Source organism: Cohaesibacter gelatinilyticus, assembly GCF_900215605.1.
In the GTDB taxonomy this organism is placed as follows: Bacteria; Pseudomonadota; Alphaproteobacteria; order Rhizobiales; family Cohaesibacteraceae; genus Cohaesibacter; species Cohaesibacter gelatinilyticus.
The window spans coordinates 1,897,014-2,011,540 of sequence record NZ_OBEL01000001.1 but is presented as its reverse complement, the minus strand read 5'-3'; the positions used below and the strand labels follow the sequence as shown (position 1 = coordinate 2,011,540).

Sequence of the window (114,527 nt, the reverse complement as noted above, 5' to 3'; positions counted from 1 at the left end):
CTCGGAATCTGTTGTAACAATCGTGCGTTCAATGTGTTTGGACTTCAAGCAGGCGGCGATAGACCATTCCAGGAGTGTACGCCCCGCCAGTCGTCTGATATTTTTGTCCGGAACTCCCTTGGAGCCACCCCGTGCTGGTATCAGTGCTATGATTTTACTCATTATTCGGGGCTTTCGGGAAATAGAGTTTCTTCAACAATGTCGCAAATGATATGCCCATATAGAATGTGACATTCCTGGATCCGTGCCGTGACGTCTGAAGGAGCGATCAGACATTGGCAAAGAGAGGGCAGGTTACCACCGGTGCCACCGGTCAGAGCGTAGGTTTCAATGCCCAATGCACGCGCTGTGCGGACTGCGTCAATGATATTGTTGCTGTTGCCGCTGGTTGAAATGGCAATGAAAAGATCGTCCTTTTGCGCCATGCCTTCCAGCTCACGGCCAAAGATCCTGTCATAGCTATAGTCATTGGAAATAGCTGTTGCGAGGGAAGCGTTAGCCCCCAATACAAGCGAGGGTAATGGCTTTCGGTCTTTGCGAAATCGACAGACAAATTCTGCAGCCAAATGCTGGGCATCGGCAAAACTGCCGCCATTTCCTGCCAAGATGATCTTGCCGCCTGATCGCAGGCAGTTCACACTCTTTTCTGCGATAAAGGCCAGCTGGTTCAACAGCTTTTCATCTTCAAGAGATTTCCTCTTGGCATCAATGGATGCTTCTATCTCATTCTTAATTTTTGAAAGCACAGCGAATCCAAATTCATTGCCAGAATCAAAGTTAGTAAGGGCATACTAGACTATGGTGGGGCGCTGTGGAATCGCTGCACTTTTGCTTGTTGATGGAATGAGTAGCTCTCGCTTGCTTGATGTGGGAGCCAGTATCAGAGTTTGCCTTCAAGTCGTTCCAACGCAATCCAGAAGCCTTCACCCCGACCTTTATGGCCTTGCCAGATCTCGGGAATGAATGGAGCGTTTGGACATCCCTTGTTCAAAATTTTTCCCAACCGAGCAAAATCGAGATTGCCATCTTCAATTTGCAGGCCTTCACCATTCAGTCCTTCTGCATCACCAAGGTGAAGATGGGCTGATATCGGAGCAATCTTTTCAGCAAAGTCGTAGAAATCAAGACCCAGATGGTTGCAGGTCAAGGCCGAATGAGAGATGTCGAAACACATGCGTAGATCAAGCAGCTTGCAATAGTGTAGGATCTCTTCAATCTTGACGAAGAGATTTTGATAGCGTTGACCGCCAAAATGCCAAGGGAATGGGGCCATGGTTTGCGGAATGAGCTCAACTCCCTTGCGGTCCAGCTCATTCAGGCTTTTGGCAAAGCGCTCGTAATAACCTGATATCTCGTCATCAGGCAGGGGAGCGTCCATGGTGAAGCCGCCAATATTGGCTACAATCATCGGTCGTTTGGTTTTTGGGAAATAGGCTTTCAATGTACGAGTGATATCAATTACCCGTTGAGTTTCGAAAATTGACTTCTGACGCTCGTTTTCATCTGGTGTCGCCAAATCCATCAAACGACTTTCTGCAAATAGCTCGGGCGCATGAACGACAAAATCGCAGTCATATTGTCCTTGCAGATAGTCCTCCAGTTTCAGATCCATGTCTGAATAGGATAGATGGAACTCATAAAAGTCTGGAGAAATTCGTTCGGCAAAACTAGCATAATCGTGATAACGAACAGGGACACCCCAAGGGCGTTCAAAGTCGTAATCACGTGGTTCCAGTGCATTTTCAGACAAATCGGCAGGATAGAAGAAATCTTCAAATTCCATATCGCGCTTGGCAGTCTTGCCAATCAATTCATCATAAAAATGGGGTGCGAGGCCTTGCCCCGGGCTTCTTACCTTTATGTGCTCGGCAGTGATCTCAATACCTTTTTTAATGGGGTAAGCAGCTACCAGACTTTTTGCCAGATTTTCGCGGTTGATCATTTCCCCTTGGGAGAGTGTGCGTTCTGCTCCGGTGCCTAAAGCTTCCTCTACCTGTCGGATGCCATCGACCATTTGTTTGAATTCTGGCATTTCAAGAGAGGCCGCGTGGTCTGGGCCCTCCATCTCTCGATCAGCAGTAAAATGCCGCTCTATGATAGCGGCTCCCAAGGTTGCTGCGCCTATGGAGACTGCTATGCCGCGTTCATGACCGGAATATCCGATGACAGGGTGGATTTTGCGAAGGCCATCCATCCAGCGAAGATTGATATCATGGAACGGAGCGGGATAGGTGCTATTGCAATGAAGAAGGGCAAATGCCGTCTTTCTTTCGTTTAGAAAGGCTACAGTGTGCTCGACTTCCTCGGTCTTGCTCATGCCGGTCGATAGAATTAACGGCTTGCCGGTTTTTGCCAGTTCCTCCAGCAAAGGAACATTGGTGAGGTCTGCAGAAGCAACCTTATAAGCCTCAACCTGCATGTCTTCCAAAATGGCGAGGCTGTCTGAATCCCATGGCGTGCAGAGATAGAGGATGTCTTTGCTATCACAATAGACCTTCAGTTTCCGATGTTCCTCTTTGCTCAGCTCAAATCTTTGCAGTAAATCAACGATATATTCCGAGCCAAGGTCCTCCCCAGCTTTGTTCAAGCTGCGCTCGCGATAGACTTGAGCAAGGTGGCGCATTTGGAACTTGACGCAATCTGCCCCCGCCTGAATAGCTTGATCTATCAGTTCGATAGCAAGATCATAGGAACCATTATGGTTGTTGCCGATTTCGGCAATGATAAAGGCTCGGCCTTCGCCGATGGTAAAGTTGCCAATCTGTAAGGCCATTCTAATTTTCCAATGATTGCTTGCGTTCCCGGATGGTCCAGGCATGGAGGCCTTCTGCCTCAAATCTGAAAGGCAGCGATGTGAGGCCCATTTTCTGAAGACCAGTCATCAGGCGATGTTTCTTAAACGGCGGCACATAGAAAAGGAAGAAACCACCACCACCTGCTCCCAAAATCTTGCCTCCAATAGCGCCAAGATCAAGGGCGGCCTGATAGATATTATCCAGTTCGTCATTACTGATTTTTCCACTCAGCTGACGTTTGATTTCCCACAATTCATGTAGACATTGACCAAATTGCAGTAGGCGACCACGCAAGAGATCATTGCGTAATTGGTAGGTTATTTGTACAGAGCGACTGACCAATGCACGGATTTCGGCATTGAGCATTGTTTTGCGCTGATCATTATGGATTTCGCCGGATTCATGAGCAATTCCAGTGTTGCATAGTATCAAGCTTTCTTCCAGCTCGAGGAGAATGTCGTTGCTGATGCGCAGGGGATTGACCACGGTTTGATCCATCCCGAATTCCATGAAATTGAAGCCCCCAAACACTGTGGCATACTGGTCCTGCCATCCGCCTGCGATATCCAGATACAATCGTTCTGCTTGGAAAGCCAGTTCAGCCAGTTCATGTCGATCCCAGCGATCCTGTCGGAATTGATTGAAGCACCCAAGAATGGAAGCTGAGACAGCGGAAGATCCTCCCAGTCCAGATTTGAGTGGGAAATCGCTGTTGATGAACAGCTCGAACCCAAAGGCAGGTTGAATGGTGCGCAAAAGAGCGAGGATCAGATCGAACTTGCCTGAATGAGCAAATGCGTCCTGCAAGCTATCTGCTTCCAATGCTTCATTCAGATCCAAAGAGGAGATGATCACCTTTAAATCGGTGCGCTTGCGCAAAGTGGCGTGGCAATAGGATGAGATGGTGCTGTTGATCACCGCGCCTTTGTGGTCGGAGAAGAAATGCGTGAGGTCCGAGCCGCCTCCACCAAAACTGATGCGTACCGGAGCGCGGGCACGGGCATAGACGGGTTCCTCAATCTGGATCGGCATTTGTTTCTTGGTAACAACCTGTACCAGCCTACCGTTTTCATCCAGTACAGGAATAAGACGAATTTTCTGATCCAATTGCTTGAGTAAAAGTTCGCGAGGGGTCTTGCTGTCTGCCGCCATGAAATCGCTGTTGGCACATTGCATGATCGGATCGTCCAGAGACATGTCTTCTAGTAATTTTCGCCGAATATCGCCATCGGTAGCAATTGCGACAACGCGCTCTGTGTCGTCAGTCACCAAGATGCAGCCTTCGTGATTGGCTTCAATCTTGCGAAGCGTTTCTCTCAAGGTTGCCTTTTGATTGATCTGGTATTTTTCAAGTGTCACTTGTCACTGTCCTTGAGCTGCGATCATTTCCTGAAAATACTCATAATCCTCGGGAACGCCAATGTCGATGAAGTCACAATCGCATTGAACAGCCTGCATTTTGCCCGATTTCACCAGATTTGGTAAAATAGTTGCCTCGAGCGACATTGCTCCCTCAGTCCAATTTTCCAATAGTTGGCTGTTGAGACGATAGAGGCCGGCATTGATCCATCCCGACTCAGCTTGCGATTTTTTTTCTTCAAAAGCGGTGATGACACTGTTTTGGCTGATGACTTTGCCATATCGATTGCAATTGGCAACATGGGTTGTGGCCATTGATGGGGCTTGAGCTTCTATCATTTTCTGCATGCCATCAGGGAGCCAGGTATCTGCATTTACAGCTATGAAATCTCCCTCATATTGCATTTCTCTCAATGCATGAGCAATTGCCCCACCAGTACCCAAAGGCACAGGCTCGACTATTGTTTGATACTGGCAATGTTTGAACTGAGGTTGGGCGAAAGTCTGGTTCAGATGGACTTTTACCGATTTTGCTTTGTGGTGCAGAAGAAAGGCGAAATGCACTATTCCAGCTTCGAGCCAATTTTCCAATAAAAAATCCAGAAAAGGCTTCCCATGAACTGGTGCTAAAGGCTTGGGGACGTCATTGACAACAGATTGCAAGCGGGTGCCGAAGCCTCCAGCTAGTACCAAAAGAGGAATGCTTTTCATGGGAGTCTGATGTCTGCCAGAGTTCATCGGATTACGCGGCAGGGAGAAGGTGCTTTGTCTTGATATGGTCTGCTACGTGTTTGAAAGCAGATAATGAACCGCTTCTTCAAAGCTGTCAAAGACGGTGAAGATTTTGTCCAGACCTTGTTGCCTCAGTTTGTCCCGCAATGGCCCATCGCCAGTATTGACACCAACAGCAGTTCCACCGGCATTTTTTGCGGCTAACAGATCTGATGGTGTGTCCCCGACATAGATGACCCGATCTGGCAATACGGAATATTTCTTACACATTTCCAGAGCGAATTTAGGAGATGGCTTTCGATAGATTTGCGGCTTGTCGGGATGCTCAGGGGCAATACATATTTCTTCAAAAAGTGGTATTTCATCATCAAGCAACTTGAGCATCTTGTTGTTGCACTCGACGGCTTTTTGTAGTGGGAAATACCCTCTGCCGACACCTGATTGATTGGTGTGAAGGAACAACAAGTGTCCTGCAGCCTTAAGTTGTTTCAAGCCATGTTTTACGCCGGGAAGCAGTTGGACATGTTCTGGATCACAAAGATAGGGTATGTGATGGATCAAGGTGCCATCGCGATCCAGAAAAATCAGATATTGTTGCTTGGACATGATTTTATTGGTTTTAGAAGGCTTTGTCGACGGCGATGCCGTGTTTTTGTACTGGAGCGCTAGGTACCTGTCCATTTTGTCCATAAGTGTTTGTGGTACCGGCCTGTTGAACGTCTTTGTTAACATTTTGTACCAGCTCGGATGCGACTTCTCGTGCTGTTGCAACAACTGCAAGGTTGGTGCGCAGGGTATTTTGGAACAGAAAATGGCGACGTTGCAGCTCTTCGGCGTCTTGTGGAGAAAGATCGCGGACCAATCCAGCATTATTCACTATGGTTTTTTGCAGTAGCATATACTGAATGGCAAGTTGGTTCTTGGTTTCCACCAACTCGGTGGCTTCTTGCAACTTTCCCTCGCGCAACAAAGCGCATTCTTCCGCCAAAATGTCATCCAAAGCATCAATGATGCGTTCAAGGGCAGTAACGATGCGGCGCACATCTTCTTTTTCAGCAATGGGAGCCTTGGCGAGGCTGGCGGCCTGAGTGACAGGATTGATGATCTGGTCAGCAGTGTTGGAAGGATTATTGGTCATCTTATTTCTCGATTTCTTGCAAGCCAATCAGTTCGCGCATGATGTTGTCGGCAAGGCCTATACCGCCGGATTTGGCGATGGTATCGGCATAGGTTTCTGTCATCAGGCCTCGATAGGTTTCTTCGGCAAAGCCTCCGTTAAATGCATCTTCATCACCAATTCCTTCAAACATACCAGACAGCATCTGATTGATGAAAATGCCTTCGAATTGTTCTGCGACCTGGCGGGCCTTTTCTTTGGGAGTGAGCGCTTGTGATTGTTGGCCGAGGCCTAGAGAAAAAGGGGAGGCTGCTAGAGTGGTCATTACATCACCTCGATTTCTGCTTGCAGCGCGCCTGCGGCTTTGATGGCCTGGAGAATGGAAATCATATCACGTGGCCCAACACCCAATGCGTTGAGACCGCCCACCAGTTCGCGTAGGGGTACGCTGCCTTCCAGTAATGCCAATTTCTGGTCTTCGCCGGTAGAAACGTCAACGTTGGTGCGCGGTACTGTTGTCGTCTGGCCGTTCGCCAAAGGGTTCGGTTGAGAAACCTGTGGGGTTTCAGCGACAGTGATTGTCAGGTTGCCCTGTGCAATGGCGACGGTGCTGACTCGAACCTCTTGTCCCATAACAATGATTCCGGTTGTCTCATCAATAATGATTTTGGCTGGGAGGTCCGGTTCGACGGTCAATTGTTCGATGTCAGTCAGGAGATCAACTATGTTACCATTGAAATTGCGAGGGAGTGTCAACCGGACGCCCGTCGGATTCAAAGGTTCGGCTACAGGTTCTCCAATCAGATCGTTGATGCTTTGTGCCATGCGACGTGCTGTTGTCAGATCAGGATTACGTAAGGAGAGGCGTAGGCTGGACATGGACGCCAGCTTGAACGGCAATTCACGTTCCACAAGAGCTCCGTTGGCAATCCGGCCAGAAGTCGGTACGCCCTGGACGATCTTGGCGGCCTCGCCTTCTGCGGCAAAGCCTCCAATAGCAATAGGGCCTTGGGCAATTGCGTAAGCTTCTCCGTCTGCGCCCATCAATGGCGTTACAAGCAAGGTGCCGCCTTGTAGGCTTTTGGCGTCGCCAAGAGCACTGATATTGACGTCAATGCGTGAACCCTGAACAGTAAAAGCCGGTAAATTGGAAGTCACCATCACTGCAGCGACATTTTTTGTATTCAGATTGGCGCCAGTGGTATTCACACCCATGCGTTCCAACATGGCTTGCAAGCTTTGCTTGGTGAAAGGGGCGCTGTTGAGACTGTCACCAGTGCCGTTCAAACCCACCACGAGACCGTAGCCAATCAATTGGTTGTCACGAATGCCCTCGAAGTTGGCGATATCCTTGATGCGAGAGGCGGCAATGGATGGTGCTGCCGTCAGAACGATCTGGCTGGTTGCGATGATCGTTGCTGCAAACAAGGATAGGAACTTTTGGAACATGTCCATTAACCTTTGTAAATACCAAGGGTACTATCAGTGCATCGTTGCACTACTCGGATATCAAATTGCAATTCCTGTGCCAATGAGTACTCGTTGTATGAATTTTCATTATCTTATTGATTAATATTCTTTTTACTGATTTTAGACGAACTTTTCTCAAGACGTTTTTTTACTCGGCAGGTAGATTTTGCCGGGTATATTAACGCCCTGTTAACCGAATAAGTTAATCTTTTCCTTAAGGAAGCCAAGAGCCGTGCCTGATGTCGGAAGAATGAGATCTGCGACTGCTTTTGATGGGAAAGGGTGCAAGATGCGTATTAATGGGCCAACTGGACCAAATGGTGTTTCTGGTAACAGGGGAGCCAAGCGCAGCTCCGCCAGTGGCAGTTCTTTCAGGGTTCCGACTGAGAGTTCAGGCGCAGGGTCGACTGCACCAACCAGTCAGACGAGTTCTGTTCAGGATGTGAGTGCCTTACTGGCATTGCAGTCGGTCGATGACGCTTTGACCGGACGTCGTCGTAAAGCAGTCCGGCGTGGCAACAAGATGCTTGACTTGCTGGATGATCTGCGACTTGGCTTGCTGGGTGGAACTTTGCCAGCGCATGTATTGCATCAATTGGAAGGGCTTTCCGCTCAGATTGAAAGCTCCGGTGATGAACGAATCGACGCTGTGCTGGCCGAAATTGAGTTGCGGGCGCAAGTGGAGCTTGCCAAACTGGCTCATCAACAATAAGGAAATTGCAGCGCTTTTTCCGCTTGGTTACGCAATATTTCGTATAATTTACTGAATTTCTAGTCTCATACAGGCATTTTTTATAGATTGTATTGTTTGTGAAGCGATCAGGCTCTATATAGTCTGCGTCTTTAAAAGAAATAGGGGTAACCCATGTCTGTCGAGATCGATGATAACTATCGTCCCTCGGAAGGTGAGCCCTTCATGAACGAACGGCAGGTAGAGTATTTTAAGCGCAAGCTTCATCGCTGGCGTGACGATATTTTGCGGGAAAGCCGTGAGACATTGCAACACCTTCAGAACGAAAATACCAACCATCCGGATTTGGTGGATCGCGCATCCTCTGAAACGGATCGGGCGATTGAGTTGCGTGCGCGAGATCGCCAACGCAAGCTTATTTCCAAGATTGATGCTGCTTTGAAACGGATTGAGGATGGCTCTTACGGATATTGTGAAGATACCGGTGAGCCAATTTCTCTCAAACGTTTGGACGCTCGTCCAACTGCGACCTTGTCTATCGAGGCGCAGGAGCGGCATGAGCGGCGGGAAAAAGTGTATCGAGACGACTGATCGCTGTCGTCCGGACCGGGTGTCTGGAACGGCGATTAAGTTTGGGTCGGCCCACTTTTGACCGCGCGAAGAAATAAAGAAAGGGCGCAAATCCGGGAGCAGGATTTGCGCCCTTTCTTTGTGGTCCAATCAACGGGGAGCAGATTGGCAGTGTGGGCCAAATTTGGGAGCATGGCCCGGCTCGACGAACAAAAGGGGAGCGTTCGCCGAGTGTTAAGCGATGGGTGGTTATCCATGCTTAAATCAGGAGATGGAGACGTCTACGGTTTGAGCCTCTTGGAGTTTGTTCTTTTGGGGAGGCGGGTCGTAACGTTGAACCCGCCTGCTTCAGGCTTCGTTTCGCTTTGCCTTAGAATGGTAGCAAGACGTCAAGGACCTGCTGGCCATAGCGCGGTTGTTGCACATCGGTGATCTGGCCGCGGCCACCATAGGCAATACGTGCTTCTGCGATCTTGTCCGATGTGATCGTGTTATTGGCGGAGATATCCGCGGGTCTTACGATGCCTGCAACAAGAAGTTCACGCACTTCGAAATTGACACGGATTTCCTGACGCCCTTCGATGACCAAATTGCCATTTGGCAAAACTTGCAGAACGACTGCTGCTACGGTTGTCGTGATGTCTTCGGAGCGATCCACCTCACCGCTACCTTCGGAGGCAGAGGCGGAGGTAGCTGCGGCAATATTGGTCGGATCGCCGTTACCAGTGATTTCACGAGGGATGAAATTGCTCCAGGCATGTGCCCCCAAGCTTCCACCCAAGCCAAGGTTATCCTTGTTGTTTCTGCTGCGTTTTGTGGTGTTGCCAATTTTCGCCTTGTCAGTGATTTTTACCTCGACAGTAAGCAGATCACCGATCTGATTGGCACGTTGATCTTTGAAAAAGGCACGGGATCCGTTTTGCCACAAGGAGTTGGGGCTATAGCTTGCCTTGGTTGTCTGGGCCGGCATTGGCATTTGAACAGGGCGATAGCCTTTCTGCGCCGTTGGATTTTCGATTGCAGAAAGGGATGGAGCCTTGCCTATATTCTTCAAACGATCACCAGCGCCGCAGGCGCTTAAGGTTGCGGCGGTCATGCAGAGAAGGAGTGTGCGAGTAATCGAATTCATGATTGTGGCTCCTTCAACGAGGCCAATGTAGTTTGTGGGCTGTCGACCTGAACCAAACCTGGTTCCTTGATGCGAGCTCGGATGATGCGGTTGGTTTGATCGTTTTGTACTGAAATCACGTCACCTTTTGCGCCTGGGCTGAGCGCTGTGCCGTGCATGGTCAGAGTCAGTTTGCCCGCCTTGAACAGGATGGTAACGATATCTGAGCGATTGACTATTTCGGGAATTTTGAACATGGCTCGGGTGGCTATGGATCCCTGGCGTATATTCTGTCGAGCTGCTTTGCCGATCAGTTGATCCAGTTGTGCCATATCTGCATTGCGTGCCCGACGTTTTGGCATTGGGGTCAGGGAAATATCTTCGGCTGCAATGATCTCGCCTCGAGCAAGGGCGCGGGTCGTCATGGGAACCATAATTGTCTCGGTAGCCTGCCCTGTGAAGCGGATTGGTCGTAAATCCTGTCTCCCGCCAACCAATATCCGACCTGAGAAACGGCCACTGGTACGATCAAAGCGTAAGTTGCGAATCTCATATGCAGGCAGGGCATCTATGGCTGCATGTTGATCCGGAATGGATTGATTCAAAATGACTTCAACATCTCCGGATGAGGAGACATATCCCTGGTTGCGCAGACGTGCCAGGAGGTCCTTGGTGACTTGCTGTTCTGTCACGCGCTGCGAGGTGTGGTGGACGCGGACAACGGAGACGTTGTTCTGGTCGATCGCGCCAAGACCGGCTTGGCGGGCGGCAAGAATTACCCGTTCCGCACGGATGGTACCTGTTTGGCCAATGGAAGGGGCGCGAAAGACCGCGCGATTGCCTGATTTTCCAGCGTCCTCAAACAAGTCGTTGAGTGTTACGAGGCTACCAGTTACTTCGATATTGGCCCGAAGCTTGGCTGCGGTCCAGCCCGAAGAGGTGGACAAGCCAATTGCCAAAACCGAGATTGAGAGGAATTTGATCAGTTTCATATCACTCAAGCCTCTATCTCAGATTGGATGTTGCGGAGAGCATTTCGTCCGCTGCTTTGATGATGCGGCTGTTCATCTCGTAGGCGCGTTGAGCTGCGATCAGGTCCGAGATTTCGGCAACGGAGTTTACGTTGGCCATTTCCAAGTGGTTCTGCAGCATGGTTCCGTAGCCAGGGCTGCCGGGGGTGGATACCTGAGCAGGGCCACTGGCAGCCGTTTCCAGAAACAGATTATCGCCATTTGCTTCCAGGCCTGCCTTGTTGACAAAACGGGCGAGAGTTAACTGTCCCAGTATGGTTTGTCCGGTAGCATTGCCTACCTGAACCTGAATTTCTCCCTCCTGATTGATGGAGATGTTCTTGGCATTTTGTGGGAATGTAATCCCGGGAACGACCTGATAGCCTTCTACGGTTACCAATTGGCCCTGAGCATTGATTTCAAAAGAGCCGTCGCGAGTATAGGCGGTGCGACCGTCGGGGGTCTGGATCTGGAAGAAACCTTCTCCACGTATGGCGATATCAAGCTCCTTGCCGGTATTTTCTACTGAGCCCTGGCTCATGACGCGTGCTGTTGCAGCCAGACGAACGCCGGAGCCGATCTGGATGCCGACGGGAGCAGCGGTGCCTGCAGTAGAGGTTGTGGAGCCGGATCGACGTAAATCCTGATATAGCAGATCCTGAAATTCTGCACGCTGGCGTTTGAAGCCAGTTGTGCGCATGTTTGCGACATTGTTGGAAATCACTTCGACATTGCGTTCCTGCGCCAACATGCCGGTTGAAGCGATGTAAAGAGCTCTCATTGTTCCGAACCTTTCTTATTGCTTCAGCTTAGGCGCTGAGTTTGCCGAGTTTTTCAATTGCGCTTTGGCGCAGATCATTTGTACTTTTCTGTGCTTTTGCGAGGGAAGCATAGGCCCGTGTGACTTCGATCATCCGAGAAATTTCGACGACGCCTTTGACATTGGAGCTTTCCACCATGCCCGACATGATATTGGGTGTTTCAACGGGTTGCGGGTTGTTGTGCTTGAAGAGAGAAAACCCTTCTTTGATCATGCCTTTTTGATCTTCGAAGGTTACAACTCTTATCTGGGCAATGTCTCCGCGTTCAGTATTGATGATGCCATCGCGGGAAATATTGATATTGCTGTCTTCATTGGTAAAGGTGATGGGGCCATCCTGCCCGAGAACCGGATACCCATCAGTGGTTACCAGTTGCCCTTCAGCATTGATGTCGAATTCACCATTGCGTGTGTATCGCTCTCCATTCGGAGACTGGATGACAAACCAGGAATCGTCATCGTTGAGGGCCATATTCACCGGATTGCCGGTTTCACGAATATTGCCTGGCGTGAATCTATGGGTGATCGTATCATCGATCACGTATGATAGTTTCTTGTCCAGTGAGCGGAATTCATTCATGCGTGCAGTGGGCATGACATATTCTTCGAACAAGAGATTGTCGGACTTGTAGCCAGCTGTATTGATGTTTGCCAGATTGTTGGCGATCACATCCATCTTGCGGCGCAAGACCATCTGTCTGGACAGACCTATAAGTTGCGAATTCTCCATGAGCGTTAACCACTTTGCTCCCGTGTCATGACGCCGGTGCTCCCCAGCAGGCGTCTTGAGGATTTATTAAGCATAAAGCGTGCCAGTCCGAATTATCTATATATTTCAATGATCGCTTGAGATGTGGATATGGGTATGAGGCAAAAATGGCAGGCTGAAAATACCACGTGGGAAAAGTTTGCCTAGTTTGTGTGGTTAAGGTTTGGAAAGGTTTTGTTAACCATTTGCGCGGTATTTATTAAGAGTGATTAACCAAGTTTTACGATTCGTAAAAATGCGGAAGTTTGATGGCTGAAGACGGCGAAAATGTAGAAGGCGAAGAGGCCGAAGGTGAAGAGGAACAGCAAGGTGGTGGCAAGAAAAAGCTGATCATCATTATTGCTGCTGTTTTGGTCTTGCTGATTGGCGGCGGAGCTGGTGCATATTTTATGTTTTTCAACGAGCCCGCTACGGAGGTGGTGGAGCCTGAGAATGACCCGGATGCAGAGCCCGAAGCAAAAGCTTATTTTCTTGATTTGCCGGAGATGACGGTCAATCTGAGTTCCAAGAACAAAAGGGCTCAGTATTTACGTATCAAGGCGACCTTGGAATTGGTGAGTGAAGAGCAGGCTGCAAAGATTGAGCCGTTCTTGCCGCGCGTTCTGGATGCATTTCAGGTTTACCTGCGCGAATTGCGCACTTCGGATCTGGAAGGATCTGCCGGTTTGTTTCGCTTGAAGCGGGAACTGCAGAAACGGATCAATGATGCGGTATATCCGGTCAAAGTGAATGATATCTTGTTCAAAGAAATTCTGATCCAGTAAATTTGAACTGGTTGGGTGTGAGATGGCTGACGAAGAAGAAGGCGTAGATCTGATGGCGGACTGGGGCGCTGCTCTTGAAGAGCAAGGTGCCGGTAACGCTGATGAGATGGCTGCGCAATGGGCGGCCATGATTGATGAGCCTGCCGAGGGTGAAGGTGAAGCCTCTCGCGGTGCTGATCGAGTTCTCAATCAGGAAGAAATTGATAATCTTCTAGGCTTCAGTCTGGATGATGGCTTTGCGTCTGATCGCTCTGGTGTTCGGGCGTTGATCGATTCCGCCATCGTATCCTATGAACGTCTGCCAATGTTGGAGATTGTGTTTGATCGCCTGGTGCGGATGACCACGACTTCCCTGCGCAATTTCACATCAGACAATGTTGAAGTCTCATTGGACTCCATTACGTCTGTTCGTTTCGGGGATTATCTCAATTCCATCCCTCTTCCAGCCATATTGACTGTCTTCAAAGCTGAGGAATGGGACAATCTAGGTCTGATTACCGTTGATTCCAGCCTGATCTATTCTATCATTGATGTTCTGTTGGGCGGAGGGCGTGGTACATCAGCCATTCGTGTCGAAGGGCGGCCTTATACCACTATCGAGCTGAACCTGGTTCGGCAGATGATTGAAATCGTACTGGAAGATGCCGAGGCTGCATTTGCGCCGCTTTCTCCGGTGAATTTTTCTCTGGAACGACTTGAAACAAATCCACGATTTGCAGCGATCTCCCGTCCGGCCAACGCGGCCATACTTGTGGAACTGCGCATTGATATGGAAGACCGTGGTGGCAAGATCGAGATCATGCTGCCCTATGCCACCATCGAACCCATTCGTGATCTGCTTTTGCAAATGTTCATGGGTGAGAAATTTGGGCGGGATCCTATCTGGGAAGGCCATTTGGCAACTGAGGTCTTCTCCTCTGATGTTGAACTGGATGCTCTTTTGTTTGATCGGGAAATGTCGCTCAATGACGTGATGAAGCTGGATGTGGGCCAGACTTTGTTGCTTGATACCGGGCCAGAAGATCCGGTGAGAGTTCGCTGTGGGGATGTGTTGCTGACCGAGGGCCTTATGGGACAACATGAGGGCAATATTTCGGTTCAGGTCACAAGCAAGCTGACAAAACCAAAAATGACGCTAGCTGCTTTTGAAAAGGCTGTAGAAGGCGGATCCGGGAAGGGTGAGTAAATGTCTGTAGGATTGATGATCGAATTGTTGGTAGCATTCCTGCTGGTTTTGACCATAGGTTATTGTGTTACCCTGAACCGCCGCCTAAAGCGCTTGCGCAATGATGAGGAAGCCCTACGGGCAACCATTGCTGAATTGATTACCGCGACCGAAATTGCCGAGCGTGCGATTTTGGGGTTGAAGGCTACCGCTGGCGAAGCCGACAAAACCTTGGCACATCGTTTGATGGAAGCTGAGCGCCTTTCTTCCGAACTGCAATATTATGTTAGTCAGGGAGATGGCGTTGTTGGTCGCCTTGTTCAGATTTCCGAAGCCGTTCGAAACCCAGCTCCCGCACCAGCGCCTGCACCTGCGCAGATGCCAGTTGCTCAATCCATGCCTCAGGCCGGCATGCTGCCTCCTGAACCTCGCGGTATGCGACCTATGACAAATCCAAGTGCTGCCGAATATTACGGATCCGAACGTGACTATGCTCACCATACGCATGGACGGAATATTGCAGGATATGGCGATCTTGATATCCCGGCAGAGGCACCAATGGTTGACAATGGAGTGGCTCCACGTCGTTTGAAAGATGTTGCTGCGGCGACATCTGAGCGACTCATGGCCATTCGTCAGCGAAGGGGAGTAGCGGCATGAGTCATATTCGTCTTTTACCCGTTTTGTTAGTTGCGGTTGGGGGACTGTTTTTCATCAAAGCGACGCACATCATTGCCAATTATGGCGAAGTTCTCTCTTCCAGTAGTCCTGCTGTGGCGCAAGAGGCGCCTGATGCTGAGGCCAAAGCTGAGGCTGGTTCGGATGCGGGGGCTGAGAAAACTCCCGCCGAGACTGCGGATGCCAAATCGGAGAACCAGGAACCACCTGCCCTTGTTGAAGGTATGAGAGTGGATCCCGGTGGAAGCTCCCGGTCTGAGCTCGCAATTCTTGAACGCCTTGCAAAACGCCGCGATGAATTGGGTAAGCGTGAACAAGAGCTTGAAATGCGAGACGCTCTGCTGAAAGCTGCGGAAAAACGACTGGAGGAGCGCGTGGAGGAGTTGAAAAAACTCGAAAACTCGATCCGCCTTGCAACCCGCAAACGTGATCAGCAGCAACAGGAGGATCTTGGAAAGCTGGTGGCCATGTATCAAAGCATGAAGGCCAAACAGGCCGCCAAGATTTTCGAGGTTTTGGATCAAGATGTTTTGCTTGATATCGTCAAGATCATGAAACCGCGCAAAGTTGCTGCAATCCTTGGACAGATGAATGCGGCTTCTGCGGGATCACTTAGCCTGGCTATCGCAAGAGGCAAGAGCCTGGAAGAACAGGTTAAGAATACGCAGTTGGATAGTCTGCCAAAAATTGGAAATTAGTATTGGCGGTAAACAGCTCGAAAGCTTTTCACTTTAGACTGGATGAAATGAAGATGGAGTGACAGGCTTGAAATTGGCAAATTGTCAATTGTTTTCGGGCTGGAGAGGGATGGAATGCCCCATAAATTGAAGAGCTTGCAGCTGATACATATATTGGATATCAAGCGGTCAAAACCCGCTCTGAAGCGATGGGGGCGTAACCTGAAAATGGTTGGCGCGGGGATTACCATTGTTCTCGGGATGGGGGCTTTCCATTCTCATGCGCAGAATGCTTCTTCCACACTCCCTGTAGAACAGGTCTCTGAAGTCAGCGAATTAAAAGTTATTGCCACCAAGGAAGACGGCTTTGGTCGTGTCATTCTGAAGGTGGTTGGTCGAAACCTGCTGCCGGAATTCTCCATCAAGCAAGACAATTCCATCTTCGTTGTCCGATTTTCCGAACGCCTTTCATCCAGTAGTGTGACGGCACTGCCACGTATTCTATCTGATTACATCTCCATAGCTCGTCTTGATCCGGACGGTAAAGGTATCCGTATTGCTTTCAAGGAAGATGTTCGCATCAATACGATGGAAGCAGGTGAGCAATTGTTTGTCGATTTTCTGCCTAAGGATTGGCAGGGGCTTCCGCCGGCTTTACCGGCAGATGTTGTTGCTGAGCTTGCCAAACGTGCGGAGGAGGCATTGCGGCTGGCCCGCTCGCTGGAGCAAGCGGATACAGGATCGCGTATTCAGCCTGAGTTGGATATCCGAATTGGTGATCATCCGACATTTTCGCGAATTGTGTTTGGCTGGAACATTCCGTTCGACTCCACATTTGAGCGTAAAGGAGAAGAAGTCAGCCTTTTCTTCAATCACAAAACTGATATTGATTTATCCAAGGTGCGTGCATCATTACCGCGTCTTATTCGGGATATGAGATTGGAAAAAGATGGTGGTAAATCCCGCTTTGTATTGACTGTAGCAGGTGGTGCCGATGTCAGGGCATTTCGCGAAGGGAATACTTATATTGTTGATGTGACTGGCGACAGGGCTCTGTTTGATACCGCCAGATCGGAAGACTATATTACCCGGGCCGTTTCAAAGGATGGAGATACCGGCATATTGGTTGCCAAGGGTATGCCGGATCCAAACCAGCCACAAGACCTGAACGGTTTGGGACAAGCTGTTGCCAAAAGCGAGCCGAGTTCAGGGCTTGTTTTGGGGCCAGGACCAAATGGGGAAACAGCGAAATCGGAGCTGTTTTTGCCTGACCAGCAGGTTGAGCCTGCAAGAATGCGGCCCGCCGGTGAAACTGCTGCTCCAACGCTTCCACCTGCGGCATTGGATGTGACCAAGCCAGCATCTCCAGCTATGCCGAATGCAGCTGCTTCCGCTGATAGCCAATCTGGGCAGCAACAGATTATCGGTCAGCAGTCTGGCAATGCCAGCCATGGCAATGCAGAGCGTATGAAGGGAGGTGGGGCCGATCTATCCTCTCAAAGTCTTCTTGTTGAGACCAAGACATTTGGCCGATCTGTTCGGCTGTATTTTCCCTTTTCCGCACCAACTGCTGCTGCCGTCTTCAAGAAGAACGGCGTGATTTGGGCTGTTTTCGATACAATTCTGGAACTTGATGTTTCCAATGTTCGGGCTCAATTGCAACCTATTGCGGACGATGTAGAGGTATGGCGGTCCGGAGATTCTGCCATTTTGCGTATTCCGCTGAAGAATCCCCGTTTGACGACTTTCTCTACCGAAGGGTATGGCTGGCTGCTGACGATTGGTGATCTTGTTGTCGAACCGACCAAACCATTGCATTTGGCCCGAACTGAAATCAGTGGTGGGCGTGCAGCCATGCGAGTACATTTTGAATCTGCTGGCAGGATCATTCGTATGCGTGATCCTGGATCCGGTGAGATCTTGCATGTTGTTACTGGCTTCGGACCAGCGCGCGGGTTTGTAAAGGTTCAACGTCTTGTTGATTTTTCGACACTTGTTTCTGCTCATGGCATTGCTCTTACCGAACATATCGATGATTTGCAGGTTTTGCGTGATGAAGACTTTGTCTATATCAGCTCAAATCGTGGTTTGACCCTGTCATCGGTAGGTGCCAATAAAAAGGCGGATTTGTCGGGGCTGGTTGATACCGATAGTGCAATTCGGGAAACCTTTCTTGGACTGAAGGAATTGCAGGCAAAGACACCTGTTATTTTTTCCAAGCAGAGACAGGGTCTGGAACGTAAGCTCAGTAAGTTTGATGATTTGATGGCGGTACAGACCGAACTTGCATTATCGAAATTGCTTGTTGCAAATGGCTACGCTTTTGAAGCACTCGGGCATCTCCAAATCATGGAAAAATCTGCACCGGAATTTGCACGTGGCAAGGGATTTCGTACTTTGTTCGCTGCAACGGAAGTCTTTGCGGGGCGGCCTGATGAGGCTTTTCGACGTCTGAACCACCCCGAGTTCGAGTCTGATCCCGATGCTTCGGTGTGGCTGGCGTTGGCAGCGGCGAGAAGTGGCCGCTGGCGTGAAGCAGAGGAGGCGTTGCCGAGAGCTCTTTCCGTCGCTGGTGACTATAGTGATAAGGTTCGGCAAATGCTGTTGCTGGATAGTGTAGAGGTTTCTGTGCTGGATCAGCAATTCACGAAGGCGACGGCAGAACTGGCAGAAGTGAATCCAGCTTATCTCGATCAGGAAGGCATTGCTCGCTATAATCTTCTACGTGGTAAGATTGCTGTGGCACGTAATCAGACAAGTGAGGCGCATGATGCGTTCCGAGCAGCGATTGACACAAAATATCTACCTATCGCGAATGATGCTTGGCTGCAGGATGTGAAGCTTAGCTATCAGAACAATGAGATTGATAATGAGAAGGCAATTGATGAACTTGCAGGTTTGACTACGATCTGGCGTGGTGACGATGTTGAATTGGAAGCTCTGCGTGCGTTGGCTCATCTCTATGTGGAGAAGGGAGAATATCGTAATGCATTTGAGACTTCCAAGGCTGCAGCCAGTTCTGATGCTGCATCTGATGTCTCTCGCTTGCTTCAGGATGAGATGAATGGGGTCTTCACATCTCTTTTCCTGGATGGCAAGGCCAATGAGTTACCAGCTATCAAGGCTTTGTCACTCTATTATGATTTTCGTGAGATGACCCCGGTCGGGCGCCGGGGTGACGAAATGGTACGGCATTTGGCGGACAAGCTGGTTGAAGTGGATTTGCTCGACCGTGCTGCAGAGCTTTTGAGCCATCAGGTTGAAAACCGTCTCAAAGGAGCTGCCCGTTCCCAGATTGCAGCTGATCTGGCCGTGGTCTATCTTTTGGACAGCAAACCCAATCTGGCGCTGGATTCATTGCGCCGAACCCGCCAGTCGCAATTGCCTCGTTCACTGGAGCGTCAGCGCCGTCTGGTTGAAGCCAAGGCGTTGGCTGAACTCAATAAAGTTACACTGGCTCTTGATCTTCTCAAACCATTGGACGGACAGGATGTTGAGCAATTGAAGGCAGATATCTTGTGGCGTGCCAAGCGTTGGCAGGAGACGGGCGAACAGATCGAACTGATGCTTGGAGATCGCTGGGTAGGGAATAGCGATCTGGACAAACAGGAACAGACCAATGTATTGCGGGCAGCGGTTGCCTATTCATTGGCTGATGATCAACTTGGAATTGATCGTCTTCGCAAAAAATTTGCACAGAAAATGTCCAAGACGTCCGTTGCGGGTGCCTTTGATGTTGTGAGCTTGCCCATTGAGCGAGGTGGCACACAATTCAAGGCGATTGCACAACAGATTGCCGGCATTGATACCATGGAGCGTTTTCTGGATGAATATCGTAGTCGTTATTTGAAAAAGCCAGAAAATGCGGCTCAAAGCTCAGAGGCTGCGGGTGATGATGCTCAGACACGGCCCGCCTCCGATACAGCCCCTGCTGATCAAGCTGGACAAGGTAATGGTCCCAATGAAGCCTAGGCTCTTTGCCTGGGCTTTTTTGTTGCCGAGTTTTTGGGGTTATGTTCCAAGGAAGCTTTTTACCAGTGATCCGGTGATCAGGTTCCAACCGTCAACCAGTACGAAAAAGATCAGCTTGAACGGCAGGGAAATTACAACTGGCGGTAGCATCATCATGCCCATGGACATCAGAATGGATGCCACGACAAGATCAATGATGATGAACGGCAGGAAGATCAGAAAGCCGATTTCAAATGCGCGCCGTAGTTCACTGATCATGAATGCTGGAATCAGGACACGAAGACTGATTTCTTCTGGTGTTGCAGGTGGTTCGGTTCTGGCCATATCCATGAAGAGAGCCAGATCTTGCTCTCTGACATGTTGACGCATGAAAGCATGGAATGGTTTGACTGAGATCTCAAATGCCTCGGGGACATCAATGCTTCCTGCGACAAGAGGTTCGATCCCTGTATTGTAAGCTTCTTCAAATGTAGGCGCCATTATGAAGGCGGTCAAAAAGAGTGCGAGGCTGACCATCACAGTATTGGGTGGTGCGGTTTGCAAGCCGATGGCCGAGCGCAGAAGCGAGAGCACCACAACGATACGGGTGAATGATGTCACCATGATCAGAATTGACGGGGCGAGTGAGAGAATGGTGATCAGCGCCACCAGTTGAACCGAGCGCTCGGTCACGGTGATCTCATCGCCAAAGCCAATGGATAATTCCTGAGCGACCGCAACAGCCGAAAGTCCCAACATGATGACAAAGGTCAGAACAAAGGCCCTGGCAGCGCGTTTCAGAGCTGGTTTGATCTGTGGCTGGTTTGCCAAATAGGCAGCAACATAATTACTAATAGTCATGATTTATTGCTGTCATTGGACAATTCGTCGAGCAGGCGGGTGATTTCATCCTGATAGTTGGTTTCGTGTGCTTGCTCGTCGTTTGGCTTTTGTTGGGTTGCTTCGTCGCCTGATTTTCTCTCACTCTCAGTCTGTTCCGGCCGTGCCTGAATGCTTTCTGACGGTTGAGTGTGCTGCGGCGGTTGCGGCGCTTTTGTTTGAGGCGCAGGGGCTGGCTGGATTGAAGCTTGCTGCGATGGCTGTGCCGGTACTGGCGCTGGAGGTGGGACTATTGGGCCTTTCTGTATGTGAGGCATGTCCATTTTCTCAACCGGCATGGTATCTGTGGATGGATGTGCTGGCCGGGGTTGAGGTCTTTCCGGGCGCCAGTTGGCGACTATATCGGACTGTGTAGTCTGCGGAGGATTTTTGTGCTCCATACCAGACGCTGGCGTTGGTGCCGGCGTTTTTGCCGTCTGAGAAGAGAGAGGGGGAGTGCTCAGCTCATTTCCAGGAATTTCGGACCTGCTGCTCCCTCCAGATTTGCTCGGCTTTGCCTTGACGGCCTTATCGGGTTTTGAAGACAGAGCAGACATGGCAGCGCTGACAGGGCTAGCCAAGCGTTCTACCTTGGACCCGAGTTTGTTTTTTGAAACTTCCTGATCGGTACCGGAAACAGCAGCTTTGGTTGCTTGCTCTTGAGAGCTTTTGCTGATTGGTTGAGCTTGCTTTGCCTTTTGCGGCTGTGTTTGGGATGGGGCTTTGGGTTGCGGGCGTGCGTGAGGCGGGATTGCGTGCTCGAGTAGCAGGTCATTTTCCCCGCCGATCAGAATAAGATGCTCCACATGGTCGCGTTTGACCAGCACGAGCTTGCGACGGTGATCCACAGCCACCGCTTCGCTGACAGATAACCGCGCATCCTCTCCCAGTCGACCGACACGTGAAGAGACAAGATTTACCTTTTTGAGCAGCCAGGCAATGACTACGATCAGGAACAAGACCGCGCCAAGGGCCAGTAAGAATTGAACCAGCAATCCGCTATCCCCATTCATGATTCCATCGCTCCTGTTTGCTTCTTGCCTGTTGTGTTTTGGTGATCCGCTTTAGTGGTCAAGGACTGTTTCATTGCCAAGTCTGCACCCATCGCGAATCTCTTGTTGTATTCATTGTACCTGTTTGGGCGAAAAATGCTCGTCTATTGCAGCAGTTTGCAACAGTTCGCCCAAACAGAAGACTTTGAAACTGCCTATTTTTCCTATGTTTAACAGAATATTAAGGCAAATTAATAACTCGTTAACCATTTGGTAGGCAAAATTTACCCTGTTAGGAAATGCATGATCAAAATGATGCAATCACACGTTTGATGTAGACAGGGCGATAAGGAGCAAATGGATGGCAATTGGTGATCTGAAAATGTTTTCCATGTTGCGTTCCAAAATGCATTGGCATCAGACACGGCAGCGGGTTTTGGCAGAGAATGTTGCCAATGCCGACACGCCGAGTTATCGCGCCCGTGATCTTACGGCTTTTTCGACCAAAAAACGTTTGCAGATGGCGCCTGCACAGGGGCTGTCCACCTCGCAGACACATGGCAATCATTTGCAAGGCAAATCGGCAATTGTGCGAGATGCTTTCAACTCCAAAAAGGTTGATGGTTTTGAGATCACTCCAGAAGGGAATGCCGTAGTGCTTGAAGAGCAGATGATGAAGGTCACTGCGAACCAGATGGACTATCAGGCGGTCAGTACACTCTATTCCAAAGGTATGGGACTGATCAAAACTGCTATTCGCCGTCCCGGCTGATTTATTTGCGTCCTGATTGCCTTTGGCAACTGGTCGAGGAGACAGATATATGGATTTTCTAAAATCAATCATGATTGCAGCCTCGGGCCTGAAAGCGCAAAGCGGTCGTATGCGCATCGTGTCAGAGAATATTGCAAACGCAAATTCCACCTCCCGTAAACCGGGGGGGGATCCTTACCGGCGGCAGATTCCATCCTTTAAATCTCACTTTGATCGCGAATTGGGAGCAAAGACTGTTGAGATGGGACGGATCCTGCCGGACAAATCGGACTTTCGCACACGTTACGATCCGGGACATCCGGCGGCTGATGCGAAGGGCTATGTGAAACTTCCCAACGTCAACTCTCTCGTCGAAACGGTGGATTTGCAGGAAGCTCAGCGCAGTTATCAAGCAAACCTGAATGTGATCAGCGCGACGCGCACAATGGTGATGAAGACGCTTGATATTCTCAAAGTGTAATGAAGACAAGACAGCCTTTCCCTATAATCAGGGGAAACTCAACTTGAGCAATTTGACGGGGCGAACCGATGAGTTTGACAAATCTGGCAGCAAGCAATGCCTATAATCTAGCCCAAAGACTGACGAATCAGACACAATCGACCCAGACCCTTGAGAAGGCCGTTGATGCTCAGCCTGATTTTGCGCAAATGGTCAAGGATGGTGTTTCGGGCGTGCTGGACAAAGGGCAGGTGGCAGAGAAGACCGCAACAGACATGGTGAGTGGCAAAGCGGATGTTGTTGATGTCGTGACAGCTGTGGCCGAGACGGAAGTGGCGTTGGAAACGATGGTTTCAGTTCGTGATCGGGTTATCTCTGCCTATGAAGAAATTATGCGGATGCCTATCTAGGCACTGACCGGATTTCCTTTTGGTCAGCTATCACGGGATACCCTGATCTGGTGATAGGAAGCCTGATAGCTGGTGCAGATTGGGAGATTACGGATGACCGGAGCGGAAGTGCTTGATATCGCTCGAGAAGGCTTATGGGTGATGATCAAGATGTCTGCCCCCATTATGGTGGTGGGCCTTGTTGTTGGTGTCGTCATTGCCCTCTTTCAGGCCTTGACCCAGATTCAGGAGATGACGTTGGTCTTTGTTCCAAAAATCATCTCCATCTTTCTGGCCTTGATGATAGGGTTACCCTTTCTCGGGGATCTGATCAGCACTTATATGCGGTTCTTGATGGAAAAAGCTGTTACGGGTTAGGCGGTCGCCTGATCTGGTAGGTGGCATTGTTCATGCTGATTGAAATACTTCCACAAACAGCCTTTATTTTCATGCTGATCTTTGCGCGGATCGGCACGCTTTTCATGGTGCTTCCTGCGTTCAGTGAACGGGGCGTGCCGGTCAGAGTTCGCTTGGCCATTGCTCTTACAACCAGTCTCATGATGTATCCATTGGTTTCTGAACAATTCGCCCAAGTTCCCTCGACCTTGTATGGAGCATTGGCGGCAATGGGCAAGGAGATTGTCGTTGCCTTGCTGATTGGCCTTTCGATCAAACTTGTTACATCTGCCTTGCAAATCGCAGCAACCACCATTGCGTTTCAGTTGGGGCTGTCTTTTGCAATGGGACCGGATATGTCAACGGGCGGGCAGACGGTTACATTGGGGACATTCATGAGCGTGCTGGCAGTGACGCTGATTTTCGTCACCGATCTGCACTATGTGATGATTGCCGCAATGTATGATTCCTACGAATTGTTCCCGGTCAATGAAATGCCCCCTATCGGCGATATTGCACAATTTGCTTCCGAGACAGTTGCCGGTGCATTTCTTGTCGGCACCAAGATCGCGGCCCCCTTTATTGTCTATGGGCTTTTGTTCTATTTCGGTCTTGGTCTCCTGTCGCGTCTGATGCCTCAATTGCAGGTTTTTTTCATCGCTATGCCTGCTAACATTGGCATAGGCCTTCTGCTGTTCATGATTCTCTGTACCACTTTGATGACGTGGTATCTGGGCCACTTGGAAGAAGTGCTGGGGCGCTTCATTGCCTCATGAACATTGCGGAAAGAAAATGGTCAGAGAGTCTGATCCGGAGCTGATATGGCTGATAATAGCGACGAGGAAAAAACAGAAGAGCCCACCCAAAAAAGGTTGGAAGATGCTCATAAAAAAGGAGATGTGGCCAAAAGTCAGGAGGTCTCTGCCTGGTTCTCCATGATTGGTACAGGTTTGGCGCTGGCTCTATTTTCAGGCTATATCGTAACTGGCCTATCCACGCATTTGAAGGGCTTTTTTGAGCATTCCTATCAGCTTAATCTGGAAAGTGGCATGCTGATGAGGCTTTGGAGCGAGATAAGCTACAGTTTGCTCGGTCTGATGGTTCTGCCCATGCTTGCCATGATGACCATGGCGGTGTTTGGCAATCTGGTTCAGCACAAATTTGTTTTTTCAACCGAGCCAATTACACCCAAATTATCCAAGATCAGCCCTCTTGGTGGCTTCAAACGCCTGTTTTCAAAAGACAGCCTGATCAACTTTACCAAAGGCTTGATCAAGCTTGCCATAGTGAGTGTCGTCCTGGTGCTCATTCTCTATCCGCAACGTGACAAGCTGGATGTGATGATTCAGCTTGATGTGGCCATGTTGTTGCCGCTGGTTCTCGAGCTTTCGCTGCAACTTGTTGCCGGAGTGATCGCGATCATGACCATTGTTGCGGTGGCCGACTTCTTCTACCAGAAGCATAAGTGGATGGAAAAACAGAAGATGTCCATCAAGGAGATCAAGGACGAGTTCAAGCAACAGGAAGGTGATCCGACCGTCAAAGCCAAATTGCGTCAGCTGCGTATGGAACGTAGCCGGGGGCGTATGATGGCAGCAGTGCCTGATGCTTCTGTTGTTTTGACCAACCCGACCCATTATTCCGTGGCACTGAAATATGATGAAGGAATGGGGGCGCCGCTGTGCGTTGCCAAAGGCGTGGATGATGTTGCCTTGCGGATCAGGGATGTTGCCAAGGAGGCCGATGTGCCAATCGTGCAAAATCCGGCTTTGACTCGCGCTCTATACTCTACTGTAGAAGTGGATGACGAGATTCCTGAGGAACATTATAAGGCAGTCGCCGAAGTGATCGGCTATATAATGAAATTGAAGAATCGGGCAAGCTGGTCTAATCGCAACAAATAGCTAGTGTGGTGGAATTGAAATAGGTATCATTTATCTGCAGGCTCGTTTGCCTATTTCAATCCCACCACACTGGAAACATATATCTGCTGGTCACCCTTTTGAATCTAAAGTTCGTTCGGTGCTCGCTGATCGATGTGACGAATTTTAGATTCGGGTGGCTAGCTGCTTTTGACATTTGGCCGGATGAAAGCCTGCCAGAAAGACCTGAATGGGGGAAAATGTGAGCCAGAATACGGAAACACAGGCCATCATTGATCGAAGTGAACGGTCTGGCAGTGTGAAATGGCTGATTTTCTTGGCTTTGATATTGGTGTTGGCAGCTGTTGGATTGGCTTTTTATCAAGGTGAAGCTGGCGGCAAATTGCAATTGCTTTTTTTGGGATTGCTGGCTGGAGTTGGTATCTTATCCCTGTTGGGTATGGCCGTGGGGTTGGTTCAACTCGGTCAAAAGCAGGCTCCCCATCACCTTACGCGCCAGTTTGTTGACAGCATGCAGGATGGTGTGCTGGTTTGTAGCTCCAAAGGGCATATTGTCTATGCCAATCAGTATTATGCGCAATTGACGGAAGCGCCCGCTGCTGAAGCTGTTCGATCAATAGAACGGACCTTTGCAGGAGAGCCGGATGCCGCTGAAGCTGTCTATCGTCTCTCCGAAGCCGCCCGTGAAGGTCGTTCGGCGATGGAGGAGTTTCGTCTTTCGCGCGGTCTTGCGGGTCGAACGAGTGAAGAGGAACGCGGCAATGCCGGTCGCTGGTTCCGTGTCAAGGTTCAGGTCATGGATGATCTGGACGAGAAGGGTAAGAAGGATCAGCTGGCCGTTTGGCAAATCAGCGATATCACCCGTGATCGTGAACGTCAGGAAAATATCTTTCAGGAATTGCAGTTGGCCATCAACTATCTGGATCATGCGCCTGCCGGTTTCTTTTCTGCCGAGCCTGATGGTCGTGTGATCTATATGAATGCCACATTGGCGGACTGGCTAGGCTATGATCTGGCTCAGTTCGAGCCACGTGACCTTGTACTGAAGGATCTGATCTCCGGGGATGGGACTGCGTTGCTTGCTGGGGCTGTTGCCAATCCTGGTATGGCCAAGACCGAGATGATCGATCTTGATCTGGTCAAACGCAATGGTCAGAGCTTGCCTGTGCGTCTGATGCATCGTGTGCCAACTGCCTCTGATGGCACATCTGGTGCCTCTCGCACTCTGGTGCTTAATCGTAGTCCGGGAGAGGAAATTTCCGAGGAACTACGTGTGGCCGAGGTTCGCTTCGCCCGTTTCTTCAACAACACACCAATTGCGATTGCTGCTCTGACCGGGGATGGTAAGGTGGTGCGAACCAATGCACCATTTGTACGTATGTTCCATGACGTACCACCAGATGATTTTCCTGCTGATGACGTGACCGTTGAAGATGCTGAGGACGCTGAAATTGTCTCAGATGCAGTTGCGGATGTGGAAGTTAGCCAGGGTATTACCCTGATGAAAATGGTTGCGGAGAAAAACCGTGATGAGCTTGCAGCTGCCATCGAAGAAGCGCTTGGTGGAAAAAGCCACATTGCCCCGGTGGAAAGTGAGTTATTCCATGATTCCGAGCGCACTGTTCGCTTCTTCCTATCTGGTGTTGAGGATAGCGAAGGGGATGACGAGCAGGTCATTGTGTATGCGTTGGAGACCACCGAACAACGCGCTCTTGAAGTCCAGTTCACTCAAAGCCAGAAGATGCAGGCTGTCGGCCAGCTGGCCGGTGGTGTTGCGCACGATTTCAACAATGTTCTGACCGCGATCATCGGATTCTCTGATCTGTTGCTGGCAAGTCATCGTCCAAGTGATCCGGCTTTCCAGGACATCATGAATATCAAGCAAAATGCCAATCGTGCAGCTTCGCTCGTACGGCAATTGCTAGCCTTCTCACGTCGCCAGACCTTGCGCCCGCAGACGCTGTCTTTGAGCGAAGTTCTGGCAAACCTGTCTATCTTGCTGGACCGTCTATTGGGTGAAAAGGTTGAGCTTGATGTGGTGCATGGACGTGATCTCTGGCCTGTCAAGGCGGACTTGAACCAGTTGGAGCAGGTTATTGTCAATCTGGCGGTGAATGCTCGCGACGCAATGCCAGAGGGTGGCCAGCTCACCATTCAGACACGGAATCTGAACGAAGAAGAAGCCAGTCAGATGCCTTACAAGGTTCTGCAGCCGTCTGATTATGTTCTACTCGAAGTTTTGGACAGCGGTACCGGGATTCCTCCTGAAATTCGGGAAAAGATTTTCGAGCCATTTTTCTCGACCAAAGATGTTGGCAAAGGAACCGGGCTTGGCCTGTCTACTGTCTATGGCATCGTTAAACAGACTGGTGGTTTCATTTTCCTCGAAAGTGAAATGGGGCAGGGCACGACCTTCCGGATTTTCCTTCCGCGGTTCGTTGAAGAAGCCAAGGATGATGTTCTGGAAATTGAGGTCGAGGCGGATATGCCTCCTCCGGCACCTGAAACTGTCGAGGATCTAACTGGTAGTGCTACGATCTTGTTGGTGGAAGACGAAGAAGCGGTCAGGGCCTTTGCTGCTCGGGCTTTGGCTTCACGTGGCTATACGGTTCATGAAGCTGGATCCGGAGTGGAAGCGCTTGAATTGATCGAGGAGATCGAAGAAGGCGTTGATCTTGTTGTCTCCGATGTGGTGATGCCGGAAATGGATGGTCCGACCATGTTGGGTGAGCTGCGCAAGAAACGCCCGGATATCCGTGTGATCTTCATGTCCGGTTATGCGGAGGAAGCTTTCCGCAAGAACCTGCCGGAGAATGAAGAATTCGGCTTCTTGCCCAAGCCATTTTCGCTCAAGCAGCTTGCAGTCAAGATTAAGGAAATGCTTGAGGAGTGATTGGCAGACATTGCCGAGTTTTGACCCTCGTAGATCTGATCTGCGAGGGTTTTTACGTATAATCACAGATTTTAAATGGGTGCGACAATTTGCGCGCATGATGGGAGATGCGAAAAGCTTTTTCTTTTCAGTGATTTGTCCTGTTATTCGTGTGTATATGGATTTTCCAGCTCTAAGGTGATTTTCAAACTCAATTTAAGCTGTTAAGCCACCATCGGTTTTGTGTAGAGTAAGAATAGATGCACTGATGGTTTCCGGCGAGACAATCTCATTCATCAAGCAAGCCTTGGTTGGCTTCTCTCTTTTGGCACTGGTTTTGTTTACCCTGTTGCTTCAGCATATGCGCGCCTTTGCAATCGATATAGATGTACCGACTGTGCTGGTTGAACCACGCAGCTTTACCTATCGAGTTCCTGGTGAATATGTGCGAGAGGGGCGTCCTATTAACGGCCCGATCGAGAAAAAACATGTTCCCAATCGCTTACACGTGATGAAGTATCAAGTTAGTGCGCAGGATTATGAAGCTTGTGTGTCTGACGGTGCCTGCAAGTCACAATGGCAGGCTTATATCAGCGCAGATGGAACAGTTGAGCCATTGTATGAGCCAATACCGGTTACTGGTGTTAGCCACGATGATGCCAATGCCTATGCAACTTGGTTATCTGAGAAAACAGGCCTTGTCTGGCGCTTGCCAACCGATGTGGAATGGGCGTCTTTTGCTGCTGAACGTTATTATGATGATGCTCTCTTGCCCAATAGTGTCGATCGTGATCCTTCTATCTCTCAGCCTAGCAAGGCACGGCGCTATGGATTGGATAAAGGCGAGTTGCCACGTGACGAGGAATATGATCCCATCCCCAAAAAACTTGGGAGTTTTGGAGTGAATTCTCTCGGCATTGCAGATCTGTCCGGCAATATCTGGGAATGGACGTCTAGCTGCTATATGCGTTATCGCCATGATGCATCAGGTGCACTGATAGAGTCTCAAAATCATTGTGGTGTTTATATTGCCCAAGGCAAACTGCGCTCGTATCTTTCAAGCTTCATTCGTGACCCGCTTTCTGGCGGCTGTGCTGTGGGCGAGCCTCCAGAAAATCTTGGTTTCCGCCTGGTTCGTGATGAACCAAAAGCTGACTGGAAAAGCCGGTTGCAAGCCTTTCTGGCTCGGTAGCATCTGTGTAGGGTAAAAGAGGTAGAATGCCTTGCTCTTGCGGTGACTTGCTTTCATGATGCCCATACTCGTCGGCTCAAGTAAGCAAAGCACAGGTCGCTCTGCATGTCTCCTTCGCTTCATGATATATCGCTAACCAGTTTCTTCTGGCTTCTGCTGCCTGCTTTGCCCGTGTTTGGCATGCTCTATTTCTGGGAAATGGACTTATACAAGGCCATTCGTGCCATGGCACGGATGATCTTGCAGCTGCTGACTATTGGCTATGTGCTGACCTATATTTTCACCAACCAGTCACCCCTTCAGGTGGTGCTTGTTTTGGGCGTGATGATGGGAGCTGCGACCTGGATCAGCCTTAATCCTCTGTGCAGACCCGGTCTGTCGCTTTATCGCTCCGCATTGCTTGCAATTGGCCTTGGTGGTTCTGTCATTTTGGCTATTGTGGTGATTGCCATATTGAAGGCTGATCCATGGTATAATCCGCGTCTTATCATTCCGTTGGCCGGAATGATCTATGTGGTCAGCATGACGGCGATTTCGCAAAGTGCAGAGCGGCTTGTGGCAGAGCTGGAGAGTGGGGCGGATTATCTCAAGGCACGAAAAGCAGCAGCCAATGCCGCCATGATTCCAACCATCAATTCTTTGTTTGCTGTCGGGCTTGTGTCCTTGCCGGGAATGATGACTGGGCAGATCCTTTCTGGAGTGTCGCCGCTGATTGCAGTGAAATATCAGATTGTGGTCATGGTGATGTCTTTTTCTTCTACCGGTCTTGCTACGCTTGTTTTTCTGTTGATGTCTGGCCGCTCTTTCGTGAGGCTTAAAAGCGCAATTGAAGCGTAGAATATGAGCCGTTTTTCTTATTTGAAAATGTGTTTTTCCTGCTCAACCAGCCGATAGATATAGTCTGAGACCGCTGTGATGCGCCCCAAGCGACGGGTGCTTTCATGATAAACAGCCCAGTAGGCTCGTTGTATGGAGCGTTGTGGTAGGATTTCGACGAGATCTGGATCTTCACGTGCCATGAAACCGTGCAGAATGCCGATGCCAAGGCCCGCTTTTACTGCCTCTGTCTGTCCCAAGGCAGAGGCGCACTCAAATTGGGTGCGTTCACCTTTCATCATTTCGGCAGAATAGTTCAGGGATTGGCTGAAGATCAGATCTTCCACATAGCCGATTAGTCGGTGCGAGCTGAGATCATCGCGAGATTGGGGTATGCCGTGCTGTTTGACATAGGAGCGCGAAGCATAAAAGCCAAGGCTATAATCTACCAGCTTTCTGGCCACCAGCCGTCCGTGGGTTGGCCGTTCCACGGTGATGACGATGTCAGCCTCACGTCGATCAATGGAAAAGCTTTGCGGGACTGGGACCAGTTGAATGGTCAAATCGGGATATTGATCCAGTAATGGATCGAGACGAGAGGCGAGATAGGCGACGCCAAAGCCATCGGGCGCGCCAATGCGCACTACGCCGGAAACATCAATATTGGTTTCGCCAATATTGGCGCGGACCGATGTCATTTCTGCTTCCATGCGTTCGGCCGCGAGCAGAAATTCCTCGCCCTCAGGTGTCAGAATACACCCGGTGGTACGTCTGTCTAAGAGTTTTGCCTTAAGGGCATCTTCCAGTGCGGTGATCCGCCGCGCCACGGTGGCATGGTTGACGCCCAGGCGCCTTGCCGCTTGTAAAATCTGTCCAGCCCTTGCAACTGCAAGGAAAATTCGCACGTCATCCCAGTTCATGGCTTGTTTCTCCCATTCCGACTTTAGTTGGTACTATAAAATATGCACAACGGATATGACAATGCGGCCATTGATTATTATTTTTGTTGAGGCAAAATGGCGACCAATAGCTCAAACCCGATGTCTTTGAGTAGGCGTCACCCAGGAGGAAAGCATGACGGAAGTAATCGGTCATTTCATCAATGGCGAGCGTGTGGAAGGTAAGTCCGGCCGCTTCGCTGATGTTTATAACCCTGCAACCGGTGAAGTTCAGGCCAAGGTTGCTCTGGCAACCAAAGACGAGCTGGACGCAGCTGTTGCAGCCGCTGCCAAAGCTCAACCTGCATGGGCTGCTCAGAACCCTCAGAAGCGCGCTCGCGTGATGATGAAGTTTGTGAGTCTGCTGAACCGTGACATGGACAAGTTGGCCGAGAAACTGTCTTCCGAGCATGGCAAAACTTTCGTCGACGCCAAAGGTGACGTTCAGCGTGGTCTGGAAGTGATCGAAGTTTGCTGTGGTGCTCCTCACATGCTCAAAGGTGAGTTCACTGACAGTGCTGGTCCTGGCATCGACATGTATTCCATGCGTCAGGCTCTGGGCGTTGTTGCCGGTATTACTCCGTTCAACTTTCCTGCCATGATCCCGCTTTGGAAACTTGGCCCTGCGCTTGTTTGCGGCAATGCGATGATCATGAAGCCTTCCGAGCGTGACCCATCCGTTCCCATGATGCTGGCTGAACTGCTGAAAGAAGCAGGTCTTCCAGATGGCATTTTGCAGGTTGTCAATGGTGACAAGGAAAGCGTTGATGCGATCCTCGACAACGACACCATTCAGGCTGTTGGTTTCGTGGGTTCTACCCCGATCGCTCATTACATCTATCATCGTGCAGCTGAAAACGGCAAACGTGCTCAGTGCTTCGGTGGCGCGAAAAACCACATGATCATCATGCCGGATGCTGATCTGGATCAGGCTGCAGATGCTCTGGTTGGTGCTGGCTTTGGCGCTGCTGGCGAACGCTGCATGGCGATTTCTGTTGCTGTGCCTGTTGGAGAAGAAACCGCTGACAAGCTGATCGAGAAGCTGGTTCCTCGCATCGAGAAGCTGAAAGTTGGCCCATACACCGCTGGTGATGATGTGGATTATGGTCCGGTTGTTACCGCCGCTGCCAAAGAAAACATTCTGCGTCTGGTAGAAACCGGTGTTGAACAGGGTGCTGAACTGGTTGTTGATGGTCGTGATTTCTCTCTGCAAGGTTATGAGAACGGCTTCTTCGTTGGTCCTCACCTGTTCGATAAAGTCACCACCGACATGGACATCTACAAGACCGAAATCTTCGGCCCAGTTCTGTCTTGTGTTCGTGCCAAAACCTATGAAGAAGCCATTGGTCATGCGATGGATCATGAATATGGTAACGGTACCGCGATCTTCACCCGTGATGGTGATACCGCGCGTGACTTTGCGAACCGCATCAATATCGGCATGGTTGGCATCAATGTGCCAATTCCTGTGCCGCTGGCTTACCACACTTTCGGTGGCTGGAAGAAATCCGGCTTTGGTGATTTGAACCAGCATGGTCCAGATGCGTTCAAATTCTACACCCGCACCAAGACTGTGACTTCCCGTTGGCCATCAGGCATCAAGGAAGGCGGCGAGTTCTCTATCCCTGTGATGGAATAAGCCTTTCGGATTGGGACGATCTTGTTTGCCCCGATCCTTATCTGATCATCCATCTCCTCCCTAATGGATGGACTTCGAGCCGCTGTCTCAACCGAGCAGCGGCTCTTTTTTTACTCGTCTTTCCCATCATGGCATCTGCTATGGATTTGCGGTTCGTATCTGGTCCTTTCGGCTAGCAATTGGTGTAGGAGAGCTTTATTGTCACTGACAATCAAGTTTTAGATTTTTACAGGCAGGCAGGCTTTCCATGTCGCAAGAAAAGTCCCCCCAGTTTTTCGTGCTGGGTGGTGCCCATATGGACCAGATCGGACGGGCGTCCAAACGCTATGAACCTGGTCAGTCTAATCCCGGATCTCTGGTCCGAAGCCCTGGCGGAGTAGCAGGCAATATCGCGCGTGGCCTTGCCATGCTTGAATGGCCAGTCATGCTATCCACCATCGTTGGTGATGATAGCGATGGTCGTTTCGTGACCTCTCAACTCGAGGCCAAGGGCATTGATACCAGCCTCGTCATTACCGATGGTGATCGTCAGACGGCGACCTATACCGCTATTGAAGAGCCAAATGGTGCCTTGGTGGCCGGGCTGGCTGCCATGCAGATCTATGATCATTATCCGTTGTCTCATGTTGAAGCTTGTTTGGCAGATTTGCCGGAGGATTGCGATCTGGTGGCTGACACCAATCTGCCGGAAGAAGTGCTCGAAGAGTTGGCCAATAACAAGGGCGGGCGCAATCTGGCGGTTTGTGCAGTCTCTGGCCCCAAGGCCAATCGGGTGGCTGGATGCCTCGATAAGGTGGATCTGCTTTTTTGCAATGAGGCTGAAGCTGCAATCCTGGCGGAAGAATATGCCGAACTTGATGCCTTGCCTGCCATCCTTTTGGAATTGGGCGTGCAGCATGGCGTCATTACCAAAGGTGGCAAAGGCATCACTGCCTGGAAAGGTGAGGAGACCTGGTTTCTTCCCGCTCCTCCTGTTCGGGTTCGCTCCACCAATGGGGCAGGGGATTGTCTGGCTGCTTGTATTTTGCATGGCCTGACCTTGCATAAGACCTTGAGTAAGGCTTTGCCCTATGGTCTGGCCGGTGCCAGCCTTGCGCTGATGAGTGAGCAAGCCATCCCTGATATGCTCAATCGAATGATGCTGGATAATTGTCTGACTGATATCCCGCAATCCTGATGAAAACTTTCAAGAACAAGAAAAAGATCTGATCTATGACTGATACCAACTCTTCTCTCCCAATGACCTTTAGTGCTGATGTGAAGCAGGCACTAGATGCTGGCAAGCCTGTAGTGGCCCTGGAATCCACTATCATCACCCATGGTATGCCTTATCCGGCCAATGTTGAAACGGCAGTAGCGGTGGAAGACATCATCCGGGCGGAAGGAGCAACGCCTGCCACGATCGCCATACTTGATGGTGTGATCCATGTCGGTCTGGAAAAGGAGCAGTTGGAAGCTCTGGCACAGCGAACTGATGTGATGAAGCTCTCTCGTGCTGATCTGGCCTTTGCCTTGGCGACTGGACGGACGGGGTCTACTACCGTTGCTGCGACCATGATCTGCGCTCATCGTGCAGGCATTTCCGTTTTCGCGACTGGTGGTGTCGGTGGGGTGCATCGTGGTGCTGAAGAGACTTTTGATATTTCAGCTGATTTGCAGGAATTGGGTCAAACACCAGTGATGGTTGTGTCGGCTGGTGTGAAGGCGCTGCTGGATATCCCCAAGACCTTGGAAGTATTGGAGACACTTGGTGTGCCTGTCGTTGGCTTTGAGACCGACGAGTTTCCGGCATTCTGGTCTCGCCAAAGTGGACTTCCTTGTCCCTTGCGTCTGGATGATCCAGCCAAGATTGCCAAATTCCATCAAATGCGTCAGACGCTCGGTCTGGACGGAGGCATGATGGTTGCCAATCCTGTGCCGGAAACTAATGAAATCCCGCGTAATGAGATGGAAACGGATATTCTGGAAGCCATTGATGAAGCCAATCGTCGCAATGTGACAGCCAAGGATGTGACACCGTTTGTTCTGTCTCGCATTGCTGAACTCACCCATGGCCGTAGCTTGCAGACCAATATTGCATTGGTGAAGAATAATGCGCGTCTTTCTGCAAAAATTGCCAAGGCGTTGTGTGTGTAAGCATTGAAGCTGATCTATTGCCTATCCGGTGGGTTTGTTGCTAGGATTCAAAAACAAAGCAACGCCGGATAGGTGAGGGTCTATTTCTCGAAAATCTGGATTGACGCTTTGGAATTCCGTCGGGCTGCGGGCATTGGCGAAATTCTGGGAGGATTGCCCGCGGGAGGATTTTCCATGGCGCCAATTTCCTATCAAGGGCCAAGAGCACACGAAAAAGAACAGGAAAGTCATTCCCAGGATCCGACACTTGCCTTTGAGAAAGCCAAATCTCAGACCACGGTTGCTCATATTCTCGATGATAAGGGTGTAACGGTTTATACCATTACCGAGACAACTTCCATTGCGGCGGCTTGTGCAGATCTTTCCATCAAGAGAATCGGTGTTTTGCCTGTGATTGATGGGCAGGGTAACCTGGTTGGCGTTCTGTCTGAGCGCGACATCATTCGGTCCATGTCCAATTGTGATGGGGAAGAAGGTGTTCAGGCGCTGATGGCGGATCAGGTGCAAAATATCATGACCCCTGCACCGATTACCTGCACGCCAGATGACAAAGTCAGCACCATCATGGAAATCATGACCGAGAAGCGATTCCGCCATATGCCGGTGCTTCAAGGCGGAATGTTGTGCGGTCTGGTGTCGATTACCGATCTGGTGAACAGCCGTTTGATTGAACTGGAACTGGAGACCCTGAAGATCAAGCAATTGATGGTGGGCTAATTCCGATCAGCATCTTCCAAAGAGATAAGGCTCCTTTTGGAGCCTTTTTCAGTTTCATCGAGTGTATTTCTGTACGGTAGGAACGCGGAAAGCTTGCCGTATTTTTGCGCTATGGGGCAGATGGGGGACCTGTCATAAAGAGCGCGGGAGGACATCATGCTGATAAAAAAAGAGACTTACGAGCAGACCTGTGCTGATTTTCACTGGCAGGTGCCGGAGCGTTATAATATTGGCTGGGATATTTGCGATAAATGGGCTGCTGAAGATCCTAATCGTACCGCCATCATTGATGTTGAAGAGGATTTGAGCAGCCATGAGGTGAGTTTTGCTGATCTCAAGGCGCTCTCCAACCAATTGGCCAATGCTTTGGCTGAGCGTGGTGTAAAGGGTAAGGGAACGAAGCCATCTGGCGATGGTGAAGAGGCGATTGGAGATCGGGTTGGTGTGTTGTTGCCGCAGAGCATTGAAACCGCCATCGCCCATATTGCTGCGTTGAAAATGGGCTGTGTGTCCATTCCGCTTTTCACTCTGTTTGGTGAGGAAGCACTGGAACACCGGCTCAATGATTCGGGTGCGCGAGCAATCATCACCAATAAGGAAGGCGTTGCCAAGCTTACGGCTTTACGGGATCGACTGCCCGAGTTGCAAGTTATCCTATCGGTTGATGGTGCTGATGATGGTGTTGAAGATTTCTCAAGTGCATGCAAAGGACAGAGTGAGGATTTCACACCGTTTGATAGCCGATCAGATGACCCCGCCATTCTGATTTACACTTCTGGCACGACTGGTAACCCCAAAGGCGCTTTGCATGGGCACCGCGTGTTGCTTGGACATTTGCCGGGAGTAGAGATCAGTCATAATTTCTTCCCTCAAACTGGTGACAAGATATGGACACCTGCAGATTGGGCCTGGATCGGTGGCTTGCTGGATGTCTTGATGCCTGCGCTTCATCATGGTGTGCCAGTTGTGGCGCGACGTTTCTCCAAATTTACCGGAGAAGCGGCACTCGATCTGATCAAGGTACACGGCATTCAGAATACTTTTCTGCCGCCAACAGCGTTGAAAATGATGCGTCAGGTTTCAAAATGTGCCTGTTGGGGCATTGAGATGCGCTCGGTGGCATCTGGCGGGGAGAGCCTTGGAACAGAGCTGATCGAATGGGGCCAACAGGTTCTTGGTACCACGATCAATGAGTTTTATGGTCAGACGGAATGCAACATGATTGTCTCATCCTGTGCGGATCTCGAGTTGACGCGGCCAGGAACCATGGGCAAGCCTGTGCCGGGGCATGAACTTGCTGTGCTTGATGCTGATAGTGGTGAGCGCATGCCTGTGGGGCAGGAAGGAGCGATTGGCGTCCTGTCCCCCGACCCGGTGATGTTTCTTCGTTATTGGAATAATCCGAAGGCAACGGATGACAAGTTTGTCAAAGGCCCTGAGGGGCATTGGTTGCTGACTGGAGATCAGGGTGTCTGTGATGACGACGGCTATATTCGCTTTGTCGGACGGGATGATGATGTGATTGGTTCTGCTGGTTATCGTATCGGACCGGGTGAGGTGGAAGATTGCCTGCTGCGTCACCCTGCTGTTCAGTTTGCGGGGGTGGTTGGCAAACCTGACGAGCTTCGCAATGCCGTGGTGGCTGCCTATATCAAATTGGCTGATGGCTATGAGCCAAGTGATGATCTGGAAAAAGAGATCGCTCTTTTTGTTAAATCTCGCCTTGCAGCCCACGAATATCCCCGGGTGGTTCGCTTCATTGATGAAATGCCAATGACGACGACCGGCAAGATCATTCGCGGGCAATTGCGCACGATGGCCGTCGATGAGGCAAAAGCGGACAAGGCTGCGAAGTGAATGAAATTTGCTGGACCATATGCGGGCTTGACGAAAATGTTCGTCAAGCCTAGAAATCCGAACTTTCTATCTGCAATTTAACTCGATCTGCCGAATAGCGGCCTTTGGAATACTCCACCGGAACCCCATCGAGATCCGTGTTGATGGCCTTGAGAACGAGGATCAAGGCACCAGGAGATAGATTGAGCATGTCACTATCGCGGATACTGGCGTGATGGGCTTCAATGACTGTCGATTGGCGGACATAATCATCCAGGCCGCATGCTTTAAAGGATCTGGTGATGGACAGGTTTTCCTGATAACGCTCTGCCAGATCTGGAAAGCGTTTGGCATCGAACCATGCGGTGGATCGAACCAGAGGTATGCCGTCGCCTTTGCGAAGGGTTTGCATGCAAATCACCTCAGCGCCAATTTCCAGCTTCAACGCCTTGGCAACTTCCGGTTTTGCGGCCACATGCTCGGATGAAATGAAATGGCCAGTGATTGCCTGTGTCTGACTTTCCAAGCCTGTTGAGAATCGGGTGCGTTTGGAGATTGGGTAGGTCAGACGCTCGGGCTCTACAATGAAAGTGCCACGACCCTGATGTGCTTGAAGGACGCCATCGTTTACAAGAGCTGATATGGCTGCCCTAACCGTGTGGCGATTGACGCCAAACTCTTCTGCCAACTGCACTTCTGGTGGTAGGCGGCCATCTTCATCTCCCAAGCCGGAGCCGATGCCTGCGCGAATAGCATCAGCAATTTGACGCCATAAGGCAATACCTGAACGGCGTTCAAGTCCGGATTTGAGGTGTGCTTCTGCCATATTTGCCCCTAAGTCTTGTATTCGAGGCCTAGCATTAATCTCATTGTTTGTCACATGGGTGACATGTGGGATGCGTAAAAGTCGCCCATCATGATTTGTCTATTTAATTAGACAATAAAATTTGCTGATCAAATAATCTGGTTAGCAGGTTTGAACGGGAAAGATGATGGTGTGATGGTGCAAACCAATCAGGAAAAACGGCAAGCGCGTCTGGCAATTCTAGCTCGAGCAGGGGCCAAACAAATGCTGGCGCTTTGGAAGCCTCTAGGGCTCGATCCATGTTGCGAAATGGTAAGAGGGCCTGAGACAGGCCTTTTGGCTCTGCGTGGGCGCATGGGCGGCGGTGGCGCGCCGTTCAATTTTGGTGAGGCGACCGTGACACGTGCTACCGTGCGGCTGGAAGATGGCACCCTGGGCCACTCAGTCATGTTGGGTCGTAACGCTGCAAAAGCCCAGCTGGCTGCGGTTATCGATGCACTGGCAGAACAACCTGAATTTTCCAATCTGGTGGAGGAGAAAATTGTATTACCTCTGCAAGAACAGCTGAGCCAACAAGATGATGTGGCTCAGGCTGAAGCGGAAGCGACCAAGGTTTCATTTTTCACAATGGTGCGAGGAGATGATTGATGGCCCTGTCATCTGATATTTTGGGTGCAGAATCCGAGGCTCTTGCCGGTGGCATTGGTGATGCAGCAACACAGACACAGAGTTTGTTTCGCGCTGCAATGAACGCCATGGCACAGCCGGGTCAAATCTATCCTGCTTCTTGTGATGCGTTGCCACCTGCGCCTCTTCAACCATTGATGGCTGGTCTATTGACTATGTTGGCCGATCCTGAGACGCCTGTCTGGCTGGATGATATTTTGAGATCGGAAAAATCCATACAGGATTGGATCACCTTTCACATTGGGGCACCCATCGTTGATGACCCCGATCAGGCCAGTTTCGCACTGATCAATGATATTGCCGGGATGCCGGATCTCGATCATTTCAATCGTGGAGATCAGGCTTATCCAGATCGCTCCACGACACTGCTTCTCAATGTGAAACATATGTTGGCCGACGCTGGAGACCTTGTCTTGCAAGGCCCTGGCATTGATGGAACGGCGAAGTTTGATTTTACGCCCCAACCGATGCGTTTTGAGCAGCAATGGCAGGTCAATCAGAGTTTCTTCCCCAGAGGTGTTGATCTGATGCTGGTTGGTGAGCATGAAGTTGCCTGCCTGCCACGCAGCACACGTCTTGTCCTTGAGCGAGCTGAATAACAGGAGAGCGATATGTATGTTGCTGTGAAAGGTGGCGAAACTGCCATCAATAATGCTCATCGCTTGCTGGCTGATCGCCGCCGTGGTGACCGTGATGTGCCAGTATTGGAATTGGATCAGATCGATCAGCAGCTCTCACTGGCGGTTGATAGGGTGATGAGCGAAGGGGCACTCTATGATCGTGAGTTGGGAGCGCTGGCAGTCAAACAGGCTCGTGGTGATCTGATTGAAGCGATCTTCCTGATGCGTGCTTATCGTACCACGTTGCCACGGTTTGGATATAGCAATCCGATTGATACCAGCAAGATGCAAATCCAGCGCCGTATTTCGGCGACTTTCAAGGATTTGCCGGGCGGTCAGATCCTGGGGCCTACCTTTGACTACACCCATCGTTTGCTGGACCCAGATCTGGCGACAGATGGTGAGGTGCCAAAAGGGGAGCAACAAGAGATTGCTGATAGTGCGCGGACCATGCCTCGTGTTTCAGATCTGATTGCTGATGAAGATTTGATGGAGCCTGATAGTGAGCTGCCGTGTGAAGGGGAGGAAATGGACGAGCCGGGTGATTTGACCCGCGAGCCTTTGGAATATCCAATGGGTCGTGATTTGCGCTTGCAGGCACTTTCGCGCGGAGATGAAGGCTTCCTGCTGGCTCTTGGCTATTCCACGCAACGTGGTTATGCGCGCAATCATCCATTTGCTGGCGAAATCCGCATTGGTGAGGTGGATGTGGAGATGGAAATTCCTGAACTTGGCTTCAGTGTCTCCGTTGGCCGGATACAGATATCTGAATGCCAGATGGTTAACCAGTTTATTGGCTCCTTGAAAATACCACCGCGTTTTACTCGTGGCTATGGTCTGGTTTTCGGCCAGTCCGAACGCAAGGCTATGTCCATGGCACTGTGTGATCGGGCGTTGCGGGCTGAAGAATTAGGTGAAGATATTATTGCCCCGGCTCAGGATGAGGAATTTGTGATTTCTCATTCCGATAATGTGCAGTCCACTGGCTTCGTGGAGCACTTGAAACTGCCGCATTATGTGGATTTTCAGGCGGAACTGAAACAGGTTCGCCAGATGCAGGCGGAATATTTTCAGCGAAATGGGGAAGGGGTCGAAGCAGTCGAGCCCGCTTTTGATGGGGAGGCGGCGCAATGAAAGCTCTGTCCGCACAAACAAGAGATGATGGTAGTTTTGCCGACTATAATTTTGCCTATCTGGATGAGCAGACCAAACGCATGATCCGTCGGGCCATTTTGAAAGCCATTGCCATCCCCGGCTATCAGGTGCCGTTTGCTTCGCGTGAGATGCCAATGCCCTATGGTTGGGGGACTGGTGGGGTGCAGGTAAGCGCGGCCATTATTGGTGAAGATGACGTGTTCAAGGTCATCGATCAGGGATCGGATGATACCACTAATGCGGTCTCGATCCGTGCATTTTTTGCCAAGATGGCGCGAGTAGACATCACAACACATACCAAGGATGCCAGCATCATTCAGACCCGCCATCGTATTCCCGAAGAACCTCTGCAAGAGGGGCAGATTCTGGTGTATCAAGTGCCGATCCCGGAACCTTTGCGCTTTTTGGAGCCGCGAGAAACCGAGACGCGCAAGATGCACGCGGTCGAGGATTATGGGCTCATACATGTGAAGCTATATGAGGATATTGCCCAGAAAGGGCATATCTCTACCAATTACGCTTATCCGGTTAAGGTGAGTGGTCGCTATGTGACTGATCCATCTCCTATCCCGAAATTTGATAACCCCAAAATGCATCGTTCCAAAGCTCTGCAATTGTTTGGTGCGGGACGAGAAATGCGTATCTACGCAATCCCACCTCATACAGAAGTGGTCAGTCTCGATTTTGAAGATCATCCGTTTGAAATTCAAAAATTCGACGAACCATGTGCCCTTTGTGGTGGGACTGATGTGTTTCTGGATGAGATCATTCTGGATGATCAAGGATCACGCATGTTTGTCTGCTCTGATAGCGATTATTGCGAAGAGCGCAGGGCCAATGGTCATACTGGTGTCGTGAATAATGAAGATGAAACAGTCGCGTCGATGGAGGCTATGCAATGACCATCGTTCAACCTAATGATTTGCAAAATACCCCAAGCACCGCATTGCAAGATTTGCCTTTGTTGGAAGTGCGTTCCATCTCCAAGTTTTATGGGGCGAGACGTGGTTGCGAGAATGTTTCATTTGATCTGTATCCGGGAGAAGTACTCGCGATTGTTGGGGAATCCGGTTCGGGGAAATCCACGCTTCTGAATTGCATATCCACCCGCATGTTGCCAACCTCTGGCTTGGTCAATTACCGGATGCGCGATGGTTCCGTTCAGGATGTCTGCCATATGCAGGAAGCGGACAAGCGTTTCTTGATGCGGACTGACTGGGGCTTCGTGCATCAAAATTCAGCTGATGGATTACGGATGACAGTCTCCGCCGGGGCCAATGTGGGAGAGCGTTTGATGGCAGTTGGTCATCGTCATTATGGTTCCATTCGATCAACTGCAACCGATTGGTTGGAGCAGGTTGAGATCTCGGAGGATCGTATTGACGACCAGCCACGGGATTTTTCCGGTGGTATGCGGCAGCGTTTGCAGATTGCTCGCAATCTGGTGACGGGGCCACGGCTGGTGTTCATGGATGAGCCGACTGGTGGGCTCGATGTTTCGGTTCAGGCGCGTTTACTTGATCTGTTGCGCAATCTCGTGAGCAATCTTGGGCTTGCAGCCATCGTGGTAACGCATGATTTGGCGGTTGCCAGGCTTCTTTCTCACCGGATGATCGTGATGAAAGATGGTCATGTGATTGAAGAAGGGCTGACGGATCGCGTGCTGGATGATCCGCAAGCGCCTTATACCCAACTTCTTATTTCTTCCATCTTGCAGGTTTAGGGCGAATGCTATGACTGTTCCTTTGGTTGTCTCAGATGTCTCCAAAATCTTTGTCATGCATTTGCGTGGCTCAATTACCATTCCAGTTGTTCGCAATGTCTCTTTCTCATTGCAAGCTGGGCAATGTACCGTTCTTGGTGGTCCATCCGGGGTTGGTAAAAGTTCGATCCTGAAAATGATCTACGGCAATTATGGTTGCAACAATGGTCAGATTTTGGTTCCGCGAGAGGATGCTATTCTTGATTTGGTGCAGGCATCCCCGCGTGAGATGCTGCGCCTGCGCCGAGATGTCATTGGATATGTTTCCCAATTCCTGAGGGCCATGCCGCGTGTATCTGCACTGGATGTGGCGGCAGAGGGGCTGCTGGAGCAGGGGGAAAGCCAAGAAGTGGCTCGGCAAAAAGCAGGGGAACTTCTTGCCCGTTTGAATTTGCCAGAAGATCTTTGGCAATTGCCACCGGCTACCTTTTCTGGTGGTGAGCAACAGCGCGTCAATATTGCCAGAGGCTTTCTGACCAACCATCCGATCCTGTTGTTGGATGAACCAACAGCGTCACTGGATGCAGCAAACAGAGCTGTTGTGATTGATCTGATCAATGAAAAGAAACAGCAGGATGTTGCGATGCTGGGCATCTTTCATGATGCAGATGTTCGCGATGCCATTGCCGATCAAATCATCAATGTCAGTCAGTTTTCTACTGAGCGCAAGACGTTGGCAACAACAGGCTGAACCGACACTTTGGCGTCATATAAAAAGGATAGGGTCGAAATTTGCTTTCGATCCTGCGATCAACAGTTTTGAGAAGAATTCATGCCTCGGTATGCCCTTTATTATGTTCCTAAGGTGAGTGATCCACTCTATCAGGTGGCTTGCTCATGGCTGGGGAGAGATCCAGTCGTCGGTCGGGATATTTCTCGTTCCATCACCATTCCAGGATTATCTGATGAGGATCTGAACGATCTGACCTTGAATGCGCGACGCTATGGGTTTCACGCGACGTTGAAAGCACCTTTCGAACTCGCTGATGGCAAATCTATGGCAGATCTGGAAAAGGCACTGGAAGTATTTGGAGCGCATCAGTCAGCCATATCCTTACCCTCATTGCAAGTTGAGGAGCTTGGTCGGTTTCTTGCATTGTGCCCCATTGCTGACAGTTCAGAATTAATGGAGTTTGCAGCCAAGCTTGTTCGGGAGTTTGATACTTTTCGAGCGCCCATATCAGAAGCTGATATAGTTCGCCGCCACCCCGATAGTCTTAATGATCGCCAGCGAAACAACCTTTTGCAATGGGGCTATCCTCATATATTTGAAGATTTTCGCTTCCACATGACTTTGACCGATCGGCTCTCAGATCAACAGCGTGATGTGTTGCTGCCCGCACTTAGTGACTTATTCGGGCCAGCTTTAACAACAACCCCTCAATTATCGTCCATCGCTTTGTTCGTTGAACCAGAGCGCGGAGCTCCTTTTACATGTCATCGCCAGTTTGAATTGACTGGTTCTTCCAAGAATGGGGCCGTTGCTGCCTCTTGTCAGGAACTAGGGTTATGACCAACTCCAATGAAGTTCTTATCAATAATGCCCGGATCGTTCTGGAGGATCAGGTTCTTTCGGGCCATATCCAGATCCGGGACGGCAAAATCTGGGATATCGGTGAAGGGGTGCTAACCAATGGCGCAGCTGCACAAGCCGAGGATTTTGATGGTGATTATCTGCTTCCCGGCTTCGTTGAGCTGCATACCGATCATGTCGAAGGCCACTATGCACCTCGTCCCTCCGTTCGTTGGAACCCGATGGCGGCAGTGCTGGCGCATGATGCGCAGATCGCGGCCTCTGGCATCACCACGGTGTTTGACGCCTTGCGGGTTGGCCTGGATACAGATGCAGATCTACAATATGACGACATGTGGGCATTGGCTGAAGCGTTTCAAATTGGCATTGATGATCAGAGCTTGCGAGCCGATCACTTCCTGCATTTGCGGTGTGAAGTCTCGGCTGATGATTGTTTGAGCGCCTTTTCGCAGTTCGAAAACCATGATCTGGTCAAGTTGATTTCTGTCATGGATCATTCGCCAGGGCAGCGGCAATTCACCAATATCGATCAATATGCGGTTTATTACAAAAACAAGCTCAACATGAATGATGATGAGTTCAGGGCATTTTGTGACCGCCGAATTGCCCTGTCCCAGAATAATTCTGACAAGCATCGCTCTGCGATCGCGCAGATTTGTCAGGAGCGTGGTTTCATTCTTGCCAGCCATGATGATGCAACATTGGAGCATGTGCAGGAAGCCATTGAACAAGATATTCACGTGGCAGAATTCCCAACCACCTTTGTTGCGGCTAAAGCCTCTCATGATGCAGGTATGGCCGTGTTGATGGGCGCACCGAACGTTGTGCGAGGTGGGTCTCACTCAGGTAATATTGCCGCTCAGGATTTGGCGGAAGCCGGTGTTCTCGATATCCTGTCGTCAGATTATATTCCCTTCTCGCTGGTGCAGGCTGTATTTTATCTGGCGGACAAGGTCGACGCTATTTCTCTGCCGCATGCGGTGAAAATGGTCTCCTCCAATCCTGCCAAGGCAACCGGGTTGACAGATCGCGGAGAGATCGCGATAGGCAAGCGAGCTGATTTCAGTCGCGTGAAGCGTTCCAATGGAATACCAGTAGTCCATAAAGTATGGCGCGAAGGGCAGCGTATTGTGTGATATGGCCGAGCAATTGGAACAATTTGATAGTCAGGCTGAGGCAGATGGCGCTCTGATCGTTTTGGTCGGGCCGTCTGGCTCTGGCAAGGATAGTGTGCTTGATTATGCGCGAGCACACTTTGCTGATTGCCCGGATGTGGCTTTCATTCGTCGTGCGATTACGCGTCCAAAGGATCATTGCGAAGATCATCAAGCCTTGTCTCTGGATGAATTCGTTGCGATGAAAAAAGAGAGGCAGTTTGCCCTGAGCTGGGGTGCCCATGAGCTGCAATATGGTGTGCCAAGAAGCTTTATTGATGATCTGAAAGATCACCCTTCAAGGGTAGCTGTTGTCAATGGTTCCAGAAAGAAACTCGATGAATTTCGCGCGCTTTTACCAAGGGTTGATATCGTTTGCTTAAGCGTGAAATCTGAGGAGTTGGCGCGGCGTCTTTCCCTGCGGGGACGAGAGAATACCAAGCAGATTCAAGCACGCCTGGAACGCAATGCCGAGATCGAGGCGGAGCTGGGAGCAGATACTTCTTTGCATCATCTCGATAATAGCGGTCCGATCAAGATCGCAGGTGAGCGCTTTGTCGAAATTATCAGCCGCCTTCGTGCAGGTTAGGCTCAGGACCAGTTCCGGCTCATGCCTACAGCTTTCTGGAATTTCTGATATCCGGCGGAGCGATCTACCATCGGGACATGCTTGCCAAATTCTGGCGTGAAGGCAATGGGGTGACCAACGCCTTCTGCTGCCAGTAGGGCTGTGCCTATTGCTGTTAGCTCTGGAATATTGGCAGGCTGAACTGTGCGGCCAAGGCAGTCGGAGAGGAATTGTATAAAGTAAGCATTCTGGCTCATGCCGCCGTCGACGGGAACAGGACCAGTGCTGGCCACGCATTGTTGCATGGCATTCCAGATCTCGGCGGCCCGAAAGGCGATGCCCTCCAATATGGCTTGAATCAATTGTTGCGGCTCGTGATCCAGCGATAAGCCCATCCAGCTTCCTCTTGCCTTGTCGTCCCAATGGGGGCAACCAAGACCTGAAAGGGCGGGGACGAAAACAAGGCCCTGATCTATCGCAGCGTGGGATGTAAACTGATTTATATCTTCGAACTTCTCAAAAAGCCCCAAACCCTTTGCCCAATTGAGGGCAGCACTTGCGGTATAGACGCCGCCATCCAGAGCATAGACAGGGGCTTCCCCATGTTTCTGCCAAGCAACAGTCGGCAGTAGACCAAGATCGGGCCGATGATGAAGCTCTGATCCTGTGACCATGAGAGCAAAAGCTCCGGTGCCGAATGTGATCTTGCCATCGCCTTCCTTGCGGCATCCAAATCCATAGAGAGCGGCTTGTTGATCGACAATGCTGGCTGTAACCGGCACCGGGCCATTATCGGTCTGGATGGTGCCAAAGTTGCCGGTGGTTGGAACAATGTCAGGCAGGCTATTCATTGGTACCCCGAACAGGGCGCATAGCTCTTCATCCCATTGGTGGGTGCGTAAATTCATCAGGGATGTGCGCGAAGCAGTGGTGATATCGGTAACGCATTTGCCTGTCAGGCGATCCAGAAAGAAAGCGTCCGTCGTGCCCAATCTGAGCTTACCTCTAGATTGAGCTTCCTTTGCTTCCGGACTGTTCTTGATAATCCATCCCAGTTTGCTGGCGGAAAAATATGGGTCGAGAGGCAGGCCAGCTTTCGCTAATGTTGTTTCCTCATGGTCTTCTTGCTTGAGTTTTTCAATGACATTGCTGGTGCGCTTGTCCTGCCACACAATGACTGATGTCAGTGCTTCTTTGGTTTCTGCATCCCAGGCAAGGCAGCTTTCCCCCTGATTGTCGATGCCGATTGCATCCACCTTCCCGCTGGCATTGATGCAAGCTTGGATATTTCGGATCAACTCTTCCGGATCATGCTCTACCCAGCCCGGTTGCGGATAATGCTGTTCATGCGCAATTGAATGGGTGATGCTATATTGGCCATCCTCATTCAGTTTCAGGCTTCGGGTGCTGGTTGTGCCCTGATCAATCGCGATAACAGACATGGTTTAGCGTTTCTCCTCAATCGTGAGGCTGAGAGGCCCGGGGATTGGCTGATCAATCCACGGATCAAGCGGTATCAGAATGCGTCGCTCGGGCCGTGAGTTAATGGCTCCGGACCAGAGAATTTTGTCACCGGATTTCAGAACAAGTAATCCCTTTACCGCCCGATTTAGCCTGATCTGCAAATGCTCCATTCTCTGATGATTCTTTGCAGGAGGCAGGCTAAGACATTGTGGCATGACGAAGCGTAGCGCTTCATGCTCCAGCTCAATGGAATGGGTTATCGGTGGCGGGGTTTGTTCTGAGTGCAAATTATCTGCGAGGATGTGGGCCATCTTGTGCCCTTCATTCCAGCACCATGCGGATGTTTCTGCTGATCGTAACAAATTGCCGGTCGAGAAGACATGCTCATCATTGGTGCGGCCATATTGATCCACCTTTGGGCCGCCTGTTGCAGGATCCATTTCCAGATGGCTGTTGAGCAACAAAGCGGATTCGGGTCGGAAATGGCCTGAGACAATTACACCATCTGTCTCAATCTGATGGATTTTACCCTCTCTATCCCGATAGGAAAGGGCTTCGACTTGATCTCGTCCGTGAATGGTAAGATTGTGTGTCCCCATTATAAGCGGGATGCCGAGCAATTTGGGGAATAGAGCATTGAAGGAACGAGCAATGACCCTCTCCTTCTCTTCAATCATGGCTATTGGTTTGATGCCCATGTGACGGCAAGTCAGAATGGCTGAAAAGGAGACCAATTCGCTGCCCAGAATGACGGGGTGTTTGAAGGGGCGTTTTCCATGCTGATAGATCATGGACTGTAAAGCGCCGGTGGACAGCACGCCTTGCGGGCGCTGCCCACCGATCAGGCGTTGCGAGCGGCTGCTCTCGCGCACGCCTGTAGCCAAGACCACCCGATCAGCCAGCATTTTGCATGAGCCGTTGGGTGTCGTCAGGGATAGATGTCCTCCGGGTGCCAAGTTTGTTACATGGCAATTGGTAAGAATTGCAACACCGGCATCCTCTGCTTTGTTGCGGAGAAGGTGGGCATAGTCTGGGCCTTTGAGCAGGCGTTTATATTCCCAAAAACCAAATGGATAATGGCCGCAATGCTGAGGGATGCCTCCAGCTTGCACTTGGCGCTCCAAGATCACAACATCATCAATGCCAAGATTTTTGAGCTCTGTTGCAAGAGCAAGACCGGAGGGGCCACCGCCGACAATCGCGACCTGACAGGATGGTGGGATATGTTTGAGGCTAGTCATGGTCAGCCTCCCCAATGGGGCGGTCAAAATGCCCCTCAGTTAGCGAGGCGAGCGTTCCCATGCAGTTGAAACCTTGACATCTGCCCATAGCAGCGCGGGTTCTACGCTTCAGGCCTTGCAGGCTTTTTGCGGGCAATGGATCTTGCAGGGCTTGTTCAATTTCGCGTTTTGTCACCATTTCGCAATGGCAGACAATCTCTCCATGATCGGATCCTTGCCAATCTCGCGGGTGATAGTCAGACAGGCGGTTGGCTTTGGGAATGATTGGGCCTTTGATTGCTGAGAAATTTTTTGAGCTTTTAAGCAGTTCCTCGGCGCAATAGCGGGCCAGTCCTAGGGCGGAACTCAGACCTGTGGAGCGAATGCCGCCAACGCTGAGATAATTTTGCTCGGCAAGGTAGGTGAGGCGATAGTCCTTTTCCTCACTGGCAGGGCGCAGGCCAGCATAGGTCGCGGCGATGTCATAATTGGCAAGGGTAGGGAACATGTCGATGCCCTTTTGCCTCAAGTCCCGCAGGGTCTCTCGCTCGGTGGAGGCATCTGTTCGCGATTCCTGCTCTTCTGCCGTTGGGCCGATCAGGAGATTGCCGAAGATCGTGCGACAGACAACAATGCCTTTTGTCGTGGCAGTTGGAACCGGCAAGATGATGGTGGAGCTGACTTTCGAAGCTGCCTTGTCGAAAACAACAAACTGGCCTTTGCGTGGCCTGATCGAAAAGAGCTTCTTGCCAATCAATCGTTGATTGACCACATCACCATAGAGACCTGCGCAGGAAATGACGGTTCTGGCGGTGATGGAGCCCGCTTGCGTGTTCAGATGCCAGTGATCACCTTCAAATGAACCGGATAATAGTTCGGCATTTCTTCTAACTTCACCACCGTTGAGTAAGGCCTGTGTCAGGTAGGCGTGAGGGCTGGACCAAGGGTCGATCAGGCACTCCCCGGGCACCAGAAAACCACCCTTGACATTAGGTGATAGATTAGGCTCCCGATCTAAAATCTGCTGTCGAGTAAGGCGGATGACGTCGGCCACACCATTTTGATGTGCCTGATCGATCAACTCATCCAGTTTGGCTTCCTGCTGAGTATTCCATGCCAGAACCATGGCGCCGGATTTCAGGATAGGCAGCTCCATCTGCTCATGCAGAGCCAGATAGTCTTCATAGCCTTTTGTGATGCACTTTTGCTCCAGTGATCCGACCGGGGCATCAAAGCCGGTATGCAAGATGGCGCTGTTACCCTTGGATGCTCCATCCAGAATGTCTGCCGCTTTTTCCAGCAAAATGACTTTCGCGCCATCAAGAACCAATTGTCGAGCCATGGCGCAACCCACCACGCCGCCGCCAATGATGGCGAAGTCGAACATTTTGGAATTGTTGGATTGGAGCTGCATGTGCGCCTTCTGGTTGCTTGTCACGGATATTTGTGAGGGCGGAATCGTTTCAAACGCCGTTTGTTGTCGCAAACAATCTATCGACAGGTCGGTCTTTTGGCAAGTTTGGATTGGAGTTTTTGTTGATTTGGGCAAAATATTGTGAATTTTGTTAAATTTAAAATATAATAAAATCAATTATTTAATATTCAAAATGACCGAATGGGCAAATTTTATTTGTTTTTATAGCTGATTTCTGCAACTCTTTGTGCATCAAAGGGAGGCAATGGAATGACAGGACGAAAATCCTCTGTCAGGCCAGGTGTGCGGCAGGCAGAGATTGCTGAGCTGATCGCCAAGCATGGAAAAGCCAGCGTAGAGGAGCTGGCAGTACGGTTTGATACATCGGCGGAAACCATCCGGCGAGATCTTGGCGTGTTGGCTGATATGGGGCAGGTGCGCAAGATCCACGGTGGCGCGCGTGCGATAGATGTGCGCGAAGAAGGGCCGTTTGATGAGCGTATGAAACTCAATGCTGCGGCCAAGCGCATCATTGCCGAAAAAGCCTTCAGACTGGTCGCGCCACGACAAACTCTCTTTATCGATACAGGGTCTACCACACTTGTCTGTGCTGATGTTCTGGCTCGGGTCAAGGATTTGACGGTGATTACCAACTCGGTGCGGATTGCTCGGACCTTTGCGCAGGGCACCGGGGGCTCACGGGTTTTCTTGTTGGGTGGGCAATTCGCTCTGGATAATAGCCAGACAGTAGGGCCAGCCACAGTCAATGAGATCAATGGCTATCAGGTGGATCATGCAATTCTGACCGTCGGTGCCATCGATTCTACGGGCGTCATGGATTACTCCCATGATGAAGCACAGGTTGCCCGTGCCATGATTGGATCTGCCTCACAAGTCAGTGTGGTGGTAGATCATTCCAAATTCGGTAAAACCGCACCATTTCGCGTTTGCGGTCTGGATCAGATCGATCAATTGGTGGTGGATGTGGAGCCGGATGATTCATTGGATCAGGCTCTGGCCTCCAGTCAGGTGGAGGTGATTTGATGATCAACTATCAAGAGCTATTTGCAACTGCATCCATGCCACGCTGGGCTGTCACTTACGTCAAGGTGGTTGACAAGGTGAATTACTGGATTGGCCGGATCATGATGTATGGCATCTTTGTTATGGTCGGGATCCTTCTATGGTCCTCCATTTCAAAAGCCATGTTCGTGGTTCCAGCCTTTTGGACCCTTGAGGTCGCTCAATTTGCTTTGGTGGCCTACTATCTGTTGGGTGGGCCATATTCCTTGCAATTGGGTTCCAGCGTGCGCATGGATCTTTTTTATGGCAGCTGGACTGTGCGCCGAAAGGCCTGGTTCGACAGCTTCACTATTCTCATTCTCATCCTCTATTTGTCCGTTCTGCTTTATGGTGGGATCGATTCCACGGTCTATGCCGTTGAATATGGAGAGCGCAGCCCGAGCTTGTGGCGCCCCTATCTCTGGCCGGTCAAATCCATCATGTGTCTGGGCATCTTCCTGATGTTGTTGCAGGCCTTCTCCGAACTGATCAAAGACATTGCAAGATTGCGGGGAGCTACAGCCTGATGTCGCAAGAGTTAATCGCCCTTTTGATGTTCTCTTCCCTGATGCTGATGTTGATGACAGGTCAGCGGGTCTTTGGTGCCATTGGCGGAATCGCCGCTATTGCGGCGCTGGCTCTTTGGGGAACTGGTGGCTCGAATATCCCGTTCTCTGCGGCCATGAAGGTGATGAAATGGTATCCCATGCTCACCTTGCCGATGTTCATTTTCATGGGTTATGTGCTTTCTGAAAGTAAGATTGCCGACGATCTCTACAAAATGTTTCATGTCTGGATGGGACCGGTGAATGGGGGACTGGCGATCGGTACCATCGGCTTGATGGTGTTGATCTCCGCAATGAATGGTTTGTCGGTGGCTGGTATGGCTATCGGGGCGACTATTGCCTTGCCAGAACTCTTGAAGCGTGGCTATGACAAGCGGATGGTGACCGGGGTCATTCAGGCTGGATCATCGCTTGGGATTCTGGTGCCGCCTTCGGTGGTGTTGGTGCTCTATGCCATGATTGCGCGTCAGCCAGTGGGGCAGCTTTGGCTGGCTGGAGTGATGCCGGGCCTGATGATGGCTCTGCTTTTCATCCTCTATATTGCCATTCGATGCAAGATACAGCCGCAATTGGGGCCAGCGCTGGCGGATGACAATCGTGATATCACCATGTCCGAGAAGCTGGGCTTGTTGAGCGCAGGGTTGCTGCCATTGGGTATCTTCTTTGCCATGATGTTCCCTTTCATCAAGGGCTGGACCTCGCTGGTGGAGAGTTCTGCCATTGGAGCCATGACAGCCTTTATGGCAGCGGTCGTCAAACGCCGGATGAACTGGAAAGTGTTTGAGACTTCCGTTCGTCAGACACTCGCCATTTCTTGCATGTTCATGTGGATCATCTTGGCAGCGCTCGGTTTTGGTGCTGTCTTTGATGGATTGGGTGCCGTGAAAGCAATCGAGCATCTCTTTACCGAGCAATTGGGTCTAGATCCCTGGACCATCCTGATCCTGATGCAGCTTTCCTTCCTGCTGATGGGCACCTTCCTTGATGATACTGCGATGCTGGTGATTGTTGCGCCGCTTTATGTGCCATTGGTCAAGATCCTTGGCTTCGATCTGATCTGGTATGGGGTGCTCTATACCATCACGACACAGATTGCCTACATGACCCCACCTTTTGGTTACAACCTCTTCCTGATGCGAGCCATGGCGCCGCCTCAAATCGGACTGAAGGATATTTATGCCTCCATCATTCCCTTTGTTGGCATCATGGTTCTGGCGCTCGCTCTTCTGATGATCTTCCCCCAAATTGCCATGTGGTTGCCAAACTATGTCTATGGCAAGTGATTGAATTTGAACTAAAAGAGCAGGCTCAAGCCTGCCATTCACCAAACTCCTGAGGAGAATGACAATGACTTCAAGACGTAATTTTCTAAAGACTGCCGGGCTTGGAGGGGCTGCTACGCTTGCTGCCCCGGCTATCGTGAAGGCGCAGGCACCAATCAAGTGGCGCATGCAGACTTATTCCGGAGCACCGCTTGGCGCTCATGTGATCAAGCCGCAGATTGATGCCTTCAACAAGGCAGCCAACGGTGAGATGGAAATCGAGCTTTTCTATGCCGATCAGTTGGTCCCAACCGGTGAGCTGTTCCGTTCATTGCAAAATGGTACACTGGATGCGGTACAGTCCGATGATGCGACCATGGCATCTCCGGTTGATATTTCCGACTTCGGTGGCTATTTCCCATTCTCTACCCGATATAGCCTTGATCTGCCTGTTCTGTTCGAGCGCTATGGCTTGAATGAGATCTGGGCAGAAGCATATGGTGAAATTGAGGGTGTTGAATGGTTGGGCGCTGGTGCCTGGGATCCTCTGCATATCTTTACCAAAGATCCGATCCGCTCATTGGCTGACATGAAAGGCAAGCGCGTTTTTGGCGTGCCAACCGCCGGTCGCTTCCTGGCTCGCTATGGCCTCATTCCTGTGACTGTGCCTTGGGAAGACGTAGAAGTTGCTCTGCAGACCGGTGAGCTGGATGGTGTCGCCTGGTGTGGCTTTACTGAAGCCTATGAAGTTGGCTGGGCTGATGTTTGTAACTATGCCTTGCTGAACAACGTCACTGGTGCCTGGTGTGGTTCCTACTTTGCCAACTCCGACAGCTGGGCGAAGGTGCCGCCACATCTACAAGAGCTGTTCAAGATCACCATGGATCAGTCCCATTATTACCGTCAGGTCTGGTACTGGGGCGGCGAGGCTGATCTGCGTGTGAATGGTGACAAACTGGAACTGACCACCATTCCGGCGGAAGAATGGGACCAGGTCGTTGCTGATGCTGAAGGCTTCTGGGAAGAGCTGGCGGCCAAGAGCCCACGTACCAAGAAGGTCGTCGATATTTTCAAAAAGTATAACAAGGTCATGGAGCAAGTCGGTGTTCCATATCGCTATTCCTAACCTGATACCTTCGTGACAAACTTGGCCCACCTATGCTTTGTGTAGGTGGGTTATTTTTTGGCATGATCTGGATGAGTAAGTTCTGAATTCTCTTATATTTGACTGAATAGTATGAATGGGCCTCAATCAGCATCAATTGTGATCAGCGCCATTTTTGCCTTTGGGATACGTGGAGATCAGACTAGCATGGCTGCTCTGGCAAATATTTGTCAGGATCACTTGCTTCATGCCTATTGATGGGATGGACCCGCCATGGCGATGTTTCTGCCGCTCTTTCTCTCTGCTGCCTTGCTTCTCAGTTCCAACGGCTTACTCGGGACCTATGTGCCAGTTCGTGCAGAGTTGGAAGGCTTCTCTACGGCTTTGATCGGCTGGATCGGTGCTGCCTATTATCTGGGCTTCATGAGTGGCAGTGCCTATTCCTCCCGCATTGTTGCGCAAGTCGGGCATATTCGTACCTTTGCGGTGTTTGCAGCCCTTGGTGCGACAGGAGCTTTGGCGCAGGCCATTATTCAGGAGCCAATTGCCTGGGCGATCATTCGAATGATTGCAGGTTTCAGTTTTGCTGGCCAGTTTGTGGTGCTGGAGAGCTGGTTGAACGCCATGGCCGATTCCAAAAAACGCGGCCAGACCATGGGGGCTTATCGGATCACAGATATGACCTCGGTCATTGTGGGGCAGAGTTTATTGGGGCTGGCGGACCCGCTGAGTTTTGTGGTCTTTGCCGGGATCAGTATTGTCTATACGTGGAGCCTGATCCCTATTGCCATCTCACGGCAACCAACGCCGCCCGTGCCGCCCAATTATGGAGTAAGCCTTAATCTTGCTTTCAAGCTGTCGCCCTTGGCCTTTTTCGGGGTATTTACAGCAGGATTGACCAATGCCTCCTTTCGGGCAATGGGGCCGACATTCGCTCAATCCATGAATATGTCGCTGAATGAGATTGCAGCCTTCATGAATGCCATGCTGATTGGTGGGGCATTGATGCAAATTCCATTTGGCTGGATGTCTGATCGTATCAATCGCCGACTGATGCTAATCGCGACAGCTATTGGAGCTGCCCTCGGTGGCGTTCTGGTGTCCGAGTTCAGTCACCAAGGTTTTTATTGGGCGCTGATTGGTGTTTTTGTCTTTGGTTGTTTTGCCATGCCGATTTATTCGCTGGCGATGGTACATGCCAGTGACTTTGCCAAGAAGGAAGAGTTCGTTCGCCTTTCTGCCAGCATGTTGCTGCTCTATGGTATCGGGGCAACCATTGGCCCGGTGGTAGGGGCCTGGACAATGGATTTCTTTGGGCCTACAGGCTTTTTCTACTTCACCACGTCAGCTCATCTTGCCTTTCTGATACTTGGATTTGTGCGGCTTTCCACCAATCGTGCCAAGCCTTCAGGCAATATTACCCGTTTTGGTTTCTTTCCACGTACCTCGCCGCTTGTTCTGAAATTCATGGAGCGTAAAGACCGCAAGGATAAGAAAAGCTCGAAGGCAAAGGCTGAGACAGGGAATTAATCTCTCTGCCTCTCTTATCGTTATGTGGTGGGAAGGCGATCCAGTCCTTCGAGGAATTGTTCCCACTCTGACGCTTCAATCTGTGCGCTTTCTTTGTCGGAAGGATAGCTTTGGCTAATCGTAGCGTCTTTGAAGGCGCGAAGTGCTTTGCGACGTTCAGCCTTGATTTGCTGATTGAGTTTATAGAGATTGCCAAAAGCGCGGGCATGGCGTGGGCGACTGGTTTCTTTTCCGCAAATGTCATCCTGGAACAAATAGATGACATCGCCATCGGGGCCAGAGCCTAATGAGCAAGTGATCAGACTTGTTCGTTGTGTGATTTCCTTCATAACCAATGCAGGAATGATTTCGGCCTCAACGGAAAAAGCTCCTGCTGTTTCCAGTCTTTTGAAATCTTGGTATAGGGCTAGCGCTTCATCAGCAGTTTTGCCGACGGCTCTCAATCCACCACGCCATGTGCTTTTACGGGGCACAAGGCCAAGATGTCCCATAACAGGGATGTCTTCCCTTGCGAGCAATTCAACGATATTTGGACCGCGTGCGGTATAAATGGAATCTGCTCCTGCTTTCAAAGCAGCGAAAGCAGCTTTGAGGATATCGCTTTCTGTTGGAAAGTCGGGAAGGCCGAGGGCTGCGGTGAAAAACAGGTGAGGAGCACCTTTTCGTATTGCTTCTGTGTTGTGGGCATTGCCCATGATCATATCAAGGCCAGCGTCTGCAGCTGAAGCAGCTTCTTCCTCGTTATTGGCGGTGGTCTGCACCAGTTTTCGCTGTCCTTTGGCGGCCAGGATATCCGCTGCAGTCAAGTTGCGTTTGGCCGGCTGGGCATCCCATGTATAGATCGACTTCATGATGGGCTAACCCTTGAGTTGGATATAGACATGATCGCCATCCAGCCGGACTGGATAGGTGGTGAGGTTTTCGCAGGCGGGAAGGCGAACAGCTTCGCCGGTGCGATAGTCGAACTGGCCGTTATGCATAGGGCATTCGATAATGTAATCCATCACCAGACCTTCCTCCAGATGTACCTCCTCATGGGTGCAATTGCCATCAGTGCAGAAATATTCGTCATCAGGGCTGCGATAGATGGCATAGGTCTGATCTTGATGATCAAACCGGATCAGATCTTCCTGATCGATGTCGTCTTTGCTGCAGGCTTTGATCCAGTTGTTCATGGTCTGGCTGGTCCTTTATACATGTTTGATTGGATTTGATGCTTATTAGGCAGCCGCGGGGAGAGGTCGCTGATAGTCCGGGCTGGGATTGGCCCCTTCAGGTAATGGGCGTTGAATGTAAAAGCCCGGATCAGTTTTCTGCTTTTGCATGGCTGGGATCATCTCTGCGAAGGCCGCCCATGTGCTGGGATAGGCATCTGGGCAATCTGCTTTGATTTCATCATGCAAGGCAGGCAGGGAATAGAAGGGCACCATGGGGAACATGTGATGCTCAACATGATAGTTCATGTTGGAATAGACGAAGCGGAAGAAGGGGTTCATATAGACTGTTCGGCTATTCATACGATGATCAGGCATGTCTTCCGCAAGGCCTGCATGCTGAGTGGAGGCAAGCAGGTGATGCAGCCAGGATCCATAGAATGTTGGCAGTGGAACCAAAATCAGTGGAAGCCAGCTTTCGAGGATGAGCGAAAAGGTTACAACTGACATAATAATGATGAGATGAATACGAGACGCCATGAAGGCTTTTGGGCGCTCGGAGCCAATAAGATAGTCACGCTGATCGTCGCTCAGATAGCCTGCGCTTAACATCAGCATCTTTTTCAGCTCGGAGAAACCGGATTGAAGATGCAGCAGATTGAGTATGATCTTGAAAATGCTCGGTGGGCGTGGGAAGGCAATCTCGGGATCGCGTCCCACAATGACTGTATCTGTATGGTGCCGGGTATGGCTCCAACGCCAGAGATAGGGGTTCTTCAGTGCCATGAAGGACGAGAGCTGATAGAAGAAATTATTCAGCCACTGCGTTTTGAAAACTGTCCCGTGGGAGCATTCGTGCCAGCGGCTGTCAGCACAAGAGCCATAAAAAATCCCGTATGTGATCAAGGCTGGAGCACCCCACCAGCTGCCCCAACTCATGATAACCCAGATACCACTGGCGAACACCAGACTGACCCAAAGGCCATAATTGATCAGACCGGGTTTATCGGATCGACGCATCAATTCCTTCATGCGCTTGCGAGGGATTGGAGTTGAATACCATTCCTTGGGGGTGAAACCCGGCCCGGAATCTGCTCCGGTCAGACTGTAGTCGCGCCATTGCACGGGTTGGGCGGATTTGGTCATATCTCCTCCTTATGGATTTTTCCGAATTTCTTGTTGCGGTCATAATGTCGCAGGGAGGGAGGAGATCAATTGGGTGGTGATAGATTCTATCTTTTCTTGCAGAAATAGCGCTATTGATGTGATAGAAATTATCAAATAGTAACTCTATCTGGATTTTCTATATGTCAAAGCGCACTACGATTTCTGATATCGCTCGCCTTGCTGGTGTCGGCGTTGCAACGGTTGATCGGGTGCTGAACGGCCGTGCGCCCGTGCGAGGGAAGACGGCCGAGCGGGTTTTGGCTGCGGCAGAAGAATTGGATTATCATGCCCATGGTTTGATGCGACGGCGCATTGAGGAAATGGCTCCGGCGCGAAAGCTGGGCTTCATTTTACAGAAGAAAGGCAAGTGGTTTTATCAAAGCCTTGCTGTTGAGATAGAGCGGGCAGCGAAAGATCTGCGATCGGTAAGAGCTGTAGTTGAAATCACATTTGTCGAAAGCTTGTCGCCGACCGATCTGGTTGAGGCAATGAAGGATCTGTCTCAACGGGTTGACTGTCTTGCTATGGTAGCGATTGATCACCCTCTCATCGTGGCCGAGGTGGATAGATTGGAAGTGGCAGGCTTTCCAGTCTTTGCATTGTTATCCGATCTCAGTAGCTCCAGACTATCGGGATATGTAGGGGTTAATGGGCGCAAGGCGGGACGAACTGCGGGGTGGGCCATAACCCATTGTCTTCAGCCAGAGTGCGAGTTGGGTATTCTGATTGGGTCCCATCGTTATTTGGGGCAGGAGGACCGGGAGAGCGGGTTCCGCTCCTATATTCGTGAGAATGCTCCCATGATGCGGCTTAAAGACAGCATCGTTTATCTGGATGATGCCAGCGTCGCCTATGAGGCCGCGAGTGAGCTGCTGCGAGCCAGTCCAGATTTGAAAGGCCTTTATCATTGTGGTGGTGGGGTGGAGGGCGTTATTCGGGCGTTGAATGAGAGTGAACGGGCACAGGATGTCTTTTACATTTGTCACGAAGAAAGCCCGGTTGGCGTGCAGGGTATGGCCCAAGGAAGCGTGAATTTGATTCTTGCCAGTCCGGTTCGAGCGATTGCTCAGCAGTTATGTCAGGCTATGGCGGAGCGATTGATTAAACCGCAGGATGTTCCGACACGCATTGATGTGCCTTTTCGGATTGTTACGCCAGAAAATATCTAGAGAGATCTATCCATAAGAGGCACCAAGTGTGTTTTCCTTGGTGATGATTTCTACCGGCAAGCTGGCAAACTGAAGTGGGCGTTTGTTGAGAAAATTGATCAAGGCCTCAACGCTCAGCTCTGCCGCCAGTCGCATATTCTGGTGAATCACAGCATCCATGGAGCCTTCCAGCAGATAGCTATGGGTCTTGGGAGTGAGATTGTGTCCGATGAACATGATTTCTCCTGTGACACCTGCTTCCTTCATGGCGCGGACAACCCCTTCATTGCCGCCACCAACATTGTATATGCCCACAAGATCCGGGTGATGATTCAACAGGGCCAGTGTCTCTTCGTAATTGCCCTCAATATCATCTTGTCCATCATAGGTTGCGACGATAGGGTTGTGGGGGAATTCCCTCCGTAAGATAGCTCTACATCCCATTTCACGTTCTTCATGGCTTCTATAGAGTTGCCCGCCGGAAAGAAGTGCTACAGGGCCGGGGCCCTTGGCCATGCGCCCCATGAGATAGCCTGCGGTGCGCCCGGCTGCGCGATTATTCATGCCAATATAGCCGATCAGCGAATTGCTCTCGATACCGGAGACAAGTGCCAGGCAATGGATTTTGTAGCTGGCCAGTTCTTCTATGGCATCACGCACACGAGGGTCATCGAGTGCCTGAAAAGCGACGGCATCAATGCCCTGTCCGATACAGGCTTTCAGTTTTCTAGTCAGAACAGCAGGTTCCATCTTGCGGGTGAAAATGCATTCGATGGTGGCGTTGCCCCTTGCTCCCATCTCCTGAAAACAGGCCGCAAGATAGTCGGTTGAAGGGCCGGCATCCTCGGGCAGAAATACTTTCAAGCGCCATGGACGGGCGCGAGTAATGGGCTGTTCGCCATTCTCAATGGCCTTTTTTGCCTGCCTGACACGCTGACGGGTGGCTTCGGACACATTTTTTCGTTCGTTGAGAACACGATCAACGGTGGCTGTGCTGACACCAGCCAATTTTGCAATGTCGGCAATTTTGGCAATATTCTGTAGCGGTATATTGAAATTATCAGTCATAATTCCATCATTTAGCATCAAATACACCTTCAAACAATATCTTCATTACATCAAAAGACATCAATTTAAGTCAAATGATGTTTTTGGTTTCACAATCTTTCGGAGTCTGGTTATGACAGTTGCATCGTGATGAACGACAGAGTTCATCTTCGGGAGGAAAAATATGACTTTAAAGAAAACACTTTTGGCAGGAATGGCCTGTCTTGTTGTAACTGCAGGCGGTGCTTCTGCTGCTGATTTCACCTTCAAATATGGCAATGCCCAGCCGGAAAGCGCTATCCGCTCCCAGTCCATGAAGTTCTTTGAAGAAGAGCTGGAAAAGCGTTCAGGTGGTCGCATTGAAGTTGAGAATTTCTTCTCTGGTGTTCTGGGGAACGAGCGTGAAATGATGGATCAGGTTACCACCGGTCTGTTGCAGGGAACGCGCGGCGGTATGTTTGCCGAAGCCAATCCGAAATATTCTATCTTCCTGTTGCCATTTCTTGTCGAGAACTGGGATCAGATGGAATGCCTGGTTGGAAGTGATTTTACCAAGAAAGTGCAGGCCGATGCCGCCAATCAGGGCTATCACATTCCGGCAACCGGCATTTCCCAGGGATTCCGCGCTCACACCAATAATGTGCGCCCTCTGACCAAAGTGGCGGATTTGAAGGGCTTGAAAATGCGCGTGCCGCAACAGGAAGTCTATATCGAGACCTCCAAGGCGCTGGGGGCCAGCCCTCAGGCCATGCCATTCTCCGAAGCTTATCAGGCCTTCAAGACCGGTGTGATTGATGGCCAGGATAATCCACCTGCCAATATCTGGGACTTCAAGATCCAGGAAGTGCAGAAATTCATGACCATCACGAACTATTCCACCGGTCCAGATCCGCTGATCGTGAATGAGGAATGGTATAAAGGCCTGCCGGATGATCTGAAAAAGATCTTTGATGACGTTGCTGTCGAGGCAATGGCCAAGTCTGACGAGCTGTATCGCAAGGCAGAAGGCGATCTGATCAAGGAACTCGGCAAGTCTATGGAAATCAACTATGTCGAGGGTGATGCTCTGGCTGAGTTCCAAGCTGCGGTGAAGCCGGTCTATGACACCTTCGTTGCCAAAGGTGCCTTCAGCATGGCCGACGTGGAAGCTGCAAAAACTGCTGCTCGTTCATGCAAATAATAAGCAAAGAGTGAGATGAGAGAAGAGATGGGCGCTTCATATCTCTTCTTTCTCTTGCTTCTGAAGGGTCCGGCAGGTCTTCAAGTAGAGGTCTTGCCGGATTTTTGTCCCTGGATGCTATGTTGCGTGACGGGCAGGCTTAAAACAGACAAGGCAATTGGCAATGATTGGACTTTTAAAGAAGATTGATAATGGATTGGCGACAGTATTGGAATGGATGCTTGTTGCGCTTTTCGCAGTCTTTTTCTCGCTGGTCTGCATTTTGGTTGTTCTGCGTTATGGCTTTGGTGACACCATTTATGGTGGCAATGAATTTGTGACCATCGCTTTTCTTTTTACCAGTGCAATTGGGGCTGCCGTTGGTATCACCCGCCGTGAACATATTGCCATCATGGTGTTCGTCGATATGCTGACTGAAGGACCAAAGCGCATCGCTTTTTGCATGCAGCTTGCCCTCGTCGCGCTGATCAATGGAGCCATGGTCTATTACTCTCTCAATTGGATAAAACTGACTGGCAAAACGCCTTGGCAGCCGTTCGATTGGCCTCAGGGTTTTGTGCAGGGGGCGGTTCCTTTGGGATGTGGCCTGGCCGTGCTTTTTTGCGTGATCAAGATCGTTCTGACCCTCGCAAAAGAAGAGAGTGTGGAGTTGCTTTGGGTGCCGGAAGATTGACGGTTCCATCAGTGACTGCGTTCGCTTGATAACAGCAATATCTAGGCTTTCCAGCCTCATCACATCAAAATCAATCAATTCGGCTTTGCCAGCGAAGTCGCAACAAGATCAATAATCTGCCGGAGGGTCTTCCCGCATGCTTTTGCTTCTTCTCAGCCTGTTTGTTTTGCTGATCATCGGCGTGCCCATAGCCTATGCTCTCGGATTGTCGGCTCTTAGCTACTTTCTGATCGAGCAACCGGCCCTAATCGGAATTTTGCCGCAACGCCTGTTTGCTGGGATCAATAATTACGCGCTTATCTCCCTGCCGCTTTTCATCCTGATGGGTTTCGTGATGAATACCGGCGGTATCACCACGCGTCTGCTAAATCTATCTCTCTTTTTTGTCGGGCGCTTCAAAGGTGGTTTGGGGCTCGTGAATGTCGTGGCGTCAATGATTTTCGGTGGCATTTCCGGCTCATCAGCTTCTGATACTGCGTCCATCGGTTCGGTTTTGATCCCGGAGATGAAAAAGCGCGGCTATCCAGCCAGTTTTGCGGCTGGTATCACTGTTGCGTCTTCGACCATGGGGATGGTCATTCCACCCTCAGTTCCCATGGTTATCTATGCCATTGTGGCTCAAGAATCCGTTGGTCAGCTCTTTCTTGGCGGCCTGATCCCCGGGGTGATGATCGGCTTCTTCCAACTTTTCATCGTCTATTACATCTCCAAGAAGAATAACTATCCCACCCAACCAATCGCGTTCACATTTGAGAATGCCATGGCTCAGGTGAAAGGGGCGGGGCTTGTGGTGATCATGCCGATCCTGATTGTCGGCTCTGTTGTCTTCGGGATTGCAACACCTACAGAATCTGCAGGACTCGGTGTTCTTTATGGTCTTATTCTGGGGCTGTTCCTGACGGGTGTCAGTACTCTGAAAACCCTGCCGCATTCCATGAAAGTGGCCATTTTGACATCGGCCAAGATCATGATGATCATTGCATTTTCTCAGCTTTATATCTGGGTGTTGGCTCTGGAGCGCGTGCCGGACATGTTGGCCGCTTATGTAGTCAGTCTTGATCTTGGCCCGACTGCGCTGATGCTAGTGATCGCGGTGATCATTCTGATTGCTGGTACCTTCATTGATGTGAGCCCGGCTATCTTGTTGCTGACCCCGGTTCTGCTTCCAGCGGCTACAGCAGTTGGAGTGTCCGGCGTGCATTTTGGCGTGGTGTTGGTGAGTGGTCTTGCTGTTGGTGCTTGTACTCCACCGGTTGGTAATTGTCTGAATGTCTGTGCTGCCATTGCGCGGATGGGAATTGGTTCCATCTTTGTGGGGGCAGCTCCCTTCCTGCTCGCCAATGTCATGGTGATGTTTCTGCTTTGTCTGTTCCCGGAGTTGGTGCTCTGGGTGCCAAGCTTGTTTTTCTAAAGCTTCGCCCTGATCGGGAGAGGCTTTCAGAACAAGGGCAGTGAGGTGTCTTCCGGACCCGCCCGACGCTCATTGAGCGTTTGAAATCCTCACACAGCCGGTAGTGCAGGTGTTGTTCTCGACGAGCGTCAGGGCAGGGCTACGCATACCAGTCATCAACTCGCCGGTGCGGCCGGAAGATTTAGGAAAGTACCATGAAGCGTACAGGTGTAATTGGATTGGGGGATATGGGCAGTGGTCTGGCCAAGAACCTGATCAAGAACGGGTTCGAGACGACAGGACTGGATCTGTCCGCGGATCGTATGGCGGCTTTTGTCGAGATGGGCGGCAAGGCAGCATCTTCTATCAAGGAAGTCGCGCAGAATGCTGATGCTGTCTATGTGATGGTGATGAATGGTGATCAGGCCAAGGCCGTTATTCTGGGGGAAGATGGTTTGGCTGCCAATATGCCGGAAGGTGGCGTTGTTATCCTGACCGCCACGATCAAACCATCAGAAGCCCGTGACATTGCAGAAGGTATGGCCGGGTCTGGTATCGGCTTGATCGATAGCCCTGTATCTGGTGGTTTTCCAGGCGCACAAGGTGGCACCCTGACCATGATGGCTGCAGGAACAGATGCACAGCTTGATGACTATAAAGGCGTCATGGAAGCTGTTTCCAAGACCATTCACCGGGTGGGTGCCAATGCAGGAGACGGCCAAACGGTCAAATCCTGTTTGCAGTCTCTGATCGGTTCCATTTTCTCGGCCACCTTTGAAGCAGCTGCCTTGGCGGCCAAAGCTGGTGTGTCCGGTGAGGTTCTCTTCAAGGTGTTCTCTACTTCCGGCGCAGGATGTGGTGTTTCCAACACCGCATTGGAAAACATCATTGATCGTCAATTTGAGGGCACCGGGTCCCATATTGCGACCATGCATAAGGATCTGACCATCTGTCTGGATATGGCCCGAGATCTGGGCGTACCGATGCATACTGCATCGACAGCCATGCAGATTTTCCATGCCGGCAAAACCAAATATCCAAATGGCGACAACTGGGTTTGCACCCGGGTGATTGAAGAAATCATCGGTGCAGAATTGCATCGCTAATCGGCTGAGACAAGAAGGAACAAGATCAATGAAACTTGGTGTAATTTGTGACGGTATCAGCCGTGATCTGAAACATACTGTTGATGTGATGGATGAGTTCGGCCTGGAATATGCCGAACTGCAGTTTGTCGGCGATACCGAAGTTGGGGACCATTCGGCAGAAGAGATCAAGGAAATCGACACTTTGCTGCGTGACCGTGGCAAGCCTGTTTCCTGTCTCTCCCGCCATATCTTTGCGGGAATGACCGGTGCGAACAAGCCGGGCGATGAGTTGCATGTCAAACATATGGATGCCTTGAAGCGCGTGATCGATATGGCCCACGTGGTAGGCAGTCCGTTGGTGCGCATCATGACCCCGAAAAAGGAGCAGATTCTCTGGGGCAATAATGGTGCCGAGAAGTGGAATGTTGCCAAAGGGGCATGGGACGCCATGTTGCCTTTGATTGCACCGGCCATCGATGTGGCCAAGGATGCTGGCGTCAAGCTGGTGGTTGAGACCGGCAACGGAACCATGGTCAATTCCAACTATACCGGTCGCAAGCTGATTGATGATCTGGGTGCCAAGGGTACGCTGCAGGTTCTATGGGATCCGGCCAATAATTGCTGGTGTCATGAGACTGCTTTTCCGGATGGTTATGAAGAGGTCAAAGATGGCTATCTTGGCCATATTCACATCAAGGACGTGCTGGTAGATACGCCGCGTGCGACTTTGACCGTGAAGAAAATGGGTGAGGGTCAATTGGCTGATCAGTTCAAGCCAATGGCCGATGCCTTACGTGCTGACAATTATGACGGTGTGATTTCGTTTGAGAGTGTCTATCATCCCGGTAACAACAATTTCGAAGACGGTTTCCGTCAATGTATCGGGTTGTTCAAGGACATTTACGGTTGATCCGATGTTCTGGCTTGCTCTGACTGCTTCATACAATCATCAGGGCGGGCCAGTGCCCCCAAGGAGCCTCGGTTGTGAGGATCCTGCCACTCGGCACTCCACTGCCGAGTGGCGAACTGTCGGGCGAGAATTGTGCTACAGTCTCTGGCCAGAGGAAGGCATGTTTTGAACACCTCACCTCGAATCGGTTGTTTCGGATGCGAGTTTGCCTGTTGTAGAGTCTACTAGTTTTCCCGTGAGAACATACTGAAAACAAAAGCTAAAATATTATATTTATCCATTATTTACAATTTTGTTTGAAAATGAGAACAAAATGAGTACATTAATCATGGTTGCGCTGATGAAGTGGCTGTGAAAAATGGGGCTCAAAATGGTTCAGAATAGTCTCCGACTTGTTGAAGGAAGCAGCATGGATAAAACAAAGGCACTGGAAGCCGCCCTGTCACAGATTGATCGGGCGTTTGGCAAGGGTTCCGTCATGAAACTTGGCCAGCGGGATGTGGTCGAGATTGATGCTATTCCTACCGGGTCTCTGGGACTGGATATTGCGCTTGGAATTGGTGGTTTGCCAAAAGGGCGCATCATCGAGGTTTATGGACCGGAGAGTTCCGGTAAAACGACACTTGCTTTGCATTGTGTGGCTGAGAGCCAGAAGCGCGGTGGCATTTGCGCCTTTGTGGATGCCGAGCATGCGTTGGACCCGATTTATGCCCGTAAACTTGGCGTTGATATTGATAATTTGTTGATCTCACAGCCGGATGCTGGTGAGCAGGCGCTTGAGATTGCGGATACCCTTGTCCGGTCTGGTGCTGTTGATGTGCTGGTGGTCGATTCTGTTGCCGCTCTTACGCCTCGTGCCGAGCTGGAAGGTGAGATGGGGGATTCTCTGCCTGGTTTGCAAGCGCGTCTCATGAGCCAGGCCATGCGGAAGCTGGCGGGTTCCATCTCCAGAACCAATTGCATGGTGATCTTCATCAACCAGATCCGTATGAAAATTGGTGTGATGTTCGGTAGCCCTGAAACCACGACCGGTGGTAACGCACTGAAATTCTATGCGTCCGTCCGTCTTGATATTCGCCGTACCGGTGCCATCAAGGATCGCGATGAAGTGGTAGGTAACCAGACCCGCGTGAAAGTGGTCAAGAACAAGGTTGCTGCACCATTCAAGCAGGTTGAATTTGACATCATGTATGGTGAGGGTATCTCCAAGCTGGGTGAATTGCTTGACCTTGGAGTGAAAGCCAATATCGTCGATAAATCTGGTGCCTGGTTCTCCTACGATAGCCAGCGCTTGGGGCAGGGGCGTGAAAATTCCAAGAATTTCCTGCGTGAAAATCCTGAGATTGCAGACCGGATTGAGATGGCCATTCGCCAAAATGCCGGATTGAACGGTGATGATCTGATTGAGAATACGGGACCGGAGGAAGATGACGAATAAATCGTTTTCCTATCAAGCTTGAAGTGATTTGAAAGGGCTGCATTGGTAGCCCTTTTCTTTTGGGTATTTTTCTTTGACTTCGTTTTCTGTGCGCGCGTGGCTTTATTTCGGGGGATGGAGTGATGGCATGTGAATTTTCCATGTTTGTCCACTATCGGCCGTGAAAATCACCTCCTAAATCCATTTTGATGGGGGGAGAGCGCGGAATTCTTGGGCTGGGATCTGCAAATTTATGGACAGCACCCAAAACGCCCGTTAAAACCGCCAAGACGAGGGGCTCTTGTGCTGAAAAGTCTTGGATTTTTTATACATCACATTGCCCACTAGAAATGGTGCAACTCTTTTCACTGATCTTGATGCTACTGCTGGTCAGAGCATTGGATAGTGGAAGAGGACATACCTGCAACCGATAACAGATTACATGGTGAATTCATGAGTGGTGTAAACGAGATCCGATCCACGTTCCTGAATTATTTTGGCAATAACAATCATCAGATTGTTGATTCAGGTCCACTGGTTCCGCGCAACGACCCAACATTGATGTTCACCAACGCGGGTATGGTTCAGTTCAAGAATGTATTCACCGGGTTGGAACCACGCGACTATAGCCGTGCTGTGACTTCGCAAAAATGCGTTCGAGCTGGTGGCAAGCATAACGATCTGGATAATGTCGGTTATACCGCACGACACCATACATTCTTTGAAATGCTCGGTAACTTCTCTTTTGGTGATTATTTCAAGGAAGATGCGATTGAGCTGTCCTGGAACCTGATCACCAAAGAATTTGGCCTGCCACAAGACAAGCTTCTGGTTACTGTCTATCATGAGGATGATGAGGCATTTGATCTTTGGAAGAAAATTGCAGGTTTGTCCGACGACAAGATCATTCGCATTCCGACCAGTGACAATTTCTGGTCCATGGGCGAGACTGGTCCTTGTGGCCCTTGTTCCGAGATTTTCTATGATCATGGCGATCACATCTGGGGAGGCCCTCCAGGTTCTCCAGAAGAAGATGGTGATCGCTTCATCGAGATCTGGAATCTGGTTTTCATGCAATATGAACAGCTCTCCAAGGATGAGCGCATCGATCTGCCAAAACCATCCATCGACACAGGTATGGGCTTGGAGCGTATTGCTGCCGTTCTGCAGGGCACTCATGACAACTATCAAACAGACTTGTTCCGTGCGCTTATCCAGAATAGCGTTGATCTTACTGGTCGCGAAGAAGAAGGCGATGCTGCTGCTTCCCATCGTGTGATTGCCGATCATCTTCGTTCGACCAGCTTCCTGATTGCTGATGGTGTGTTGCCATCTTCCGAGGGCCGTGGCTATGTGCTGCGTCGTATCATGCGCCGTGCCATGCGCCATGCCCGCCTGTTGGGGGCGCAGGATCCGGTGATCTATAAAATGGTTCCAACACTCGTGCGTGAAATGGGGCAAGCGTTCCCTGAACTGGGCCGAGCAGAAGCTTTGATCACTGAGACCTTGAAACTGGAAGAAGCACGTTTCGGTAAAACCCTGAGCCGTGGCTTGCAGTTACTGGATGATGCGACTGATGGTATGGGAGATGGTGATAGCCTGGATGGTGAGACCGCATTCAAACTCTATGACACCTACGGTTTCCCGCTGGATCTGACACAAGATGCTCTGCGTGCGCGCAGCATCAATGTTGATACTGATGGCTTTGATGTCGCAATGGAACGTCAGAAGGCCGAAGCGCGCGCCAATTGGTCTGGTTCGGGTGAAGCTGCTACCGATGCAGTCTGGTTCGATCTGAAAGAAAAAGCCGGTAGCACAGAGTTTCTTGGTTATGAGACCGAGAAAGCGGAAGGTGCTGTCATGGCTTTGGTTAAAGATGGTGCCGAGGTCGATGTTCTGAATGCCGGTGACGAGGGTGCGGTCATTTTGAACCAGACCCCATTCTATGGTGAATCCGGTGGTCAGGTCGGCGATAAAGGTTTGATGCTGGCGGATGGCATTCGCTTTGAAGTGCGCGACACCGTCAAGAAAGCTGATGGTATGTTTGTGCATCTCGGCACGCTTGTTGAAGGCAGCTTGAAGGCTGGTGAGGCGCTGGAGCTGAAAGTTTCCGGCCAGCGCCGTGGGGCAATCCGTTCCAACCACTCGGCAACTCACTTGTTGCATGAGGCATTGCGCGAGACACTTGGTGAGCATGTGGCCCAGAAAGGCTCGTTGGTATCTCCTGAGCGTCTGCGTTTTGACTTCTCGCACCAGAAGCCAATGGGTGACGATGAGCTTGCCAATGTCGAAGCCATGGTCAATGAGATGATCTTGCAAAATAGTGCCGTGGAAACTCGTGTGATGGCTGTTGATGATGCTATCGAAGCTGGTGCGATGGCTCTGTTTGGTGAGAAATATGGCGAAGAGGTTCGTGTGGTCTCCATGGGTGAGGCTGTGCGTGGCGAAAAAGCTGGCAAGACCTACTCAGTTGAGCTTTGTGGCGGTACTCACGTTAAACGCACCGGCGATATCGGTTTGATGACTGTGGTCTCAGAGAGTGCTGTTGCCGCTGGCGTGCGCCGTCTTGAAGCTTTGACAGGTGATGAAGCGCGTGCCTATTTGCAACAGCAAGATGCTCGCGTTCGTGCGGCCGCAGGCCTCTTGAAAGTCTCTCCGAACGATCTTCTGGATCGCTTGGAAGCTTTGGTTGCTGATCGCCGTAAGCTGGAGAAAGAATTGGCTGATGTTCGTCGCAAACTTGCTATGGGCGGTGGACAGGCTGGCGGTGATAGCCATGAAGAAGTCAATGGTCTGAAATTCATGGCCAAGGTCGCAGAAGGCATTTCTCCTAAAGATCTGAAAGGTCTTGTTGATCAGGGCAAGGAAAGTCTTGGTTCTGGCGTGGTTGTTCTGATTGGTGTCTCTGATGATGGCAAAGTCGGTATTGTTGCTGGTGTAACCAAAGATTTGACCGAGCGTGTCAATGCCGTTGAACTGGTGAAACTGGCAGCTGAGGTGCTTGGCGGTCGCGGTGGTGGTGGTCGCCCTGATATGGCTCAGGCTGGTGGTAAGGATGCAGCCCAAGCTGATGCTGCAATTGCAGCTATCAAAGGTCATATCGCAGCGCTGTAATTGCAACCGCTCTAACATGTCCATTCGATCGACGATTTAAGAGAATAGAAAGCACTGCTTTGGCGGTGCTTTTTTGTTTGGAGGGATCATCGAGTTCGAAAAATACGCCAAACTATTTGTAATGAGAGATACTTTTTTGAGTCCGCAGTCTTCCCTATGCATGCCGATGGGGCGCCATGCATATTAAATATTGGATAATCTTTTAGGGAAGAAATGGCTGCCTGACCAATCGAGGTGGTGGGCAAGCGGGTGATCAGGCAGCCACCGGACTATCGAAATAGTCACATGATGTACGTAACTCAAATTGGCCTGATCGTAAATAGCTCAATCGCAAGAAAACTAGTCGCAAATGCGTAATTGGAAGTCGTTTGTGCGCTATTTTTCACCTAATGTTTGTCTGTTTTAATTTAAACATTTGAAACTGCTGTATAATTAAATTATTGCCATCAAAAGGGTTTTTAGAGAGCCTTGTCAAAAATACCTGTTAAGAATAGTTGCAATTGAAAGGATAGGGAGAGCTGAATGATCAGTTCTCCCTACGTAATTCCTAGTGTTTGTTATGCCATTGCTTTTTGCAGGTTCTGATCAACAGCGTCCAAGAAGCCGGTAGTGGACAACCAGCGCTGATCTGGACCAACCAGAAGGGCCAGATCTTTGGTCATCTGGCCGCCTTCAACGGTGTTGACGATGACTTGCTCAAGGGTATTTGCAAATTGCATAAGCTCGACATTGTCATCAAGTTTGGCGCGATGCTTCAGACCGCCAGTCCATGCGTAGATGGAAGCGATGGAGTTGGTCGAAGTCTCTTCACCTTTCTGATGCTGGCGATAGTGGCGGGTCACTGTGCCGTGGGCAGCTTCTGCCTCGACAATCTTTCCGTCCGGGGTCATCAGCTGTGAGGTCATGAGGCCAAGGGAGCCAAAGCCCTGTGCAACAGTATCGGACTGCACATCGCCATCATAGTTCTTACAAGCCCAGACGAAGCCGCCGTTCCATTTCATGGCGCAAGCAACCATGTCATCAATCAGGCGATGTTCGTAGTGAATGCCTTTTTTCTTGTACTCGGCTTCGAACTCCTGCTCGTAGACTTCCTGGAACAGATCCTTGAAGCGACCGTCATAGGCTTTGAGGATGGTGTTCTTGGTAGACAGGAAGACGGGCCAACCGAGGTTCAAGCCGTAGTTCAGAGAAGCACGTGCGAAGTCCCTGATGGACTCGTCAAGGTTATACATACCCATGGCAACGCCAGCAGCAGGAGCGTCGTATACTTCCTTCTCGATCACAGAGCCATCTTCGCCGACGAACTTCATGGACAGTTTTCCCTTGCCGGGGAAGAGGAAGTCGGTCGCTTTGTATTGGTCACCAAATGCATGACGACCGATGACGATTGGCTGAGTCCAGCCTGGGACAAGGCGAGGAACATTCTTACAGATGATTGGCTGGCGGAAGACAACACCACCCAGAATGTTGCGGATCGTGCCATTGGGAGAGCGATACATACGCTTCAGACCAAACTCCTCCACGCGTTGCTCATCGGGGGTGATGGTGGCGCATTTCACACCAACGCCATATTTCTTGATGGCTTCTGCTGCGTCTACAGTGATTTGATCGTCAGTGCGGTCGCGTTCCTCGATGCCAAGATCGTAGTATTTAAGATCAATATCCAGATAGGGCAGGATGAGCTTTTGCTTGATAAAGTCCCAAATGATGCGGGTCATTTCATCGCCGTCGAGCTCGACGACAGGGTTTGCAACCTTGATCTTTGACATTGCAGAGCGTCCTCATAAACTGGTGCCAGACCTTGGCGATACCCCGGCCGGGAAAGCCAATGGAGGGAGGATCTGGCGGGTGTGGTGTAGCGCTCGTATAGCATTGTGTTGCAGTGCGTCAAAGGCGGTGGGCGGCAATTTGTAGCTATTTTCAAAAAAATCTGAGTGTTTTGTGCCGGTCGTACAGCTTTCCTTGTTTGAAATGCTTGCATTGGCAGGATGACTGGGCCATGAACTGGCTCCAATTGACCGGATATGCCAATGGATTATCGCCTTCTAGATGTTTCCATCTTTCAAAATCTGGTCACACCATTTGAAGGTAAGAAAAGCAGGGAAGACGAAATGGATCCGGTCATCATTCTGGTGGAGCCGCAATTGGGCGAGAATATTGGTACAGCCGCGCGTGCAATGGCCAATTTCGGCGTGACGGATTTACGTCTTGTGCGACCAAGAGATGGCTGGCCGAGCGAAAAGGCTCGCAATGCAGCCAGTCGTGCGGATCACGTGATCAGCAAAACCCGGATTTTTGAAACCGTAGAGGAAGCCGTTGCCGATCTGGACATGGTTTATGCCACGACTGCTCGTCAGCGCGATATGCTTAAGACCGTGCGCCATCCGGTGGAAGCAGCGCAGATCATGCGTCAGACCACTGAGAAGGGCGGTAAGGTCGGCATCATGTTCGGTCGTGAACGTTGGGGGCTGAATAATGATGAAGTGGCTTTGGCCAATGAAATCCTGACCCTACCGGTTGATCCTGATTTTGCCTCTCTCAATATTGCACAGGCCGTGTTGATCATTTGCTATGAATGGCGGATGAGCGGACAAGACCGTAAGGAATCCTTGCCATTCGAGACCCCAGATGTTCCACGGGCCAACAAAGAAGATATGGTGCGACTGTTCGGTCATCTGGAAGAGGCTCTGGACGAGGTGGGGTTTTTCCGCCCTCCGGAAAAGCGCGAGCATATGGTGCGCAATTTGCGTAATATCTTGCAAAAGGGTGATTGGGCGGAGCAGGAAGTGCGCACTCTTCGTGGTGTGATTGCTGCCCTGCAACGTCGCCATGAGCGTCATCATCGCTAGGGGGCGGGAATGATCGGTAAGCGTGCTGCAAAGATATTGGTGTTTGATTCCGGTTTTGGTGGTCTGTCGCTCTTGCTGGCGTTGTTCCGCACCATGCCTGCGGCGGATTATGTCTATCTGGCAGATGATGCACGCTTTCCCTATGGCGACTTGGAAGAAGAAGATCTGACGGATGGTTTGGTAGCGCTACTGAAAGACCAATGTTCCCTCCATCAACCTGATCTGGTGGTGGTTGCTTGCAATACTGCTTCCACAATCGCATTGACGCCCCTGCGTGCTGCTCTTGGCTTGCCGGTGGTTGGTATCGTACCTGGCGTCAAACCCGCAGCGGCGGGAAGTCAGAGTGGCAAGATTTCCGTTCTGGCAACTCCCGGCACCATGAAACGCTCACTGACCCATGAATTGATCGAAGATTTTGCTCGAGAATGCGATGTCAATCTGGTGCCTTGTCCCTCGCTGGCTGAGATGGCAGAGCAGTTTGTACTTGAAGGGGTGTGGGATAGTCAGACGCTAGCGAACGAGATTGGCGCGGCATTTGAGGCCGGGGATGATGGTCGCAAGACCGATATTGTTGTTCTGGGGTGTACGCATTATCCACTGATGCTGGCTGCGCTCAACAAGGTTGCTCCTTGGCCTGTTCTTTGGATTGATCCAGCTCCTGCTGTCGCTCGTCGCGTGATGCTTCTATTGGGGCAGGAATGGCAGGATAGTGTTGCCAACCGCCAGGCAGCCTATGGTGATCTGTCGGCGCGGTTTGGTGGTTCCATTCAGTTCCATTCTACCGGAGATGGAGTAGGGCGTTTGAAAATGGCTTGGGCTCGCTTGCGTCCGGGGTTGGGTTAAGGTGGGTTAATCATCCTGAGCAATGTGTTGCTCTGATTTGCTTTTTCGTCTGTTTTGAATGAAAGTCCGCAGCTCCAGACCACCAAAGCGAAATGCTACGAGGCTGGCTGTGAAAGTTGCGAATAGCAGAGGCGATATCAGCTTTCCATTATCCAGAATGATTTCCAGAATGAGGATATCCAAAGCTGCCACAACAAGGGCACCTATCAGAGCAAGTGCTTTGTTCTTGATGAACAAGCCGGACAAAAAGCCACCAATTCCGGCAAGGCCCTTCAGTTTGTTCAGCAAAAGCAAAAAGAAAACGGTAAACCAATTGAGTAACATGAAAATAGCTCTAGATAATTCTCTACTTTAAATGGGGTGTCGTGGGTTAAAGTCATGTGAAGGATTGAGAGAAAATGTGTGATGCTCTCTTATCCAAGGTCCTGTTCGGTATTTGGACCGAGAATTTGCGCAAAAAGTGCTGATTTTCCGCCAATTGCGTTTGACTCCCAATCTGTTTGCGTCTAAATACGGCCCAGCAATGAGGGGCTTGTTCAGCAGGCCCCCTTTGTTGTTTAACGCACCCGTGAGAGCCAAGGGGCGCAATTCCTTGGGTTTCTGTCGAATAGAGCGGCAATTGTCGTGATGTTCTAGGAGGGGCGCGTTTTCTGAAAAAGACAAATAACAGGAAAACACGTTATGTCTAAGCGCCATTCGCAAAAGTATAAAATTGACCGTCGCATGGGCGAGAATATCTGGGGCCGTCCCAAGTCTCCAGTAAACCGCCGCGAATATGGTCCTGGCCAGCATGGTCAGCGCCGTAAAGGCAAGCTGTCTGATTTCGGTATCCAGCTCCGCGCCAAGCAGAAGCTGAAAGGTTACTACGGTAACATCTCCGAGAAGCAGTTCCTGAGCATCTACAAAGAAGCTAGCCGGATCAAGGGCGATACCTCCGAGAACCTGATTGGCCTGCTCGAGTCTCGTCTGGATGCAATCATCTATCGCGCAAAATTTGCTGCGACTGTTTTTGCTTCCCGTCAGTTCATCAACCACGGCCACGTTCTGGTGAACGGCAAGCGTGTGAACATTCCTTCTTACCGCTGTAAAGTTGGTGATGTGATCGAAGTTCGTGAGCGTTCCAAGCAGCTTGCAATCCTGATCGAAGCCACTCAGCTGGCAGAGCGTGATGTGCCTGATTATCTCGTAGCGGACCATAACAAAATGACTGCTACTTATCAGTCCATGCCACAGCTGGCTGACGTTCCATACCCAGTGATCATGGAACCAAACCTGGTGGTCGAATTCTACTCTCGCTAATTTGCGGGACGTATCGAATTTTTGGAATTTGGAAAGGCCGCCTTGTTTTTGGCGGCCTTTTCTTTTGAATGGTTGATCAGGCTGTTGAGACGAGAGGACCGCTGAGATGAGCGAAGGCATTCAGTCAGACATTTCCAATGTAGACGAGGCGATTGAACCTGTCAGCTTGCAAGGCGAAGTAGAGGATGGTCTATGCCATCCGATGTTCCGCCATGCGCCGAGCTCCGTCTCTTTCAAGAAGCTGCGCAAGCGCTTGTTGCGCAATATGCGTGAAGCCATCGATGATTACGGGATGCAGACCAAAAAGCAGAAATGGCTGGTTTGTATGTCCGGTGGTAAGGATTCCTACGGTCTTCTGGCTCTTTTGCTGGATTTGAAATGGCGCGGACATTTGAATGTCGAGTTGCTCGCTGCCAATCTTGATCAGGCTCAGCCGGGCTTCCCGTCTGACGTCTTGCCGGCTTATTTTGAAGCGAATTCCATTCCCTATCATATTGAGCGACAGGATACCTACTCCATCGTCAAGGAGAAGATTCCTGAGGGCAATACCTATTGCTCGCTCTGTTCTCGCTTGCGTCGCGCCAACCTCTATCGTGTAGCGCGGGAACATGGTTGTGATGCCATCATTCTAGGGCATCACCGCGATGATATTCTGGAGACTTTCTTCCTCAATCTGATGCATGGTGGGCGTTTGGCATCCATGCCTCCCAAGTTGAAGAACGAAGAGGGGGATCTGATGGTGTTCCGACCGCTTGCCTATTGTGCGGAAAGTGATCTGGAGAAGTTTGCCGAGGCCATGCAATTTCCGATCATTCCTTGTGATCTTTGCGGATCGCAGGATGGATTGCAGCGTCAGCAGGTCAAAGCCATGTTACAAGAGTTTGAAGCGCAGCATAAAGGCCGGACCCAGGTGATGTTCCGTGCGCTGAAGAATATCCGCCCGTCTCACATGCTGGATAGGGATTTGTTCGACTTCCAGGGCCTCTCTGTCGATGATGACAAGGCAGGGGATGATCATGATGACGGTGAAGGCTGCGGAGCTGTGACGGCGCTCTCAGAGGGCTTCTTGCGTATGCATGAAGAGTAAAATCTGACCGTGATCTATTGCGAATTCGAATATGTTGCTCTCGTCAGTTTCTGGCGGGGGCTTTCTTATTGTGGGGTGGGGTTGGAGCTTTCGGCATCCTTGATCAGGATGGCCTCAATCAAAGCCCAGAGCCAGACAAAGGCATATAGAACCAAACCATAAAAGGTAAGCCAGACGGTTAGGATCAGCAAGATGCTGAATAGGCTCAAAGCCAGCTGCAGGCTCCCGTTCAAAGTGCGTTTGAGTACCAGTGTGCCTACTCCCGGCAGTATGAAATTTAGCAATATACAGAAAAGCTTCTCCATTGATTTTCCCCTCCTTGCCTGACTGAGGGTTTGTTGAGCTTTTGGGGAATGCTCAATAATGACATCTAGCTTAAGAAGCTGGTTGCGAAGCTGCAATTGAATTCATGATCACTGCTACATGCGTAGCAATGCCCATTGTGTATGTTGATCATCAGGAAGCTTTCAGAGAGCAGATGGAAAACCCGGATCGTTGATCCGGGTTTTGATTATTCAATGTTATACCCTGAGAGATCTTGCCGTTTTAATCAGTTGAGTTGCTTTTCAGGAAGTCATACTGCTGCAACTCGGTTTAAAGCACTTCAGCTTTTCGGGAACATGCTGGAATGAAAGATCCGTCGTCGGTGACTATGTAAATGCCAAATCGCGTAAAATCAGAGCAATTTCAGGAACAAAGATCAACAAAGCCGACATGATGGCCAGTATTATAATAAATGGCGGTGTGCCTCTTATGACATCCATGTAGGGTTTGTTGAAGATTGCTATCGCAGTGAAAATATCACACCCAAAGGGTGGCGTTGCCGATCCGATTGCCATTTGCAAAGTGATCATTACCCCAACCAATACCGGGTCAAGACCGGAAGCAGCAACAATGGGTACGAAGATTGGGGTCAGGATGACCAAAACCACCAATGAATCCACAAACATGCAGCCGATAAAGAAGCTCAATGCGATAATGAACAGGATATATTCTTTTGATGCGCCTTCCAGTTCGAGTGGGGCAAGGAGACCCTGTGGTATCTGTTCGAAGGAAATATACCAGGAAAATGCCTGACCCATGCCGACGAGTATGAATACCACTGCTGTGATCAAGCCCGTTCCCAATGCTGCATCAAGGATATCCTTAAGCTTCAATTCTCGGTAAATCAAGCATTCCACGATGAGGGCATAGAGAACTGAAAATGAGGCGGCTTCGGTAGGGGTGACGGCTCCGGAATAGATACCTCCGACAATCAGTATGGGAAAGCCCAGCGGTAATAGTGCTTTTTTGAAAGCGGCAATTCTCTCGGTTCTGGATTTTTGAGGAACAAGAGTGATGCGGTCTCCCTGGAGTCTGCTATATCCATAGCAATAAATGGAGAAAAGGATTGCCAGCACAATTCCCGGACCAATGCCTGCAATGAACAATTCTGCAACGCTGGTATTTGCGAGTGTGCCATAGAGGATCAGGCCGATGCTGGGCGGAATGAGGAAAGCTATGTCGCTGGCATTGATAATGAGCGCCATCACAAAGCTATCTTTATAGCCCGCCTGCAACAGCTTTGGGCGCATGATCTGTCCAACAGAGACGACGGTTGCCTGAGTGGAACCGGACACCGAGCCAAACAAGGTGCAACTTATGCAAGCAGTGATCGGTAGACCACCTCGAAGATGACCGACGAATGCTTCTACCAATCCCAACAAATTATGGGCGGTATGCCCTCTTGCCATGATGTCTGCTGCCAGAATGAACATAGGTACGGCGATGAGGGCATTGGGCGAAATGCCGGTTACCATCTGCTGAATCATAACACCGGTATCTATATCAGAAAAATGTACAAGCCCGATCAATGCCCCTGCGGCCAAAGGTACCACCATTGGAAAGCTTAGAAACAGCAGGATAATCATGGTAAAAAGAAGTGTGAAGGTTATTACATAGATATCCAGCTCGCCATCTATGATGTCTTTCAGAAAGTCAAAAAACATATCCATGCTATACACCTATGTTTTCTGATCTGAATTCGATCACTTCATGTGACAGATAGATTTCTTTGTGAGTGATATTCATGAGGAACGTGATCAGGTATTGTAAACCTGCGATTCCAAGGCCAAGCGGAATGATGGAATAGATAATATAGACGGGGAATTGCATGGCCGGGCTTAGGCGATTGATATCCTTGATTTCAATGACATAGAAGACAGATTTATATGCCAGGTAGATCAGGATGGCCCCTGTGATGATTGAAATCATTGTCAGAATAGTTTTTTTTGCCGTATATCCAAATGTGTCATACAGCGCAGTCATGCGGATATTCCGCCCCTTGCGGACCGCATAGGCAAATCCGACAAAAGTTACTCCTACAATCAAGAATTGATTGAGCTCTTCCGAAAAGAAAAGGCTTTTATCAAAAGCATATCGACCAATTGCATTTGCAGTAGAGTTCAGCATTATCAGCAAAATCGAGAAGGTAATTACAAATTTTTCAATTAATTCGCTGCCGTTGCTAAGCCAGAGGAGTATCTTTTTCATGGGGTCTGTCCATATCTGCTTAGTTTATGATTACGGCTCCTAAACCGTGCGGGGAACCAGAAAACGTGACAATTGGATGATTGGTCCTTGCCACGTTTTCCGATCATCAGTTTGACTTATGAGGCGTCTTTGACTTCCTGGATCAGGCTTTCCAGAATGCCTTTGGCGTTCTCGCGGGCATCACTTTTTTCCGATTCTGCATATGCGTTTTCGACAACGTTGTAGAATGTTTCATGAAGTGCTGCGGAAAGATCTTTGAAGCGGCTGCGCTCATCGTCATTCAGGATTACAACCTCAAGGTCAGGCCGCTCGGTCTGAATTTTGGCCATGTTTTCGCGGTTTATTTCCAGCTGATAATCATGAGCAGCCTGTTCAGCCACGGTAATTGCCTTGTGCACCATTGCCTGCTTTTCTTCTGACAGAGCATTGAACCATTTGCTGTTTGTTGAAACAGTGCCAACATAAGGCTGTTGGCCGGGGAACATCAGGTAATCTTGGACTTCGTGCCATTTGGCGTTGTAAATGAAGTAGACCGGATTGACCATTCCATCGACGGTTTTAAGCTGTAGCGCACCATATACTTCGCCCCACGACAGGGGAGTAGGTGTCGCTCCGAATGCCTTGTATGTTTCGACCGGAATCGTGGATGTGAATGTCCGAATTTTTTGTCCAGAAAAGTCTTCTGGTGTACGAATGGCCTTGTTGGCACCCCATGCCATCTCTCCTTCAGAGATCATGGTTAGAAGTTTCAGATTTGCTTTCTCAAAACGATCACTTAGCTGGCTATAGATGGTTTTGCTGCCGGTCAGAATTTTACGTACGACATCAACATCGGTTCCCAGAACGTAAGGAAGACTAAGGGCCTGTACTTCGGGTATATAGGATCCAAGATGGCCCGTACCAACGGATACGAATTGCAATGTGCCTTTTGCGGTCAACTCGACGATGTCGTTTTCTGTTCCCAATTGTCCGTAGTAGAAAATACGAACTTTGATATCACCGCCGGATTCTTCTTTTATTGTTTCCGCAAAGGTTTTGGCAAAGATGTCTTGGACATCATTTTTGTCCTCTTCAGTTGCAAACTTCCATGTTTCTGCACTTGCAGCGGAACCGATGGCGAGTGTCATTGCCGCTGTCAAAAAGAGCTTGCGAATTGATGGTATCATTGGTTTTCTCCCGTTTCGTCTCATTTTGGAGACTATTGTCTGGTGATTGCAGATGGTTGAGATGGTGATATTCAGATTGTTGTCGTTGCTACCCGTTCAAGCTGATGAACGATGAGGTTATGGCTTCTGTTTCGAGCCTTCATGTGAACTCCTCCCTGAATTCATGTGACTGCTTTGGCTTTTCAAAGGGGCGGTGATTTGGAGCCGCATTGCCTGAAAAGCTGGCCTAGATCGTTCCGACAGGGCAGAGCCTGTGCCAGGCGCAACATGTTCCAAGCCAAGGCCAGATTGCTTGAAATCACCGGTTTTCCAGAACAGTACTCAGCGTTGTTCAGAATTTCCAAAATTCGAAGATTGGTGCAGGAAACGATGATTGCGTCGCAATCCTCTGTTTGAGAAATTGTTTTGATAGCCTCAAGAACCGAGCTGGGAGAAATACGGGCGACAACATCGTCGTCTCCTTCTTCAAAGGATGCGAAGGAAGTGATTTGCAATCCCGCCTTAGTCAGTTTTTCTCTTAGTTGCTCGGAAACCGAGGCGATGTAAGGACTTATGAATGCGATTTTTTCTATTTCCAGAGCCTTGCAAGCTGCAATCAGGCTGTCCAGCGGATCTGTGACCAAAGTGTTTGGGTGTATTTGCTGTATTGCTGTTTGAATCTTTTCCGAACCGATGACGGTTGCTGCAGAGGTGCAGGCATATCCAATGACGTCGTAATTGTTTGAATTGGATAACAGCGACACTGAACTGGGTAGGTCCGCCAGCATATTCATCAATGTTGTCGGCGTGATTTCCGGGCACATTGGAATACGGGTATGATGCAGGCTTATTCCGTCATCCGTACAAATTCTTGCAAACTCATGCTCGATTGTTTGATCTGTCTGAAGAACGACAACCCCCAAGGTGGCCGTGCTTCCTATGCCATCATCTGTCGTAAAAGGTAACTTCATTGGTCTATCCAATTACCGGTAACTCGGCCGGAGCACGCGTGGAAAGAAGAAGAGGAGGGCCATCTCTTACAACCAGATTTTCCTCATGAACCATGACCTTTCCTTCGCCGTAAGACATGGAAGGTTCCAAAGTGATGACCATGTTTTCCTGTAATATCGTGTCATCGAACATGGCGTGCGAAGGCCATTCGGTCAGTTGCATTCCAAGACCGTGGCCAAGGCGGCCAACATTTCCGCGCTCGGATTCTTGGGTGTCGATGATGCTTTGCATGGCGCAAAACAAGTCTTTGCAGCTTGTACCTGGTCTTGCCGCATTCAGACCTGCTTCGGTTGCCCGATAGAGTGTTTCGTAGGTTGCCCGAGCATCATCATCAGCTGAGTTGATTGCGAAATTGCGATCAAAATCGCAGTAATATCCATCGAAAACGGACCCGGTATCCAACATCAGAATGTCGCCAGATTGCAAAGGCTGTTCTGTTGGAGGGGAAATTACGTCTCGGTATCCTCCCTTGCCAGCTCCGCCAACGAGATAAGGGATGTCATCTGCCCCTTGTTTGAGAATTTCGACTTTGAAAGCCCGGAATGCTTCCTGAAGGGATTGCCCTTCGCTGAAAAGATTATGGGCCTGAGCAAAACTTAATGATGCAATTGCACAGATATGGCCAATCTTCTCAATCTCTGCTTCGGATTTTGTCATGCGCAAGGTCTTGATGATTGGTGTGGCGTCTACCAAATTCAAACCTGGTAGTCTGGTCATGAGGTGCTCATAATCAGCCAATGGCATGCGTAGACTTGTTTCAGCTCCCTTCATGATGCCGATTGTGCATCGCTGTTGTGCATAGAGAGACAATAGTTCATGCAGCAGACTGATACCGTCATCTTCCGGTTCCGGGGAACTCCAGGTTCTGATGTCGTCAAGCCAGGTTCGACTCATCAGGTCGCGGCCGATCTCGGGTATTACGGCGACAGGTTTTCCTTCGAGCGGCAAAAACATGAACCATGGACGGGTAGGGCTCTGCCAGAACTGGGTCATAAATCCCGAGAAATAGCGCAGTTCTGCCTCACTGGTTAGCAATATGCCGTCCAGTCCATGTGATCTCATGAGATACTGGGCTTTTTCCAAGCGATGTTCGAATTCTCTTGTTGGGAAGCCACGAGGTGCAGAGATATCAAGCATTTACTACCTCTGAGACCAGTTGCTGGTAGACCAATGGATCGGTTATTCCTTCTGAACCAATCAGAAGAACGCTTGATTGCTCATTTAATCCCAGTTTGGAACGCAACTCGTTGTGATTGGATGCCATTATGAGAGCGGCAAGACCTGCGACCGCGCTTTCGCCTGCTTCAATCGAGGGATCGCCGCCCAATGGTCTTGCAAGAAGACGTACTGCAGGGCCAACTGCGCTTTCTGGTAATGTGAGGAAATCACTTGCCTCTTCGTGCAGGATTGCCCACGCAATCGGGGAGGGTTCCCCGCAGGACAAGCCCGCCATCAAGGTTTCCTTCTCAATGTCGACCTTTTTAACGTGACCTGATTTTGCACTTTCGAAGAGGCAAGCTGACAATTCAGGTTCGACAATAACCACTTTTGGGCTCTGGTCCTGCCAGTGTTGACGGAAATATGCAGCCACAGATGCGGCCAGACCACCCACGCCTCCTTGAAGGAATACGTGTGTGGGAGGAGATGACAATTCCGCACAAATTTCATGGGTCATGACACCATATCCGGCCATTACATCCTTTGGCGGTTCCGTGTAGCCTTCCCAAGATGTATCCGAGACGACAAACCAGCCGTTTTCCTCTGCTTCCTGGCGTGCCAGTCGGACAGATTCATCATAATCGCCCTGGATGCGGATGACTGTTGCGCCCAGATCGGACATTGCTTTGGCTCGGTTCTCGCTTACTTCGGCATGTATATATATGCGGCATGGAGCCTGGAATTGTTGGCACCCCCAAGCAAGGGATCGGCCGTGATTGCCATCTGTGGCACTTACCAGTGTGATATTGCTGACTTCGGCTGCATATTTGCCTTTGCGGATATCTTCGGGTTGTACCTGTTTGCCCAGACGATCTGACAGTTCACGGACAAGCACTTGCAATGCTGCATAAGATCCGCCCAAAGCTTTGAAACTACCAAGGTTGAATCTAGGTCCTTCATGTTTGTAATGAATGCTGTTGATGTTCAATAAGGTTGCGAGATGTTTCAGTTTGAAAAGTGGTGTGGCCTCGTAACCATCCCAAGATTGAATTTCGCTGATGGCATCTTGAAATCTCTCTTTGGGTATCATCTTGTCTGCGGCATTACCCTTATCCATTTTCGCAGCGACATGAGACAGAGTTTCAGGGTTAGATATTTGGAGCATCATGCACAATCCTTGAGAGGTAGTCGGTCAGAAACAAGGTTGACCCAAAAGTTTGCACCTATTGGCAGGGCGTCGTCGTTGAAGTCATATTCACTGGAATGCAAGGGTTTGCTTGCGGCACCGACGGTGCCATTACCCAGCAAAAGAAAGCTGCCGGGAACCAGTTTGGAGAAATTGGCGAAGTCTTCGGAAAAACTCATCGGTTGGCGATCCGGTATGAGATCGTATCCCAACTTTGATGCTGTCCGGCATGCCGCTTCTGTTGGGGTTGGAGCATTGATGGTTTCGATAAACTCGGTCTCGAATGTGACCTGAATGTCGACATCGTGCGCTTGTGATATTCCGGATGCAATTTGACGGATATAGAACTCAATCGCTTTCCGATCTGCTTTTGAGAATGCTCTTGTGTCACCTTTCAGCAAACCACTGCCAGGTAATATGTTTCGCTGACCATTTGTCATGAACTCGGTTATGGAGAGGACGGCTCCGGCCTCTGGAGGCAATTTTCTGGAAATGATGGTCTGCAGGGACAAGGCAAGTTCTGAACCCACGATTATGGCATCTACCCCTTTGTGTGGCATTGCAGAGTGGCCGCCTCGTGCAGTAATTTTCAGTTCGAAGAGGCTTTCGCTGGCACAGATCTCCCCCACACGGGTAGAGAGCTGCCCTAATGGTGCACCGGGCAGGTTGTGAAGAGCGTAGACTTCATCCAGCGGAAATCTTGAGAGAAATCCTTCATCAAGCATTGCTTGGGACCCCAATCCGTTTTCCTCGTTGGGTTGAAAAATAAAAACCACTGTTCCGTCGAAGTTCCGTTCAGAGGAAAGGTGTCTGGCCGCGCCTAAAAGCATGGCCATATGACCATCGTGGCCACAGGCATGCATGATCTCATCCTTTTGAGAAGCATATGGAAGACTGGTGGTTTCAGAGATCGGCAAGGCATCCATATCTGCTCTCAAACCAATCATTCCTGACCCTGATCCATTGGACAGGATCCCTGTAACGCCAACACCTTCCGATACTTCAATTCCCATTTCAGTCAGGGCTTTGACAATCTTCTGTTTCGTGCGTATTTCCTGAAAACCAAGTTCGGGATTTTGATGAAAATCCTGTCTATGGGTTCGCATGAAATCTATGGTTTTTTCGGTAAGAAACAAATCTCATCGCCTCCCTGATTTGAGATTTCAAGCAGGTTATCAGGTGTATTGCGATGGATTTGATCGTAATTGGCTTGATTTTTTCCGGAGGGCGTATTTATCTGTCTCGATTGATATGGAGAACGGAAATGGACCAATTCGATCGACGGATACTAGTCCTCGTCCAAAGAGATACACGCTTGACGGCTGATATCATTGGACAAAAAGTTGGATTATCCGGACCTGCCGTTCAAAAGCGCCTGAAAAAGCTGAAAGAATCCGGGGTCATTCAGAAAGAAATTGCTGTTCTGGATGGCAATGCGCTCGATAGGAAGCAGATCGTCATTGTAGAAGTGTCGCTGGAGAGAGAGAATCTGGCGGTCTTGAATGCTTTCAAGCAAAAAATGAATAAAAGTCCCCAGGTTCAACAATGTTATTATATCACTGGTGAGGCTGATTTTATTCTTATTCTTCAATTGCAGGATATGCAGGAATATGAAGAATTTACGCGAGAATATTTTTTTCAGGAATCGAATGTTTCGAAATTCAAGACATCTGTCGTGATGGATAGGGTAAAAGTCAGCCTTGATGTTCTGAGCGATGAATAGCGATCAGACTGGAATTGTGTCGTCCAATGATGTGATTGGATGTGCAACCGCACATAAGAAAAATGCCTCTGCTATCGGTGCCAGAGGCATTCTTGATTTTGAAATTCCATCAACCTGGCTTGGAAGGTTGATCAGGCATTGACCTTGGTGTTGATCAGCTCTTGCAATTCCTGGCTCTGGAACATTTCGCGCACGATGTCACAGCCGCCGATGAATTCGCCTTTGACATAGAGCTGAGGAATGGTTGGCCAGTTGGAAAAATCCTTGATGCCTTGACGCAGGTCATCATTTTCCAGAACATTGATGCCTTTGTATGGTACTTGCAGATAATCCATGATCTGCACGACCTGACCTGAGAAACCGCATTGCGGGAAGCTTGGGGTGCCTTTCATGAAAACCACGATGTCGTTGGATTTCACTTCATTGTCGATCCAGGTTTGGATATCGCTCATGTTGCCGTCCTTTGAGTTTATTGGCTTTGATGGACCATTCATCAGGCAAACCGGGGGAGTCTTGCCTTTGGTCAATCTGTCACAGGTTTTCTACGAAAGAGGGCAGGTTCGCCCCTCGGGGTCTTTCGTCATTGCTGGACTGTCTTTTATTCGGGTACAGAAGTCTGGAGTGCCAGAGCGTGCAGCTCGCCCCCCATATTGCCCTTGAGGGCTTCATAGATCATCTGATGTTGCTGAACACGAGATTTGCCACGGAAGCTTTCTGATACCACTTCTGCCGCAAAATGATCGCCGTCGCCTGCAAGATCACGGATGGTGATGTCAGCATCCGGTAAGGCTTCTTTGATCAATGTTTCAATTTCGCGCGCATCCATTGGCATGGCGGACTCCTCAAGATTGTCTTTGCTTTGGCAAGCTGGTCCTTGCCTCTTAGCAGCTTGGCAATCGGCCAGCAACCGAGGCTGGCCGAAATTGTCAATCTTTCAGGGCAAGCGCCCCTTTAGGAGAGGGCTGGCCCTTAAGATTGGCTCATATAGTTCGGGAACCAATCTTCATGTGCGGAGCGCAATTTTGCAACGGAAATGCTGCCATGACCCACGACTTTTAGATCCTTGCCAGTAACAAAGCCGAGTTTTGACGCTGGAACACCGGCTTTTTCAGCTTCACCGAGCAGGGCTTCAGCCTTGTCAGCAGCGCATGTCACGAGATAGCGGGCCTGATCCTCCGCATAGAATGCAATATGGGCATTCTCAGCAGGGAGTTCAATATCCGCGCCCAGACCGGATTTCATGGCCATCTCGGCAACTGAAACACCCAGACCACCGTCTGAGAGATCGTGAGCTGCATTGATCGCACCAGCACGGATCTGATTGCGCACAAAGTCGCCGTGACGCTTCTCCAAGCTTAGATCAACCGGGGGAGGTGCACCTTCTTCACGACCAAGAATGTCACGCAAGTAAAGGCTCTGGCCCATCTCGGAACCTTGCTCGCCGATCAGAAGGACCACATTGCCTTCTTCAACAAAACCATTTCCTACAGAGACCATGACGTCTGGCAAGAGGCCAACTGCGCCGATCGCAGGAGTTGGCAGAATGGCTTCGCCAGAGGTCTCGTTATAGAGAGAGACGTTACCGGAGACGATTGGCATATCCAGTGCTTCGCAGGCTTCGCCGATGCCTTTGATACAGCCAACGAACTGGCCCATGATTTCCGGCTTTTCAGGATTACCGAAGTTCAGGTTATCGGTGGTTGCCAGAGGTTCGGCGCCAACTGCATTGAGGTTACGCCAGCATTCGGCTACTGCCTGCTTGCCGCCTTCAATAGGCTCTGCCTTACAATAGCGTGGAGTTACATCCACGGAGAAGGCAAGGCCTTTGGTTTCGCTGCCATCCACGCGGATCACACCAGCATCGCCACCCGGACGTTGTTTGGTGTTGCCCTGAATCATGGTGTCATATTGCTCCCACACCCAGCGGCGGGAAGCAAGATCAGGCATGGCAACCATCTGATGAAGGCTATCCAGCAGGTTGGCCGGCGCTTCAACGGATGCATTGTCGATTTGGGCCAGCTTTGGCGTCTCGACCCATGGACGATCATATTCTGGTGCTTCGTCGCCCAGTTCCTTGATCGGCAGGTTCGCGACTTCCTGGCCATTGTGATAGATGCGGAAACGCAGATTGTCGGTTGTTGTTCCGACTTCTGCAAAGTCCAGCTCCCATTTGCGGAAGACTGCTTCAGCAGCTTCACGCTTTTCAGGATGCAAAACCATCAGCATACGCTCTTGAGACTCGGATAGCATCATCTCGTAAGGCGACATGTTCTCTTCGCGGCATGGAACTTTGTTCAGGTCCAGATCGACGCCGAGATTGCCTTTTGCGCCCATTTCAACCGCAGAACAGGTGAGGCCAGCTGCCCCCATATCCTGAATGGCAATTACCGCACCGGTCTTCATTAGCTCCAGGGTGGCTTCCATCAGACGCTTTTCAGAGAATGGGTCGCCAACCTGAACGGTAGGACGCTTTTCCTCGGAGTCGTCATCGAATTCGGCAGAGGCCATGGTGGCTCCACCAACACCGTCACGACCGGTTTTTGCGCCAAGATAGACAACCGGCATGCCGACACCTTTGGCTTCAGACAGGAAGATTTTGTCGGAATCGGCAAGACCAGCAGCGAATGCGTTGACCAGGCAGTTACCGTTGTATGATGGGTGGAAGTTGACTTCACCGCCAACGGTAGGGACGCCGAAGCAGTTTCCATAGCCGCCTACACCTGCGACAACGCCGGATACTATGTGACGGGTACGCTCATGTTCTGGCTGGCCAAAGCGCAGGGCATTCATGGCAGCAACCGGACGGGCACCCATGGTGAAAACGTCACGCAGAATGCCGCCAACACCTGTGGCAGCCCCTTGATAAGGCTCGATGTAAGACGGATGGTTGTGGCTTTCCATCTTGAAGACAATTGCCTGACCATCATCAATATCGACAACACCGGCATTCTCACCAGGGCCTTGCAGAACGCGAGGACCTTTGGTCGGCAGGGTGCGGAGCCATTTCTTGGAAGATTTGTAAGAACAATGCTCGTTCCACATGGCGGAGAAAATGCCGAGTTCGGTGATGGTTGGCTCACGACCAATCAGCTCAAGAATTCGCTCATATTCATCAGGGCTGAGGCCATGTTCTGCGATCAGTTCCGGGGTGATCTGGATTTCGTTCGGGATCATGCCACCTTCTCCAACAGGCTTTCAAACAGGCCACGGCCGTCAAGGCCACCATGCAAATCTTCAATCAGGTTTTCGGGATGAGGCATCATACCCAAAATGGTGCCGCGGGCATTCATGATGCCTGCAATGTTGTTGCGAGAGCCGTTGATATTGGCTTGCGGGGTCACTTCACCATTCTCGTCGGAATAGCGGAAGAGAACACGGCCATCGCCTTCCAGCATTTTCAGGGTCTCATCATCGGCGAAATAGTTGCCGTCATGATGCGCAACAGGGCAGAGGATGGTCTGGCCTTCCTCATATGCCCAAGTGAAGTCGGTCTCGTTATTTTCGACGCGCAGATGGGTTTTCTTGCAGATGAAATTGAGGCCAGCATTGCGCATCAAGGCGCCGGGCAGGATGCCGGTTTCCGTCAGGATCTGGAAGCCGTTGCAAACGCCAAGAATCTTGGCACCAGCCGCAGCCTTGGCCAGCAAATCCTTGACCACTGGCGAGCGGGCAGCAATGGCACCGGAACGAAGATAGTCGCCGTAAGAGAAACCGCCAGGAACGATGATCAGATCGGATTTTGGAATTTCGGTTTCTGTATGCCAGACCATTGCTGGCTCGTCACCTGAAACGGAGCGCACGGCAGCGGCCATGTCATGCTCACGGTTGGTGCCGGGGAATACTAGGATTGACGTTTTCATATCAGCCTCATCCAGAGAAAGGGGAGCGGCAAGCGCCGGTCAGCAATGCGGGGTTAAAGAAGGAAGACAATGGCCAGAATGGATGCGATCACCGGAATCAGAATGAAGATGGCCGCCTTGATCAGCATGAAGCGGATGGCTTTGGCGGTCTCTTCTTGTTGATCATAAGGTTTTTCCGGGGATCTTTCCGGAGTTGCCCCTGAGGTTTGATCGCTCATTGGTCGGTCCTGCTTGTTCGCAGCTTTAGAGAATATCGATGTGGTAATTCTCAATCACGGTGTTGGCCAGCAGCTTCTCGCACATGTCGTTCAGTTTGCCTTCTGCGCTAGCTTTGTCGCTTTCAGCCAGCTCGATATCGATGACCTTGCCCTGACGCACATCGTTGACGCCGTCAAAACCCAGAGCGCCGAGAGCGCCTTCAATTGCTTTTCCTTGCGGATCCAGAACGCCGTTTTTCAAAGTGACGGTGATACGAGCTTTCATTGGTCGCTATCCTGTTTCTCTTGTCATGGCAGGATGATGTGGGCCTGCCTAAAACACATCCAAGAGGACAAAAGGGAAAGGCAGGAGAAGCTCCTGCCTGGTCGGTGTTATTTTACCAGAACCGGGCCAGTGCCCTTGTGTTCGGTATTGATATTGTGGATGCCCAGACGAGTGGCCACTTCCTGATAGGCCTCGAGCATGCCGCCCATTTCCTGTCTGAAGCGATCTTTGTCGAGCTTGTCGTTGGAATCAATATCCCATAAGCGACAGCTGTCTGGCGAAATTTCATCGGCGAGGATGACACGCATGGTGTCGCCTTCGAAATAACGGCCACATTCGATCTTGAAGTCTACAAGGCGAATACCGACAGCGCGGAACATGCCAGTGAGGAAATCATTAATACGGATGGCCAGAGCCATGATGTCGTCGATTTCCTGCGGAGAGGCCCAACCAAAGGCGGTGATATGTTCTTCGGACACCATTGGATCGTCGAGTGCGTCATTCTTGTAGCAGAACTCGATGATGGAACGTGGCAACTGAGTGCCTTCGTCCAGTCCAAGACGCTTTGCAATGGAGCCTGCTGCAACATTGCGTACGATAATCTCAAGAGGGATGATCTCACACTCTTTGATCAACTGTTCGCGCATATTCATGCGTTTGATGAAATGGGTCTGGATACCGATGGCGTTCAGATTTTCAAAGATATATTCGGAGATGCGGTTGTTCAGCACTCCTTTGCCATCAACAATCTCATGCTTCTTGTTGTTGAAGGCAGTGGCATCATCCTTGAAGTGAGCAATCAGGGTTCCTGGCTCTGGACCCTCGTAAAGAATTTTGGCTTTGCCTTCATAGATCCGACGACGACGATTCATCTGTGAGTACCGTTCGTTAGAGGCCCTCATTTGAGAGCAGGGATGGATGTGCTGTGGTTCGCATCAAAAGAGATGTGATGAGAATCACCTTGAGCTATCCGCAAGAGCATAAACTGCACGCTTGTGCGATGAATAGCTCAAATGGGACCTCTGATCCGTATCATATCTCTTAAGGGTACCGGTTTGCGTGCTGCTTAGCGAATCTTTGGCAGATTCACAATCGCAGAATGGTCTGAAAGCAGAGTTTTTTTGAGACAAATGATTGTGTGTGAGCAAAAAGGCATCAGTGCCATTTGTGCTGGTCGGTAAATGTGGACGCAAGACTGTTTTCACCCTTTTGGCAAGCTGGTTTCACACCGCTTTCAGCTTTATACTCGCAGTTAGCGTTCAGACTGAGCATAATTGAGCCGGGATAACCAAAGTTCGAGGGAAATCGAGTAAGCTTTTATTGCCTTTTATGGTTCAGATCATATATGTGAAAGTGACAAGGATACTATCAGGCTGCGGCCGGACCGAGGAGAAGTTTCATGACAACCTTCGACAAGCGTGAAGAAGCATTTGAAGCCAAGTTTGCGCATGATGAGGAATTGCGTTTCAAAGCGACTGCACGCCGCAATAAATTGTTGGGTTTGTGGGCTGCTGAGAAACTGGGCTTTGAAGGCGAAAAAGCTGAAGAATATGCCAAAGCTGTCGTGCGTTCTGATTTTGAAGAGCCAGGCGATGAAGATGTTTATCGCAAAATTGAAGGCGACTTCAAAGAAGGCAATGTTGATCAGTCAGAGCATCAGATCCGCCGCACGATGAGCGACTTGATGAGCACTGCTCTGGAACAGATCTCCAAGGAAGGCTAAGAGGAATCTCCTCAAACTCTTGGATGATTTCGAAGGTCGGCGATTTTTCGCTGGCCTTTTTTTGTTTTTGCAGGTCTGCTTCCGCAAGAACTAAAAAGTCAAGTCAATGCGGGGAGGAATGCGAAAATGAAACTGTCAGCTTTGTCAGATGCCTTCATGGAGGGCGAACAGCTTTATTCCGGTTGGTGCAGCATTGGGAATGGGCAAATGGCAGAGATGGTTGCTCGCTCGGATTTCGGGGCCGTGATCATCGATATGCAGCATGGCGGCATTGGCTTCGAGCAGGCCCGTCAGATGGCAAGTGCTGTGACGATGGTGGGAAAACCTGCGATTCTGCGCATTCCGGTTGGAGATTTTGCAATGGCCAGTCGGGCATTGGATTTCGGAGCTCTTGCGATTATTGCCCCAATGATCAATGGCCGTGAAGATGCGCAATCTTTGGTGAATGCGGTGAAGTTTCCGCCGATAGGTGAGCGTTCCTATGGCCCTATGCGTGCTTGTGAGCTTCTAGGCATTGATAATAATAGTGCCGATTATGTGCGAGATGCCAACATGCATTGCTTGGCTTTTGCAATGGTGGAAACCATGCAAGCGCTGGACAATCTGGATGATATTCTGGCAGTTGATGGCATTGATGGGATCTTTGTGGGCCCCGCGGATATGTCACTTACGCTTCTGAAAGGTGAGAAGGTCGATTTGGACAATGAGGCGGCCAATGTGATCTATCGTGATGTGGCTGCACGTGCCAAGGCAGCAGGCAAGATTGCCGGCATTTATTCTCCGACTGCGTACCATGCCAAACGCTTTGCCGGTTATGGCTATCGGTTGATTTCAGTTGGAGCTGATTCTGCTTATCTGAAAACCGGAATTTCTGCATTATGGTCTGAATTGTCGGCATAATTGTTGCAGATACTTACAATTATTCGCAAATTTCATGCGATTGTGCCAACTTGCCGCAGGCTGAATTGATTTCTATCAACGCAATTAAGGGTGTTTGGCCACATTCTGTGGCTAGTGACCAGACCCTATGGGAGGCACCAAGAGGGGTGCCTGTCTTTGCTGCGGGAGAAATTAAATGCTGAAACTGACAGCAATTTTTTACATTATCATTGCTCCAACCTTGGCGGGAATTTTTGCTCTAGTTCCTTTGACCATGGCCGGTACCCTTGACTTTGACTACAAGCAGTTTCTGGCTTTTGTCATTGGTGGTGCCGTGTTGGCGCTTCCAGTTTCCTGGTTTGTTGCCGGTAAGATCAATAACATGATGGCAAAAACCAAAGGCCCTCATGCTGCCGCTTGAGGTTTTATCTGAGGTAGGTGATATATCGGTTGATCTATCGCCTAGTCTAGCAAGCAAAAGCCAGAGGCCTGTAAAGGCCTCTGGCTTTTTCATATTTTGATTTTGCGTTTCTTGTCCGAGGAATGATCAGGATAATTTGGCAATGAACTTGGCAAAGGTCATGAGACCTTCCGGCCATGGGCCATGGCCGCTTTGCTCGTTCATATGGCCGCTCTCGCCTGAGTCAACCACCAAAGATCCCCATTTCTCACCAAAGTCGGCTGCAAAATCGTAGTGGCAGTAAGGATCGGTTCTGGACGCAACCAGAATGGATGGGAAGGGAAGCTTCACATCCGGGATAGGAGCAAAGCTGCGCAAGGTTGCTGGCACATGGTCGTCGCTCTCAACATTGGGCATGCCGACCAGATAAGCGCCTTTGACGATGCCTGGTCTGATTGCGTGGGCAGCTTTGACTGCAGCGACCACCCCCAGTGAGTGAGCAACCAAGACGGCAGGGCGCTTGGCCTTTTCCACTTCCTGAATGATGGTGCTGACCCAGCTTTCCGGTTCTGGCTTGGACCAATCGGTCTGCTCGATCCGGCGCGCCGACTTGATTTTATCTTCCCAGCGCGTTTGCCAGTGACCGGGGCCAGAATTATCCAGCCCCGGAATGATGAAAATGTCTGCTTCAGACGCTTTCATGCGATCACCTTTTTCGTTTGTTCAAGTGGTTGTTGTGAGAAGGCTTAGGCTTCGCCGAACACACGCTTGAAGATCACATCAACATTTTTGGTATGGTAGCCCAGATCGAAGCGATCGCGGATCTCTTCTTCTGACAGATAATTGCGAACGTCTTCATCGCCGAGCAACTCGGTCAGGAAGTCGACACCAGCAGAACCGGAAACCTGATAGCTGTCCCATACCTTCATGGCGTTGCGCTGAACCAGACGGTAGGCATCTTCACGAGAAGAGCCAGCCTGGGTAAGAGCCAGTAGAATACGCTGGGAATGAACCAGACCACCAAGGCGATCCATGTTGCCCATCATGCGCTCTGGGTAAACCATCAGCTTGTCGATCACGCCGGTCAGACGAACCAGAGCGAAATCGAGGGTGACAGTTGCGTCCGGACCGATCATGCGCTCAACGGAAGAATGAGAGATATCACGCTCGTGCCACAGGGCCACATTTTCCATGGCCGGAATGGAGAAGCCGCGCACGATACGGGCCAGACCGGTCAGGTTTTCGGTCAGCACTGGATTGCGCTTGTGAGGCATTGCAGAAGAGCCTTTCTGGCCCTTGGAGAAGAATTCTTCTGCTTCCAGCACTTCGGTACGCTGCAGGTGACGCACTTCGGTGGCGACGCGCTCAATGGAAGATGCGATCACACCAAGGGTTGCGAAGAACATGGCATGACGGTCACGAGGGATCACCTGGGTGGATACCGGTTCAGCCTTCAGGCCAAGAGCGTTTGCCACATGCTCTTCTACGCTTGGATCGATATTGGCGAAAGTGCCAACAGCGCCGGAAATGGCACAAGTTGCGATTTCTTCACGGGCGTCAATCAAGCGCTTCTTACAACGGTCGAACTCAGCATAGGCTTCAGCCATTTTCAGGCCAAAGGTCACTGGCTCGGCATGAATGCCGTGGGAACGGCCGATGCAGACAGTGTCTTTATGTTCCATGGCGCGGCGCTTGATAGCCGCCAGCAGGGCGTCCATGTCTTCCAACAGCAGATCAGCAGCACGAACCAACTGAACGTTGAAGCAGGTATCCAGAACGTCAGAGGAAGTCATACCCTGATGCACAAAGCGAGCGTCCGGACCAACGATCTCGGCCAGATGGGTGAGGAAGGCAATCACATCGTGCTTGGTTTCACGCTCGATTTCGTCGATGCGGTCAATATCGAAGGTCGCATTACCGCCTTTTTCCCAGATGGTTTTGGCTGCTTCTTTCGGAATAACGCCAAGCTCGGCCAGTGCATCACAGGCATGGGCTTCGATCTCAAACCAGATGCGGAATTTGGATTCTGGAGACCAGATGTCGACCATCTGATCGCGGGAATAACGAGGAATCATGTGAAGGCCTTTTTTGTAAAAGGAACAAAATGAGGGAGGCGCCCAAAACGCCTCCTATTGAGATGTTTGCTTACTTTTGCGCTTTTTCCGCAGCTTCGCGGATCATGGCAATATTTTCGGCATAGGATTCGATCGAGCCACCTTTGAAGACAGCAGAGCCTGCAACCAGAATGTTGGCACCAGCTTCGGCGACCAATGGTGCGGTCTCAACAGTTACGCCACCATCGATTTGGATATCGATATCACGGTCACCGATCATCTCAACCACTCGGCGGGTTTTCTCGATGACGGATGGCAGGAACTTCTGGCCACCAAAACCTGGATTCACGCTCATCAGCAGAACCATGTCGACTTTGTCGAGCACGTATTCGATGACGCTTTCATGGGTGCCAGGATTCAGAGACACACCGGACTTTTTGCCCAGTGCCTTGATGGCCTGCAAAGAGCGGTCCAGATGTGGGCCTGCTTCCGCATGTACCGTAATCAGATCGGAGCCAGCGGTAGCGAAGTCTTCCAGATACAGATCGACCGGGGAAATCATCAGATGAGTGTCGATGAACTTGCTGGTATAAGGGCGAATTGCTTTGACGACTTGTGGGCCAAAGGAGATGTTCGGAACAAAATGGCCATCCATGACATCGACATGGATCCAGTCACAACCGGCTTCGTCGATGGCTTTCACTTCTTCGCCGAAACGGGCGAAGTCGGAGGCGAGGATAGAAGGGGCGATTTTGATAGGCCGCGCCATGGTCTGTCCAGTCCTTGTTTGTCTGTGGGAAGATTGCGCTCGCGGTAGCATATTGTGGGCAGATAGGGCAATGGGGCAGGGCTGAATGTGTGCAGATTCTTTGCTCTTGCTCTGTTTTTGGCAGTCATTACATCGTTGTTGACCGCATTTTTATCCGCGCCTGCGCTTCGGAGCGAGAATTGGTGTCAAAATCAACGGCAACATATAGATTGGAAATTGACCCAAAGCGAACCAGAGCCAGGATGCGTCTGGCATCTGGCTGCCTATTGCCACCACCATCATGCCCATATTACGATTGCCAACTGATAATGCCAGGGGCCAAGCCTTTTCTGATCCAAAGGGAGCAAAAGCCAGCATGGTGATGCCGATTTGAAAAAATGCCAGAACGAAAGTTGCCATGGTCATCAGAAGGGCAAAAACAGGCTGGGTGATGAAGTGATCGCCCACATCGTCCATCAGGGAAACTGCAAAGAAGAATAATAGAAATACATTAAGACCATCAATTTCGGTCTTGTATCGAGTCAGATGTGATTGAGTCAGGAAAATCTTCAGGATCTGGGCTGTTATCCAGCTTCCCATCAGAATGATGGCCAGTTGACCGCTTAACTGAAGAGCGGAGATTGGCAAGAGGCCAGGCATGAGCCAATCGGTAATGATTGGCGCTGTGATGGGGACACATAGCATGCTCAATATCATGACCGATAGAGATATGGCCCCATTCAGGCCAAGGACATAGGCCATGGCAGGTGCAGACATCACTGGAGGTGCGGTGACCGTGAGCAATAAAATGACGATTAGATCAGGATGGCTTTGTGGCAAACCCAGCGCGATAAAAAGGCCAAACAGGATGAAGGGCATGGCGATCAAAAGCCATATGGTGCCCAAGATGATCATCAAAGGTCTTCGGGTGACCTGACGAAGAGCATCCGGTTCCACGCGCAAGAAAGAGGAAACCAGCAGCAATATGATGATTTCACGCAGGTGCGGTTTGACATAGGCTGCAAGAGCCGGGAAAGCCAAGCCGATCAACAAGCTTAGTGCGAGAGCCAGAGCGCCATGTTCCCCTGCACGACGAAGGGGATAAATCAATATATTGAGTATAGTCATTGTTTGCGTTTGTCTGCCGGATGTAGTTAAGCTGATCGAGCTGACTGATCGTTGCGGTGGTGGGTAGGTGCTTGGTTGCAACTTTACATGTCGGTCATTTCCTGGCCCGTTCGGGCACCTTAGCGGAAATTTTGGAAAAATGAAGGGGGAGCTGATGCGCTATGATGTGATCGTGTTGGGTGCGGGCATGGTTGGGGTTTGTTCGGCTCTTCATTTGCAGATGCGAGGATTGAAGGTAGCACTGTTGGATCGCAGGCCTGCTGGCGAGGAGACGTCCCATGGCAATGCGGGGGTGATCGAGCGGGATAGTCATGTACCAATCACCATCCCATCAAGTCTTGGCGCTCTGGCCAAATATGCGGCCAATCAGGAAATCGCCATGCGCTATGATCCCAAATTCCTGCCTAAATTGGCTCCATGGCTCTATCGTCTTTGGCGTTTGTCGAATCCTCAAGGGATTGAGATTTTTGCACGAGGAGTTGAGCCGATTCGAAAAAAGTCTGCAGATGAGCACGCTCTGATTGCGGCAGAAGCAGGAATAGAGGAGGCCTTTCGCGAAACCGGCTGGTTGCATGTCTATTCTGATGAGACGATAAGAAGTGCTGATCCGTGTCTGGCCTATGCCAAAGAATTTGGTGTGAACTTTGATGTTGTGGATAGACAGGGCATTTTGGAATTGGAGCCGTTTCTTACCCCCGCTGATGACGCAAGGGCGATTTTTTGGAAAGAGGCTGTTTCTGTCTCATCTCCCCAGCGTGTCACAAAGCAATATGCCAAACTGTTTGCTGCCAAAGGTGGGGACTTTGTTGTCGGAGATGCGCGGAGTTTAGCCAGAGAGGGAGATTATTGGCAGGTTCAGTGCGAAAAGGGAGTGATCAGCTCCTCGCGCGTGGTGGTGGCCTTGGGCCCTTGGAGCTCTGATCTGCTTGAGCCATTGGGCTATCGCTTTCCACTGGCTGTCAAACGAGGATATCATCAGCATTTTCAACCACAGGGAAATGCAACATTGTACAGGCCGGTGGTGGATGAGGTACTGGGCTTCGTGATGACCCCGATGGAAGATGGCATTCGTCTTACAACGGGAATTGAATTTGCCCATCGTGACAGTCCCAAAAATTGGGGGCAATTGGATGCTGCGTTATCTTTTGCTCGGAAATTGTTCCCGTTGGGAGAATCGGTTGAAGAAAAACCCTGGCGTGGTGCGCGTCCCTGTTTTCCCGATGCCTTGCCGATTGTTGATGCATCAGGAGATCACAATGGTTTGTACTTCAACTTTGGCCATGGTCATATTGGCTTTTCCAGCGGACCCGTTCTGGGGCGCCTGATGGCAGATCTGATTATGGATCAAGTTCCGCAGATTGATCCGGTTCCATATTCAGCAGCAAGATTCTAGGGCTATTCGTTCAAAGGAAGTGCGACGGTTTCCTTCACGGTCGAGACGACAATTCTGCTTTGAACATCTGATACCAGCTCGGAATTGAGCAGTTTGTAGCATAAGAAATTGTCATAGCTTTTGATGTCTTCTGTCACTACTTTGACCAGATAATCCACCGCGCCGGTGATGCGTTCACAGGTGACCACTTCTGGCCAGATACGCATCAGTCGGTCAAACTCTTCCATATTTTTTCGGCTGGGAACGGTCAGTTTGACGAAGGCATAGGAGACAAATCCAAGACCGACTGCTTCTCTGTCTACCACAGCTGTGATCTGGCGCAGGATGCCCTGTTCCTTAAGCTTTTTGATTCGCCGCCAGCAGGGTGTTTGAGACATTCCTGCCTGTTTGGCGATCTCGGCAATTGAGAGAGAGGCGTCTTTTTGCAAGACCTTGAGGATGCGAATATCCCCGGAATCGAGTGTAAATTTTTCCATAATTGTGTCTCACAGGAAGATTTTGTTTGAAAACTACAAAAAAAGCAGGGGTCTGTATATATATTATTTCGGTTAAATTGATCATTATATTGAAACAAACGTTTGATCTCATTCGGATTTCAGACGAAACCTGCCAGTTTTCGTGACCAGACAAATCTCTCCTTTCCACCGACCTTGAAATCGGTAAAATCCCGCAGAAGACCTACGCGAGGACCAATCATGACTGCCCATATGTTGCCTATCTCTTTGAATGATAAATATGAACAGGAGACCGGGCGCGTTTATATAACCGGCATTCAAGCACTGGTGCGCCTACCATTGGATCGCATCCGTCTGGACCGCCAGAAGGGTTCTCACACCGGTGGATTTATCTCGGGCTATCGTGGATCGCCCCTGGGGACATACGATAATCAACTGAACCTGGCACAATCCTATCTGAATGATCACGATATAAAGTTCGTTCCGGGTGTGAATGAGGAATTGGCGGCAACTGCCGTATGGGGTACTCAGAAATCGGGTCTTGCAGGTTCGGGTAGCGATTTTGATGGTGTCCTGGGCATTTGGTATGGCAAGGCACCCGGGGTCGATCGTTCTTGCGATGCCTTCCGTCATGCAAATTTTTTCGGCACCTCCGCATTGGGTGGCGTGCTGGCTGTAGCTGGCGATGATCCGTTGGCAAAATCTTCAACTGTCGTATGCCAGAGCGAGATGGCTTTCATTGATGTGGAAGCTCCGGTCTTCAATCCCTGTGATATTCAGGATGTCCTGGATCTTGGCTTGCACGCCTTCGAGCTTTCACGCTTTGCTGGTGTCTGGACCGGGATGATTGCGCTGGCGGATATGATGGATGCTTCCGCGATGGTGGATGTCTCGCCAGACCGATTGCAATTCTTACGCCCTGAGGATGAGTTTGATCCTCGTCTGAAAGGGGAGATGAACCGCCTGATGGAGCTCAAAGGACGGCTTGATCACGAGATCACATTGCGAGAGCTGCGTATCCCGGCTGCCAAGGAGTATATCCGCCTTAATCGCCTGAACCGGGTAACCTTTGGGTCAGACAAGCCGCAGATCGGCTTTGTTGTTGCCGGTAAGGCCTATCGCGATTTGCTGCAGGCGTTTCAGTTGCTTGGTATCAGCCATGAACGCGCAGTAGAGATGGGTATTGGCGTTTTCAAGGTGTCCGTCTCCTGGCCGTTGGAGCCGATGGGCATTCGAGAGTTTGCTTCTGGTGTTGAGCGTTTGTTTGTGGTGGAGCATAAGCGTGCCATCATGGAGCCTCAGATCAAGGAAATGGCCTATCTGTGGGACGCAGATGAGCGACCACCAATCTGGGGCAAGGTTACACCTCAAGGTGAGCATTTTCTTGCTTCCGTCAAAGAGATCACTTCTTTTGAACTGGTGCCTGCAATCCTAAAGATGTTGCCAGATGAGGTGATGACAGATGAGTTTCGCTCGGTAGCAGATCGGCTCGCGCTGCAAATGGCTTATAGTCAGAGCAATGCCAGCGCGGCAGCTCGTATTCCTTATTTTTGTTCCGGTTGTCCGCACTCCAGCTCGACTGTTGTGCCTGAAAATGCCCGGGTAATGGCGGGAATTGGCTGTCATTCTTTGACTGAGGCCACAGGGCGCATTACCGATTCCATGAGTATGATGGGTGGTGAAGGCATTCAATGGGTCGGCATGCACGCCTTTGAAAAAGACAAACATGTCTTTGCCAATCTGGGGGATGGCACTTATTTCCATTCCGGGTATATGGCCATTCGTCAGGCCGTCGCTGCCAAAGTGCAGATGACCTACAAGATTCTTTACAATGATGCCGTTGCCATGACAGGTGGTCAGGCGGTAGACGGCGTTTTGACGGTTCCCAAGATCACCCATCAGATGAAAGCGGAAGGGGTGAAGAAGGTCGTGATCGTCTCGGAACGACCACATCTTTACACCAAAGATGTTGGCTTGGCTGAAGGCGTGCCCGTCTATCATCGCGATGAGTTGGTTCGTATCGAGAAAGAACTCATGGAGTATGAGGACGTATCAGTGCTGATTTACGATCAGACTTGTGCGGCAGAGAAGCGCCGTCGTCGTAAGCGGGGCAAATATGAGACCCCGGACTATCGTCTGTTTATCAATGAGCGTGTTTGTGAGGCTTGCGGGGATTGTTCCGTTCAATCCAATTGTCTGTCGATTGAGCCGTTGGAAACGGATTTTGGCACCAAACGAGCCGTGAACCAGTCCAGTTGTAATCTCGATTTTACTTGCTCCAAGGGCTTCTGCCCGAGCTTTGTGCGGGTAGAAGGGGCCGAGCTTCGCAAAGCCGATGCAAGTGCCTTGAATATCGAGGATCTGGTCGATGGATTGTCCATTCCTTCCATTGAAATAGGGGATGAGACCGTCAATATTCTTGTTGCTGGCGTCGGTGGCATGGGCGTGACCACGGTTGCCGCAGTTTTGGCGATGGCAGCCCATATTGATGGGAACAATGCTTCCACCGTCGACATGACAGGTATCGCACAAAAGGGTGGGGCGGTGACCTCACATTTGCGTCTTGCCAAAGGAAGCAATCCTATCAATGGACCGCGTATTCCTGTGGCATCCATGGATTTGATTGTCGCCAGTGACATGCTCGTCGCGGGCACTCAGGAAAATCTGTCCATGATGAGCCTTGAGCGAACCCATGCGGTCTGCAATTCGGCGGTCGTGCCGACCGCAGAATTTGTGCTCAAACAAGCTTTGTCCTTCGATGAGATGCGGTTGCAAAAATTGATTGGAGAGGCGGCGCTTGATGCAACATTCTCTGATGTTGCACGCGTTTCGGAAGGGTTGCTGGGAGATGCCATCTTCACCAATATGATTTTGGTGGGCATGGCGTGGCAAAAAGGGCTGCTGCCGATCTCCGAAACAGCACTCGAACAAGCCATTACGCTGAATAAAGCAGCTGTCGAGAATAACATCCGTGCTTTCTATATCGGCCGCGCGTTGGCTGACCAGTCTGATCGTATTGAAGCGTTGCTGCCCGCCAAGAAGGAAATCAAGGAGCGAAATTGGCAGGAAAAGCGTGACTTCTTTGCAGATGATCTCGCTGGCTATCAGAGCAAACGCTATGCCAAACGTTATTTGACGATGATCGAAAAGATCAGTTTTGCCGAGGAAGCTGCATGTGGCAAGATTGGATCTCTGACGGAGGCAACTGTGACGCAGCTTTATCGCTTGATGGCTTATAAAGATGAGTATGAGGTGGCACGGCTTTATACAGATTCTTGCTTTATGGAAGGGCTGGAAGCGCGTTTCTCCAATCATGAAAGCCTGAGATTGGAGCTGGCACCGCCAATGTTGCCGGGCGTCGATACGAAAACTGGCAATCCGAAGAAGAGAGCTTTCGGTGGCTGGATGTTCAAAGCCTTTGGCTTTCTGACCAGACTAAAAAGCCTACGTGGTACTCCATTTGATATCTTTGGTTATAGTGCAGAGCGTCGTGCCGAGCGTGGCTGGATCAAGACCTATCGCTCTGATCTGGATTGGATTTGTGCCAACCTTTCAGCTGACAATGCATCAGAACTGACAGGGCTGGCACTGTTGCCTGCTCAGATCAAAGGGTTTGGTCCCACCAAGGTTGCCAACATGGTCAAAGCGGCATCCCGACGCGAGGCATTGTTGGCCGAACTGAAAGATGGGAGTGATGGTGCTCCTATCAAGGAAGCTGCTGAATAGCGGCTTTTGCTATTTAAGGCATTATTTTAACCGAAGCGTTCCTGCCAGGTTGGGAACATATCGTTCGGCGCTGAGGTGGCCTCGAATACCCCACGCGCAATAGCACGAGCCATTGTGTTGGCTGCATAGGCGCCCAACGAGACGAATGCGTCTTCGCGCTCTGGCAACGCTTTTTTGCCGCTGGAGAGAGCAAAGATCAGATCCCCATCATAGGGTGTATGAGATGGCCAGAGTGCACGGGTGAAGCCATCATGCGCCATGATGGACAATCTCTTGGCCTGTGCCTTGGTCAGGATGGCATCGGTGGCAATGACGGCAATTGTGGTATTGGCATTCTGTCCGGCTTCACCTGCTCTTATCGCATCCATTTTGGTTTTGGGTAAATCCACATTTGCAGGCATGGAAGAGGGAAGACCAAGTCCACCGAACTCGCCGTGCTGCTCAAAAGGAGCAGCCCAGAAGTGCTTTCCATCACCCATTGTGGCTTGGCCAAGCGCGTTGACCACGACCAAAGCGCCAATGGTGATGCCATCAAGAGTGGTGAAAGAGGCAGATCCAAGGCCACCTTTTAGCCCTGCGGTAAGGGCACCTGTTCCTGCACCATGACTACCCAGTTTGAACTCCATGGAAGCGTTTTCAGCGGCTTTCCAGCCCATCTCCCAATAAGGAGACTGTCGATCCCAGTTCTTGTCGCCACCATTGATGAGATCAAAAATGATTGCTCCGGGGACAATGGGTACGCGGACAGGGCCTATGGCAAAACCACGCCCCTGTTTACGAAGCCAGCCTTGAACTCCGCCAGCAGCATCCAATCCAAAAGCGGAACCGCCAGAGAGAACCAGACCGTCAATGGCCTCTACGGTCTGGTCAGGGTTGAGCAGTTCCGTATCTCGTGTTCCTGGTGCACCGCCAAGAATTGAGCAAGATGCGACCATGGGCTCATCACAGAGTAGAACGGTGCAGCCTGATTTAAGATTCTCATCTGAAGCATTACCGACACTCAAGCCTTCAATATCTGTGATGAAATTCTTCATGATCAACTCTCTTGAACGGATGGGTTGGAATTGGTTGCCGGGCGGCGTTTGGATGATAGCCCAAGCCAAAGCGATAGGAAAATGAAGGAAAGGCCTGCCACTTGGAGCCAGCTTAGAGTTTCGTTCAATGCAAGAACAGCGATGAGTAGAGACGTTACGGGAACCAATGCTGTGAAGATGCCTGCTGTAGAGGCTGGGATCAATCTTATGCCGTAACACCAGAAATAGAAGCTGAGCAGGGATGCTGACAAAATATAATAGCCTGCGATGGTCCAGAAGCAGATTGAGGCGCTGGGAAGCTGCAACCCATCATCCATCATCACTAGGAGAGGGATTGTCAGAGGGATCGCCAAGGCATGCACCAGCAGCGACAAGGTCCAGACCGGAATGATAGCCGCATAGCGACGAGAAAGAACTGCGAACAATGCTTCAGAACAGATGGCAGCAAAGATGAGGCTGTTTCCGAACCAGATGGCGCTTTGACTGGACGTTGCTGCTGCGGATGAAACGTGACCTGAAGGATCAGACAGATTGAGGATAGCAATGCCGAGCATCGCGAGCGTGATGGAACCAGCTGTACGGGCAGAGATATATTCGCGCAGGATAAGGAAGCTAAGCACCGCGATAACAGCGGGCAAGGAAGAGCTGATGATACCTGCATTGATCGCCGGGGTATATTGAACGCCGACCAGCATGAAAGTGGTGAAGAGTACAGCACCGAACAGCGACAAGCAGGTGATTTCAAACCATTGGCGGACATTCAGTCGACGCAGGCTCTGAAGATCACCGAGCTCCATCATGGCAAGTGGAATCAGAACCAGACTGGAACTGATGAAACGCAGCATGGCAAAAGAAGTGGGCGGAATGGTTTCGGTGATCAATTTGCCGAGGGGAATGTTTCCACCGACCATGATCATGGCGAAGATTATGGCAAGATAGGCGCGCATAGGAATTGCTCTTCGGAAGGGACGCGACACAGTGCCATTGACGTGCGCAAAAAGAAAGCCCCGATGTGAGACACCGGGGCTTTCTACTAGGGATTCGGTCTAAGACCTTGAAGTCCTAGTTCAGGTAGTCATACTTGCCGTCTTTCCACTCGTAGAAAACATAACCTGGCAGAGTCACATCGCCTTTGTCGTCGAATGACAGAGTACCAAGAACAGTCTTGAACTCACCTTTGTTCAGAGCACCGTTAACAGCTTCGTAGTCGGTGGAACCTGCACCTTTAACAGCGTCAACCCAAGCCTGAATTGCTGCATAGGTGTAGAGAACATAACCTTCTGGCTCAATGCCTTTTTCACGGAATTTTGCAACCAGTGGAGCAGCGTCAGGGTTCTTACGTGGATCCGGGGAGAAGGTCATCAGAGTGCCTTCGCCAGCCGCACCAGTGATTGACCAATATTCGTCAGTCACAAGCGCATCACCGGAGATCAGCTTGGTGTCCATGCCTTGCTCACGCATCTGGCGAACCATCAGACCTGCTTCGGTGTGGTAACCACCAACATAGAGAACGTCGACTTTGTTCTGCTTCAGCTTGGAAACCAGGGCGGTGTAGTCTTTTTCACCAGCTGTATAGGCTTCATAAAGGGTCTCTTTGCCGCCATTGGCTTTATATGCACCCAATGTAGCGTCGGCGAGGCCTTTACCGTAAGCGGTTTTGTCATGAACAAAAGCAATGTTCTTGCCTGCATAATTGTCGGTCAGGAATTTACCTGCAACCAAGCCCTGCTGGTCATCACGACCACAAACACGATAGGTGCCGCCATCTTTGTTTGGGCGCTCATCGGTGAATTTAGGGTTGGTGGATGCCGGAGTGATCTGCACGACTTCTTCGTCAGCATATACAGCGGATGCTGGAATGGAAGAACCAGAGCAGAAGTGACCAGCCATGAAGACAGCGCCTTTACCAACCATCTGGTTGGCAACAGCTACAGCCTGCTTAGGATCGCAAGCGTCATCGCCTACTTCCAGCTTCAGCATTTCGCCGTTGATGCCACCTGCAGCATTGATGTCAGCAACAGCCATCTCGGCACCAGCTTTCATCTGTTGACCAAAGGACGCGTACTGACCGGTCATTGGACCTGCGGTGCCAATCACGATGTCAGCAAATGCAGCCGGGGTCAGAGCAATAGTGGAAGCCAGGGCAACGCCCGCCAAAAGTGCTTTTTTCATCAAATCTCTCCCATGAGATATTATTTTGGTTCTTGATGCGAACGGATCCGCATCAATCTCTGGTGTGGTTTGCAAACCATCTTTGGTTTGTCGTTATTAGGGCTTAAAAACTCAAAAGTTTCAATCCCAATTTTGATTCAACCGTTAATGAGGATAACTTATGCCTCATCCTTTTGGCTGATATGATGGAGGGCAAATTATTGCCCTCCAAGATGACGTAGGGTAACAGCTCAGGCGCTTCTTTCGCGCCAGCTGAAAGCCGAGGTTTTTTCATATAGCCAGTGATATTGGCTGGTCATCTGAAGGGTGCGCGTATAGCGATGCCCCAGAAAACAGATGATCAACATTGCAGCCAGATCAACCAGATAGAAATGCAGGCTGAGCAGCGTGCCTTCAAATAGAGCGAAATGAAGGAAGCGCACGAAGGCGGCCAACAGAATCATATAAAGGACAATCTGGTTGGTTGGACGCCAAGTCAGGGCGATCCCCCGACCAGCCATCCAGGCGGCGCCGCCGCCCACCAGAATTGTGACCAGTAAAAAGGCGAGGAGGGAGTTTTCCCAAAGTAGTGACATAACAAAGATCCTCCTAGTGCCGTCCACCTTCCAGATACGCGGCCTGGACTTCCGGATTTTCCAGAAGTTCCTTGCCGGGACCGGAAAGGGTGATTTCACCATTGATCATAACATAACCGCGATGGGCCAGCTTAAGTGCGTGATAGGCATTTTGCTCCACCAGGAAAACGGTGAGGCCCTGCTGTTCATTCAGCTCCTTGACCACCTCGAAGATCTGCTTGACCACCAAGGGTGCCAAACCAAGGGATGGTTCGTCCAACATCAGCAGTTTGGGGCGTGACATCAAAGCACGGGCAATGGCCAGCATTTGTTGCTCGCCACCGGACAGAGTGCCACCACGTTGGCTCTGACGCTTTTCCAGAATTGGGAAAAGGTCAAATACCATACGAAGGTCTTCATCAATATGTTCGTAATTGATGACAGCTGCACCCATCTGCAGATTTTCCATCACTGTCATGCGCCCAAAGATCCGACGACCTTCGGGGGATTGGGCAATGGCTTTATGGGCGATCTGGTGTGTTGGCATATCGGTGATATCCTCACCGTTATACATGATAGTCCCTTCACGAGCACGAGTAACGCCGCAAACGGTCATCATGGTGGTGGACTTGCCAGCACCATTTGCACCGATGATGGTTACGATCTCGCCTTCATTGACATCGATGTCGATGCCACGAAGTGCAACAATCTTGCCGTAATAGGTTTTAACGCCGCGAAGGCTCAACAGTGGCTGTGTCATGGATGATGCTCCATATGGACTTCTTCTTCCACACTATCGACTTCGTCGTCGTCAACGCCAAGATAGGCTGCAATCACATGCGGATCGTTTTGAACAAAGTTGGCGTCGCCATCGGAGATTTTCTCACCGTAATCCAGCACAACAACATGGTCGGAAATTTCCATAACCATGGACATGTCGTGCTCGATCAGCAGAACAGATGTATCATCCAGCTCTCGAATTGAACGAAGCAGGCCATTCAGTTCCAGAGTTTCTTTCGGATTCAGACCAGCAGCAGGCTCATCCAGACATAGAAGCTCCGGATTGGTGCACATGGCGCGAGCGATCTCAAGACGGCGTTGGTCACCATAAGGCAGATCAGCGGCTGGATCGTCAGCCCGATCAATCAGATCGATACGTTCCAGCCATGCTTTGGCTTTCTCGATGCTGTCTTTTTCCGAATTGCGGAACCCTGCCAAGCCAAGAATTCCACCGATGGTGAAGGAGGAATCCTTCATCAACTTGTTGTGTTGGGCTACCATCAGATTTTCCAGAACGGTCATGCCACCAAAGAGGCGGATATTCTGGAAAGTACGCGCAACCTTGGCATGCTGTGCGATTTCGAAATCAGGGATGCGCTCGAGAAGAAACTCCTCGCCGGCTGCCTGTTTCATGGTGACGCGACCCTCAGTTGGCTTGTAGAAGCCAGTCACGCAGTTAAATACGGTGGTTTTGCCTGCACCGTTCGGGCCGATGAGCGCAGTGATATCACCACGGCCGACTTCGAAGGAGAGGTCGTTGACCGCAACCAGACCACCAAACCTCATGGTCAGATGTTCTACGGTCAGGATTGGATTGTCTTTCCAGGATGTCATCCTTCGCCCTCCGCAACCAGATCGGCCGAAACCGCTTTCTTTTCTTTAAGATAAACGGATGGTTCACGGCTGGAGACAAGGCCGCGTGGCTTCCAGATCATGATGACAACCATCAACAGGCCAAAGACCAGCATGCGCAGTTCTTCCAGATCACGGAAGACCTCGAAGCCCCCAATCATCACGATGGAGGCGATGACAACGCCAAGCTGAGAGCCAAGACCGCCTAGAACAACGATCGCCAGAATGATGGCGGATTCGATGAAGGTGAAACTCTCCGGAGAGATGAAACCCTGACGGGTGGCAAAGAAAGCACCGGCAAACCCACCAAACATCGCGCCGAGTGAAAAGGCTGTGAGTTTGGTATTGGTGGTGTTGATGCCGAGGGACCGGCAGGCAATTTCATCTTCACGCAGTGCTTCCCAAGCCCGTCCTATTGGTAGACGGCGCAGGCGCATGGTGATGAAGTTGGTGATGAGGGCAAGGATCAGAATGAGATAGAACAGAAAAATCACCTTATGAAGGGATGAATAATCCAGTCCGAAAAAGTCTGCAAAGCCGTCACGGCGCTTGAATTCCAAGCCAAAGAAAGATGGACGAGGGATGCGGGAAATGCCGTCAGGACCACCAGTGAATTCATACCAGTTCAGCAGAACGACACGGATGATCTCACCGAATGCCAAGGTCACAATGGCCAAATAGTCACCGCGCAGGCGCAGGACAGGGAAACCAAGGATGATACCCCAGAAGGCGGCCAGAATACCGGCAAGCGGCAAACAAACCCAGAAGGACAAATCAAAGTAGTGGGCCAACAATGCATAAGAGTAGGCCCCAACTGCATAGAAAGCCACATAACCCAGATCAAGAAGACCGGCCAGACCGACCACAATATTCAGGCCCCAGCCCAGCATGATATAGGTCAGAACAAGAATGCCCAGATCAATGATATAGCGATCACCATAAGGCATGAAGGGCAGGGTAATGGCGAAAACCAGAAGAGCTGGCCCAATGAAGGAGCCGATCTTGCTCAGGGTTGCCTGATTTGGGGTGATTGATTTGGCCGCATCTGCCAGAACATTCTCGCCCTGCCAGATGAACATGCCCATCAGGAAGCGTCCGATGAAAGTGCCGATCACCAGCCAGAGGACAAGCATCCACTGGCCTTCGATTTGTAGACCGCCCTGAGCGGTTTTTGTTTTGAGGCCAACCAATACGCTAAACAGCGCAATGGCGACCACCGCAGCTAGGCCTGCATCTTTTAATGCAGTGCCCACTCTGCTATTCGAGGTGGCTGACATCTTAGACTTTCTCCACTTCTGGCTTGCCGAGCAGGCCGGATGGCAGGAAGATCAGCACGATAGCGAGGATCGAAAAGGCTGCAACGTCTTTGTATTCTACCGAGAAATACCCGGACCAGAATGTTTCGATCAAACCAATCAACAGGCCACCCAACATGGCACCCGGAAGCGAGCCGATGCCGCCAAGAACGGCTGCGGTGAAGGCCTTCACCCCGGCCAGGAAGCCGATGAAGAAATCGATCACACCGTAATAGAGCAGGAACATGACGCCAGCGACGGAAGCGAGCGCGGCACCCATAACGAAGGTGGTGGAGATGGTGCGGTCAACATTGACGCCGAGCAATGCTGCCATTTTCTGATCCTGCTCACAAGCTCGTTGGGCACGACCAAGAGAGGTTTTGTTGATCAGCAGCGTAAAGCCAGCCATCAAGCAGACCGTGGTTACGATGATCAGGATCTGCATATAGGAAAGTTGGACGACAAAACCGTCATTTTCCATCAACTTGAAGCCGCCTGAAATCTGCGGTGGCAATGGCTTAACACGAGCGCCCTGAACGATCTGTACGAAGTTCTGGAGAACAATGGACATGCCGATGGCCGTGATCAATGGTGCCAGACGGAAGGAACCGCGGAGCGGTCGATAGGCTATCCTCTCTACTGACCACCCCCATACAGATGTCAGCAGCATGGAAGCTATGAGTACGATCAACAGAACGATCGGCAGAAATGTAACGCCGAGTGCTGTGATTGCCAGCAAGGTGATGAGTGCAATGAAGGCACCAACCATAAAGATGTCACCATGGGCAAAATTGATCATGCCGATGATGCCATAAACCATAGTGTAACCAATGGCGATGAGGCCGTAGATAGACCCCAGCGTGATACCATTGATCAACTGTTGTATAAAATATTCCATTTGACTCGCTATTCCCCTTCTCGCCCGTGGCTTTTCACCACTTATTTAGATGGAGAGGTGTTTTTTTGGATTTTTTCAGGACCATAACATTCCCGTCTTCTTATTAGCAAGAAGTCGGAGATGAGACAATTATTTCAGCGTAAATTGGGGAATAATTGTTCGATTTTGCTGTTTTGGGAGGAAAAACAGCAAAAATAATCGGTTATGGCTGCGTATTCGAAATAATGATGTGAATATGCATGTATAGTGATGATCTTTAGGCGGTGTGGTGATGCTGTTCATTACTTATTGTTACTGAAGGAAGAGCGAAAGCTGATGCTTTGGTGGTGGAATTCTGACGACATGTTCTTCCTGCTGGATTATCCTACAGATGAGTTGAAGAAGATCCTGTGGGCTCCTTTTCATTGGATTGGTGAGTGGAAAGGGTATCATTGGTATGCCTGTTGTTCCCGGTGACCTGAGGACAAGCTTTGGCGCTTGCCCCCCATGTTGGTATCAGTGCCCGCTTAGAGGCGCTATTGTTTCGGTTTATTTGATCGTTATATGTAAAATGGCACCAAGATGGAAAGGTGGGTAGATGAATATCGGTGAAGTCAGTAAAGCAGTAGAACTACCGGTTAAAACCATTCGATATTACGAGGATATCGGATTGGTTACGCCAGATCGTCTGGGAAATGGATATCGCTTTTTTGATGATCTTGATGTCGAACGCCTGAAGCTTATCGGACGTGCGCGTAATTTGGGGTTTGGAGTTGAAGCCTGTCGCCGTCTTTTGGCTCTTTATGATGATTCCGGCAGGGCGAGTTCAGATGTCAAGCAGTTGGCTATTGAGCATCTGGTGGAGATTGATCAAAAGATTGCAGAGCTGGAATCTTTACGCAAGCTATTGTTGCCTATGGTGGAGGCCTGCAAGGGCAATGAAGATGCAGACTGCGCCATTCTTGACGGGTTGGTTCATCCTCATGCTACAGAAGAGACTGATTGATCTTCAAAGCAACCCATTGCCCCGAAATGAAGTATGGCCGTTTTTGGCAACGATTATATGATCGTGAATGCTAATGCCTAATGGCTCTGCAGCATTTATGATGGTTTTGGTCATATCGATATCTGCTTGCGATGGGGTGGGGTCGCCGCTTGGATGATTGTGAACCAAAATGATGGCGGTGGCTGAAAGTTCGAGAGCTCTCTTGATCACTTCTCGTGTATAGACAGGTGTATGGTCGATTGTGCCTTCTTGCTGAACTTCATCTGTTATCAAGGTGTTTCTTTTGTCCAAAAACAGGACACGAAATTGCTCGATATCATTGAAGGCCATCGAGGTGCGACAATGATCCAGAACTGCTTTCCAGGATGAGAGAATAGGGCGCTTCTTCACTTTGCCATGGGTGAAATGCGCGGCAGCGGCTTGAACAATCTTGAGTTCAGTAACAACCGAAGGACCTATTCCAGGAAATTCCTCGAGCAGATGATCTGGTGCAGAGACAACTTCCGAAAAGCTGCCAAAACGCTCAAGCAACTGTTTTGCCAGTGGTTTGATATCGCGGCGGGGGATGGCGCGAAAGAGGACTAGTTCCAATAGCTCATAGTCATGCAGAGATTCGGGACCGGATTGGCGAAATTTGTGCCTTAGCCTTTCCCGGTGGCCCATATAATGGGGTTTTGCAGATGTATCCTCAGATCCCGCCATATTGGTTCCGTCAGGCTGTTCCACTCGAATAAGGAGGCTTATGAAGTCCGCCGGGAGAGGTGGTAAAGATCTCGCAGCCATCTTCTGTAATGCCAAGAGAATGCTCAAATTGAGCTGAGAGGGAACGATCTCGTGTAACCGCTGTCCAGCCATCAGCAAGCACCTTTACATGCGGTTTTCCGAGATTGATCATGGGTTCGATGGTGAAGATCATGCCTGGCTTCAAGGTCACGCCTTCGCCTTTACGACCATAATGCAAGATGTTGGGGGCATCATGGAACAGGCGGCCGAGGCCATGGCCGCAGAAATCACGAACCACACCGCAGCGCTGTTTTTCCGCATATTCCTGAATAGCTGCGCCGATGTCACCGGTTGTGTTGCCCGGCTTGGCCATATCAATGCCGATCATCAGACAATCATAAGTCACGTCGATCAGTCGTTCTGCTGCTCGCTTTACTTTACCAACCGGATACATGCGTGAGGAATCACCGTGCCAGCCATTGAGGATATAGGTGATGTCGACATTGACGATATCGCCTTCCTTCAATGGCTTGTTATTGGGGATGCCATGGCAGACCACATGGTTGATTGATGTACAGCAGAATTTGGTGTAACCGCGATAGTTCAACGTTGCGGGCAGGGCGTTATGTTCTTCGCCAAAAGCTCGGAAAAAATCGTCAATTTCTTGTGTAGTAACACCGGGTTTGACCAATTCGGCAACCTTATCAAGGGCAGTAGCTGCCAGTTGACCAGCGGCTCTCATACCAGCAAAGCCATCTTCTTCATAAAGATGTATATCACCAGTGTTACGCATGGGACCTGTGGGCGCCGGGATGTAATTGATCATACTTGTATGTTCCAGACTTTAACGCATTCAGAATGCTTCGCTCTTGTGCTTCTTTATGGATATATCTGATATGGATTGGTTGCAAACCCTCTTGCACTTGTTTGCAACAAAATGTGGAGCTGTTTGTCCGCTTTTGGTGTGCTTGTTTATCCTTGAGAGCGAAATGGTATCGGATCAGTCAATGTGATCTCTTCCGTGGTGATTTTGCAAGCATATCCATAAGCCTCAACGCCTCGTTCGATTGCCTTATCGAAGGCCTCTCCATACGCAGGATCGATATCACGGGCGAAGTCAAACTGCTGTGCATCCGTTCTCTGAATCAGGTAAAGCATGACAGCTCGGTGGCCTTGTTCAACCATATCGGAAAGTTCTGCCAGATGTTTGGCACCGCGTTTGGTCACCGAATCGGGAAACTCGGCCAGACCAGCCTCGCGAAGCAAATGAACATTCTTGACTTCAACGTAACAATCACGTTTTCCATCTGAGCGAAGGAGCAGATCAATGCGGCTGTTTTGACCATATCTCACTTCTCTCTGAACATGCTCATATTCTGTCAATTCAGGAATGGCTCCGGCAAGAATGGCCTCTTCAACAATGCGATTGGGATGGGCGGTATTGATTCCGACCAAGGCCCCATCTACTTCCATGAGTTCCCAGCTATAGGCCAGTTTTCGCTTCGGGTTGTCAGATTTTGAGAGCCAGCAAAGACTGCCTTCGTCTTTCAGTCCCATCATTGAGCCCGGATTGGCACAATGGGCAGTGATAACGTCGCCGTTCTCCAGTTTCATATCGGCAAGAAAGCGTTTGTAACGTTTAAGAAGGCGGGCAGGGATGAGAGGAGTTGGCAGTTTCATTTGGCTCTAAATGCTTTAATGTGCTGACTATGGGAGCAATATGCTCGCATATTGTGGGCTTGTGGTGGGTGCACCCATGAGGTAAAGCGAAGTGCATCCGATCTCAAGCCACTATAGTGGATGAAGCGAGAGAGCATGGCAATGGATGCAGATTTGGTAACGGCAGGTGTTTTGGTAATTGGGGATGAAATCCTCTCGGGTCGCACCAAAGACAAGAATGTCGGTTTCATTGCCGATTATCTGACGCAACTTGGTATTGACCTGAAAGAAGTGCGCATTGTTGCGGATGATACAGATGCGATTGTAGAAGCCGTCAATGCCATGCGTGCATGCTGGACCTATCTCTTCACCACTGGTGGCATTGGGCCGACCCATGATGATATCACCGCAGATTCCGTGGCTACCGCCTTTGGTGTGAGGATCGACCATGATCCGCGTGCTGTAGACATTCTCACCCGTCATTATCAGGCGGGTGAACTTAATGAAGCACGCATGCGTATGGCGCGTGTTCCATTTGGTGCAGACCTGATTGAGAACAAGGTTTCCAGTGCACCGGGTTTTCGTCTTGAAAATGTCCATGTGATGGCAGGGGTGCCATCGGTTATGCAAGCCATGATGGACGCTATCGCACCCACTTTGCGAACCAATAGCGCGCTATTGAGTGAAACCATCGATACAGGTGTTGGCGAGGGGCTAGTGGCGGAACCTTTGCGGATTGCACAAGAGCGTCATCCTGAGGTTGTGATGGGGTCCTACCCCTATTTGAGAGATGGCCTTTTTGCGACAAAACTTGTGCTGCGTAGTCGCGAGCAAGACAAGTTGAAAGCGGCATGTGAAGATATTGAGACCATGCTGGCTGACCTGAAGGGTCAAAGGCAGGCACAAATTTAGAGCGCGTTCCTTTGACTGGAAGGTCTTTCCTTTTTTGAGAAGAGATACGCATTGAAAGAAAAGAACGATCAAGGACAGAAAAGCAATGAGTGAAACTCCTGCCAATGCCTTTCCCGTTTATTGGGAGCAATTCCATCGTGATAGCCGTGCTTTGGCCTTTCGTCTGAAAGGCGTTGCAGACTGGAAAGCTATCGTATGTATCACCCGTGGTGGTCTGGTTCCCGCAGCTATTATTGCTCGGGAATTGGGGATTCGCATGATCGATACCGTCTGCGTTGCCTCTTATCACGACTATGAGAGCCAGGGCGATATGCAGGTGATCAAGGCGATTGATCCAAGCGTCGTTGATGTTGAAGGTGGCGAAGGTGAGGGCGTGTTGATCATTGATGATCTGGTGGATACAGGTAAAACTGCCAAGGTTGTTCGTGCTATGTTGCCCAAAGCGCATTTTGCGACTGTCTATGCCAAGCCGATGGGTCGTCCTTTGGTGGACACCTTCGTGACCGAGGTTTCGCAAGATACCTGGATCTACTTCCCCTGGGATATGGGGCTGCAATTCCAGCCACCAATCACGCATGAACATGCTGGCTAAGCTGATTTGGCCTGAACCTGGTTTTGAAAAGGGAGCCTGATGGTTCCCTTTTTTGTTTGGCTTGTGGATGCAAGAGTGTGTGGCTTGCAATCTGTCCATTGGGTCTATAGCTATTTGTGAACTGATTTCTACGCGGACGTGGTGGAATTGGTATACACAGCAGACTTAAAATCTGCCGGCCCTAGGCTATACGGGTTCAAGTCCCGTCGTCCGCACCATCTTTCTTTGCGCTTTGCCGCCCACCAACCCAAAGCGCTGGGTTTGGTTCGAGGTTTCTCCTCTCACCTGCACTCCAATATCCCCGCTCAGATTTCCTTTGACGGGGTTTTTTATTGCCTGATTTGCACTGCTGTTTTGCAGGTTTCTCTACTGCTCGGTTTAGGGTGGTCTGGTTATTGTTTTTGAAATTTGATTGCAAATTCAGTTGATACCACCTTATGTCGCATTGAGTTTTCATCTTCTGGCCAATATTTCTTGATCTAATACTTCAAGTTTGAAGCTGTAAGGTGCAATCCGTGAAAATATTAGCAATCGCTGCATTTGTCTCTGTCTTATCGGTCTCATCAACATTGGCTGGAACGGTCAATAAGACGGTTCCTGCTAACCAATCTACAGTTCTTA

General features: G+C 50.3%; 114 protein-coding genes and 1 tRNA gene (2 of these 115 cut by a window edge). 58 read left to right on the top strand and 57 right to left on the bottom strand.

The window, feature by feature from the left end; genetic code table 11:
• The 9 genes from CRO57_RS09160 to CRO57_RS09120 form a co-directional block, all read right to left on the bottom strand.
• Positions 1-162, bottom strand: partial view of an acylneuraminate cytidylyltransferase family protein gene (locus CRO57_RS09160; protein WP_097152949.1) — the 5' end (the start) only. Its footprint begins 579 nt before the window's first position; only the first 162 of its 741 coding nucleotides appear in the window; its start codon is at positions 160-162; the stop codon falls past the left edge of the window.
• A complete protein-coding gene (locus tag CRO57_RS09155) occupies positions 162-746 on the bottom strand; it encodes a D-sedoheptulose-7-phosphate isomerase (RefSeq protein WP_097152948.1) in 585 nt (194 codons plus the stop codon). The genes CRO57_RS09160 and CRO57_RS09155 overlap by 1 nt, the downstream gene beginning before the upstream one ends.
• A gap of 134 nt (positions 747-880) precedes the next feature.
• Positions 881-2,773 (bottom strand): N-acetylneuraminate synthase family protein, encoded by a 1,893-nt coding sequence (locus CRO57_RS09150; RefSeq protein WP_097152947.1) that lies wholly within the window; start codon positions 2,771-2,773, stop codon positions 881-883.
• A gap of 1 nt (position 2,774) precedes the next feature.
• Positions 2,775-4,154: a GHMP family kinase ATP-binding protein gene (locus tag CRO57_RS09145; protein ID WP_097152946.1), complete on the bottom strand. Its 1,380-nt coding sequence runs from the start codon at positions 4,152-4,154 to the stop codon at positions 2,775-2,777.
• A gap of 3 nt (positions 4,155-4,157) precedes the next feature.
• Entirely contained in the window at positions 4,158-4,865 is a 708-nt protein-coding gene (locus tag CRO57_RS09140) for a sugar phosphate nucleotidyltransferase (protein WP_170956003.1), read from the bottom strand.
• Positions 4,866-4,937: 72 nt separating this feature from the next.
• Complete coding sequence (locus CRO57_RS09135) at positions 4,938-5,492, bottom strand: D-glycero-alpha-D-manno-heptose-1,7-bisphosphate 7-phosphatase (protein ID WP_170956002.1); 555 nt, start codon at positions 5,490-5,492, stop codon at positions 4,938-4,940.
• A 13-nt stretch (positions 5,493-5,505) separates the two neighbouring features.
• Positions 5,506-6,024, bottom strand: a complete 519-nt coding sequence (locus tag CRO57_RS24740; protein WP_170956001.1) for a hypothetical protein — start codon at positions 6,022-6,024, stop codon at positions 5,506-5,508.
• Position 6,025: 1 nt separating this feature from the next.
• Positions 6,026-6,328 (bottom strand): rod-binding protein, encoded by a 303-nt coding sequence (locus tag CRO57_RS09125; protein ID WP_097152942.1) that lies wholly within the window; start codon positions 6,326-6,328, stop codon positions 6,026-6,028.
• A complete protein-coding gene (locus CRO57_RS09120) occupies positions 6,328-7,452 on the bottom strand; it encodes a flagellar basal body P-ring protein FlgI (protein ID WP_097153311.1) in 1,125 nt (374 codons plus the stop codon). The genes CRO57_RS09125 and CRO57_RS09120 overlap by 1 nt, the downstream gene beginning before the upstream one ends.
• Before the next feature lie 310 nt (positions 7,453-7,762).
• On the opposite strand from CRO57_RS09120, the gene CRO57_RS09115 reads away from it, so the two are divergent.
• Positions 7,763-8,185 carry a flagellar assembly protein FliX gene (locus CRO57_RS09115; protein ID WP_170955999.1) on the top strand — a complete coding sequence of 141 codons (423 nt, stop codon included), beginning with the start codon at positions 7,763-7,765 and terminating at the stop codon, positions 8,183-8,185.
• A 153-nt stretch (positions 8,186-8,338) separates the two neighbouring features.
• Positions 8,339-8,755: an RNA polymerase-binding protein DksA gene (dksA, locus tag CRO57_RS09110; protein ID WP_097152940.1), complete on the top strand. Its 417-nt coding sequence runs from the start codon at positions 8,339-8,341 to the stop codon at positions 8,753-8,755.
• A gap of 349 nt (positions 8,756-9,104) precedes the next feature.
• Here dksA and flgH read toward each other — a convergent pair whose 3' ends face one another.
• Genes flgH through flgF form a run of 4 tightly spaced genes read right to left on the bottom strand, consistent with a single transcriptional unit; the run spans position 9,105 to position 12,402 of the window.
• Positions 9,105-9,863, bottom strand: coding sequence for a flagellar basal body L-ring protein FlgH (gene flgH / locus CRO57_RS09105; protein WP_097152939.1), 759 nt, complete (start codon positions 9,861-9,863; stop codon positions 9,105-9,107).
• A complete protein-coding gene (gene flgA, locus CRO57_RS09100) occupies positions 9,860-10,834 on the bottom strand; it encodes a flagellar basal body P-ring formation chaperone FlgA (protein WP_097152938.1) in 975 nt (324 codons plus the stop codon). Before flgA ends, flgH begins: the two co-directional genes overlap by 4 nt.
• 13 nt (positions 10,835-10,847) lie before the next feature.
• Positions 10,848-11,633, bottom strand: coding sequence for a flagellar basal-body rod protein FlgG (gene flgG, locus CRO57_RS09095; RefSeq protein WP_097152937.1), 786 nt, complete (start codon positions 11,631-11,633; stop codon positions 10,848-10,850).
• Between the two features lie 28 nt (positions 11,634-11,661).
• Positions 11,662-12,402: a flagellar basal-body rod protein FlgF gene (gene flgF, locus CRO57_RS09090; RefSeq protein ID WP_097152936.1), complete on the bottom strand. Its 741-nt coding sequence runs from the start codon at positions 12,400-12,402 to the stop codon at positions 11,662-11,664.
• A gap of 287 nt (positions 12,403-12,689) precedes the next feature.
• On the opposite strand from flgF, the gene CRO57_RS09085 reads away from it, so the two are divergent.
• The 5 genes from CRO57_RS09085 to CRO57_RS09065 all read left to right on the top strand — a co-directional run bounded on the left by CRO57_RS09085 (position 12,690) and on the right by CRO57_RS09065 (position 19,697).
• Positions 12,690-13,205 carry a flagellar basal body-associated FliL family protein gene (locus tag CRO57_RS09085; RefSeq protein ID WP_097152935.1) on the top strand — a complete coding sequence of 172 codons (516 nt, stop codon included), beginning with the start codon at positions 12,690-12,692 and terminating at the stop codon, positions 13,203-13,205.
• 7 nt (positions 13,206-13,212) lie between these two features.
• Entirely contained in the window at positions 13,213-14,391 is a 1,179-nt protein-coding gene (gene fliM, locus CRO57_RS09080; RefSeq protein WP_425291276.1) for a flagellar motor switch protein FliM, read from the top strand.
• Positions 14,392-15,030 (top strand): DUF6468 domain-containing protein, encoded by a 639-nt coding sequence (locus CRO57_RS09075; protein WP_097152933.1) that lies wholly within the window; start codon positions 14,392-14,394, stop codon positions 15,028-15,030.
• Positions 15,027-15,746 carry a MotE family protein gene (locus tag CRO57_RS09070; protein WP_097152932.1) on the top strand — a complete coding sequence of 240 codons (720 nt, stop codon included), beginning with the start codon at positions 15,027-15,029 and terminating at the stop codon, positions 15,744-15,746. The genes CRO57_RS09075 and CRO57_RS09070 overlap by 4 nt, the downstream gene beginning before the upstream one ends.
• A gap of 114 nt (positions 15,747-15,860) precedes the next feature.
• Positions 15,861-19,697, top strand: a complete 3,837-nt coding sequence (locus CRO57_RS09065; protein WP_097152931.1) for a tetratricopeptide repeat protein — start codon at positions 15,861-15,863, stop codon at positions 19,695-19,697.
• Positions 19,698-19,736: 39 nt separating this feature from the next.
• Here the strand turns inward: CRO57_RS09065 and fliP are convergent, their stop codons facing one another.
• Both fliP and CRO57_RS09055 read right to left on the bottom strand, forming a co-directional pair.
• Positions 19,737-20,435, bottom strand: coding sequence for a flagellar type III secretion system pore protein FliP (gene fliP / locus CRO57_RS09060; protein WP_097153310.1), 699 nt, complete (start codon positions 20,433-20,435; stop codon positions 19,737-19,739).
• A gap of 98 nt (positions 20,436-20,533) precedes the next feature.
• Entirely contained in the window at positions 20,534-21,568 is a 1,035-nt protein-coding gene (locus CRO57_RS09055; protein ID WP_097152930.1) for a FliO/MopB family protein, read from the bottom strand.
• Positions 21,569-21,908: 340 nt separating this feature from the next.
• Between CRO57_RS09055 and flgB the strand changes: the two genes are divergently transcribed.
• From flgB to CRO57_RS09010, 9 genes are all read left to right on the top strand, one after another.
• The gene (gene flgB / locus CRO57_RS09050; RefSeq protein WP_097152929.1) at positions 21,909-22,319 is read left to right on the top strand and encodes a flagellar basal body rod protein FlgB; all 411 of its coding nucleotides are present in this window, start codon (positions 21,909-21,911) and stop codon (positions 22,317-22,319) included.
• A 49-nt stretch (positions 22,320-22,368) separates the two neighbouring features.
• A complete protein-coding gene (gene flgC, locus CRO57_RS09045) occupies positions 22,369-22,779 on the top strand; it encodes a flagellar basal body rod protein FlgC (protein WP_097152928.1) in 411 nt (136 codons plus the stop codon).
• A 68-nt stretch (positions 22,780-22,847) separates the two neighbouring features.
• The gene (gene fliE / locus CRO57_RS09040; RefSeq protein WP_097152927.1) at positions 22,848-23,168 is read left to right on the top strand and encodes a flagellar hook-basal body complex protein FliE; all 321 of its coding nucleotides are present in this window, start codon (positions 22,848-22,850) and stop codon (positions 23,166-23,168) included.
• Positions 23,169-23,261: 93 nt separating this feature from the next.
• A complete protein-coding gene (gene fliQ / locus CRO57_RS09035) occupies positions 23,262-23,525 on the top strand; it encodes a flagellar biosynthesis protein FliQ (RefSeq protein ID WP_097152926.1) in 264 nt (87 codons plus the stop codon).
• A gap of 32 nt (positions 23,526-23,557) precedes the next feature.
• Positions 23,558-24,319 (top strand): flagellar biosynthetic protein FliR, encoded by a 762-nt coding sequence (gene fliR, locus CRO57_RS09030; protein ID WP_097152925.1) that lies wholly within the window; start codon positions 23,558-23,560, stop codon positions 24,317-24,319.
• A 45-nt stretch (positions 24,320-24,364) separates the two neighbouring features.
• Entirely contained in the window at positions 24,365-25,447 is a 1,083-nt protein-coding gene (gene flhB, locus CRO57_RS09025) for a flagellar biosynthesis protein FlhB (RefSeq protein ID WP_097152924.1), read from the top strand.
• Positions 25,448-25,667: 220 nt separating this feature from the next.
• Positions 25,668-28,319 carry a response regulator gene (locus CRO57_RS09020; RefSeq protein ID WP_244580040.1) on the top strand — a complete coding sequence of 884 codons (2,652 nt, stop codon included), beginning with the start codon at positions 25,668-25,670 and terminating at the stop codon, positions 28,317-28,319.
• Between the two features lie 247 nt (positions 28,320-28,566).
• A complete protein-coding gene (locus CRO57_RS09015) occupies positions 28,567-29,490 on the top strand; it encodes an SUMF1/EgtB/PvdO family nonheme iron enzyme (protein ID WP_097152922.1) in 924 nt (307 codons plus the stop codon).
• A gap of 105 nt (positions 29,491-29,595) precedes the next feature.
• On the top strand, positions 29,596-30,327 hold the full coding sequence (locus tag CRO57_RS09010; protein WP_097152921.1) for an ABC transporter permease: 732 nt from the start codon (positions 29,596-29,598) through the stop codon (positions 30,325-30,327).
• Positions 30,328-30,344: 17 nt separating this feature from the next.
• Here CRO57_RS09010 and CRO57_RS09005 read toward each other — a convergent pair whose 3' ends face one another.
• On the bottom strand, positions 30,345-31,226 hold the full coding sequence (locus CRO57_RS09005; RefSeq protein WP_097152920.1) for a LysR family transcriptional regulator: 882 nt from the start codon (positions 31,224-31,226) through the stop codon (positions 30,345-30,347).
• Positions 31,227-31,380: 154 nt separating this feature from the next.
• On the opposite strand from CRO57_RS09005, the gene CRO57_RS09000 reads away from it, so the two are divergent.
• The 5 genes from CRO57_RS09000 to CRO57_RS08980 all read left to right on the top strand — a co-directional run bounded on the left by CRO57_RS09000 (position 31,381) and on the right by CRO57_RS08980 (position 37,593).
• A complete protein-coding gene (locus tag CRO57_RS09000) occupies positions 31,381-32,883 on the top strand; it encodes a CoA-acylating methylmalonate-semialdehyde dehydrogenase (RefSeq protein ID WP_097152919.1) in 1,503 nt (500 codons plus the stop codon).
• Positions 32,884-33,130: 247 nt separating this feature from the next.
• Positions 33,131-34,060, top strand: coding sequence for a PfkB family carbohydrate kinase (locus CRO57_RS08995; RefSeq protein WP_097152918.1), 930 nt, complete (start codon positions 33,131-33,133; stop codon positions 34,058-34,060).
• 35 nt (positions 34,061-34,095) lie between these two features.
• Positions 34,096-35,019, top strand: a complete 924-nt coding sequence (locus tag CRO57_RS08990) for a pseudouridine-5'-phosphate glycosidase (protein WP_097152917.1) — start codon at positions 34,096-34,098, stop codon at positions 35,017-35,019.
• Between the two features lie 174 nt (positions 35,020-35,193).
• Positions 35,194-35,736: a CBS domain-containing protein gene (locus CRO57_RS08985; RefSeq protein WP_141401208.1), complete on the top strand. Its 543-nt coding sequence runs from the start codon at positions 35,194-35,196 to the stop codon at positions 35,734-35,736.
• A gap of 156 nt (positions 35,737-35,892) precedes the next feature.
• The gene (locus tag CRO57_RS08980) at positions 35,893-37,593 is read left to right on the top strand and encodes an acyl-CoA synthetase (protein ID WP_097152915.1); all 1,701 of its coding nucleotides are present in this window, start codon (positions 35,893-35,895) and stop codon (positions 37,591-37,593) included.
• A 49-nt stretch (positions 37,594-37,642) separates the two neighbouring features.
• Here the strand turns inward: CRO57_RS08980 and phnF are convergent, their stop codons facing one another.
• Entirely contained in the window at positions 37,643-38,398 is a 756-nt protein-coding gene (gene phnF, locus CRO57_RS08975; RefSeq protein ID WP_097152914.1) for a phosphonate metabolism transcriptional regulator PhnF, read from the bottom strand.
• Between the two features lie 150 nt (positions 38,399-38,548).
• On the opposite strand from phnF, the gene phnG reads away from it, so the two are divergent.
• The 9 genes from phnG (at position 38,549) to phnN (ending at position 45,878) form a co-directional block, all read left to right on the top strand.
• On the top strand, positions 38,549-39,025 hold the full coding sequence (gene phnG, locus CRO57_RS08970) for a phosphonate C-P lyase system protein PhnG (RefSeq protein ID WP_342068275.1): 477 nt from the start codon (positions 38,549-38,551) through the stop codon (positions 39,023-39,025).
• Complete coding sequence (gene phnH / locus CRO57_RS08965) at positions 39,025-39,663, top strand: phosphonate C-P lyase system protein PhnH (RefSeq protein ID WP_097152912.1); 639 nt, start codon at positions 39,025-39,027, stop codon at positions 39,661-39,663. Before phnG ends, phnH begins: the two co-directional genes overlap by 1 nt.
• A gap of 12 nt (positions 39,664-39,675) precedes the next feature.
• Positions 39,676-40,818, top strand: a complete 1,143-nt coding sequence (locus CRO57_RS08960; protein WP_097152911.1) for a carbon-phosphorus lyase complex subunit — start codon at positions 39,676-39,678, stop codon at positions 40,816-40,818.
• Positions 40,815-41,741, top strand: a complete 927-nt coding sequence (locus CRO57_RS08955; RefSeq protein WP_097152910.1) for an alpha-D-ribose 1-methylphosphonate 5-phosphate C-P-lyase PhnJ — start codon at positions 40,815-40,817, stop codon at positions 41,739-41,741. Before CRO57_RS08960 ends, CRO57_RS08955 begins: the two co-directional genes overlap by 4 nt.
• Before the next feature lie 44 nt (positions 41,742-41,785).
• Complete coding sequence (gene phnK, locus CRO57_RS08950; protein ID WP_097153309.1) at positions 41,786-42,562, top strand: phosphonate C-P lyase system protein PhnK; 777 nt, start codon at positions 41,786-41,788, stop codon at positions 42,560-42,562.
• 10 nt (positions 42,563-42,572) lie between these two features.
• Positions 42,573-43,292 carry a phosphonate C-P lyase system protein PhnL gene (gene phnL / locus CRO57_RS08945; protein ID WP_097152909.1) on the top strand — a complete coding sequence of 240 codons (720 nt, stop codon included), beginning with the start codon at positions 42,573-42,575 and terminating at the stop codon, positions 43,290-43,292.
• Between the two features lie 81 nt (positions 43,293-43,373).
• Positions 43,374-44,114 (top strand): DUF1045 domain-containing protein, encoded by a 741-nt coding sequence (locus CRO57_RS08940; protein ID WP_097152908.1) that lies wholly within the window; start codon positions 43,374-43,376, stop codon positions 44,112-44,114.
• Positions 44,111-45,271, top strand: a complete 1,161-nt coding sequence (locus CRO57_RS08935; protein WP_097152907.1) for an alpha-D-ribose 1-methylphosphonate 5-triphosphate diphosphatase — start codon at positions 44,111-44,113, stop codon at positions 45,269-45,271. The genes CRO57_RS08940 and CRO57_RS08935 overlap by 4 nt, the downstream gene beginning before the upstream one ends.
• 1 nt (position 45,272) lies before the next feature.
• Positions 45,273-45,878, top strand: coding sequence for a phosphonate metabolism protein/1,5-bisphosphokinase (PRPP-forming) PhnN (gene phnN, locus CRO57_RS08930; RefSeq protein WP_097152906.1), 606 nt, complete (start codon positions 45,273-45,275; stop codon positions 45,876-45,878).
• Between the two features lie 2 nt (positions 45,879-45,880).
• Here phnN and CRO57_RS08925 read toward each other — a convergent pair whose 3' ends face one another.
• Genes CRO57_RS08925 through CRO57_RS08915 form a run of 3 tightly spaced genes read right to left on the bottom strand, consistent with a single transcriptional unit; the run spans position 45,881 to position 49,955 of the window.
• Complete coding sequence (locus CRO57_RS08925; protein ID WP_097152905.1) at positions 45,881-47,299, bottom strand: FGGY family carbohydrate kinase; 1,419 nt, start codon at positions 47,297-47,299, stop codon at positions 45,881-45,883.
• A 3-nt stretch (positions 47,300-47,302) separates the two neighbouring features.
• On the bottom strand, positions 47,303-48,562 hold the full coding sequence (locus tag CRO57_RS08920; protein ID WP_097152904.1) for an NAD(P)/FAD-dependent oxidoreductase: 1,260 nt from the start codon (positions 48,560-48,562) through the stop codon (positions 47,303-47,305).
• A complete protein-coding gene (locus tag CRO57_RS08915; protein ID WP_097152903.1) occupies positions 48,555-49,955 on the bottom strand; it encodes an NAD(P)/FAD-dependent oxidoreductase in 1,401 nt (466 codons plus the stop codon). Before CRO57_RS08915 ends, CRO57_RS08920 begins: the two co-directional genes overlap by 8 nt.
• A gap of 270 nt (positions 49,956-50,225) precedes the next feature.
• Here CRO57_RS08915 and CRO57_RS08910 point away from each other — a divergent pair, with 270 nt between their 5' ends.
• The 5 genes from CRO57_RS08910 to CRO57_RS08890 all read left to right on the top strand — a co-directional run bounded on the left by CRO57_RS08910 (position 50,226) and on the right by CRO57_RS08890 (position 55,480).
• Positions 50,226-50,999, top strand: a complete 774-nt coding sequence (locus CRO57_RS08910; protein WP_097152902.1) for a DeoR/GlpR family DNA-binding transcription regulator — start codon at positions 50,226-50,228, stop codon at positions 50,997-50,999.
• A 35-nt stretch (positions 51,000-51,034) separates the two neighbouring features.
• Positions 51,035-51,544 (top strand): TRAP transporter small permease subunit, encoded by a 510-nt coding sequence (locus CRO57_RS08905; protein WP_097153308.1) that lies wholly within the window; start codon positions 51,035-51,037, stop codon positions 51,542-51,544.
• Entirely contained in the window at positions 51,544-52,866 is a 1,323-nt protein-coding gene (locus CRO57_RS08900) for a TRAP transporter large permease (protein WP_097152901.1), read from the top strand. Before CRO57_RS08905 ends, CRO57_RS08900 begins: the two co-directional genes overlap by 1 nt.
• Before the next feature lie 64 nt (positions 52,867-52,930).
• A complete protein-coding gene (locus CRO57_RS08895; protein WP_210200793.1) occupies positions 52,931-53,971 on the top strand; it encodes a twin-arginine translocation signal domain-containing protein in 1,041 nt (346 codons plus the stop codon).
• Positions 53,972-54,223: 252 nt separating this feature from the next.
• Positions 54,224-55,480 carry an MFS transporter gene (locus CRO57_RS08890; protein ID WP_097152899.1) on the top strand — a complete coding sequence of 419 codons (1,257 nt, stop codon included), beginning with the start codon at positions 54,224-54,226 and terminating at the stop codon, positions 55,478-55,480.
• Between the two features lie 20 nt (positions 55,481-55,500).
• Here CRO57_RS08890 and CRO57_RS08885 read toward each other — a convergent pair whose 3' ends face one another.
• From CRO57_RS08885 to CRO57_RS08875, 3 genes are read right to left on the bottom strand one after another with little or no spacing between them, the layout of a single operon-like run.
• A complete protein-coding gene (locus CRO57_RS08885; protein WP_097152898.1) occupies positions 55,501-56,331 on the bottom strand; it encodes a 3-methyl-2-oxobutanoate hydroxymethyltransferase in 831 nt (276 codons plus the stop codon).
• A gap of 6 nt (positions 56,332-56,337) precedes the next feature.
• The gene (locus tag CRO57_RS08880) at positions 56,338-56,655 is read right to left on the bottom strand and encodes a MocE family 2Fe-2S type ferredoxin (protein WP_097152897.1); all 318 of its coding nucleotides are present in this window, start codon (positions 56,653-56,655) and stop codon (positions 56,338-56,340) included.
• A 45-nt stretch (positions 56,656-56,700) separates the two neighbouring features.
• Positions 56,701-57,780, bottom strand: coding sequence for a fatty acid desaturase (locus CRO57_RS08875; RefSeq protein WP_097152896.1), 1,080 nt, complete (start codon positions 57,778-57,780; stop codon positions 56,701-56,703).
• Positions 57,781-57,941: 161 nt separating this feature from the next.
• On the opposite strand from CRO57_RS08875, the gene CRO57_RS08870 reads away from it, so the two are divergent.
• The gene (locus CRO57_RS08870; RefSeq protein ID WP_097152895.1) at positions 57,942-58,970 is read left to right on the top strand and encodes a LacI family DNA-binding transcriptional regulator; all 1,029 of its coding nucleotides are present in this window, start codon (positions 57,942-57,944) and stop codon (positions 58,968-58,970) included.
• Between the two features lie 6 nt (positions 58,971-58,976).
• Here CRO57_RS08870 and CRO57_RS08865 read toward each other — a convergent pair whose 3' ends face one another.
• Complete coding sequence (locus CRO57_RS08865) at positions 58,977-60,017, bottom strand: LacI family DNA-binding transcriptional regulator (RefSeq protein ID WP_170955998.1); 1,041 nt, start codon at positions 60,015-60,017, stop codon at positions 58,977-58,979.
• Between the two features lie 163 nt (positions 60,018-60,180).
• Here CRO57_RS08865 and CRO57_RS08860 point away from each other — a divergent pair, with 163 nt between their 5' ends.
• The 7 genes from CRO57_RS08860 (at position 60,181) to alaS (ending at position 69,768) form a co-directional block, all read left to right on the top strand.
• A complete protein-coding gene (locus CRO57_RS08860) occupies positions 60,181-61,176 on the top strand; it encodes a TRAP transporter substrate-binding protein (RefSeq protein ID WP_097152893.1) in 996 nt (331 codons plus the stop codon).
• Positions 61,177-61,339: 163 nt separating this feature from the next.
• Entirely contained in the window at positions 61,340-61,849 is a 510-nt protein-coding gene (locus tag CRO57_RS08855) for a TRAP transporter small permease (protein WP_097152892.1), read from the top strand.
• A gap of 136 nt (positions 61,850-61,985) precedes the next feature.
• Positions 61,986-63,260 carry a TRAP transporter large permease gene (locus CRO57_RS08850; RefSeq protein ID WP_097152891.1) on the top strand — a complete coding sequence of 425 codons (1,275 nt, stop codon included), beginning with the start codon at positions 61,986-61,988 and terminating at the stop codon, positions 63,258-63,260.
• A gap of 194 nt (positions 63,261-63,454) precedes the next feature.
• Complete coding sequence (locus CRO57_RS08845) at positions 63,455-64,345, top strand: NAD(P)-dependent oxidoreductase (RefSeq protein ID WP_097152890.1); 891 nt, start codon at positions 63,455-63,457, stop codon at positions 64,343-64,345.
• 28 nt (positions 64,346-64,373) lie between these two features.
• On the top strand, positions 64,374-65,237 hold the full coding sequence (locus CRO57_RS08840) for a sugar phosphate isomerase/epimerase family protein (RefSeq protein ID WP_097152889.1): 864 nt from the start codon (positions 64,374-64,376) through the stop codon (positions 65,235-65,237).
• Between the two features lie 370 nt (positions 65,238-65,607).
• Complete coding sequence (gene recA / locus CRO57_RS08835; protein WP_097153307.1) at positions 65,608-66,675, top strand: recombinase RecA; 1,068 nt, start codon at positions 65,608-65,610, stop codon at positions 66,673-66,675.
• A 432-nt stretch (positions 66,676-67,107) separates the two neighbouring features.
• Positions 67,108-69,768: an alanine--tRNA ligase gene (gene alaS, locus CRO57_RS08830; RefSeq protein ID WP_097153306.1), complete on the top strand. Its 2,661-nt coding sequence runs from the start codon at positions 67,108-67,110 to the stop codon at positions 69,766-69,768.
• 557 nt (positions 69,769-70,325) lie between these two features.
• Here the strand turns inward: alaS and CRO57_RS08825 are convergent.
• Complete coding sequence (locus CRO57_RS08825) at positions 70,326-71,537, bottom strand: NADP-dependent isocitrate dehydrogenase (RefSeq protein ID WP_097152888.1); 1,212 nt, start codon at positions 71,535-71,537, stop codon at positions 70,326-70,328.
• 342 nt (positions 71,538-71,879) lie between these two features.
• On the opposite strand from CRO57_RS08825, the gene CRO57_RS08820 reads away from it, so the two are divergent.
• Together CRO57_RS08820 and murI are read left to right on the top strand one after the other, a co-directional pair.
• The gene (locus CRO57_RS08820; RefSeq protein WP_097153305.1) at positions 71,880-72,617 is read left to right on the top strand and encodes an RNA methyltransferase; all 738 of its coding nucleotides are present in this window, start codon (positions 71,880-71,882) and stop codon (positions 72,615-72,617) included.
• 9 nt (positions 72,618-72,626) lie between these two features.
• Positions 72,627-73,460, top strand: a complete 834-nt coding sequence (murI, locus tag CRO57_RS08815) for a glutamate racemase (protein ID WP_097152887.1) — start codon at positions 72,627-72,629, stop codon at positions 73,458-73,460.
• Between the two features lie 6 nt (positions 73,461-73,466).
• Here murI and CRO57_RS08810 read toward each other — a convergent pair whose 3' ends face one another.
• Positions 73,467-73,784 (bottom strand): hypothetical protein, encoded by a 318-nt coding sequence (locus CRO57_RS08810; RefSeq protein WP_097152886.1) that lies wholly within the window; start codon positions 73,782-73,784, stop codon positions 73,467-73,469.
• 357 nt (positions 73,785-74,141) lie between these two features.
• Between CRO57_RS08810 and rpsD the strand changes: the two genes are divergently transcribed.
• Both rpsD and ttcA read left to right on the top strand, forming a co-directional pair.
• A complete protein-coding gene (gene rpsD / locus CRO57_RS08805) occupies positions 74,142-74,759 on the top strand; it encodes a 30S ribosomal protein S4 (protein ID WP_097152885.1) in 618 nt (205 codons plus the stop codon).
• Positions 74,760-74,961: 202 nt separating this feature from the next.
• Positions 74,962-75,846: a tRNA 2-thiocytidine(32) synthetase TtcA gene (gene ttcA, locus CRO57_RS08800; RefSeq protein WP_210200831.1), complete on the top strand. Its 885-nt coding sequence runs from the start codon at positions 74,962-74,964 to the stop codon at positions 75,844-75,846.
• A gap of 65 nt (positions 75,847-75,911) precedes the next feature.
• On the opposite strand, the gene CRO57_RS08795 is transcribed toward ttcA, so the two are convergent.
• The 8 genes from CRO57_RS08795 to CRO57_RS08760 all read right to left on the bottom strand — a co-directional run bounded on the left by CRO57_RS08795 (position 75,912) and on the right by CRO57_RS08760 (position 84,014).
• Positions 75,912-76,151: a hypothetical protein gene (locus tag CRO57_RS08795; RefSeq protein WP_097152883.1), complete on the bottom strand. Its 240-nt coding sequence runs from the start codon at positions 76,149-76,151 to the stop codon at positions 75,912-75,914.
• Between the two features lie 345 nt (positions 76,152-76,496).
• Entirely contained in the window at positions 76,497-77,840 is a 1,344-nt protein-coding gene (locus CRO57_RS08790) for a TRAP transporter large permease (RefSeq protein WP_097152882.1), read from the bottom strand.
• 1 nt (position 77,841) lies between these two features.
• Positions 77,842-78,378 (bottom strand): TRAP transporter small permease, encoded by a 537-nt coding sequence (locus CRO57_RS08785; RefSeq protein ID WP_097152881.1) that lies wholly within the window; start codon positions 78,376-78,378, stop codon positions 77,842-77,844.
• Between the two features lie 116 nt (positions 78,379-78,494).
• Positions 78,495-79,544: a TRAP transporter substrate-binding protein gene (locus CRO57_RS08780; protein ID WP_210200792.1), complete on the bottom strand. Its 1,050-nt coding sequence runs from the start codon at positions 79,542-79,544 to the stop codon at positions 78,495-78,497.
• 182 nt (positions 79,545-79,726) lie between these two features.
• Positions 79,727-80,494 carry a maleate cis-trans isomerase family protein gene (locus CRO57_RS08775; RefSeq protein WP_097152880.1) on the bottom strand — a complete coding sequence of 256 codons (768 nt, stop codon included), beginning with the start codon at positions 80,492-80,494 and terminating at the stop codon, positions 79,727-79,729.
• A 4-nt stretch (positions 80,495-80,498) separates the two neighbouring features.
• On the bottom strand, positions 80,499-81,671 hold the full coding sequence (locus CRO57_RS08770) for a M24 family metallopeptidase (RefSeq protein WP_097152879.1): 1,173 nt from the start codon (positions 81,669-81,671) through the stop codon (positions 80,499-80,501).
• Entirely contained in the window at positions 81,664-82,860 is a 1,197-nt protein-coding gene (locus CRO57_RS08765) for a diaminopropionate ammonia-lyase (RefSeq protein ID WP_210200791.1), read from the bottom strand. The genes CRO57_RS08770 and CRO57_RS08765 overlap by 8 nt, the downstream gene beginning before the upstream one ends.
• Positions 82,857-84,014, bottom strand: coding sequence for an amidohydrolase (locus CRO57_RS08760; protein ID WP_244580039.1), 1,158 nt, complete (start codon positions 84,012-84,014; stop codon positions 82,857-82,859). Before CRO57_RS08760 ends, CRO57_RS08765 begins: the two co-directional genes overlap by 4 nt.
• 128 nt (positions 84,015-84,142) lie before the next feature.
• Here CRO57_RS08760 and CRO57_RS08755 point away from each other — a divergent pair, with 128 nt between their 5' ends.
• Positions 84,143-84,601, top strand: coding sequence for an Lrp/AsnC family transcriptional regulator (locus tag CRO57_RS08755; protein WP_097153302.1), 459 nt, complete (start codon positions 84,143-84,145; stop codon positions 84,599-84,601).
• Positions 84,602-84,732: 131 nt separating this feature from the next.
• Here CRO57_RS08755 and grxD read toward each other — a convergent pair whose 3' ends face one another.
• The 7 genes from grxD to purC form a co-directional block, all read right to left on the bottom strand.
• Entirely contained in the window at positions 84,733-85,053 is a 321-nt protein-coding gene (grxD, locus tag CRO57_RS08750) for a Grx4 family monothiol glutaredoxin (protein ID WP_097153301.1), read from the bottom strand.
• 146 nt (positions 85,054-85,199) lie between these two features.
• Positions 85,200-85,433 carry a BolA family protein gene (locus tag CRO57_RS08745; protein WP_097152877.1) on the bottom strand — a complete coding sequence of 78 codons (234 nt, stop codon included), beginning with the start codon at positions 85,431-85,433 and terminating at the stop codon, positions 85,200-85,202.
• A gap of 137 nt (positions 85,434-85,570) precedes the next feature.
• Positions 85,571-87,775: a phosphoribosylformylglycinamidine synthase subunit PurL gene (gene purL / locus CRO57_RS08740; RefSeq protein WP_097152876.1), complete on the bottom strand. Its 2,205-nt coding sequence runs from the start codon at positions 87,773-87,775 to the stop codon at positions 85,571-85,573.
• Entirely contained in the window at positions 87,772-88,461 is a 690-nt protein-coding gene (purQ, locus tag CRO57_RS08735) for a phosphoribosylformylglycinamidine synthase subunit PurQ (protein ID WP_097152875.1), read from the bottom strand. The genes purL and purQ overlap by 4 nt, the downstream gene beginning before the upstream one ends.
• 53 nt (positions 88,462-88,514) lie before the next feature.
• A complete protein-coding gene (locus CRO57_RS24735) occupies positions 88,515-88,679 on the bottom strand; it encodes a phosphoribosylformylglycinamidine synthase-associated small membrane protein (protein WP_170955869.1) in 165 nt (54 codons plus the stop codon).
• Between the two features lie 25 nt (positions 88,680-88,704).
• Positions 88,705-88,944, bottom strand: a complete 240-nt coding sequence (purS, locus tag CRO57_RS08730) for a phosphoribosylformylglycinamidine synthase subunit PurS (protein WP_097152874.1) — start codon at positions 88,942-88,944, stop codon at positions 88,705-88,707.
• A gap of 107 nt (positions 88,945-89,051) precedes the next feature.
• Complete coding sequence (purC, locus tag CRO57_RS08725; protein WP_097152873.1) at positions 89,052-89,816, bottom strand: phosphoribosylaminoimidazolesuccinocarboxamide synthase; 765 nt, start codon at positions 89,814-89,816, stop codon at positions 89,052-89,054.
• 527 nt (positions 89,817-90,343) lie between these two features.
• On the opposite strand from purC, the gene CRO57_RS08720 reads away from it, so the two are divergent.
• From CRO57_RS08720 to CRO57_RS08710, 3 genes are all read left to right on the top strand, one after another.
• On the top strand, positions 90,344-90,667 hold the full coding sequence (locus CRO57_RS08720; protein WP_097152872.1) for a DUF1476 domain-containing protein: 324 nt from the start codon (positions 90,344-90,346) through the stop codon (positions 90,665-90,667).
• Positions 90,668-90,793: 126 nt separating this feature from the next.
• On the top strand, positions 90,794-91,567 hold the full coding sequence (locus CRO57_RS08715) for an HpcH/HpaI aldolase family protein (RefSeq protein ID WP_097152871.1): 774 nt from the start codon (positions 90,794-90,796) through the stop codon (positions 91,565-91,567).
• 175 nt (positions 91,568-91,742) lie between these two features.
• Positions 91,743-91,967: a hypothetical protein gene (locus tag CRO57_RS08710; RefSeq protein WP_097152870.1), complete on the top strand. Its 225-nt coding sequence runs from the start codon at positions 91,743-91,745 to the stop codon at positions 91,965-91,967.
• A gap of 126 nt (positions 91,968-92,093) precedes the next feature.
• On the opposite strand, the gene CRO57_RS08705 is transcribed toward CRO57_RS08710, so the two are convergent.
• The 4 genes from CRO57_RS08705 to CRO57_RS08690 all read right to left on the bottom strand — a co-directional run bounded on the left by CRO57_RS08705 (position 92,094) and on the right by CRO57_RS08690 (position 95,876).
• Positions 92,094-92,648, bottom strand: a complete 555-nt coding sequence (locus tag CRO57_RS08705) for an RBBP9/YdeN family alpha/beta hydrolase (protein ID WP_097152869.1) — start codon at positions 92,646-92,648, stop codon at positions 92,094-92,096.
• A 44-nt stretch (positions 92,649-92,692) separates the two neighbouring features.
• Positions 92,693-94,021, bottom strand: a complete 1,329-nt coding sequence (gene purB / locus CRO57_RS08700) for an adenylosuccinate lyase (protein ID WP_097152868.1) — start codon at positions 94,019-94,021, stop codon at positions 92,693-92,695.
• A gap of 70 nt (positions 94,022-94,091) precedes the next feature.
• Positions 94,092-94,769, bottom strand: a complete 678-nt coding sequence (gene rpe / locus CRO57_RS08695) for a ribulose-phosphate 3-epimerase (RefSeq protein WP_097152867.1) — start codon at positions 94,767-94,769, stop codon at positions 94,092-94,094.
• Positions 94,770-94,919: 150 nt separating this feature from the next.
• Complete coding sequence (locus tag CRO57_RS08690; RefSeq protein WP_097152866.1) at positions 94,920-95,876, bottom strand: sodium:proton symporter; 957 nt, start codon at positions 95,874-95,876, stop codon at positions 94,920-94,922.
• A 154-nt stretch (positions 95,877-96,030) separates the two neighbouring features.
• Here CRO57_RS08690 and CRO57_RS08685 point away from each other — a divergent pair, with 154 nt between their 5' ends.
• On the top strand, positions 96,031-97,269 hold the full coding sequence (locus tag CRO57_RS08685) for an NAD(P)/FAD-dependent oxidoreductase (protein ID WP_244580038.1): 1,239 nt from the start codon (positions 96,031-96,033) through the stop codon (positions 97,267-97,269).
• 2 nt (positions 97,270-97,271) lie between these two features.
• Here CRO57_RS08685 and CRO57_RS08680 read toward each other — a convergent pair whose 3' ends face one another.
• Entirely contained in the window at positions 97,272-97,748 is a 477-nt protein-coding gene (locus CRO57_RS08680; protein ID WP_097152865.1) for an Lrp/AsnC family transcriptional regulator, read from the bottom strand.
• A 216-nt stretch (positions 97,749-97,964) separates the two neighbouring features.
• Here CRO57_RS08680 and CRO57_RS08675 point away from each other — a divergent pair, with 216 nt between their 5' ends.
• A complete protein-coding gene (locus CRO57_RS08675) occupies positions 97,965-101,450 on the top strand; it encodes an indolepyruvate ferredoxin oxidoreductase family protein (protein WP_097152864.1) in 3,486 nt (1,161 codons plus the stop codon).
• A gap of 26 nt (positions 101,451-101,476) precedes the next feature.
• Here the strand turns inward: CRO57_RS08675 and CRO57_RS08670 are convergent, their stop codons facing one another.
• The 8 genes from CRO57_RS08670 to CRO57_RS08635 form a co-directional block, all read right to left on the bottom strand.
• Positions 101,477-102,484, bottom strand: coding sequence for a P1 family peptidase (locus tag CRO57_RS08670; protein ID WP_097152863.1), 1,008 nt, complete (start codon positions 102,482-102,484; stop codon positions 101,477-101,479).
• Between the two features lie 2 nt (positions 102,485-102,486).
• Positions 102,487-103,431 (bottom strand): DMT family transporter, encoded by a 945-nt coding sequence (locus CRO57_RS08665; RefSeq protein WP_097152862.1) that lies wholly within the window; start codon positions 103,429-103,431, stop codon positions 102,487-102,489.
• Positions 103,432-103,546: 115 nt separating this feature from the next.
• On the bottom strand, positions 103,547-104,656 hold the full coding sequence (locus CRO57_RS08660; RefSeq protein ID WP_097152861.1) for a branched-chain amino acid ABC transporter substrate-binding protein: 1,110 nt from the start codon (positions 104,654-104,656) through the stop codon (positions 103,547-103,549).
• A gap of 230 nt (positions 104,657-104,886) precedes the next feature.
• The gene (locus CRO57_RS08655) at positions 104,887-105,231 is read right to left on the bottom strand and encodes a DUF6867 family protein (RefSeq protein ID WP_097152860.1); all 345 of its coding nucleotides are present in this window, start codon (positions 105,229-105,231) and stop codon (positions 104,887-104,889) included.
• Positions 105,232-105,244: 13 nt separating this feature from the next.
• Complete coding sequence (locus CRO57_RS08650; RefSeq protein ID WP_097152859.1) at positions 105,245-105,970, bottom strand: ABC transporter ATP-binding protein; 726 nt, start codon at positions 105,968-105,970, stop codon at positions 105,245-105,247.
• Entirely contained in the window at positions 105,967-106,824 is an 858-nt protein-coding gene (locus tag CRO57_RS08645; protein WP_097152858.1) for an ABC transporter ATP-binding protein, read from the bottom strand. Before CRO57_RS08645 ends, CRO57_RS08650 begins: the two co-directional genes overlap by 4 nt.
• The gene (livM, locus tag CRO57_RS08640) at positions 106,821-108,119 is read right to left on the bottom strand and encodes a high-affinity branched-chain amino acid ABC transporter permease LivM (protein WP_097152857.1); all 1,299 of its coding nucleotides are present in this window, start codon (positions 108,117-108,119) and stop codon (positions 106,821-106,823) included. The genes CRO57_RS08645 and livM overlap by 4 nt, the downstream gene beginning before the upstream one ends.
• 1 nt (position 108,120) lies before the next feature.
• A complete protein-coding gene (locus CRO57_RS08635) occupies positions 108,121-109,035 on the bottom strand; it encodes an ABC transporter permease subunit (RefSeq protein ID WP_097152856.1) in 915 nt (304 codons plus the stop codon).
• 577 nt (positions 109,036-109,612) lie between these two features.
• Between CRO57_RS08635 and CRO57_RS08625 the strand changes: the two genes are divergently transcribed.
• On the top strand, positions 109,613-110,020 hold the full coding sequence (locus CRO57_RS08625) for a MerR family DNA-binding protein (protein ID WP_097152854.1): 408 nt from the start codon (positions 109,613-109,615) through the stop codon (positions 110,018-110,020).
• Positions 110,021-110,023: 3 nt separating this feature from the next.
• Here CRO57_RS08625 and radC read toward each other — a convergent pair whose 3' ends face one another.
• From radC to sfsA, 3 genes are all read right to left on the bottom strand, one after another.
• The gene (gene radC, locus CRO57_RS08620) at positions 110,024-110,722 is read right to left on the bottom strand and encodes a RadC family protein (protein ID WP_097152853.1); all 699 of its coding nucleotides are present in this window, start codon (positions 110,720-110,722) and stop codon (positions 110,024-110,026) included.
• 10 nt (positions 110,723-110,732) lie between these two features.
• On the bottom strand, positions 110,733-111,569 hold the full coding sequence (gene map / locus CRO57_RS08615; RefSeq protein ID WP_097152852.1) for a type I methionyl aminopeptidase: 837 nt from the start codon (positions 111,567-111,569) through the stop codon (positions 110,733-110,735).
• A 146-nt stretch (positions 111,570-111,715) separates the two neighbouring features.
• Entirely contained in the window at positions 111,716-112,423 is a 708-nt protein-coding gene (sfsA, locus tag CRO57_RS08610) for a DNA/RNA nuclease SfsA (protein WP_097152851.1), read from the bottom strand.
• 141 nt (positions 112,424-112,564) lie between these two features.
• Here sfsA and CRO57_RS08605 point away from each other — a divergent pair, with 141 nt between their 5' ends.
• The 4 genes from CRO57_RS08605 to CRO57_RS08585 form a co-directional block, all read left to right on the top strand.
• Positions 112,565-113,314 (top strand): competence/damage-inducible protein A, encoded by a 750-nt coding sequence (locus CRO57_RS08605; RefSeq protein ID WP_097153299.1) that lies wholly within the window; start codon positions 112,565-112,567, stop codon positions 113,312-113,314.
• Positions 113,315-113,399: 85 nt separating this feature from the next.
• The gene (gene gpt, locus CRO57_RS08600) at positions 113,400-113,906 is read left to right on the top strand and encodes a xanthine phosphoribosyltransferase (protein ID WP_097152850.1); all 507 of its coding nucleotides are present in this window, start codon (positions 113,400-113,402) and stop codon (positions 113,904-113,906) included.
• A 132-nt stretch (positions 113,907-114,038) separates the two neighbouring features.
• Positions 114,039-114,124 (top strand) — tRNA-Leu (locus CRO57_RS08595).
• Between the two features lie 297 nt (positions 114,125-114,421).
• Positions 114,422-114,527, top strand: the start of a protein-coding gene (locus CRO57_RS08585; protein WP_141401207.1) for a hypothetical protein. Its footprint extends 290 nt past the window's final position; the window shows 106 of its 396 coding nt (coding positions 1-106); it begins with the start codon at positions 114,422-114,424; its stop codon lies beyond the right edge, outside the window.

Bases quoted from the DNA above. Each gene is read 5' to 3' on its own strand.
- CRO57_RS09150 (WP_097152947.1), bottom strand. From the start codon at position 2,773: ATGGCCTTACAGATTGGCAACTTTACCATCGGCGAAGGCCGAGCCTTT.
- CRO57_RS09140 (WP_170956003.1), bottom strand. From the start codon at position 4,865: ATGAAAAGCATTCCTCTTTTGGTACTAGCTGGAGGCTTCGGCACCCGC.
- CRO57_RS09135 (WP_170956002.1), bottom strand. From the start codon at position 5,492: ATGTCCAAGCAACAATATCTGATTTTTCTGGATCGCGATGGCACCTTG.
- CRO57_RS24740 (WP_170956001.1), bottom strand. From the start codon at position 6,024: ATGACCAATAATCCTTCCAACACTGCTGACCAGATCATCAATCCTGTC.
- CRO57_RS09125 (WP_097152942.1), bottom strand. From the start codon at position 6,328: ATGACCACTCTAGCAGCCTCCCCTTTTTCTCTAGGCCTCGGCCAACAA.
- CRO57_RS09120 (WP_097153311.1), bottom strand. From the start codon at position 7,452: ATGTTCCAAAAGTTCCTATCCTTGTTTGCAGCAACGATCATCGCAACC.
- CRO57_RS09115 (WP_170955999.1), top strand. From the start codon at position 7,763: ATGCGTATTAATGGGCCAACTGGACCAAATGGTGTTTCTGGTAACAGG.
- dksA (WP_097152940.1), top strand. From the start codon at position 8,339: ATGTCTGTCGAGATCGATGATAACTATCGTCCCTCGGAAGGTGAGCCC.
- flgH (WP_097152939.1), bottom strand. From the start codon at position 9,863: ATGAATTCGATTACTCGCACACTCCTTCTCTGCATGACCGCCGCAACC.
- flgA (WP_097152938.1), bottom strand. From the start codon at position 10,834: ATGAAACTGATCAAATTCCTCTCAATCTCGGTTTTGGCAATTGGCTTG.
- flgG (WP_097152937.1), bottom strand. From the start codon at position 11,633: ATGAGAGCTCTTTACATCGCTTCAACCGGCATGTTGGCGCAGGAACGC.
- flgF (WP_097152936.1), bottom strand. From the start codon at position 12,402: ATGGAGAATTCGCAACTTATAGGTCTGTCCAGACAGATGGTCTTGCGC.
- CRO57_RS09085 (WP_097152935.1), top strand. From the start codon at position 12,690: ATGGCTGAAGACGGCGAAAATGTAGAAGGCGAAGAGGCCGAAGGTGAA.
- CRO57_RS09075 (WP_097152933.1), top strand. From the start codon at position 14,392: ATGTCTGTAGGATTGATGATCGAATTGTTGGTAGCATTCCTGCTGGTT.
- CRO57_RS09070 (WP_097152932.1), top strand. From the start codon at position 15,027: ATGAGTCATATTCGTCTTTTACCCGTTTTGTTAGTTGCGGTTGGGGGA.
- CRO57_RS09065 (WP_097152931.1), top strand. From the start codon at position 15,861: ATGCCCCATAAATTGAAGAGCTTGCAGCTGATACATATATTGGATATC.
- fliP (WP_097153310.1), bottom strand. From the start codon at position 20,435: ATGTTGGGACTTTCGGCTGTTGCGGTCGCTCAGGAATTATCCATTGGC.
- CRO57_RS09055 (WP_097152930.1), bottom strand. From the start codon at position 21,568: ATGAATGGGGATAGCGGATTGCTGGTTCAATTCTTACTGGCCCTTGGC.
- flgB (WP_097152929.1), top strand. From the start codon at position 21,909: ATGGCAATTGGTGATCTGAAAATGTTTTCCATGTTGCGTTCCAAAATG.
- flgC (WP_097152928.1), top strand. From the start codon at position 22,369: ATGGATTTTCTAAAATCAATCATGATTGCAGCCTCGGGCCTGAAAGCG.
- fliE (WP_097152927.1), top strand. From the start codon at position 22,848: ATGAGTTTGACAAATCTGGCAGCAAGCAATGCCTATAATCTAGCCCAA.
- fliQ (WP_097152926.1), top strand. From the start codon at position 23,262: ATGACCGGAGCGGAAGTGCTTGATATCGCTCGAGAAGGCTTATGGGTG.
- fliR (WP_097152925.1), top strand. From the start codon at position 23,558: ATGCTGATTGAAATACTTCCACAAACAGCCTTTATTTTCATGCTGATC.
- flhB (WP_097152924.1), top strand. From the start codon at position 24,365: ATGGCTGATAATAGCGACGAGGAAAAAACAGAAGAGCCCACCCAAAAA.
- CRO57_RS09015 (WP_097152922.1), top strand. From the start codon at position 28,567: ATGGTTTCCGGCGAGACAATCTCATTCATCAAGCAAGCCTTGGTTGGC.
- CRO57_RS09010 (WP_097152921.1), top strand. From the start codon at position 29,596: ATGTCTCCTTCGCTTCATGATATATCGCTAACCAGTTTCTTCTGGCTT.
- CRO57_RS09005 (WP_097152920.1), bottom strand. From the start codon at position 31,226: ATGAACTGGGATGACGTGCGAATTTTCCTTGCAGTTGCAAGGGCTGGA.
- CRO57_RS09000 (WP_097152919.1), top strand. From the start codon at position 31,381: ATGACGGAAGTAATCGGTCATTTCATCAATGGCGAGCGTGTGGAAGGT.
- CRO57_RS08995 (WP_097152918.1), top strand. From the start codon at position 33,131: ATGTCGCAAGAAAAGTCCCCCCAGTTTTTCGTGCTGGGTGGTGCCCAT.
- CRO57_RS08990 (WP_097152917.1), top strand. From the start codon at position 34,096: ATGACTGATACCAACTCTTCTCTCCCAATGACCTTTAGTGCTGATGTG.
- CRO57_RS08985 (WP_141401208.1), top strand. From the start codon at position 35,194: ATGGCGCCAATTTCCTATCAAGGGCCAAGAGCACACGAAAAAGAACAG.
- CRO57_RS08980 (WP_097152915.1), top strand. From the start codon at position 35,893: ATGCTGATAAAAAAAGAGACTTACGAGCAGACCTGTGCTGATTTTCAC.
- phnF (WP_097152914.1), bottom strand. From the start codon at position 38,398: ATGGCAGAAGCACACCTCAAATCCGGACTTGAACGCCGTTCAGGTATT.
- phnH (WP_097152912.1), top strand. From the start codon at position 39,025: ATGGCCCTGTCATCTGATATTTTGGGTGCAGAATCCGAGGCTCTTGCC.
- CRO57_RS08960 (WP_097152911.1), top strand. From the start codon at position 39,676: ATGTATGTTGCTGTGAAAGGTGGCGAAACTGCCATCAATAATGCTCAT.
- CRO57_RS08955 (WP_097152910.1), top strand. From the start codon at position 40,815: ATGAAAGCTCTGTCCGCACAAACAAGAGATGATGGTAGTTTTGCCGAC.
- phnL (WP_097152909.1), top strand. From the start codon at position 42,573: ATGACTGTTCCTTTGGTTGTCTCAGATGTCTCCAAAATCTTTGTCATG.
- CRO57_RS08940 (WP_097152908.1), top strand. From the start codon at position 43,374: ATGCCTCGGTATGCCCTTTATTATGTTCCTAAGGTGAGTGATCCACTC.
- CRO57_RS08935 (WP_097152907.1), top strand. From the start codon at position 44,111: ATGACCAACTCCAATGAAGTTCTTATCAATAATGCCCGGATCGTTCTG.
- phnN (WP_097152906.1), top strand. From the start codon at position 45,273: ATGGCCGAGCAATTGGAACAATTTGATAGTCAGGCTGAGGCAGATGGC.
- CRO57_RS08925 (WP_097152905.1), bottom strand. From the start codon at position 47,299: ATGTCTGTTATCGCGATTGATCAGGGCACAACCAGCACCCGAAGCCTG.
- CRO57_RS08920 (WP_097152904.1), bottom strand. From the start codon at position 48,562: ATGACTAGCCTCAAACATATCCCACCATCCTGTCAGGTCGCGATTGTC.
- CRO57_RS08915 (WP_097152903.1), bottom strand. From the start codon at position 49,955: ATGCAGCTCCAATCCAACAATTCCAAAATGTTCGACTTCGCCATCATT.
- CRO57_RS08910 (WP_097152902.1), top strand. From the start codon at position 50,226: ATGACAGGACGAAAATCCTCTGTCAGGCCAGGTGTGCGGCAGGCAGAG.
- CRO57_RS08905 (WP_097153308.1), top strand. From the start codon at position 51,035: ATGCCACGCTGGGCTGTCACTTACGTCAAGGTGGTTGACAAGGTGAAT.
- CRO57_RS08900 (WP_097152901.1), top strand. From the start codon at position 51,544: ATGTCGCAAGAGTTAATCGCCCTTTTGATGTTCTCTTCCCTGATGCTG.
- CRO57_RS08895 (WP_210200793.1), top strand. From the start codon at position 52,931: ATGACTTCAAGACGTAATTTTCTAAAGACTGCCGGGCTTGGAGGGGCT.
- CRO57_RS08890 (WP_097152899.1), top strand. From the start codon at position 54,224: ATGGCGATGTTTCTGCCGCTCTTTCTCTCTGCTGCCTTGCTTCTCAGT.
- CRO57_RS08885 (WP_097152898.1), bottom strand. From the start codon at position 56,331: ATGAAGTCGATCTATACATGGGATGCCCAGCCGGCCAAACGCAACTTG.
- CRO57_RS08880 (WP_097152897.1), bottom strand. From the start codon at position 56,655: ATGAACAACTGGATCAAAGCCTGCAGCAAAGACGACATCGATCAGGAA.
- CRO57_RS08875 (WP_097152896.1), bottom strand. From the start codon at position 57,780: ATGACCAAATCCGCCCAACCCGTGCAATGGCGCGACTACAGTCTGACC.
- CRO57_RS08870 (WP_097152895.1), top strand. From the start codon at position 57,942: ATGTCAAAGCGCACTACGATTTCTGATATCGCTCGCCTTGCTGGTGTC.
- CRO57_RS08865 (WP_170955998.1), bottom strand. From the start codon at position 60,017: ATGACTGATAATTTCAATATACCGCTACAGAATATTGCCAAAATTGCC.
- CRO57_RS08860 (WP_097152893.1), top strand. From the start codon at position 60,181: ATGACTTTAAAGAAAACACTTTTGGCAGGAATGGCCTGTCTTGTTGTA.
- CRO57_RS08855 (WP_097152892.1), top strand. From the start codon at position 61,340: ATGATTGGACTTTTAAAGAAGATTGATAATGGATTGGCGACAGTATTG.
- CRO57_RS08850 (WP_097152891.1), top strand. From the start codon at position 61,986: ATGCTTTTGCTTCTTCTCAGCCTGTTTGTTTTGCTGATCATCGGCGTG.
- CRO57_RS08845 (WP_097152890.1), top strand. From the start codon at position 63,455: ATGAAGCGTACAGGTGTAATTGGATTGGGGGATATGGGCAGTGGTCTG.
- CRO57_RS08840 (WP_097152889.1), top strand. From the start codon at position 64,374: ATGAAACTTGGTGTAATTTGTGACGGTATCAGCCGTGATCTGAAACAT.
- recA (WP_097153307.1), top strand. From the start codon at position 65,608: ATGGTTCAGAATAGTCTCCGACTTGTTGAAGGAAGCAGCATGGATAAA.
- alaS (WP_097153306.1), top strand. From the start codon at position 67,108: ATGAGTGGTGTAAACGAGATCCGATCCACGTTCCTGAATTATTTTGGC.
- CRO57_RS08825 (WP_097152888.1), bottom strand. From the start codon at position 71,537: ATGTCAAAGATCAAGGTTGCAAACCCTGTCGTCGAGCTCGACGGCGAT.
- CRO57_RS08820 (WP_097153305.1), top strand. From the start codon at position 71,880: ATGGATCCGGTCATCATTCTGGTGGAGCCGCAATTGGGCGAGAATATT.
- murI (WP_097152887.1), top strand. From the start codon at position 72,627: ATGATCGGTAAGCGTGCTGCAAAGATATTGGTGTTTGATTCCGGTTTT.
- CRO57_RS08810 (WP_097152886.1), bottom strand. From the start codon at position 73,784: ATGTTACTCAATTGGTTTACCGTTTTCTTTTTGCTTTTGCTGAACAAA.
- rpsD (WP_097152885.1), top strand. From the start codon at position 74,142: ATGTCTAAGCGCCATTCGCAAAAGTATAAAATTGACCGTCGCATGGGC.
- ttcA (WP_210200831.1), top strand. From the start codon at position 74,962: ATGTTCCGCCATGCGCCGAGCTCCGTCTCTTTCAAGAAGCTGCGCAAG.
- CRO57_RS08795 (WP_097152883.1), bottom strand. From the start codon at position 76,151: ATGGAGAAGCTTTTCTGTATATTGCTAAATTTCATACTGCCGGGAGTA.
- CRO57_RS08790 (WP_097152882.1), bottom strand. From the start codon at position 77,840: ATGGATATGTTTTTTGACTTTCTGAAAGACATCATAGATGGCGAGCTG.
- CRO57_RS08785 (WP_097152881.1), bottom strand. From the start codon at position 78,378: ATGAAAAAGATACTCCTCTGGCTTAGCAACGGCAGCGAATTAATTGAA.
- CRO57_RS08780 (WP_210200792.1), bottom strand. From the start codon at position 79,544: ATGATACCATCAATTCGCAAGCTCTTTTTGACAGCGGCAATGACACTC.
- CRO57_RS08775 (WP_097152880.1), bottom strand. From the start codon at position 80,494: ATGAAGTTACCTTTTACGACAGATGATGGCATAGGAAGCACGGCCACC.
- CRO57_RS08770 (WP_097152879.1), bottom strand. From the start codon at position 81,671: ATGCTTGATATCTCTGCACCTCGTGGCTTCCCAACAAGAGAATTCGAA.
- CRO57_RS08765 (WP_210200791.1), bottom strand. From the start codon at position 82,860: ATGATGCTCCAAATATCTAACCCTGAAACTCTGTCTCATGTCGCTGCG.
- CRO57_RS08755 (WP_097153302.1), top strand. From the start codon at position 84,143: ATGGACCAATTCGATCGACGGATACTAGTCCTCGTCCAAAGAGATACA.
- grxD (WP_097153301.1), bottom strand. From the start codon at position 85,053: ATGAGCGATATCCAAACCTGGATCGACAATGAAGTGAAATCCAACGAC.
- CRO57_RS08745 (WP_097152877.1), bottom strand. From the start codon at position 85,433: ATGCCAATGGATGCGCGCGAAATTGAAACATTGATCAAAGAAGCCTTA.
- purL (WP_097152876.1), bottom strand. From the start codon at position 87,775: ATGATCCCGAACGAAATCCAGATCACCCCGGAACTGATCGCAGAACAT.
- purQ (WP_097152875.1), bottom strand. From the start codon at position 88,461: ATGAAAACGTCAATCCTAGTATTCCCCGGCACCAACCGTGAGCATGAC.
- CRO57_RS24735 (WP_170955869.1), bottom strand. From the start codon at position 88,679: ATGAGCGATCAAACCTCAGGGGCAACTCCGGAAAGATCCCCGGAAAAA.
- purS (WP_097152874.1), bottom strand. From the start codon at position 88,944: ATGAAAGCTCGTATCACCGTCACTTTGAAAAACGGCGTTCTGGATCCG.
- purC (WP_097152873.1), bottom strand. From the start codon at position 89,816: ATGAATCGTCGTCGTCGGATCTATGAAGGCAAAGCCAAAATTCTTTAC.
- CRO57_RS08720 (WP_097152872.1), top strand. From the start codon at position 90,344: ATGACAACCTTCGACAAGCGTGAAGAAGCATTTGAAGCCAAGTTTGCG.
- CRO57_RS08715 (WP_097152871.1), top strand. From the start codon at position 90,794: ATGAAACTGTCAGCTTTGTCAGATGCCTTCATGGAGGGCGAACAGCTT.
- CRO57_RS08710 (WP_097152870.1), top strand. From the start codon at position 91,743: ATGCTGAAACTGACAGCAATTTTTTACATTATCATTGCTCCAACCTTG.
- CRO57_RS08705 (WP_097152869.1), bottom strand. From the start codon at position 92,648: ATGAAAGCGTCTGAAGCAGACATTTTCATCATTCCGGGGCTGGATAAT.
- purB (WP_097152868.1), bottom strand. From the start codon at position 94,021: ATGATTCCTCGTTATTCCCGCGATCAGATGGTCGACATCTGGTCTCCA.
- rpe (WP_097152867.1), bottom strand. From the start codon at position 94,769: ATGGCGCGGCCTATCAAAATCGCCCCTTCTATCCTCGCCTCCGACTTC.
- CRO57_RS08690 (WP_097152866.1), bottom strand. From the start codon at position 95,876: ATGACTATACTCAATATATTGATTTATCCCCTTCGTCGTGCAGGGGAA.
- CRO57_RS08685 (WP_244580038.1), top strand. From the start codon at position 96,031: ATGCGCTATGATGTGATCGTGTTGGGTGCGGGCATGGTTGGGGTTTGT.
- CRO57_RS08675 (WP_097152864.1), top strand. From the start codon at position 97,965: ATGACTGCCCATATGTTGCCTATCTCTTTGAATGATAAATATGAACAG.
- CRO57_RS08670 (WP_097152863.1), bottom strand. From the start codon at position 102,484: ATGAAGAATTTCATCACAGATATTGAAGGCTTGAGTGTCGGTAATGCT.
- CRO57_RS08665 (WP_097152862.1), bottom strand. From the start codon at position 103,431: ATGCGCGCCTATCTTGCCATAATCTTCGCCATGATCATGGTCGGTGGA.
- CRO57_RS08660 (WP_097152861.1), bottom strand. From the start codon at position 104,656: ATGAAAAAAGCACTTTTGGCGGGCGTTGCCCTGGCTTCCACTATTGCT.
- CRO57_RS08655 (WP_097152860.1), bottom strand. From the start codon at position 105,231: ATGTCACTACTTTGGGAAAACTCCCTCCTCGCCTTTTTACTGGTCACA.
- CRO57_RS08650 (WP_097152859.1), bottom strand. From the start codon at position 105,970: ATGACACAGCCACTGTTGAGCCTTCGCGGCGTTAAAACCTATTACGGC.
- CRO57_RS08645 (WP_097152858.1), bottom strand. From the start codon at position 106,824: ATGACATCCTGGAAAGACAATCCAATCCTGACCGTAGAACATCTGACC.
- livM (WP_097152857.1), bottom strand. From the start codon at position 108,119: ATGTCAGCCACCTCGAATAGCAGAGTGGGCACTGCATTAAAAGATGCA.
- CRO57_RS08635 (WP_097152856.1), bottom strand. From the start codon at position 109,035: ATGGAATATTTTATACAACAGTTGATCAATGGTATCACGCTGGGGTCT.
- CRO57_RS08625 (WP_097152854.1), top strand. From the start codon at position 109,613: ATGAATATCGGTGAAGTCAGTAAAGCAGTAGAACTACCGGTTAAAACC.
- radC (WP_097152853.1), bottom strand. From the start codon at position 110,722: ATGGCGGGATCTGAGGATACATCTGCAAAACCCCATTATATGGGCCAC.
- map (WP_097152852.1), bottom strand. From the start codon at position 111,569: ATGATCAATTACATCCCGGCGCCCACAGGTCCCATGCGTAACACTGGT.
- sfsA (WP_097152851.1), bottom strand. From the start codon at position 112,423: ATGAAACTGCCAACTCCTCTCATCCCTGCCCGCCTTCTTAAACGTTAC.
- CRO57_RS08605 (WP_097153299.1), top strand. From the start codon at position 112,565: ATGGATGCAGATTTGGTAACGGCAGGTGTTTTGGTAATTGGGGATGAA.
- gpt (WP_097152850.1), top strand. From the start codon at position 113,400: ATGAGTGAAACTCCTGCCAATGCCTTTCCCGTTTATTGGGAGCAATTC.